The following is a 106,555-nucleotide window of genomic DNA, read 5'->3' as shown; positions in this document are numbered from 1 at the left end:
TAAAAAAACATATAAAGATTTACAGAGAGCAATTGAAAAGTAATATCCATCAACAAAAGAAAAAAAAATAAAGTACACTCAACACAAAATACACAAAAATAACAAACTAAAATCTGATAAAAATAGAAAATACCCTTTAAAAATCATATTTAATATAAGTATACCCATCTTGCAATTCATCCCCGACTTTTACAGAAGTCATGGTATTCTTGCATTATTAAGATAATTAACCTCCTCACAATACAATATGTTGTTAAAAGCATACCCCATGTTTTCCAAAAATATATTTTTTCAAATATTTTCCATCATAATTTGATATAAATACCTATTTAATGTTTATTTTTTATTTAAGATGCAAGTGAGCACTTACATTCGAAAAAATTTATATAAGGCCTTTAATAGAGCTAATGGTAAGTGATAATCCAATTTCACTAAAAAAAATTAAGGAGGTTAATTATGAAAAAAATTATCTTATCATTATTATGTCTATTAATAATATCATTAGGTGTTGCATGCGTAGCCGCAAGCGACAACACCACAGTAACCCATGACTCTATACAAACAATCGATCAACAACACATACCTGTTGACACAAATATGACCGCTGAAAATAATATTAACAATAAAATTGCAAACACAACTGACAATGATGTCGCACAAACAGTTAACAACGATACTATAAACGTGATTGACAACGCCGTAACTGCTGACAACGCTGTAAAAGTTGCCGACAATACTGCAAATGCACAACCAACAAAAAACCCTACAAAACTTGATATCAAAGGCCCAAAAATCACAAAGGATGGCCTAAAAGTAAAGAACACTGCTACATCTACTAAAACCAATAACAGAGGTTTAGGAGTTTTGTTATTGTTTTCAGGCACTGCTATAACAGCCGGTATCGGAATTTATATGATTATAAACCCGTATGCTTTTCAATAACTGAATATTCATTTTGAATATTCATTTTCTTTTTTTGCTAGTTAATAACTGTTAATAAATTAAAAATATGATAAACTAATTTATTCCGATAATTTTATATTATCAGAGATATAAATAATATAGTATATTATGTAAAACTAATATTTTTCAAAGGTGAAAACATGCTTATATTAGCAACAAGTAAAATTCAAAGTAATTATCAGACTACAATCCCCAAGGAAATAAGGAAAAATTATGATATTGATAATGATACTGTTGTAGAATGGGCTATTAATGATAACGGGAATCCCGAAATAAATTTCAGGAAAAAAAGAAACTTTAAAAATTTAGGCGGAGCTTTTAAATCTGATGAAAGAACAAATGCAGTGGAATTGAAAAGGAGCTTATACGAATGAAAAAAATGTTTTTGGACACTTCATTTATACTGGCTTATGTCAATTCAAATGATGAGTTACATGAAAATGCCTTAAGACTTGAAGAAACTGAAAATGTTCTCTCACAAAACTGTCACATCAACAACAATGTACTAAATGAAGTCTTAACATTAACTGGCAGGAAAATTAACATAGCTGCTGCTGAAGAAATATACTATGGCATGATTGATAGCTTTGAAATATTGAATGAATACAATATTTTTAACTACACTGCAAAAACATTTGACCTATTCAAAAGAATTGTTGGGTCTAACAGCGGGAAAACAAAATTAAGCTTTACTGATTCAAGCATTATCCTAACCATGCAAGAATCAAATATTCATGATTTAGTTAGCTTTGATCAACAATTTAAAAATTTTAATGAAATCAACTTAATTGGTTTAAATTATTTGTAAAAAACGAAAGTACCCCTAAACTTGCAATTCATCCTCAACTTAAGAAGATGAGGTATTCTCGCATTTTTAAGTAAAAAAAAGCAATTATTTAAATAATGATTGGTATATTTTTAATTATGAAAAATTTTAAATAGGTATTTTAAAGATTATCTTGAATTAAATTTTAATAATTTGATGGGAGGTGAAAAAATGTTTATAGGAAGAGGCGATGATTTAATGGACGGTTTAATGGGCGCTAAAGCAACATGCCCTAATTGCAATACCACCATAACTTTTAAAGAAGGTGCACTTCTTGCAAAAGAGAAAGGCTACACAGAACAGGTCGTTATGTGTAAAAAATGCAATAAGGTATATGGAGTTCATTTGGTTCCTGGAAAAATGACATTATTACCAAGATAATGAAAACTATTAATTTTTTTATATTTTATTTATTTTTTACTTAAAAAAGAAAATTGGAAGTTAATAGACTTCCAATCAGCAAACTATTAAAAGAACTGTTTTTTAGCGCCATTTAACATATCAAGCAATTCACAGCAGATACAGAACCTAATTCCGGACCTAAATTAATAGGCATGGTAAAAGACGGATCATCGCATAACATCTGCGCGCCTACAATAGCCATGTCAATCTGCACCAAAGTAGGATTTGGACTCATCAAATAATTCAAAATCCATTTTATTGCAGTATCCTGTTTATCTGTTAGAGAACCCCCATTGGATTCTTCTTTTGCTTCATTCTTTTTAAATCTATCGAATAAACCCATTTTATCACCATTTATTGTTAATTAGCATAATACTTATAATCCCCGTTTGATATCATTTGGACTGTTATCACTAAATTCACATCCCTCAGCTGTAACTTCACTAGAAGTTATTATAGCACCAGCATCATTACTGGCCTTATTTGCACTGAATTTAGAATCTGTTACTTTTAAACTGCCAAAACTACTAACAGCTCCTCCGAAATCATCAGATTCATTTTCAATAAATTCACTATTAGATATCTCCAGCATTACATTATTTTGAGCATTGACTGCTCCACCGTTATTTTTAGAAGAGTTATTTTCAAATTTAGAATCAGAAATATTTACCTTTGTATAATTAGCTACTTTGACTCCTTTAACTGAACTGTCAACACTAAACTTATCGGCTCCTTCCTGAATGACAATTGCCCCCCCATAGCCTTCTGTAAAATTCCTAATAAATTCTGTGTTTGAAATCACAATTAAACCAGCATGCTTGGCGGATAATGCTCCACCACCCTCATGTGCATTATTATTTTCAAATAAAGAATCTTTTAATATGAATTCACCACCATTGTAAATAGCTCCGCCATTCTTTGATGAATTATTTCTGAATTTAGTGTTTGATATGTTTAAGTTACCGTAATGGCCTGAATTAATAGCTCCGGCATATCTTGCATGATTATTATCAAATAAAGAATCTTTTAACTTTAATTCACCACTATTATGAATGGCTCCCGCAATATTATAAACCCGATTATTAATAAAAATTGTATTTTCAATATTTAAAATTGACCAGCCTCCATTTGATATTGCGCCACCGGAATCAAACGAATAGTTACTGTCAAAACAAGAGTTCATGACTGATGCTTTGGATGAATATTTTAAATTCTCATCAATTTTTGGAATATCGCTCGACAATACAGTGCCCGAACATCTTGAAGAATTGATAATAAAACTGGAATCATTTATTTCAACTTCTTTAAAGTTTCTTATTAAAGAATTTTTATCGCTGAAATTGGCCGAAAGTGTTGATCCAATGATTTTTAAAGAATTCTCATTACTTATCAGACCAGCAAATGTTTTATTGTTAATGAATTTGCAGTTTTCCAAGGTGAGTGATGCTTTATTTACAATAATGGATTTTGTTGCAGAATATGCGTTTTTAAATGTAATATTTTTAAGAATAACATTAATTTTATCATTAATTATAGAAAATAGTGATGAAAAATCATCTCCATCAATAAAATGACCATTACCATCAAGAATTAGGTCCCTTGTAATTTCAATACCTTTTCTAAGTTCATAATCGGATTTATTGTCAAACTTAATATCGCAATTTAATTTCAATTCACTGTTTTGTCTGATTTGTGCATCCAGATATGCAAATGATTCAATATTACCCGGTACCTTATTTAATTCACCTACATTATAAACCAAATCGCTTAAGTCATTAGCGGTTTGAAGTGAATCATTGTTAAATATCGGCTGGGAAATGTTTGATTTGTTATCTGTGAACTGATTATCCTCAAGATACAGTTGTCCGTTATTGAATATGGCGCCGGCCATTTCTGAGTTATTATTATTAAATTTACAATTCTCCAATTTAAGAGTATCATGGTTAAATATTGCCCCACCATAAGTTTTGGAATTGTTATTCTCAAATATTGAATTTAACACATCCAATTTTCCGTTATTTAAGATAACACCTCCCTTATCATCGGCATCATTGCCCTCAAATTTACATTCCTCAATTATTAGAGAAGCGCCTTTTGAAACTTTGATTGCTCCTCCGCCAGTTGACCCTTCTTCATTATAATTAAATAAACGCCCATTTTTAAAAACTATATTTTTTAGGGTAATGTTTTTGGCACAAACATTGAAAATCCGTGATTTTGAAGCCCCATCAATAGACCTTCCCTGTCCGTCAATGACCAAATCATCGATGTCTAAATCGATTCCGCCTTCATAAAAAGACAACTCATGGCTTCCAATCGATATGTCATTTTCTAAAATAATTTTTCCCTCAGTTTGGTGGATTAAATTGTCCAACTCCAAGAAACCGAATTCAAGCACTTGCTCTTTGTGAATACAATCTACTGTTCCATGATCATCAATATGAGGCATTAAATCATCACAAAAAACACTGGAAGCATCAATATGCCCCTCGTTAAAAATTGTAACTGTTGAATCTTTAAATTTAGGATTTTGGATGTATAAACTAGTCTTATTGTAAATATCACTGCAATTGTCTTCCTTTGAAGAATTGTTTTCAAATAATGTTTTATCCAGAAGACATCTATCGCCAGAATTGCAAATTGCGGATACATCCAAACGATTGTTTATAATTTTTCCACCCAATATCTTTACTGTGGAATCCATTTGATTATCAATGATTAATTTTGATGAATTATCTTCAAAAACAGAATCGACACAAAGCATAGTGTTTTGATTTGAAATAATAACAGATTCTGTTTCATTTTGTGAAAATTTACAGTTCATAAATTTAATATCCGAATCATTGGTAATTACATCCCCATTGGATTTTAAAGAATTTTTAATAAATTCCGTTTTAGAAATTTCCAATGCAGCCGAACCATGATTATTAATGCCCGAACCGCTGCCGGCATTGTTGGCCTCAAACAATGAATCATGAATTTTTGTTTTACCGAAATTTAATACAGCCCCTCCAAGATTTGCACCATTGAATTTGAATTCGATATTTGAAATATCTGATGTGGAATCCAATAAAATTAAAGCTCCACCCTGTTTAACTGCAGAATTATAAAGAAATTTAGAATTCTTTAAATTTAAATTTGCACCGTTATTATTATAAATTGCACCTGCATCAGTATCAGATTTGTTAGATAGGAATTCACAATCCTCAACATTTAGAATATTTAAATTATGAACACAGCCCCCACCGATTAGGGAGTGATTTTCCTCGAATTTGCAACTGCGAATAGTGGTTTCATTCATATTCAGAATTGCTCCGCCGTCCATAGCTTCATGTTCTGTAAATTTACAGTCAATAATCAATGATGAAGATTTTTCAGACGAATTTATTGCTCCTCCACCATACTTTGCATCATTAGCATTGAATCTTGTTTTAGTGACTTCAAATTTAGATAAAGTGAAAATTGCTCCGCCCTGATCGCCTTTATTAAATGAAAATTCCGAGTCTGAAACTTTTAAGATTGCATCATAATGGTTTTGGATGGCTCCACCACCCATAGACTTATTTGAACCAAACTGAGAGTCCTCAATATTTAATTCAGCCATATTGGTAATGGCTCCACCGGAAAACTCAGAAGTATTGGAATTGAATTTGGAGCCTTTAATCAAAAGATTTCCTAAATTTAAAATAGCTCCACCAGTATATGCGACATTATTTTTAAAGCTACAGTTTTCAATTATGCATGAAGCACCCTTTTGAACATAAATTGCTGCACCCAATTCAGCGTGCATTGCATTATTAAAATTAAGGTTTTTTATGATAACGTTTTTAGCGGTGATGTTGAAAATACGGGATTTATGGCCTGAAGATATGGAATTGTTGTTTCCGTCGATTACGATACCGTCGACATCGATTAAAATTCCTTCTGAAAACCTGTTTAACTCAAAATTGCTCAAAAAAATGTCAGAATTTATATTAATTTCACGTTTTGAATGGATTAAATTGTCAAGTTCACTAAAATCCAATATAACCGGTTCTTTTTTAATTGAAACATCATGAGAACTATCTTTACTGTTTTTTACCTCTTCTTTATCTGAATTAGATTTTTTGAAAATTCTATCCAAAAATCCCATAATCTCACCTAATTTAAAGTTTATTTAAAATAATATTTAAATAAACAAGATTCCTCATGAGAATTTACTATATGATTTTCGACTAGACAAGCAACTTCGTTGAGCATCAAAAACTGAATCATATACATTAGTCTCATTCAAAAAGCCAATAAAACCTAAACCATTTAATACATTCTTAACAACTAATTAAATGACAATATAATTATTGTTAAAATTGGTGAAAATATGAATAATAAAAAAATATTATTAACATGTTTAATATTGGCTGCAGTTATTGCCTCAATCGGAATGGTAGTTGCTGAAAGTAATATTAATATACCAGACGGATATAAACTTGACGACTCACTAAGTGTTGTTAATCAAACAACTAAATTTTTTGATGTCGACTGTACATATAACCGTGTTGTAATGGTGAATGGTGACAAAAACATTACTGTAGATACCTTTTTACCTGAAAAAGAAATTACTTTAACCCCAAGTGGCGGTTCAGTAATGAAAAATATTTCAGATACTCCATGTCTTTACCAAGAAAAAGACGGACGCTTCATTTTTGTATACTCAAATAACAATCAGTTCGTACAAATTGACGCTCCTGATGAAAAAGTAATTGCTGAAGTAATAAGCAAATAGACAACATAAAGCCAAAAATATATTAATTTTAAAAATGCGTTAGGTGATTGATTTTACCTAACAAATTAACTTTTTTTAATTTTCAATGAATTTGAAATGACTAATTATCCCACTTTCCAAAATACCATGTATCATTAATTTTTACAAAGCTGGCAACCGTATTTAAAGTCCATTTTCCATTGATACCATATACTTTAGCTGTTAAGGTTACGTCAGCTATCATGGAAGCGTTTTCATCATCATCCCAAAGTATAGTGGGCTCTGAAATTTCAGATTTAAAATAATTTAAAGTCCCATCCATTACTTCACCAATGAACTCTGATTTTGATTGTTTTTTGCCGGACATGTGAACCAATTCATAGTCATCCAAAATAATTTCATTCAATTTGTCTTCATTTTTATCAATTAGTGCCTGCTGAAACTCAACAAACCTATTAATTATCACATTATCAACACTTGAAAATGATTTTTCGCAAACGATTTCTACATCAGACATAATATAATATATAAATTAATAAATACATATTAGTTATTGTATGAATGATTATGTTGGTGAAATCATTAGTGAAATTCCAAAAATTGACTTAGAAAAAACAGAATCAGACATCACTGAATTCATGAAATCAAAAGTTAACGAATCAAAAACTGATGGAATTGTTGTAGGTTTGAGTGGAGGAATCGATTCAACACTTATAGCCTATTTAGCTTGCAAAGCCGTTGGAAAAAAAAACGTGTTTGGAATTATAATGCCATCCGCTACAACACCGACTGAAGATAAAATTCATGGAATTGAAATAGCAAAGATTCTTGGCATCGATTATACTGAAATAGCTATTGACAGCATTTTAAATGAATTTTTAATGATGACAAATCTTGAAGAAAATGATTTAGCTATTGGAAACCTTAAAGCCAGAATCAGAATGTCAATCATTTATTATTATGCAAATCAGAAAAACTACCTGGTTAGCGGAACCGGAAATAGAAGCGAAATCCTGATTGGTTATTTTACAAAACATGGGGATGGTGCATGTGATATGGAGCCAATTGGAGATTTGTACAAAACTGAAGTTTATATGTTAAGTGAACATTTGGATATTCCTCCTGAAATCATCAAAAAACCGCCTCGTGCAGGACTCTGGGAAAACCAGACTGATGAAGCGGAAATCGGAATGTCTTATGATTTGCTTGATCAAATTCTTTATCTTTACACTGAAAAAGATATGAAAAATACTGAAATAGCTGAAAAGTTAAGCATTTCAGCAGATGATGTTGATATGATTATTGGAAAAATAAAAAGGAGCGAACACAAAAGTAAAGTTCCTGAAATTCCTCAAAAAACAATCTTATAATGGTGATTTGGTGAGTGAAAATATAGAGAAAAAATGGCAAAAAAAATGGGCTGATGCAAAACTATTTGAATCAAACCCTGATGAAAGGGAAAAATTATTCCTTACAGTAGCTTTTCCATACCCTAGTGGAGCTATGCATATAGGTCACGGACGTACATACACCGTTCCTGATGTTTATGCAAGATTTAAAAGAATGGAAGGTTACAACGTATTATTCCCAATGGCATGGCACGTAACCGGCGCCCCTGTTATTGGAATAGCAGACAGAATTAAAAGAAAAGATCCATGGACACTTGATTTATATGAAAGAGTTCACGGAGTTCCAAAAGAAACCTTACCTAAATTGGAAGACCCCGAATTTATCGTCAAGTACTTTTCAACAGAATATCATGAAGTAATGGAAGATATGGGTTATTCCATCGATTGGAGACGTGAATTCAGAACAATCGATCCAACATATAAAAAATTCATCGAATGGCAAATTACAACTCTACACGACAAAGGATTAGTTGCCAAAGGTGAACACCCAGTTAAATACTGTCCAAACTGTGATAACCCTGTAGGAGACCACGATTTACTTGAAGGTGAAGGAGTGGGAGTCAATGAACTCACACTTTTAAAATTCAAAATAGATGACAAAATATTGGTCACAGCAACCTTAAGGCCTGAAACAATCGTTGGTGCAACAAATATCTGGTTAAACCCTGATGTGGATTACGTTTTAGTTGATGCTGAAGGTGAAAACTGGGTTATAACAAAAGAAGCTCACTATAATTTACAACACCAAATCAAAAATTTAGAAATCATATCTGAAATTGACCCTAATGATTTAATCGGAAAAATGGCAACCAATCCATTTACAGGAGATGAATTGCCAATTTTCCCAGCAAGCTTTGTTAGCGCATCATACGGTAGTGGAGTAGTATTTTCTGAACCTGCAGATGCTCCTGCAGACTACATTGCACTTCAGGATTTAAAAAATAACGAAGAATTAATATCCAAATACAATTTAGACGGAATTATTGAAAATGTAGTTCCAATTCCTGTATGTACCCTTAAAGGATACGGAGAAATTCCGGCTGCAGACATTATCGAAAGACTTGGAATTACAGACCAAAACGATGAAAAGCTACATGAAGCTACAAATGAATTATACAAAGCTCAGCACAGTAAAGGAACCATTATAGAATCAATTCCTGGTTTTGGCGGAATGAAAGTTCGTTTTGCTCGTGAACAACTTAAAGAACAGTTAATCAACGACAATATGGCAACAATAATGTATGACTTCGCTGAAAGACCGGTTGTATGCAGATGCGGAAACAACTGTGTTGTTAAAATCATGGACAACCAATGGTTCATGAAATATGGAAACGAAGAATGGACCGAAAAGACCTTAAAAGTTCTTGAAGGCGAAACAATCATTCCAAAAGAGCTGAAAAGTAACTTTGAATATTACATTAACTGGTTGGATGACTGGGCATGTTCTAGAAAAGTGGGACTTGGAACAAGACTTCCTTGGGATAACCAATGGTTAATTGAACCGTTAACCGACTCTACAATTTACATGTCCTATTATACAATTGCCAAATACTTAAGAGATATGGACCCTGATGATTTAACCCCTGCATTCTTTGATAAAGTTTTACTTGACAAGGACTCCGGAGACATCAGCGTTCCGGAAGATAAAGTTTCACAAATCCAAGATGAGTTTAACTATTGGTATCCTCTTGATTGGAGATTATCTGCAAAAGATTTGGTAGGTAACCACTTAAGCTTTTTAATGTTTACCCACAGTGCTATCTATCCTGAAGAAAAATGGCCTAAAGGAACTGTCGTGTTTGGAATGGGTCTTTTGGAAGGAAACAAAATGTCCTCATCAAAAGGAAATGTAATTCTTCTAAAAGATGCAATCAATGACTATACCGCAGATGTGGTAAGGCTTTTCCTGATGGCATCTGCTGAGCCATGGCAAGACTTTGACTGGAGAGAAAAAGAGGTTCTTGGAACCAAAAGAAGACTCGAATGGTTTAGGGAATTTGCAGCGAAAATTGAAGAAATGAAAGGATCCAAGCTGGATTTAAGCAATATTGAAAAGGTTGAATTGACACGTACCATTGACTTATGGATGATAAGTCAGCTCAATCAGCATATTAAAAAATCAACAGAAGCTTTAGAAGTTTTCCAAACAAGACAAGCACTACAAGAATCCTTATTCCTGCTTAAAAAAGATGTGGACCATTACTTATACAGAGTAAAACATTTAATTGACTCACAGGACCCTGCAATTGTCTATGTCCTGTCAACCGTCCTCGAAGCCTGGATAAAACTTCTTGCACCATTTACACCACATACTTCAGAGGAGTTATGGGCAAAATACGGTGGAGAAGGATTTGTAAGTGAAGCAGCATGGCCGGAATATGATCCAAACTCAGTGAGCGTGGAAATTGAAAAATCAGAAGAGTTTGTGCAAAATATCATCAAAGATATCACACATATCAAAAAGATGGTTAAAGGAGACGTTTCAAAAGTACATGTTTACCTTGCTCCTGACTGGAAATGGGATTTATATAAAATAGCTGATGAAGTCGGAAAACCTGATATCGGTCAGATTATGGGAAGAGCTGTTGGAGCAAATATCTATGATGACAAAAAGGAAATTGCTGCAGTAGCTAAAAAGATTAGTCGTGAGATGACTAAAACCAAATATATCGGTAAAATCAACGAAGAAGAAATCTTAAATGACGCTTTCGACTACATTACCGAAGAGGTTGGTGAAGAAATCATTATCCACACCGATGATTCATACGACCCACAGAATAAGGCAAGAAATGCAATGCCGTATAAACCGGCTATTTTCATGGAATAATTAAGTTTATTCCATTATTTTACTTTTTTTATATTAATTGTGCATGAATACGAAGACTTCTTTTAAACCAGAGATTGCACAGAAATTTAAAAAACAGCCCTAATCATCTTTAATTTTTAGATACAATAATGTCATATCATCAAACTGTTCACAATCCCCAATATAATCATTAATATCATCTAGCAACGGCAATATAGGGTCAGAATCACTTTTAAAATTATTGAAGAAATTTATAAGCCTTTCTTCACCAAACATTTCATCGTTTTTATTATTTGCATCAGTTATTCCGTCAGTATAAACCACTACAGCATCCTTCAATTTAATTTCATCCTTTTTAAACTCAAAATCTTCCAAGATTCCCAATACAATACCTTCATCAACCATTAAATATTCAAATTTATTATTGTGTTTAATTAATGGAGGATTATGGCCCGCATTTGAAAATGTTAATGTATGTGTGGCCTTATTATAGATTCCAAGCCATAATGTGATAAACATTACCTCAGAATTATTCTCACATATCTGATTATTTAATTCAAACAATACTTTAGACGGATCCTTTTCGTGGCGAAGCAGTTGTTTTATAATAACCTGAGTAATTGTTGCCAGAAGTGCTGCAGGAACACCTTTACCTGAAGCATCACCAATTACAAGAGCCAAATTATCTTCATCTAACTTATAATAGTCAAAAAAGTCTCCACCGACTTCTTTTGCAGGACGAGAATATCCATTAACCTTAAACTGTTTTTTATCAATGGCTTCGGTCGGAAGATTAGCCTGTTGAATTCTTGTGGCTATATCAAGTTCTGCCTTGATACGCTCCTTTTCACCTTCAATTTCGCGAATATTTTCAATATAACTATTATTGTGATTGATTAAATTAGTGTAACTTCGAGCAAGAGTTCCTATTTCATCATCATCTTCCATATAGGGAGAGTAAATGTCCAATAGACCTTCCGTTTCGATTTTTTGATTTTCATGAATAAAATTTTCAATCTGGGAAAATGAAGTTAGGGGATTGATTACCCTATTTTCAATGTATCTTAAAACCGAAAGAGATGGAATTAAAAATATCAATAAGACAACGTCAATTATTAACAGCATTGATATTGCAATATCTTCCAACTCCAAAGGAACATAATAGTCCACAACAGCAATTAATACTTCATCAGATGATATTATAAACCCAAAAATGGCTAAAATCAAAATCATTATAAAAAATCTCTGCATAACTGATTCGGGGATTGAATTAGAAGATATCTCTAAAATATCTGACGTGAATGGTTTTGTCAAATATGCAAATAACAGCACAATGAGGAATATCAACTCTGCAAGTACAATAATGCTATCCAATTTAAAAGTATAACCAGTGATGAGAACAACCAAAGTTGAAACAATCAACACCCACCCCAAAACAGAATATAACTTCTTATTTAATTTTTTTTTTGATTTTTCAGGAACATGATAAAAATTAAACTTTTTTGAAAGCCATATTCCAATAATTCCAAAAATAAAAGATGAATTTATAAAGTTTAAGAAATATCCCATACCAATAGCATCAGTTATATCAGCAATATTTGGAATTGTTAAATAAATTAGCTTCTGATGCATAACTGCATATAATGTTGAACATATGAGTATTATTGCAAAAAACAATAGGATATGGGAAGTATCATTTAATCTGGGTTTTGTAATGGGAATATTCATTATTTTTTCATACCATAACTTATAGGCCAAATAAGAAATTCCAAATCCGATAATTGCTGAAGGAACCGCAACTATTAAACCGTATCCCCTAATTAAATCACATAAAAAATTTCCAAATACAGAACCAATAGCTCCATAAGGCCCTAATAATAATCCGGAAATTAATAAAACTCCCACATGAGGTGAATAACCTAAACCAAAACTTTTTCCAATGCCTAAGTAATACACACCTAAATTAAAAATTAACATTAAAATAAACGGTATAAATATTTTTTTTAGTTTTGATTTCATCATTTCCCTCAGAAAATAATCATTAGCATTATAATAATACTCTTTAAAAACAACTATATTAACTTTTTAGAATAATTTTACATTTTTGAATGCAAAATGTTGATTGTACGGACAAAAAAACAATATAAATACTATTATTTACAAACTATTTTCATTCAAAAAGAAAATCAATAAAATTCAGATAGTATGACAAACCCTTCAGTTATTTCAAGAATTGCCAAGTTAATTTTGAAATTTACAAAACCGAAATATATGGACTCCAAAGAGGAAGTTGATGAATTTTTATCCAAAAAATCACATCAGCCGAATAAATCCATAAAAAGCATTTTCAGAAGTTTTGATTTTAATGGAATGCAGGTTTTCACCTATGGAAATAGTGAAAAATCAAAAAACATTGTACTATACATACATGGCGGAGCATATGTAAACGAAATTAACTATCAACACCATTTATATTGCATGAAGCTATCACGAAAATTAGATGCATTTGTACTTGCACCTGTTTACGGACTCGCTCCTTTGCATAAATGGCAAGAAACTTTTGAGGCCATCACGCAATTATACGAACATGCACTTGAAGGCAATAAAAACATCACATTAATGGGTGACTCAGCAGGCGGAGGATTTGTATTGTCATTTGCACAATACCTAAAAACAACTGATTTAGCTCAACCAGACCACATTATAGTATTTTCACCATGGGTAGATATTTCAATGGGCAACACTCCATTTGACAGTGAAAATGATCCTATTTTAGGTGAAATCGGTTTAAAAGAAATTGGAAAAAGCTGGGCCGGAAATCTGGATACCAAAGATTACAGAGTCAGTCCGATTTTTGGAGACAATGACGGACTTGCAAAAACACTGATATTTGCCGGAACTGATGAAATATTTTATAAAGACATTGTAAAATATGTAGAAAAACTTAAAAAAAGCAACGTAAATGTAAAATTAATCACAGGCAAAGACCAATTCCATATTTATCCGTTATTCCCCATTCCAGAGGCAAAAAAAGCATTTAGACAAATAGAAAAAGAATTGTTAGAGAAATAACTCCAACTATTCAAAATCTTTTGCATGGTCACTGGCACTGCTTCTTACAGACTCAACTGAAGAACCCTTATTTGACCCACTTACAACAACACCCTGGTCATTATAATAAACATTGTATTTTTCATCATAGTGGACTGAATCCCCGGATGAACTGGATGAGGAAGATTGGGATGTTGACTGGGTAGAATAACTACTTTGAGATGTTGTAGTCTCTTCAGGTGTGTCATCTTCAATAGTTATTACAGTATTAGCACTGCATGGTCCATATTTATCATTTCCATCGTATTTTACGATTACACTGTGATTACCAGGATCTTCATTAGATAATGTCAGATATCCTTTACCATTACCATCCGTAACAACAGAATAGTTTTCTGTTTTGTTGCCGTCATCATATAAAATGGTTAACTGTTCGCCGGAAATAGGATTTCCCTGCACATCTTTAAGTTCAAATTCTACATTATCGCCATTTTTTATAGTGCTATTGCTTAAAAAGGTTATTTCGGTACCCTGTTGACCGGTTCCAAAATGTGTAAATGCAAGAACGCCCCAAACAGCAATAATTAAAACTATTAAAATAATTATAATAGCATTTCTATTCATGATTGCACCTGCAAAATTCTTTATCAATTTAAGTTTAAACTTCATCATAAATAATTATTACACATTTTTGAAAATATAGTCCGAAATTTAAAAAAAATAAGGAGATAATCAAATAATTATCTCATGTATAAAATGTATTTTCCGAATCTTGGAATTCTATAAATAATAGCTGCAGCAGTGAAACTTAATATTACCAATAAAATCCAAAGAATTATAGCTTTAACCGGTTCTGTGACTGGTAATTGAACAATAAACGGAAGTAAAGGTAATCTAAACAAGTTGTGTATTAAAAATACCGCAAATGAATATTTGGACAATACTTTAACACAACTGTAAAATCTGACTTTTTCCTTTCTTGAACATAATTCAAATAGTGAAAATGATCCCAATAAAATGAATGGGAATTCATACCATAAGAAGAAATCATAACCTATTACGAATGCATAATATTGGAATCCGACACAAATTAAAAAGGAAACTATAGCAAGTAACGCCAGTTTATAGCTTGAAATATGTTTAAAGTTACCTTTTTTAACAAGATATCCCAATATAATATAAATTCCATAGATTCCTCCGCTAAAACCAAGGCAATATTGAATAGTTACACCGGAAATTCCATGCATATCACAGATAAGTGTGACGAACGGCAGCAGGAATGCCAAAAGAGTAAATACAATACTTGCCTGATAAATTGTACGAACATCAAAGTGTTTTAAGGCACTTGCAACAAACGGCATGGAAAGATACATTCCGATAATCATCGGCATATACCACATGTGAGAGTAGAACAGATTTCCTGCCTCTGCAAAGTTTACCTGGGCACTTCCAATAGTAATAAACTGCAAGCTGATAACATAAATTATCGCCCAAAGTACTGTAACAATAATCAGACCTTTACAATTTTTACTCCAAAACTTCTGAGTTTTCTCATCATCATAATGCCTATCCAGCAACAGATAACCAGTAATCATCAAAAAGAACGGAACCCCGATACGGCCAATAAAAAGAGATGCGAAATTAAAAATCCTTGAATAAATAGTATAGTTAGTTATCGCATCTGAAGATATGATGTATATCCCATCAGTAGCATGAATGTATAATACTGTCAGAATAGCTATTGCGCGAACAAGGTCAATCCATTCAATCCTAGTTTTACCCATATATTTTCTCCAAATAAAATTTGATACAATAATATATAGTTTTCATTATAATTAAATAGTTTAGTTAAATACAAATTATATTGCTTTGAAATCCGTGCAATTCTAAGATAATATGTTGTAAAATCTTACAAATACACAAATTATTTTAGTTACAATTTTCTTGCAAACAACAAATAACCGCTATGGCCAACCATACGTGTTTTAGGCCTTATTCCATGTTGGCGGATTTCCAATCCCCTCTCAAAAATTTCAATGATATCAATATCATAAAATCCGACTTTTTTCGCTATACGGTGAGACAATTTGGCCTGATCGATGTAAGGAGCATAAACTGCAAGCCATCCCCCAACGTTTAAAGATTCCAAAACGTCTTCAAATATTTCAAAAGGTTTTGGCAAATCCAGAAAGACCAAATCGATGTCATCCTCATCGATTCCATCCTTGATATTCTGATTTTTAACTTCGATATTTTCAATTCCGAAGTTTTCTATGTTTTTCTTTGCAACCTGGGCAAAATCCTCGCGTATTTCATATGTAAATACCCTGCCTTCGGGACCGACAACATTTCCAAAGTTTAAGGCAATAGCTCCGGCACCGGTTCCGGCATCAACTACCCGTGAGCCTGCACCCAAACCGGTATGTGCCAATACATAACCTATGTCCTTTTTTAATAGAATGGAACATCTTCTCTCCATCAAATCTATAAAATCATTGATGTTAGGTTTTACGATTTTAAATGTGTGGTCGAGATGACTTTTAATTTCATCTCCGACTTCCGCATTCTCCAAAACGTCTGCTTTAACAATTCCCAAATCACTTTGAAATTCCTCACCGGACTTTAAAATATACTTTTTACCACGTTCATCTAAAATCATTTTCATTTTTAACACCTAATTTTCAAGTTCCGCCAATCTTTTTACTCTTTTCAATGAATCAGGGTGAGTGGACAGCAATTCCATAATCCCGTTTTTGGTGGAGATTTTAACTTCTGAATTTGCAAGTCTTCTTAACTCTTCATCGGAAATTTTTCCATCGCCGTCAAAGTCTATTTGCTTGAAATCAATTATATCATTCTTTGCATTATTTACATCATTTACAAAGAAAGCCCTGTTTGTATTTACCTCATCAATTGTTTCCTTGCTGCATTTTGCTGCTCCATAAGAAAGTTTATATAAAGCGGATACTAAAGAAGCAGGACGATTTCCGAACTCAACACTCGCCTCATCGGCATAATATTCCCTTGTCCTTGAAATAAACAATACCAGCAATTGTCCGATTAAGTAGAAAAAGTAACCTACAATTCCGACTATAATTACGCTACCGTTCCTAGCGTCTCCTGAAAACATGAATGACAAGGCAACATAATAACAAATCATTGGAATTACACTAACGGCTGCAGTTACGGCCATGTCATTATGTTTGATATGACCCATCTCATGACCTAAAACTGCTCTTAACTCATCATAGTCAAGTAAGCCTAAAATAGGACGAGTAATTGCAATGTGTCCGCTTTTAGATGATCTCCCATATGCAAACGCATTAGGAATATTAATTTCTGACAGACCGATTTCGGGTTTAGGAACACCGGCTTCCTGTGCAAGTTCTGCCACCATTTTATGAATATGAGGTGCTTCCGCTTCGGATAAAGGTCTTACATTCATTGAACGTTTTACTATAGAAGGTCCGAACCAATATTGTAAAAATACAATTAAAACACTCATACATCCATACAATAACCAACTTTTAATTCCCAAATACCACCCTACAAGCAGAACCAGGAAATATACGATAGAAAACATTACCATATAGGTAAGTATCATTCTTAATCTGAGTTTCCATGTGCCTCTCATTTTTAACACCTTAAAATATTACTTTTCAAATGCTGTCTCAATTAAATTATATATACTAATTTCCCATATAAAAACATTAACCAAAAGTTAATTATTAACCTAAAACATAACATTTTACAGTAACAAAATGGTGATTAAATGAGCGGACCATGGGTAGAAAAATATAGACCACAAAAATTAGAAGACATTGTAGGACAAAAGCAAATCATTAACAGACTTGAAAAATATGTAGGCGAAGGAAGCATGCCTAACTTAATGTTTACAGGTCCTGCAGGTGTCGGTAAAACAACCACAGCCTTAGCTTTAGTAAAATCCATCTTAGGAGAATACTGGAGACAAAACTTCCTGGAGTTAAATGCATCCGATGCAAGAGGAATCGAAACTGTAAGAAACCAGATTAAAAATTTCTGCAGACTCAAACCTGTCGGCGCTCCATTTAGAATAATCTTTTTGGATGAAGTAGACAACATGACTAAAGACGCTCAACACGCTTTAAGACGTGAAATGGAAATGTATACAAAAACCGCTTCATTTATACTTTCATGTAATTACTCATCAAAAATTATCGACCCGATCCAATCAAGATGCGCAATATTCAGATTCGCTCCAATAAAAGGTGAAGAAATTAAAGAAAGACTGCAGTTTATCTGTGATGCCGAAGGATTTGAAGCAGATGACAAAGGTCTTGAAACAATAGTTTATTTTGCCGAAGGAGACATGCGTAAGGCCGTTAATGTCCTGCAGGCCGCAGCCTCTGAAGGGGAAACAATTACTGAGGATTCTGTTTATGAAGTAGTATCCAAAGCAAAACCGCAGGAAATTGGAAATATGATTAATAAAGCATTGATAGGTGACTTTTTAGGTGCCAGAACCATCTTAAGAGAAACCATGGTACTTCAGGGAACCAGCGGAGAGGATATGGTTACTCAAATTTATCAGGAAGTTTCCAAAAGAGTCGTTGAAGGCAAAATGGAACCTGACTTTTACATTGATTTAATTAATTCAATAGCCGATTGTGATTTTAGAATAAGGGAAGGAGCAAATCCAAGAATCCAACTTGAAGCTCTGCTAACCAAATTCATTTAAGGTATAGAAATGTTATGGACTGACAAATACCGACCGCAAACATTAGATGAAGTAGTTGGTAACAATAAAGAGAAAAAAATAATCCAGGATTGGGTTGGAAATTGGAAGAAAGGCAATCCCCAGCAACCCCTGCTTTTAGTTGGACCTCCAGGAATTGGAAAAACCACCCTTGCACAGGTAATTGCTAAAGAGTTTTCCGAATACATTGAGCTTAACGCAAGTGATAAACGTTCACAGGACGTCATTAAAAGTACAATTGGAGAGTCCTCATCATCAAGGTCACTGTTTGGAGATGACTATAAACTGATTATTATGGATGAAGTTGACGGAATTCACGGTACCAATGACCGTGGGGGAGTCAAAGCTATTGGAGATATAATTAAAAACTCCAAACATCCTATGATTTTAATTGCCAATGACTTTTACTCAAAACGTCTTCAGTCAATAAAGCCTAAATGTACCGTTATTAAAATGGCTAAAGTGAGAAGCCCAAGTATAAGAAAAGCCCTGAAAGAGATAGCTGAAAAAGAAGAAATTAAAGCTAATCCGAAGGCCTTGGACCTGATTGCTAAAAAATCAAATGGTGACATGCGTTCTGCAATAAATACTTTTCAGGCATTAGCTGATAAAGATGAAATACTAGAACCGAAGGCTGTCGAAGATTTAAGAACTAAAGATGACAGATCAGATATTTTCAATGCAATAACCGGTGTTTTAAAAAGTAAAAATCCTCAGCATGTAAGGGAAGCCCTGAGAGTGGATGAAGACCCTACTTTGGTGATGGAGTACATAGCAGAAAATATTCCTAGAGAATACACCAAAAAAAGTGAAATCAAAAAGGCTTATGAAAACATTGCGAAAGCCGATTTGTACTTTGGAAGAGCCCAAAGCAGCAGAAATTACGGTTACTGGAGATATGCAAGTGACTTTATGGGAATCGGAGTAAGTTCCTCCAAAAAGGAAACCTATAAAAAATTCACAAAGATTCAGACCCCAACCATTTTTACACTGATGGGCCGTAACAGAGGCAAAAGAAACCTAAGAGATGGAATTGCCGAGAAAATGTCTGGAAAAATGCATATTTCACATTCAATAGCGATTTCAATGTTTCCATATTTGGAGATAATGTTTAAAAATGATGAGCTTGCATGGGAAATTTCAGACTTCCTGGATCTTGAAGAAAATGAAATTAAACGTTTCAGATCCAAAAAGATTCCTAAAAAAGTTGTCACTAAAATGGAAAAGCAGAAAGCTCAAATGAGAGTTGAAGAACGTGACAGAAGATTTGAAGAACTTCAAAAACAAATGATGGAATCAGTTAGTGAAGAAGTAAACCAAGAAGATGAGGAACTTCCATTTGAAATTCCTGGAATCAGTAACGTTGAAGAGGAAACAATTGAAGAAGAATCAAATCAAAAAGAAATCCCTGAAGAGGAAATAATTGAAGAAAAAACTGTTGAAGAGGAAAAGCCTAAAAAGAAAACTGACAAGCAAGTTTCACTTTTCAGTTTTTAGTTTATTTTCAATATATTCGCTGGCACTGACAACATTCTCTTTGTATTGGGGAGCGACATCCTCTAAAAATTGAGAAAATGCAATTGCCAGTTCATCATTATTTTTATTTTCTATAGTATCCCTACCATCCATTTCTAAAAATGAATTAATCCACTCCAAAGGCACATTCACTAAAGGATAGATTTCGCTGGTTTTATCTCTAAACCTTAAACCTTCACCCCGGAAAATGCTTGAAAAAATATTGTTTACCTCATCATCCAAAATTACAGGATTTACAGCCAAATCATAATTCCCCTCATAAACCAGTTTAACACCATATTTTCTGGTGTATGGTTCCAGCAATAATTCAATGATAAAATTATCCTTAGGCATCAATATTTTTGAGTTAGGCTTGATTTCCAAAGCGAGATGCTTTGATGATTTTGAGCATATCTTTTGAAACAGACTGCTTCTTACAACTTCAATATCCGGATACTGCTTGTTGAATGTAGCTTCGCGGGTTCTTGAAAACTTTGAAAATCTCAGGTTGTTAATATAGATTTTTTGAGGAGTATATGAAATGAAACGAGTGTCAACACCAATTATTTTTAGAAATTTCAATACATCCTTTTTGGATGTTGTAAACTCTTCTGAATCTTCAGTTAAACCAGATATATCAAACATTAAATCCATATTATCTTCCCAAATGTCTATTAAGTGCATCTTCCATTACATCAATAGGCGCATCCATACCGGTCCAGATTTTAAAGCTCTCTGCTCCCTGATAGAGTAACATCTTAATTCCATAAACAGGTTCTGCACCTGCTTTGATGGCCTCTTTTAGAAGTACGGTTTCATTAGGATTGTAAACCGCATCAAATACAACCAAATCCCCATGCATATTCTCAGCTTTTGCAATCGGTTCATCGTCAATGTGAGGATCCATTCCCAGAGGAGTAGTGTCGACCAGAATATCTGCATCTTTTAAGTAAGTGTTGATTTGAGAAATTGAATCTGATTTGACATCACTTATCAAACCTGAATTTGAAATATCCCTAGCCAAGTTTTGAGCTTTATCGACATTTCTGTTTAGAATTGTTATTGAACTGGCACCAAACTTAGCAAGATAAAATGAAATAGCTCTTGATGCTCCACCGGCACCTGCAACAATAACATTTTTGTCTTTAACAGAGGTTACTTCTTCAATAGCCCTTATTGCACCAATTCCATCAGTATTATATCCTTTAAGATTATTAAAATCGATAGTGTTTACAGCACCAATAAGGCTTGCAACATCATCAAGCTCATTTAAATGCTGCATCACTTCAATTTTGTGGGGAATAGTGACATTGAATCCTTTAATGTTTAATGCCTGTGCTCCATTTATTGCACTTGAAACATTTTCAGGTTCGACATCAAAAGCAACATAAGCCCAATCCATACCCAAACTTTCAAATGCGGCATTGTGCATCGGTGGTGAGAAACTGTGTTCAACAGGATGGCCAATCAAACCTACAATATTTGTACTACCTTTAATATTCATATATTATTAATTGATTAAAGGTTATACTAAAAACTTTTTAGTCTCCTCATCGAACTTGTTATAATCTGATTTGAACACCTTATCCTGAATAGGCCTGAATTTCTCATACTCCAATTTGACAAATTTATCAACTTCTTTTCTTGAAATTTTCCATTTTCCTTTCAATACTGCATATTCATAGAATTCTAAAAACTTATCGAGTCTTTCTGACCAATCTTTCATGCTCATTGGAATCTGTCTTTCAGCTCTGTCTTCAGCATAGTCCAAATACATGCTTACAACACGATTAAGAGTTTTCAACTCTTTTTCTGTAAGATAATTTTTAGCTACTTTGGCATCCCTCAACAGTATCTTTCCGTCTGGTGCTCTGGACCATGTTGTCAAACCCATATGTTCTTTTTTGCTGTCTGCCCTTTCATGAATGATTTCAGGAGCAGTTAGGCCAACAACAACATAATGCAGTTTGTTTTGAACTTTTGCATAGAATTCTTTTGTTATTTGGGCATTTTTGTTATAATCATAAGCGGTTGTGAACAAATCAGTTACTTTCTCATATACTTTTCGCTCAGAAGACCTTATCTCACGAATAACATCAACTAATTCTTCAAAGTACTCTTCAGTGAATTTTCCACCATTAATAAGAATGTCCTTGTCGATGACAAACCCTTTTCGCATGTATTGCTTTAAAATATTACGGGACCATTTACGAAAGTGAGTTGCCTTTTTTGAATTGATTCTGTATCCGATTGAGATGATTGCGTCAAGATTATACCATATTTGGGGCCTACCGCCCTTTTTAGAGTTTTGTGCGGATTCCTTACTAAACTCTAAATCATCCTTAAAAAGTTCATTAGAGCTTATACTTACTTCTTTTTCTTCAAGCTCGCCTTCCTGAACAATATTAGAAAAATGCCTAGATATATTTGATTTATCAGTGCCAAAAATCTCAGCCACAACTGTTCTACTTGCCCACAAGGTTCATCACCAATAATAAATTTGCCTTCTACAGCACCCTCTTCACTTTGATACAGCAAGGTATCAACTAATTTATATTTTACCATTTTAATCCTCCTTAGAGATAATTCAATTAGATAATGTGCTTACAGCAAGTTAAAAGTATTTTAAGTGCAAAAATGCACAAAAACACAGCTATGCTGATGTGTAAAAGCACACCTCCAAAACTTATTTAACAATTATACATCAAATTATTAACAAATTATCCGAGAGCATTTGAAAAGTAATTGAACAAAGTTATATAATACCTAAAAAACATAATTATATTATAATAAATTTAATCATAGGAGAGCAAAAATGGAATTTACAAGACCAAGGGGTACTAGGGATTTCTTATTTGATGAAATGAGGCAGAGAAAAAAAGCAGAAAGTACCTTAAGAAATGTATTCGAAAGTTACGGTTATCAGGAAATTAAAACCCCTTTATTTGAAGAATTAAAATTATTTACAACAAAATCCGGAGAAGAAATTGTCAACCAACTGTACAACTTTAAGGACAAGTCCGACAGGGAACTGACCTTAAGGCCGGAAATTACCGCTCCGGTTGCCCGATTATACCTAAACGAACTTGAAAAGACTTCCACAAAACCTATTAAACTTTATTATTACGGAAGTTGTTTCAGATATGAAAGACCTCAAAAAGGAAGATTCAGACAATTCTGGCAATTTGGCTGTGAACTGATTGGAGCAAAATCACCTCAGGGTGAAGCCGAAGTCATTGCACTGTGTACAGATGCGATTAATGCTCTGGGAATTACAACAGCAGACGTTAATCTAAACCACCTTGGAATCATCAGAGGACTTTTCAGACACTTTGAGATATCAGCCGAAACCCAAAGGGAAATAATGGTTGTCATTGATAAGGGAGACAAGGATTTGTTAATTGAATCCTTAAGCGGAGACGAACCTGTTATTGACAATGATGAGTTAAACCAAATACTTTTAAAACTCATTGACTTGGTTGGAGACAAATCCATTTTAAGTGAAGTTGATGAATTGCTCGAGCCTTATGATGAACCAAAAGAAGCTTTAGATGAATTCAAACAATTAATCGAACTGTTAGAATCATTTAATGTTAACAACTACACCCTTAACTTAGGTGTTGCAAGAGGTCTTGACTACTATACCGGAATCGTGTTTGAGATTTACGTTCCCGAACTCGGTGCCCAAAAACAAATCTGCGGCGGAGGATCATACAATCTGGTGAAACTCTTCGGAGGCCAGGAAGTTGAGTCCACAGGATTTGCACTTGGTTTTGACAGATTAATGAATGCAATAGAAGAGCTAACTGATGCAGAAGATTTGCCTTCACATTTAGATATTTATGTTGCACCAATTTCAGAAAGCGTAAGGCCTAAAGCTTATGAAATCACACAACTTTTAAGGCACAACGGCATTAAAGCCGATGTTGATTTGAACGGCAAAAAATTCAAAAAGCTGATGAATTATGCCGATAAGATTAAAGTTTCAAAAATAGCTATAATCGGTGAAAACGACCTTAAAGAAGGAAAAATTACTATAAAAGATATGGTAAGCGGAAACCAGGAACTGGTTGACATTGACGATATTATTGATTATTTAAAAGAGGAATAACTATGGAAATTAACTTCAGACACGAAATAAATGGTGTGAAAGTTATAACCGCAATTGCACAGGACGCAGATACAAACCAGGTGCTGATGCTTGCAAATATGAATAAAGAAGCGCTCATTAAAACAATCAAAACAGGCAAAGCCCACTACTGGAGCACTTCAAGAAATCAGTTATGGTTAAAAGGAGAATCTTCAGGACACTTTCAGGAAGTTAAGGAGATTCTTGTCGACTGCGACATGGACGCAATAGTTTTAAAAATTAAGCAGGTAGGCGCCGCATGCCACGAAGGTTATCTTTCATGCTTTTTTAGAAAAATCAACACAGAAAACGATGTAGATATTGATGATTTAAAAGATGATGACCTTGAAGTCATTTTAGAGAGATTAGTAAACCCTGACGATGTGTATTAAGATGAAATGCATAATACCTGACACAAGCGCAGTTATTATTGGTGCTGTAAGCGAATTGATAGAAAACGGAGACTTTGACTATCCGGAAGTTATTGTACCTGAAGCTGTAGTTTGCGAACTAGAACATCAAGCCAACGCCAAAAGGTCTGAAGGTGCAAAAGGGTTGGCGGAGCTTCAGAAACTTCAAAAAATGCAGGATGGCGGCGAACTGGCCATTACATTTAAAGGCAAACGGCCAACCAACTATGACATCAAATACGCCAAAAGCGGAGAGATAGACAGCATCATAAGAGACCTTGCAAGATCAGAATTTGGAACATTGCTTACAAATGATAAAGTCCAGGCTGAAGTTGCAAAAGCACAGGGAATACCGGTTTATTATTTTGAACAGAAATATACCCATAAAGCCTTATCAATCGAGAAATTTTTTGATGAAAACACAATGTCAATTCATTTAAAGGAAAATGTTGCTCCAATGGCTAAAAAAGGAACTCCAGGACACATTGATTTTGTAAAACTTGAAGATAAACCTTACTCCTATTCCCAACTTAAAAATATCGTGGATGAAATTCTTGAAAAGGCACATACCGATTCAAAAACATATCTTGAATCCGACAAAGAAGGATCCTTTGTTGTTCAGTCAAGAGAATATAGGATTTCAATAGCTTATCCTCCATTTGCCGAAGGCCTTGAAATAACTGTGGTCCGCCCGGTTGCAGATATTGATTTGGATGAATACCATTTATCCGAAAAACTTCTTGAGAGAATTAAAACCAGCGCTGAGGGAATACTGATATCAGGTTCTCCGGGAGCCGGAAAATCCACATTTGTTCAGGCTATTGCCAAATACTATTCAAGCGAATTAAATAAAATTGTAAAAACAATGGAATCTCCAAGAGATCTGCAATTGGATGATGAAATAACACAATATGCTCCACTGGAAGGAAGCATGGAAAATACTGCTGATGTACTGTTGCTTGTAAGACCTGACTATACCATTTATGATGAACTCAGAAAAAATACTGATTTTAACATTTTTGCTGACATGAGGCTTGCAGGAGTTGGTATGATTGGTGTTGTCCACGCAACCCGCCCAATCGATGCAATTCAGAGAATCGCTTCAAGAGTGGAACTTGGAGTAATACCTTCAATTGTAGATACAAGCATCTATATTGAAGACGGCGAAGTAAGAAGTGTTTATGAGACAAAAATGACCGTTAAAGTTCCAACCGGAATGAAGGAAGCTGACCTTGCAAGACCTGTTATTGAAGTAAGGGACTTTGAAACCGGCGAACTTAAAAATGAAATCTACACTTACGGAGAGCAAACCATCGTAATGGATATGGATTTAGTAAACGGAACATCTCAGGAAGGTCCTAACAAGTCATCTGTGGATGTTATTGCGGAAAATGAAATCTTGCGAAAAATTAAAAGGATGCTTCCGAAAAAGGCCAAGGTGGATGTTGAAGTAATCTCACCTGAAAGGGCCAACATTTACATTCCCGATCAGTATGTACCTAAAATCATCGGCAAAAACGGTAAAAGGATAGCTGAAATCGAACGTGAAATCGGAATCAGCTTGGGAGTGGAAGTCATTGATGAAAAACCGATTGATGAAACTCCTTTTGAATTCGATATAATTCATACAAGAAAACAGATGATTTTGGATTTGGGAAGAGAAAACGGAAGGCAAAACTTTGATATCCTAATTGAAGGAGAATACCTGCTTACCGCAACCACTTCAAAAAAAGGTGAAATAAAAATCAGAACCGGAATTGAATTGTCAGACTTCATCCTGGAAGCTATTGAAATGGGATTGAAAATTACGGCTGTGCGAAAAAAGTGATATCATGAAAATTGGCGCATCAACTCTAGCAGGAATAGAAAATACATTGGAAGAAACATTGGAATTTATTGAAAATCTGGGAATTGAATACGCCGAACTGGTACATCAGTTCCCTACAGAAAATATTGACATTGACATTTTAGAAACCTATAATCTCAAATACAGCATCCATACTCCATTTATGGATGTAAATATTGCCGCATTGCAAGATAAAAGCAGATTAAATTCAATTTCACAAATTAAAGATTCAATAGATTTTGCAAATAAGATTAATGCGGAAGCCGTAGTGGTTCATCCGGGATTGGCCTCATTTTTGGCTAAAAAATACTTCCTTGACAAAGTTTATAGCATTGCAAATGACTCAATTAAAGAGATTGGAGAATATGGACATGATTTGGGTGTTTTAACCACAATAGAAAACATGCCCACTTTTGATGCAATGATTTATCAGGACATGAAAAAATTAGATGACCTTCTGGTATCTCTTGATATGGCAATGACCTTGGACATAGGCCATGCAAACCATGCGGGATACACCGCAGACGAAATGTATTTTGATTCAATTAAACACATACATGCCCATGATAATTTTGGTGATGATGACGCACACCTTACATTAGGTGAAGGCTCTATTGAATTAAACACAATAATCAACAATCTTGAGAAAAATAATTATGATGGCATCTATATCATTGAAGTAAATGACTTCGATTCTATCAAAAAAAGCTATGATTATATGAAAAAAAATTTTAAGATTTAAATTAAAGAAGTTTCTTTTCTTTAATTTCTTTTTGGAAATATAGATATTCAGATTCAACTACTTTTCTAATGCTTTTTGCAGTTTTTTTACCTATACCTTCAACTTCCTGAAGTTCACTTTCAGAAGCATTGATTACCTTTTCAACTGTACCGAAGTGCTGCAATAATGCTTTTGCATTTACAGGCCCTATATTAGGCAGAGATTCAATTATGAATAGCTGCTGTTCCCACAGGCTTGTCGGTTTTTTATCTGTTCTGATTTGAATATGTGTTTTCTCGCCTGTCTGTTCACGAACTGCAATTCTTTTTATCATAGCGGCAGTATCCTCAGAGTTTCTTGTAGGAATGATGCTTATTCCAAAATCTATTGCTATTGCCGCAATGGTTCCCCGGACTGCATTCGGATGAATCATACCATTATAGATATCATCGCCTTCAAGAATTAGCAATGGTCTTTTAAACTCTTCCGATAATTCACGAGCCTGCTTAAACAACCTTTTATCGATGATCGAATCAACGAAATCTTTAGCTGTTTTCCTCTCTATGACAACTTCGTCACTTACCTGATAATCACCAACTGCCATGGAATGAACCTTAACGTCAATTTCCATTTCAGACAAATGTCTGATTACTTTGGAATTTCCTTCCCTTGAATCAGCATAAACTACAGGACGGCTATCTTCAACTTTCGGCCTTTCAAGAACTTTTACTTTCTTTTCATTTTCCATCCGCTCAATTGCAGATGCATTCAATTCTTCCAATACATCAGGGTCAATTAACTGATTTTTCATTTGAGCTTCCTTGTTGACACTTGACCAGTAATAGCCCTCGTCTCTTGTTCCCATAGTGATTAATACTTTAACACGACCTGTTCTTTTACGGCCGGTCCTTCCACGTCTTTGAATCATTCTGACTTCTGACGGAACAGGCTCATACAATACCACCAAATCAACAGCAGGAATGTCTATACCTTCCTCTGCAACACTGGTTGACAGCAGAACATCATATTCTCCCATTCTGAAAGCCTTAATTATTGCCTTTTGTTCTTTTTGAGTCAGGCCTTTTTCCCCATCTTTTGATGCCTGTCCAAAGAACTTTGCAGATTTGATGCCTTCCTTTTCAAGTTTTTGGTGAATCATCTCCAGAGTATCACGATACTGCGTAAACACGATGATTTTTGAAGACTTTTCATCCTCATTTTGAGCAAATCTGGTGGATTGAAGTTTGGTTTGACCGTCATCAGTTCCCAGTTCCTTTTTAAGAATATTGGTTATTTCCCTTAACTTCGGATGTTCCCAGCCGTGACGCTCAGCTTCACGGGCCATTTTAACTGCCCTTCCAAAATTATCATCCCACATCAGTGATTTGGCAGCCTTGGTTTTCTTTTTGCGCAAACGGGAAATATACTTATTGAAGGTTTGAATGCCCTGAGTTTCAATTAACTCCTGTGAATGCTGAATATTAATGACCGCACTCAAAATAGAAATTGCCTGAAACAAGTCCTTATCGGGATTGACTGATCTTGCAATTTCTCCCTGAACTCTTCCCCTTGCTTTCAGGATATCCACTTTACCTACAGAAACCGTTTTTATAATTCCCATGTTTTTTAAAGCTTTTAGCCTAACTTTTAAAGCCTTGTCTATGTAGCCTTTAATCTTTTCAAGCTCAGAGCTCATTTTTACCCTAATCCAGTCAATTTCAACCGGATTGAAATATGGTCTGACATCACTGTCATCTTCAGTTTTAACAACAATGTTTTGAACGTAGAGATTTTCACAGACTTCCTTAATTTTTGCCTTATCAGAACCAGGTGAAGCGGTCAGACCCAATATCAGGTTATAATTGGATTCCTGAACATAACGGGAAGCCAGATATACATAGGAATATGACCCGACACCATGGTGGCATTCATCAAAAACAATTAGTGAAACATTGCTTAAATCATATCGTCCGTTCAACAAATCAGATTCGACAGTCTGGGGAGTTGCACAGATTATCCTTGACTCTTCCCATCGTGTAACCCTCTCATCAGTTTTTACTGCACCAGTTATGGAAGTGCATGGAAGTGTTAAAAATTCCTTAAAACTAGCTTCATGCTGAATAGCCAGCGGTTTGGACGGAGCCAAAACAAGCACCTTTGAATTTTTTACCTTTTGAAGCCTGTCTGCAGCAACCAAAATAGCAACAATGGTTTTACCAAGTGCTGTAGGTGCAACAACCATGGTATTTCCTTTTTTTAATACATCCCCTGCTAAAACTTGCTGATACAATCTGGATTCGATTGAATCTTTCTTGATTAAGGGATGAGATATATAACTGGCCATAATAGAAATTTTGTATTTAATATTTATAAATGTTTAACGAGAGCATTTGAAAAGTAATCCCTGCAAGTTACCAAAAAGTTACTGAGTAACTTTGAAGTTACAAAAAGCCTTTATATATCCTAAAATAAACTATAACCAACAAACAATTAGGAGATACAAAAAATGAGCGATGTAATAAATTTTTTAAAAGAAAACTCTTTAATATACTTAGCAACTAGCGGACTTGATGGAAATGCAAAAGTAAGACCAATCCTATTCTACTTTGAAGAGGACGGAAAACCATACTTCTGTACTGCAAACAACAAACCAATGTTTAAAGAATTGGATGCAAATCCAAACTGTGAAATCGTAACTGCAACACCTGAATTTGTATGGTTAAGAATTTCCGGTGAAGTTGAATTTACAGACAGCGTAGAGTTAAAACAAAAAGTAATCGATTCAAATGAACTTGTAAAAGCATTATATGAAACTGGCGATAATCCGGTATTTGAAGTATTTACAATCAATGGAAAAGCAACTATCGCTGACTTTTCAGGCGAACCACCAAAAACATATGAGATTTAGTAACATTACCGTTACTAATCTTATAGTTCAAAAACAAGATCCTTAAACTTGGTTGCGGCCTCACCAATAGCTATAACCATTTCGCAATCCAAGTTCAATGCTTTTTTAAGACCATCACGAACCTCTTCTCTTGAGGCACCCAATGTTCCTGTTTTTTCAAAATCATCTACATGATTTAAAAAGATTCTATCATTCAGTTTAGGATTGCCTTTTAGCTTTTCAACAGCTATCTTTTGTGAAGCGACAGATGCCGGTACAATGAATTTTGAGAATTTCAACACGCTGTTGAAAATATCCAAATCTCCGATATAACCGGATTCTGATGAAACAGTAATGACTGTTGTAAAGTCTCCAAACAATTTTTTAAACTCTTTTAAGACTGTTTCCACACCGGCAGGATTGTGAGCATAATCAACAAAAATATCTTTTCCCTTTACTTCACCTACCTCTTCCATTCTTCCGCTTACGCCTGTGAAACTGGCAATTGAAGGTAGGATTTTATTATATGGAATATCCAGGAAATGATGAGCAGCAATGATGACACCGGTTAAATTGTAAACATTGTGAAGGCCATCGACTCCCATTTTGACTGTTAATTTTTCAGTTGGAGTGTGCAAATCGAAAGTTCTGTTCGGCAAATCCACATTTGTTGCAATATAGTCAACCTGAGGGGTTGTAATGCCGCACTGACAGAAGTAATATCCGCATCCGGAAATTATTTCTTTAACAGCTATTTCGCGTCCGCAAACACATTCCTTCATTCCGATTGAATCCGGAAGTTCGTCAACACCAAATGTAATAATTTCGCCTTTAAAGTCCAGTTCTCTTAAAAGTCCCATAATTGTCGGGTCATGACCGTTGACAATAAGCTGACCGATCTGGAGTTCTTTTATGAATTCCCCTTTAACATTGGCATAATCCATAAAGCTTCCAAGGTCATTTAAATGATCAGGAGTGATATTTGTAATAAGACCGCCGGACATTGACGTATTTTTCACGATTCTTCCAACAGTTCCCGGAACGCCGAATGTTCCAACTTCCAGGATTCCAACATCCCCATTTAACCTTGACTGCAATATTGGAATGAACTCCGCATTTCCCTGCATTCCTTCCAAATCATGTTCACACGGTTTAATTCCGTTATCATAAGCGATTTTTTTAAGCAATGTTGTGGTTGTGGTTTTGCCGTTTGTACCTGTTATTCCGAACACCGGTTTTTCTGGTTTAATCATGTCAATAACATCACACAACTCCAAAATAGGCTTTTCGCACTTTTTCAGCATTTCAGAATCTTTGGATAAGCTTGCAGGAGGAATAATATAATCTGCCTTTTTGAAAAATTTTTCAGGAGTATTACCATAATAAACCTCAATATCATAACCTTCCAGAGCCTTTGCAAACCTGCAATCTTTTTTAAATGCCAAATCAGTTCCGATGACATTAAATCCTCTTTGTTTAAGAATTCTTGCGATTAAATTACCATTTGCTCCGCAAACGCCAATAACACCGAAGGTTTTATTTTTATTCATACTTTTTACTCCCTTTTTCCAATCCTTTCATAATCTTATCAACAGTTGTCAGCCTGTCGTATGCTATAAGCGGACCCATATGCAGGATAATGTCTCCAGGCATGGAATATTTAAAAGTCAGCTCGGCAGCCTTTTCTATATCCTCAACAGCAACCTTTTCAATGTTCGGATTTGTTATGGCGTCCAAAATCTCATAAGCCGCCTCCATTTCCACTTCCTGAGTAACTTCATTAAATCCGCTGGCTATAACAACCTTAATATCATATTCACTTACAAGCCGTCCGACTTCAGGCTTGTCTCTAACAGACAATGTATCAAAATGATCAAGGAACAAAACAACGCTTTCATCTTTAAAGTAATCAAGGGTTATTTTCATTCCATCATATAAAAATGCAGAATCAAGTATTACTTTTCTGCCGTTATACTCACCAACATCCTCCATATGAGCAGGCATACCTTTAAAAACTGTTAATGCATCGATAATATCCTTTTTATTGACGCCATATGTTAGAGCTACAGCAGAAGCCGCAACGGAGTTTTCAAAGAAATAGCTCATCATGTTAAAAGGAGTTGTAAATTCATCTTTACCATATTCAATGGTTAATGACTTGTCTCCAACGGTTCCTTTAAAATCAACATCTTTGTCCAATGCATAAAAAATTGCATCATCACGGACAGTTTCAATAATTTCCCTGCAGGAGTTGTTTGCAATGAAAGTTTCACTCATGGCCTGCAGAACCAATTTGCGTTGCTGGTATTTTTCCAAAGAGCCGCCGAATTCAGATAAATGGTCTTCTGCAATATTGGTTAAAAGACCTATTTTAATATCAAGCCTATCTAAAAGGCCGATTGTACCATGAGGAAGTTCAAAAATAGCTATGTCACATTCTTCAGCCTTACCCTTAACAATTCCATCAATGATAGCTTCTGAAACCAGATTATTTACAAGAGATGAACAGGACCATACATTATATCCTGCCTGTTTAAAAAGGCTTGTTGTGATAAATGTAGTGGTGGTTTTTCCCATAGTTCCAGTAATCCCAATAATGTCTGCCGGAATCAAATCATTGACAATTTTTGAGAACTCTTCATTGGTTAGGACTTTAATATCAGAATCATTGATTAATTGTGCTATTGGAGCTGAATCAGGTAATGTAGGTGGCTTATAAACAGCTTCAAAACCATCAAGAGAAGGATTTTTATTTGCCAAATCCAGTTTGACTCCTTCCTTTTCCATTTCAATTAAACTTCTTTGAAATTCAATTTTAAATTCAGAAATGTCTTTTAAATCTGTTATGACAACACTATGGCCTAAATAATTTAACAGTCTTGCAACAGGCCTACTAGCATTTCCAGCACCAACAACTAAATAATTCATAATTGTCTTCCTCACAATTTCATTAGTTTAATTTATTGATTTTATTTAATTTAAAGTTTTAAGAAAAAATAAGTTTTTAAAAAAATAAGAATAAAAGAAAACTCATTCAAACTGAATAAGATTTTCTACATCATTATAAACAACATCAAGTCCGCACATTGACGGGACATAATTTGCTGCTTTTGCTGAATTTACACCAATTACTTCAAAGCCCATGTCCTCAATAGGAGCTACAACCATGCATGTGTCACATACAACATTTCCGCCAGCAGATTCAATGATTTGTGTGTATCCCATTCTGTCGGCAGTTGCTTTAACACTTACAGATGTGCAAATCCATAATTTATTTTTAATAGTTTTTCCCTGAACGATACTGGCTACCTGTTTAATTTCTTCAAGTGATGCATGAGGACATCCCAAACAGATTAAGTCAGGTTCCCTATCAGTAGTTGTTAGTTTTTGGCGAGTTTCATCAATTTCCTTTTCGGAAATAAACATTAAATCTTCAACATCTTCCTCACCGGCCAAATCATATTCAGGAGTTACGTTTTCCATATGGTAAAGTGCTACGGAACCTGATGAAGCTAAAGCCGCTCCAAGAGTTTTTAAATCGTTGTTGTTTGGAGTGTTTTGAAGTTTAAAATAAGGAATTCCTCCACCAACGACTTTACCGATAATGTATCCTAAAGCGCCGAAATCAGCGCCTTTTAGTTCGCAGCCGACATTAACAACAAGGTTAGCTTTTCTATTTTGGGGCAGGTGAAATCCATATAAAGGAGTTTTACCGACAATTGCTGCTGCAAGAGCTGCAGGTCCTCCTTCACGATTGGTTCTAGCACCAATTACAGAATTTACATAACAGACTGCAGATGATTCAGACCAAGAAACATGATCTCTAAATCTTGGAACGTTTCCTACCAGATACGGAGTGCATGTACATGTTTTTGCAATTCCAAGTTTAGCATAAGCATCGACAATTTCATTCTGTTTGATTGCAAACTCACGAGGAAAACCTAATGCCTCCCAATTATCCAAATCAGTGCCTGGCGGATTTAAAGATGCATTGATAGTGGCTTTAGCAGATCCATCCAATGCCAAATCTTCAAGATACTCCAAACCGGCATCCCCAATAGTCTTATAAGAAACACCGGATACCTGAGCAGAAGTAATGTCAACCAATTTAGAAGCACCATAGATATCTCCTAAAGCAACTAAGATATCCATACTTTTTCTAATGGTTTCTCCGTACTCTCCGTCACACATTTCATGTTCTTTTTTTGTTAAAAACATATTAATCATTATTTAATTGATATTCAACTATTTCATCGACAATATGAAGGAAATTATCCTTGCTTTCAAATGGAATCATTGCACCAGCTGCAATATCATGTCCTCCGCCGGTTCCGCCAAAATTGTTTGATGAATCCTGCAATGCCTTGCCGAGATTAACACCTTTTGCAACCATGTCTCTAGTTGTTCTGCCGGATATTTTAATGTCATTATGAAGCCTTGAAAGACCCAATACAGGTTTTGAGTCATCAAGCAGTTCTACTGATAGACCAATACTTGCAATAGTACCCATAACAGATTTCAACACCTTATCTTCACTATATAAGTATTGAATAGAGTTAAGTTGCTGAGCACCTTCTTTTTTAACCCATTCAAGGCCTTTAACGATTTGGTCACGATATTGGCGCTGCAGTTTTAAAGCCGCATCCAAAGCCTGGTCCTTTTCACCTAAGGCAATACTTAAGCCCAGACCCTGCTTTTTATTTTTACCGCATGCATCAAGAATATATGAATATTCTTCCAAATCGCGCAGCATAGGAACTTCACGAGGAACTGTGTAACAGTCTCCAAATATTTCAGGATTAATGTTAACCAAAGCCTCTTTAAGCAAATCCTTTTCCTCATCTTCCATGTCGGTGAATTTGATTCCGTAAGAGAGGTTCATTCGTTCTAAAAATTCACGGGCACCATCAAAATCACCGCTGATTCCAGGTAAAGGTGGTGAAAAAGTATAAGCAAGAGATTTGAAAATCGGTTCGGTTGATTTGGAAACAATTTTTAATCCCTCATGAATTTCCAACTTGCCGCTTTCAATTGCATCATCAAGAATCAGTTTGTTAACACCAGTAAAGCCTGATTGGCCTTGCATATCACCAAAAGCACCAACCAAAGCATAATAAGCCAGATGTTTTTTGTCAAAATCACGAATTGCCAGATAGGCAGAACCTGCACCACATAAATCCTTACTTCCATCAATTTCAAAAAGATGCGGATTAATGTGGACGACATTACTTTCTGCTTCGGTTTCATCCACCTGGTGGTGATCTGCAACAATTACATCATGCTTATAGGTGTTAAACTCCTTAATGAACGGACTGCCCATGTCTGAGAATATGAACAAATCATATTTTTCACTTCTAAGGCTGTTCACATCCTCCTGTTTAAGACGTGGGATGATAGTAGTATGGAACTGAACGCTTTCTTCAGCCAAAGCATTCGCTATAACTGCTGCCGCTGAAATTCCATCAGCATCGTTATGAGAAATTATTCTTATAACAGCATCATTTTCAATATGCTCTTTGAGCATATCAGTAGCTTCACTAGCTCTATTTAACAAGGAGTGCTGCTTCTTTTGGATTATATCTCCAACCTTCTGGTAATTTACCTTCACTTACATAGTAAGAAGCTAATCTTCTAATTCTGGATTCGATGATAGTTAAACCTCTTTTTGAGTGTAAGTCTTTAGGGTTTTCTTCTAAGTGGTCTCTGATGTTTACTGCTCTTCTGATTAAGTTCATTAAGTCTTCAGGGTATTCACCAGCTTGACCGTTTCTAGCTAAAATTTCAGTAATTCTTTCACCAGTTACATCTTTAACAGATGGAATTCCGTATTGGTCTCTTAATACAATACCTATTTCGGAAGTACTTTTACCTTCTCTGTTAAATTTTAAAATCATTTCTTCAATTTCTTTATCACTGTAAGTTACCCATTCTGGTCTTGCCATATTATTTACCTCTTTTTAATTTTATATATAAGCCCAATAAACAGAAAATAATGTTATTCTTGACTAGAATACCATTTGATAAATTTTTCTAATGAATTTTTTCTATGTGAAAATTGGTTTTTCTCATCAGTTGTAAGTTCTCCAAATGTCTTGCCGACGCTTGGAACATAAAACAAAGGATCAAAAGCAAATCCTAAATCTCCTCTTTCTTCAACTGCGATTTCACCTACGACCTTGCCTAAAAAAGTCTTGGGCTCAGAATTGGGGGCACAGTACCCAATAACTGACCTGAATTCGGCATAACGGTCATCAGTATCGGTTAAAAGCTTCAATATTCCTTGATTCCCAATAGTATCTTGAACATAATGTGAATAAGTTCCGGGAAATCCATTCAAAGCTCTAATGAATAAACCAGCATCTTCAACAATCACAGGACAGTCAAGTTCATGACAAGCATATTTTGCGCCTGATATGGCCACTTCCTCAAGAGTTCCCTGAGGTTCTTCGTAACCTAAATCAATATGCTTTAAGTTAATGTCATAATCTTTGAAAATATTCTCTGCTTCTTTAACTTTATGTTCGTTACCAGTTATAAATGTTATCATATTTTTAGTTATGAAAATGATTATTTATTAATGTGTGTATCTGCCGCGTGACTCGATATCTGAAATTTTTTCAGACATTTTTTCATCACCATAACCTTTTAAGACCAAATCAAAATATTTTATGGCCAGATTATAGTCAATACTCTGTAAAGACTTTTTCAAAACAAGTAAATCGACAGCCTTATCCTCATCCAATGGAGAATGCCTTCCAAGACCGAAATCAATGAAAACTAGCTGGTCATCTCTAAGCATTATATTTGATGTTGTAATGTCGCCGTGAATTATATCTGCAGAGTGAAGTTTGGAAATATCCTGTCCTATTCTGAATGCCAAATCTTCATCAATAACGTCTTTAACCATTACCCCATCAATTTCTTCCATTAAAATTGATTTATCTTTCAAATTGACATCGTACAATACTGGAGTAACTACACCAGCTCGCTTTGCATCACTCAACAGTTTGGCTTCAAGTTTGCATCTTGACTTTCTGATTTTATTGTCAATTTCTGGAATTCTGTAACTTTTAGAAATTCTATCTTTTAGGACTGCCTTTTCGCCCAAATAGCTTGACCTGACAATGTTTGATTCGGCACCCTTTGCAATTAATTCGTTGGGAAGAGTCAAATAACTTTTTGAATTGTCAATCCATGGAATATCCACTTCATCTGTTCTGAATTTCTGAATTATTCCTGTATCGGCCAAATCCATCGGACCGAATTCGTTGCACATCAGAAGTCCAAGCCAAGCAATCATCACCCCATTGTCTCCGCAGAGTTTCATCTCAGGCATGTAGAATTTAGCGCCGTGCTCTTCAGACATTGTTTTAAGCATTTGTCTTAATCTTGAATTAGCTGAAACTCCACCGCAAAGCATCACTTCATCCTTTTGGGTATGCGACAGAGCCCTTTCAGTTACTTCCACAAGCATTGAAAAAGCGGTTTCCTGAAGTGAAAAGCAAATGTCCTCCATAGGCGTGCCTTTTTGCGCTTGTCTTAATGCTGCTGACAACAGTCCGGAAAATGAAAAGTCCATACCCTTAACAATGTATGGCAAATCTATATAAGAACCCTTTTTAGCCAGTTTTTCAACTACCGGCCCTCCAGGATGGCCCAAACCGGTTTCACGACCGAAATGATCAAGACAGTTCCCGATAGCAATATCTAAAGTTTCGCCGAAAATCCTATACCTTCCGCTTTCATAAGCAATTACCTGGCTGTTTCCGCCACTTACATAAAGTGAAACAGGGTTAACTGCTCCAGTATCGAGTTTTCCGACTTCAACATGTCCAATACAGTGATTGACTCCAATTATTGGTTTGTTTAAAGATAAAGCCAAAGTTCTTGCAGAAGTTGCAACAATTCTTAAAGCCGGACCGAGTCCCGGACCCTGTGAAAATGAAATCAGATCAATGTCATTGTATGAAATTCCCGCCTCACCAATAGCTTCAGGAATTAATTTAGGAATCCATTCGGCATGGTGTTCTGCAGCAATTCTAGGATGTATTCCCCCTTCTTCCGGGAATAGCTGTTTTCCAGCCATGGCTAATATATTCCCATCACTATCAACAATGCCTACACCTGTTTTTTCTGCAGTTCCTTCAATTCCTAAACTTATCAAGATAATCACATTAATAATTTAATAAAAATAGCTTAAAAATGAATTAGGACACATTTTAATACATCCCCATAAAACATATTCAATTAGGTCTGCATTGTGCAGTCCACATCTGAAATACGTTATTTAATTATATCAACATCCCACTATATAAAAGTTTCTAAAATCATCTATTACTAAATTAAAGCAGTGTACATTCTAAAAACAATGATTCATGATAAAAATAATATTTGTTTTTAAAAATAGAAAGTTTCCGGCAAGTTAGTATTTATTGTTGGTCATTTACTTGTTGACGTGCCGGCAACCTATATCGAAGGAAGAAAATTTGGAAAAATCCAAAATGTTCTAATTTGGTAAAATATAATTGCCTAAAAACTCCATAATGAATCAAGCTTATCAGAAATTATATTTTCAATTTCCTTTTTCATCTTAATGTTTAAGAAAACATCAGTTCCATGATTAGTTTTTTTGAATCTTATGAATTTAAGTTTGTATAAGTTTTTTAACTCACTTTTAATATGTTTGCATGGAATTTCAGATAATTTGTTACATATATTGGAAATCGGAGTATGGCGTTTATTGAAATATTTGTTCTGATACAAAAAGAACAATTTCTTCTTGAAAAATGGTGTTGGTTTTCATGTAAACCACCTAAATCAATGGGTGTATTGTTCTAAAAGACTTATTAAATCCTTTGCCGTTTTTTTATTCATTACTATTTGTAAATCAGATTCATTGATTAATTTAAAACCATTTTCATCAGTAATTAATTTTTTATCGCAGATTATAATTCTAATTTCATCATTCACACCGCCGACACCTAAAGAAGATGCATAAGCAACTTTTGAATTCTTATTAATTTTAACTTCTTCATCATATGGTATATCTGATATATTTTTCATTTTCATCACCTATAATAATGACAATTCAAAAGAGTTTTTTGTTGATTTATCGCTGGAAAACGTATAAAACTCTTTTGTTTCAATTTCAAACTCCAACTTTTCCAAATCGACCTCGTCTGGAATATCACTGAAAATTTCATCCAACTCATCATCAGAATAAACGTCAAATTCCTCTTCAGGAAGTTGTTCCTGTTTTTCAATTTCAATTTTAACAAGTCTGTTGCTGATGTTATAGAAATCCCTAATGAATTCTGATTTAAAATTTACAACATATTTTGAACCTTTTCTACATAAGAGTTCATACTCAAGAAAATCATCTATAAACTTATCTAATGTTGACCTTGATATTTCAGAACCGACAGCCAGTTGTTGTTTTGTTAATTCATGAAACGGACAAGACAGCATATAATCAATTACTTTTATCTGAGGATGATTTCCAAAAATATCTTTTAACATAATCTCACCTCATGTATAATAATTATACATTTTTAATATAAATAATTTTTTAATGTATTAAAATTAGACAAATTTAAAGATGAAAAATATTTTAAATTTAAAATACATAAGTGAAAGCATGGGATTTTATAGTGCAAATACATTGGAACAAAAAAGAGTAAAACAGCTAACTGGAGACATCAACATCCATGACATGTTTAAAAACGAATGTAACGCAAGAGGAATACCAATCTACAATGCATATAACATTCAGAAAAGATTAATCCATGAAGTGGAACAGGAACAGCTTGTTGGTGTTGATAACGTGGATGAGAGATTAATGGAACTTCTTGACGAGAGAGGAAAAGTCGAGGTAACCCACAGATATGTTGATTTCGTATCAAGAGAAGACAGTGCATCAAAAGGCGTGATTCCAAAAATGCCATCTCAGGAAGATAAGCTTCCTCCAAAAGACCAGATTAAAATCCCCCCAAGAGCAAGAGACGGACAGACATTTCAAACTGATGACGAATTGCCTGAAATGGAAATGTTGAAGAAAATCATGCTCCAGAATAAAAAGATTATAAATCAGAATAAGATTATTATCGAACAGCTTAAAAAATTAGGTGAAAACAATGATTGAAGGAATTAAAACCTACGGATCTGATGAGCTAACAAAAAAATTACAGGAATGCGATGATCCGGTATTTTTACTTACAATAGGAACAACCGAAACCTCCCTAATCGAAGGAATTTCAGGTGCTGGCCCTTCAGCAGATTTGACTGAATATACACCGGCTTCCGATGCGGAATTTATGGTTTTGGGTGAGGTAAGATGCTGTGAAGCTCCGGCCGAAACAGTTGTAGGAGATGCGGCAGCACCAACTCCCGCCAGACTTACAAAGGCAGCACTTCAGGTTGCAAATATCCCATTCGTCATTATCGATGCCGGTTCCAAATACAAACCAGATATCGAATATGTCAGTTTAGGAAAAGAATATGGAAGAGACATCAGGACCGGAAAAGGTGTCCTGAATCCTTTAGAAATATTTGAAAATGCTAAAAACCTTGGAGCCGAACTATCAGCAAGACACGAAATGCTCATAATAGGTGAAAGCATAGCTGCCGGAACAACAACAGCATTAGGTGTCTTAAGGGCTTTAGGCTATGACGCCAATGAAAAGGTAAGCGGAAGCATGCCACATAATCCTCATGACATGAAAACAAAAGTCGTTGATGAGGGACTGAAAAATGCAGGTCTCGACCCTAAAAAAGATGATATTGATGCAATTCAGGCTATCGGTGCAGTAGGAGACCCTACACTTGCCGCAATGTCAGGGTTAATTATAGGTTCTGACATTCCAATAATATTGGCCGGCGGAACTCAAATGGCAGCAGTTTGCGCAATTGTAAAATCCATTCAGCCTAACTTTGACTTTACAAGAATCAACCTGTCCACTACAGTCTTTGTTGCAGGTGATGAAACTGCGGATTTGTTTGGAATCTTAAGCCAGATTGACGATAACATTACCGTTAATGTGGTAGACCCTGAATTTGAAAAATCCGAACATGAAGGTCTGAAAAATTACCTGAAAGGATTTGTTAAAGAGGGTGCCGGAGCCGGAGGGGCAATGTATACCGCACTCGTTTTAGGAAATTCACAGGAAAGACTTAGAAAAAGAATAGAAAAAGTATGTAAATAGAGATTTAACAATCTCTATATTCTAATTTTAAAATATGTGAGCTATTGAGCCCATAAAGACAACTATACCTACTATCCAGCAATAGTAAGCAAAAATATCCAAATTTCTTTTTTGAATTAATTCAAGCATCCATTTAATAGCTGCATAACCTGCGATAAATGCTGCTATAAAACCTAAAATTACAGGCAGGAAGTTTGCATCAATTGCACCGCCAATATCTTTAGCCTGCAAAAGGAATGCACCAAGAATTGCAGGAATGGACAATATAAAACTGAACTTTGCAGCAAACTCTTTATCAAGGCCTATTACGAGACCAGCAGCAATTGTGGTACCTGAACGTGAAAGACCAGGCAATATTGCACAAGCCTGACCCAGTCCCATAAACAATGATTCCTTTGCAGAAATATTTTTGAGGTCGATATTTCCGCTGGCCATTCTCTGGGATAAATAAAGGAGGGTACCGGTTACAAATAAAAAGAATGCCGGAACGTAAAGTGCGCCTGCAAACAGTGAGTCTACAGCATCTTCAAATAAAAATCCTACAAGACCGACAGGTATTGTTGCTATAATAACATACCATGCAAGCCTTTTATATGGATCTTCCATAAACCCTTCACGAAATCTTCCTTGAATAATATCACGAAGGCTTGAAATCCAGGATAGAATCATCTTTATAATGTCTGCCCTGAAGAACCATAATACCGCAAGCAAAGATCCCAAATGAAGAAAAGTGTCAAAAGCAAGAGAGCTTTCAACACCCAAAATATTTTGGATAAAAACTAAATGTGCTGAACTGCTTACCGGTAAAAATTCAGTTAAACCCTGAACAATACCAATAATAATTGCCTGAAATATATCCATAAACTACACCGCTTAAATGTAAGATAACCAGTTGTATTTGTCTTCTGTTTTAGCTTCAACAATATCAAAGAATGCGGTTTGTAATTTTTCAGAAATTGGGCCTCTTCTACCGATACCAATTGTTCTGTGGTCAATTGAACGGATTGGAGTAACTTCTGCAGCAGTTCCTGTAAAGAATACTTCATCAGCAGAGTATAATCTTTCTCTTGAAATTATCTCTTCAACAACCTCATAGCCTAAATCACGAGCAACAGTCATTATTGAATCTCTGGTAATTCCTTTTAGGTTGGATGAAGACATTGACGGTGTGAATAATTTGCCGTTTTCAACAAGGAAAATGTTTTCTCCACTACCTTCAGAAACGTGTCCTTCATAATCAAGCATGATTGCTTCATCAAATCCGTTGTCGATAGCTTCAAGTTTAGCCAATTGGGAGTTCATATAATTTGCAGAACATTTAGCGAGTGCAGGGAAAGTGTCCGGTGCAGGTTTTCTCCATGATGAAACACCGATGTCCACACCATTTGCCATTCCTTCTTCTCCTAAATATGATCCCCATTCCCATGCAGCAATAACCACATTAACAGGACAGTTTAAAGGATTTACACCAAGTTCTCCATAGCCTCTAAATACTATTGGGCGTATATAACAACCGTCTAAATTATTTACGCGAACTGTTTCCAGAATTGCTTCTTCGATTTCTTCTTGTGTGAATGGAATATCAATCTTATAGATTTTTGCAGAATCAAATAAACGTTGAACATGTTCCTTTAATCTAAATACCGCTACACCTTTATCGTTTTTGTATGCGCGTATTCCTTCAAAAACACCTGTACCGTAATGGACAACATGAGAAAGTACATGAATATTTGCATCTTTCCAGTCAACCATGTTTCCATCTATCCATATTTTACCAGCTTTGTCATCCCAAGCCATTTTATCACTTCTAATTTTTTTGTAATAATTATTTTATTTTTATTAACTAATAAAATTTTCTTAGTGCAGGATTATCAAGAATACGGAAACATTTATATAATAGTAAATTCATAATAATATTTGTTGGTTCCGTGGTCTAGTGGTATGATACCTCCCTTACAAGGAGGGGATCACGAGTTCGAATCTCGTCGGAACCACTGTTTCTTATTTTAAGATTTTTTTCAAAATTAGTCAGATTTTATCGTTTTTTAGATAGTGATTTTCTAAGGCAAACAAACCATTTTTAAAATTTATTTTCTTAAAAATTTTCCAATTATATAGTAGATTGTATAATATTTTATTAATTAAAATAATAAAATGAATAGTATTCATTAAAATAATTAATACAATGATTAAAAATCATAAATAATAAAATTTAAATAGTTTTTGAATTAAAATTATAACTATCGAAAAAGGAGATTTAATTATGGTAGTTAAAATTGCTATTATTAAAAGTGGTAATATTGGTACTTCACCAGTAATTGACCTATTGTTAGACGAAAGAGCAGACAGACCAAATATCGATGTAAGAACATTTGGATCTGGAGCAAAAATGAACCCAGAACAAGTAGAAGACGTTGTTCCTAAAATAGACGCTTTCGAACCTGATTTCGCAATTTTCATTAGCCCAAACCCAGGAGCACCTGGACCAGCTAAAGCAAGAGAATTATTATCTGAAAAAGACATTCCTGCTATTATCATTGGTGACGCACCTGGTAAAGGTAAAAAAGATGAAATGGATGAACAAGGCTTAGGATACATCATCGTAATGTCTGACCCAATGATTGGTGCTAAAAGAGAATGGTTAGACCCAACTGAAATGGCTATCTTCAACTCCGACATCTTAAAAGTATTAGCTGAAACCGGAGCATTAAGATTAGTCCAAAAAACCATTGACGATGTTATTGCACAAGCTGAAGCAGGTGAAATCGAATTACCTAAACTCATTATTACTGCTGAAAAAGCTGCAGAAGCTGGCGGATTTGCAAACCCATATGCAAAAGCAAAAGCTATCGCTGCATACGAAATGGCTGGATCAGTTGCTAACTTAGACATGAAAGGTTGTTTCATGACTAAAGGTTTCGAAAACTTCATCCCATTAGTAGCTGCTGCTCACGAAATTGCTGCATGCGCTGCTAAATTAGCACAAGAAGCAAGAGAAATCGAAAAAGCAAATGATACTGTTTTAAGAACCCCTCACATGAAAGAAGGTAACCCTGGTTCTAAAACAGACTTAATCTCAAAACCAGAATAAGTAGCATTCCGCTACTTTTATTTTTCTTTTTTTTAAGACCATAATGTAATATATTTCTTACAATATGAAAAATTAAAATCTCATTTTGAAAAAAAAATTAAAAAAAGATAGCTAAAGTATTAGCTATAAAACACCTTTTGTAGAAGGAATCTGATCATGCTCTACTTTAATGGCATCCTTTAAGGATTTGGCGAATGCCTTAAAAACAGCTTCAGCCTTGTGGTGGTCATTTGCACCTTCCACAGTACCGTAAATATTTATTTTGGCACTTGAAGCAAATGATTCAAAAAAGTGGATGACAATATCAGATGTCATGTCCCCAATCTTTTCATTTTTGAAATCAAGATTCATATTGCAATAGCTGCGCCCGCCGATGTCAACTGCAACGGTAGCTACTGATTCATCCATAGGAACAATAGCGTGAGCCATTCTTTTTATTCCTTTTTTATCACCGATAGCTTCACTGAAAGCTTCGCCAAGCAGTATTCCGATATCTTCAATAGTATGGTGATCATCTATTTCAATATCGCCTGTCGCCTGAATGTCCAAATCAATCATACTATGTTTTGAAAAGGACTCCAGCATGTGATTAAAAAAATTCACTCCTGTGGAAATGTTGTAATCCCCGCTGCCGTCAAGATTCATTTTGATATCAATTTCAGTTTCCGAAGTTTTCCTTGAAACAATAGCATTTCTAGTCATAATCTAACCTATATTAAATTGATTTTACGCTCAAGCATTCAGACATCTTCGCCCGGACGTATGATTTTAATGCAGTTTGTAGGGCATTCCATTGCACATAATGTACAGACATGGCAATATCTCAAATCCAATATACGTGCAACGTCGGTAATCTTCCAAATTTTAGCGGCTTTCGGACAAATCTCCTCACACTTGCCGCATGCGATACATTTATCTTCATCCACTAAAATTCGCAACATAAAATCACCATTATAATTTTAAAGTAGCCACTGACATGGCCTTAAATCCGATATATACATCTTTACCAATATTGAGATTTAATTCCTTTTCAGCGGAAACGGTAATGTCAGAACATACGACAACACCGCCAACATTAATTTTAACACGAATAATCTCGCCGATAAGTTTCATTTCAACAATCTTACCTTTGAGAATATTACGTATACTTGATGTTTGTGGCTCCAGCATCAAAAATATGTTATCATAACTGATTAATGCCAATATCTTATCTCCAATTTCATATTTCCTGTTTAAAGGAGCATTTATTTGGAAATCTTTCATTTTAATAGTCATTACGCCTTTTACATCATTAATGTCAATAATTTCTGCTTCAATTTCATTTACATCTTTGTGAAGTTCCATGATTGCATTAATTTTCTTACATTCTTTTAGAATAGAATATCCTTCTTCGGTCAGAGTGGTTCCACCACCCCCACCTTTTCCTCCTTTTGTAGTACTAACAATTTTAACATTAAGTGTTGATTCTATTTTTTCAATGTAGTTTAAAGCGGTTCTGTAAGAAACATTGATATATTTTGCAGCTTCTGTTAGAGAACCAGTATCTAAAATAGATTCTAAAAGCTGGTATTTCTTGCTGTCCAGCAAGAAAGAATTACCGTCTACATTGATTTTATATTCAACACCTGCACTTACATCAGCCATATATATAATCCCCCAATTATATAATATGATAATTTTATGTATTTTATATTTAAATAAGTTTTCTATTTGATTAATTTCTGAATTCTATTTTTTCAACAATGTTTAACAATTTATTGACAATTTTGGATAATGGACCTAATTTAGAGGAATAATCTCTAAGGGTTTCTATATCCTCTTTTGTGAAAAACTTAACCAAAATCAATGCAAAGAAATATACAACCATACATATAATTATTCCAGGGAATAAAAATAGAGTATTTTTTGGAATGAAATAACCTGCAGCGGCCATAATAGCTGTTGCGGCCAATATTTTAATTACAGGCGTTGTCGGCGCCTTTGTTTTAGTCAGTTTGAAAACAAAGTAAACGCAAGGTACCATCATTATAAAACAGGCAATTGTAGTTGCTGCCGCACCGCCTGCAATACCCATGACCGGAATTAAAACCCAGCTTAAAACTCCTGTAACGACAGATCCGACAATTAAGATATACATCGGGATTTTAGGATTTCCAATTCCCTGAACAATACTTGTGGAAATTGAAAATATTGAATAAAATGTCATTCCAATAGCCAATATAGCCAAAGCGGAAGCCCCGGCTACATAAGCAGGATTTTTGAAGTAAAGCAACGCTAAGGTAGGAACCGCAAAAAGCGCAAGGCCTACACACATAGGAACTACAAACAATAATGCGATTTTATAGGATTGGCCAACATATTTTTGAAGAGCATTTGTATCCTTAACCTTAAATGCCTCTGAAGAAGCCGGTAGAATTGTAGTTGCAACGGAAATGGATATCATTAAAGGCAGCCTTGAAATCGGATCGGCAGCTGCAAAAAAACCCACATCGGCGAATGTTAAGAATTTACCCATTATAATAGTACAGATATTATAAATAAGCATTTCAGCAATAGCTGTAATGATAACAGGAATGGAGAACTTGACTAAAGTTCCGGCAAGTCTCAATTCATCCCTTCTTGAGAATTCGAAGTTTCCGCTAGGTTTTGGAATATACTTCGGCATATAAACCTTAAATATGTATATTGCAGAAACTGCAGCAAGTGAGTAACCTATTACTGTACCCCACAATGCCCCAACAGTTGAAAAACCTATTAAAACAAATGCGGTTGCACATAAAATCATACCCAACTGCTCTACAGCACGTGTATAGACAATATACTCCATCTTGTAAACGCCCTGGAATGCACCTCTAAAAGCACCTACAATAACACTGAACGGAGTAATCATACCCACAATCTGAAGCGGTACCAATGCCAAAGGTTTTTTTAAAAAATCATAAGCAATAACCGGGGCTACAACAAAAATCATCAGTACTCCCAGAAATATCCCCAGAAATACCATGATCTTTAAAGCCGTGAATATTGTCTGTCGGGCCATGTCATGCTCATCAACGGCCTCATATTCGGCAACATATTTGGCAATGGCCGGAGGAAGCCCACCGGCTGCAAGTGTCTGGAAAATACCCTGAAACGGCAAGGTAACTCCCAATATTCCATAAGCGGTAGGACCCAGCAATATCGCCATCAGGAAACGATAAATATAACCTCCGATACGGAAGATTATGTTTCCAATAAATATTATAAGACTACCTCTCACTAACTTGCTTGCCATAATTTAACCTTAAAAATTAGTTTATTAATAATATAAATCAATTTTAATATTTAAATATACTTATTTAAGAAATTTTCAAATTCAGCCAATGTCCTGTTTAGAGAACTCCAGCCGTAATCATCATTTTTGATATTGTCCAGCGAATCATCGGACCAAAATGAAGCCCCCAAATTGGAACCGAAAGGCCCTCCGCTTACCGGAATAATGCCGTGTATCATGAAATAGGTAATGTTTTTTAAATGGGCAAAATCCTGACCTCCGGTTCTGTCTCCGCCAACGGCAATGCTCATGCCGATTTTTCCACGAAGAAGATTGTAGTCAATTGCCTCCAAAGCTCTGGTTCTGTCCATAATGGCTGATAAGTTACTGCTTATTCCTCCGCTTTGAATCGGAGTTGCCAAAATAATGCCGTCAGCTTCCTGAAGGCCCCTGTATACATCGCCCATATCGTCATCAATGATACATTTTTTGTTTTCCAAACAGTAATCGCAGTGCATGCAGGGCTTTATATCCTTTGCCTGGCATGTAAACATCTCGCATTCAAACCCGTTATCTTCAAGATGGCCTAAAGCCTTTGATAAAACATGCTCTGTTGTATTGTTTCTTGGACTTGCGCAAATTCCAAATATTTTCATAAAATTAGTTTGTAAAACAATCATTAAATACTTTTAAAAAAAAATAGGCTTTGTAAAAATCCTATTTGATTTTTACAAAAGATTATTCCATCTATTATTTACGTCTAACTTCACTTTCAATCCTTGCAATTTCATCTTCAGTTAATTGACGCCTAATCATGTCTTCAAGGCTCATAAGTTGATGGTCACTGTTAGGATAATATTTTTTAGCTAATGTCAAAAAAAAGAAAGCAGAGTAAAAATCCTTACTTTGGATAGCAGCATAATATTCTTGCATATACTGTGTGAATGACAGTTTTGGCAGGCTCAATATAAAAATATCTTTTTCGTTACTCATAGAATCATATCTCCTTCAAATCTAGAAGCTGAATTGTTATGGATTAATCAGCATATCATTATTTCTCCAAATTATCATTGAATTATATGCAAATTATCATATAGTTTCCACTTCTTTAAATATAGTTTAGAGAACAATATTTTTAAAGATTATTGTAAAATTAATGAATTGTTTAATATTTAAAAAAATTTAAAAAAAAAAATAAAAATAAGATTAATAACTTAAAAAAGCTAATAATCTTTCAATCTAATCATCACGTTTCATATAACTTGAATTAAATAATAGGCTTACAGCCACAATACCCAGAATTGCATAAACGAGTGTATAAGTCGGTTCTACTTTTTCAGCATTAGGAGATCCGCTGGATTTCACTTTTTTACTGGTAGCAGTAACGTTGCTGGATTTATTTTTATCGTCAGTTGAATTATCGCTTTTATTTAAATCAGCAGTTGTTACCATACCCGCACTGGCTGAATAAGAGTAACCTCCATTATAACCGCTAGGCCTCCAATGATGATGTCCTCCACCACCTGGATGGTGCTTTTTGTGACATTTGCATTTGGAATTCTTACAATCGCAGTTTTTACAGGTGCAGTTTGTATGATTGCACTTGTTACATTTGCAGTTGTTTTTGGTATTGTTAGCAATACTATTACTTATGTTTTTATTCCCGTTATCATCAGCGTGACTTTCTACACTAGATTTTTCTAAATCCTGTTGTGTTAACAACAATAATGGAGTCCATATTGCTTTATGATCCGGCAATAAAGTTTCGCTAGATATTCCAACGCCTAGAATATCATTTAAACCGTCCCAAGAACCTGCGGTTGAACTTTCAATACAACCAGAGGAAGTTAAGACCATTAAATTAGGCATATCTTTATAGATCACATTTACGTGTTTAATATATGCATAATCCAAACCATGAGAGTTAGTGTCATTAAATATATGACCACATTCATCTTCATTATTATCCTCAACGCCGATAGCTATCTCTTCGGTTGAAGGATAATATTTAAGCAATGCTTTTGTAAATTTATAACCTTCCATTTCAAAGTCGTTAAACTGATTATTTAATGCTACATCGTTTAAAATGTTAAATGTTTCATCAATTTCCCAATTATCCGCAAAACTTGCGAACATGCATGCATTTTCAGTACCAATATATTTTAACAGCACGTTCCAATCCGAATAAGATATTGTTCCAAAATATACCTCTTCATCAGAAATATATCCTGAAGCCATTAAAATACTCTCGAATACCGGCTCACCAGAATCACAAATTATTGCTAAACCAATTAAAACATCGGTTAAAACCACATCGTCATATTCAAATTCAACTATATTATCATTTTTAGGAGTTGTTTTTCCGTCAAATTCATAATTTTCGAAAGCTTCTATACTAGTTACATCATTAATCGAATCGGAGCCTAAATCAATAACCTCCAAGGTTAAAGATTCTGGAACCGAAACAGAATTAAAATCGTCTAAATCATTTACTGAAATTATTTCACTGTCAAATTCTTTAGAATAACTATTACAATTTTTTAAAATAACATCATTATCAACCACATCGGATACCGGATTTTCACCAGCATCCAAATCATTATTAAATTCTACATTTATCTGAGACAATTTTCCAGATTCACCAGTAATGAATGAATCAGGAGAATCGATACTATTGCAGATATCCAATGAACCAGAATATATGCATTCATCAAAGGTATCTTGGGATACTGATCCGTATGAGACCTGACAATAAGAGGATTCATATGAATTTGCGTATCCGTAAGAGCTTTGATGCTCTTTTGATGAATCACTAGATTGTGATAAATCATCACCATCTGATAAACCACTGGACGTGTAGCTTGACAATTCGTTATTCGAAGCATCGCATGAAGATAAACTATTATCAAAATCAGCAGAAACAGGACTTTCAGTCACAACTGATGAGGTAACATCAATTTCTTCTGCAGAAACCCCACTTATAGTTATAAGCAGAATGCTAATAAATAAAAGTGAAGCTAATAGTTTTTTAATATATTTTTACCCCCACAATTAATATATAAAAATTTATACAGCATCGAATTTTTTAACTAGACTTATCACCACCATAAAAATTTATACAGCAACAATATTTCTAGCAATTATCACTGCCATACAAAAATTTATACAATATATAATTTTGAATGTTTAAGTTAATATAATATACACATTGACAAAATCATGAAAAATTAAAATAGCACAAAATATTGAAATTAAGCCAATTATAAGTAAGATTTATAATAATAAAGATACAAATCATAAATTGAGGATTTAAATATGAAAGTTGGTAGAGGTATTGTAAAGAAATATTCCAGAGAATATAACAGAACTCTAAAAAATGGGGAAAGGAAAAAATATACAACCGAACAGATTCAAATCACAGTACCAAAACATGAAGACATTTACCAAAACAAAGAGGAAGTATTAATTATTCCCCAATCCGAAATTGAAAATTTTAAAAGTAGAGAGGAAGAAAATCAGGTATTGAAAATAGCTAATTATTTACATGTCGAGGAAGTGAAAAAATTGGAAAAACAATTGCAGGAAAACATAAACCCGTCTACTTTGGAGTTTCAAAACGAGATTGAACAGCTGAAAGCTGAACTTGCTCAAAAAAATAATGATTTAGCTGAAATGGAAAACAGATTTAATTCCTTACATGAAGATAACATCAATGATTTAAAACATGAAAATACTCTTATCAGAGACAAGCATTCCAAATTAATCATTGAAAATGAAAACCTCAAAACCAAATTCGTTAACATAAAAACCGAAAACGAAAACCTCAAAACCAAATATTCAAGCATTAAAGAAGAAAATAAAAATCTTAAAACAAAATGCTCCACTTTAAGAGAAGAACATTCCTCAATTAAAGAAAGCTATAACCAGGTAAGCAGCAAATACGATCAGCTGAAACAGGAAAATCTCAATACCAAAACCAGTTATGCTGAAATGTTTGAACTTAACGAAGATTTAGAAAAAGACTACGATTCACTTCGCATTGAATACAATGATTTGGTTGACAAATACAACGCTTTAGAAGAAGAGTTATATAACATTAAAAACAGCAAAACTCACGACGAATATATAGCAAATAAAGTTAGAGAATTTATTTTAAAAAGTAGAAGTTAGAGAGTTTTGTAGTCATCCTGAAATTCAGGATTCCATCTTTTCAATCCAGGAATGAACATTGCAGTAATGCCTGTAGCCTGAGTTTCTGCCAGTCTTGGATTTTTTTCCATCATCTCTTTTGTTTTTCTGACAATCATTTCATTTAGAGTTATATCTGGTTCTGTGTACTCGCCGTCCTGAAAACAATCTTTACAGAATTCCGGATTTAAGCTTCCATCCTTATTTGTTCCGTAATCTTCTTTTACAATCGGTCTGCCACATGAATTGCAAAATCCCATAATAAAAACTCCTTTTTTAAAAAAAATAGTAAAATAAATTAGAAATTAATCTAATCTATTTTTCGGATATGTTTTCGTCTTCATCCATTGCAAGTCTCATATTATCCGGATCAGGTGCAAAATGAGCCAAGAAGTCTTGAGCGGATCTTCTTACATCTCTTGAACCTATGATGTATCTGCCTGCAATAATGATGTCTGCACCTTTGTCGATAGCTTCTTCAACATTTTCAGGAGTGATTCCACCAGCTACAGCAACTAAACTGCCGGTAATTTCTTTGATTTTCTTGATGTTACCCCATTCAGTCATTTCACTAGTGTCTCCACCATGTTCTTTAATCCAGGTTTCTAAATCGACATTTCTGTGTAATAATACAATATCAGGTTTTAAATCATCAGGCAATGCGGATAATTTATCTTCAAAGTCTTTTACATTCATCATATCAAGGATTGAGTAAATACCTTGTTTTTGAGTTTCATGAATAGCCTTTTGAATAGATTCTAAAGTACCGAGACCTGAAATAGCTACTGCATCTGCAGTTTCATCTGCTGCCATTTTAACTTCAACACGACCAACGTCTAAAGTTTTCAAATCAGCAATGATGAATGCGTCTGGGCGTAATTCTCTGATTTTTCCAACAACGCCAACACCGAATTTTTTAACAAGAGGAGTTCCTGCTTCAATAAGGACTCTTTCTTTATTAGGCAAGTCTGCAAGAATTCTTTCTACAGCATCTAAATTGTCTAAGTCAAGTGCAACCTGTAAGTAAGGTGGAGCCCAAAGTCTTTGTACTCTGAATCCCATAATTGGGTGAGTTCCACGGTCTTTTTCTGCAAGTACTTTTTCGATGGATGGGTATCCTTCCATTGCTCTTCTGATAGCCAATTTGGTTGCTCCGTAGTTGTATTGGTATATTTTTCTGAAATCCTTTGCGGACGGATCGATAAATACACTTACGTTAATGACAATATCTTCGACTATGTCTTTTGGAATGTAACCTTCTTCTACTGCATCAGCGACTGCTCTTGCAACAGCGGTTTGTGCAGGTCCAAATATTTTACTTGCATCTTCTAAATCACCAACAGTTACTTTAGGAATGATTAAAGTAGCTGGTTTGGTCATTAAATTAGGTCTAATTACACTTGTTAAAGGAGTGTGGCCTACGGAAAGGTTAGATAAACCGTTAGCGAATGCTTGACCGACAGGTCCGAATTTATCACCGATTAATAAATCAACGTGTGCTAATTCAGGGCCATCTCCAATAAGAGCTTCTCCTATTCTATACATTGGGTCCATTAAATTTCCTCCGTTATATAATAACATTTAATAATTTATTTTTATTGATAAATAAAATTATTGGAAGTTAATCCTTCTTGAAATATCCTTAGGTAAAGGCAGTTTTCTGAAAGGTTTTCCTTCACATTTATGATTGATTTCAGCTATAAGCTCATCAGCTGTCATGTCGACCTTCTCGCCGGTTTCACGTACAGTTACCTGGAATTTACCGGTTTCCATTTCCTTGTCTCCAATGACAAAAATGTATGGAATCCATTCTTTGGCTGCATTTCTGATTTTTTTACCTACACTTTCATCCCTGTCGTCAATGTCCACACGGATGTTTGAAGCGTTGATTTTGTCATACAGTTCATTTGCAAATTCCTCATGAGCATCTCCAACAGTAATGATTCTAGCCTGAATAGGGCTTAACCAGGTCGGCAGCATTGGAGAGCGTTCATTAATTTCCAGTGCGGTTTTTTCAAGCATTGCACATAAAACCCTTTCAATACTTCCGGTTGGGGATGTGTGCAGGATTGTAGGATTGTGCTGCTGGCCATCTTCACCGAGATAGGTGATGTCAAACCTTTTACCGCTTTCAACATCGATTTGAACAGTTGGATTTTCAATCGGCCTGCCTAATGCGTCAATGTTAGCCAGATCTATTTTACATACCCAGTAGTGATGTCTTTCAGGCAAGATTTCTAAAAGAATCGGTTTTTCGAATTTTGATGCAATATGATACATCCACTCTTCATTTTCATCAAAGAAGTCCTGAGTGGCTCTGAAAATTACTTCAAAGTCCAAATCCAAATCCTTACCGGTTTGCATACACATTTCAGTTTGTCTTTCAAATTCATCTAATGATGAAGGTACATCTGCACAGAATGAATGGCAATCAGGCATGGTGAATGCTCTTAGCCTTTTAAGACCTACAACTTCTCCTTTTTTCTCAAAACGGAAACTGTAGGTGGATAATTCATATATTTTTGCAGGCAGGTTTTTCCATGTAAGATATGAATCTGCCATTAATCTGAATGCACCAAAACAGCATGCAAATCTGAGCATCAGATTCTTTTTGGTGTCGGTTCTGTACTGTCTTTCACCGAATTTGTATGCGTGCTGATATATAGCCTCATTATCCAAATCATAGAAAATTGGAGTTTCAACAGGCATTGCTCCACGATCTACAGTTAAATTGTAAACGTAATCAGCCAAAAGGTCTCTTATTAAACGTCCTTTAGGATACCATCTTAGGTTTCCGACATCGGAAGCAGGCTCATAATCACAAATTTCCTTTTCCCTCATCAGTTTAACGTGAGGAGGTTCTCCTTCATCAGAAGCACCCCGGCCGAGTTCATAGTCAACAAGCTGTTTGAACGCATGATTGTCAAACTTAAAGTCCTCAATTTGAGTTATTTCATCTCCTTCAAGAATTTGCCATTTGGAAGGTTTTCTTTCTGCCTTTGTTTCCTCTTTATCAGCAGTAATAGTTCTTGAAAGCTCACTTAGAGGATGTCCTTTACAGGAAATCTCAAATGCCTTGTACCATCCGAAAGGTACTCTTTTAACAGTTAAATCCTCAGCAAGTAAAGCCCCTTCTGCTTTTTTTAATATTTCAACAGCTACTTTTGGAGAGCTTAATGATGAAGACAAGTGAGCATATGGATACAATACGATATTTTCAGCTTTGACCTGATCATTAGCCTTTTTGATTTCACTGACTAAATTTTTAACAATGCCTTCAGGATTATTTTCATCTTCTTTTTCAACAGCTGTAAATACTACTAAAGAATCATCAAAGGAGCCTTCTTTTTTAGCCTCTTCAATTTCTTCAGCTACAGGTGTTTTATTCTTTACATTGTAATTTAAATAATCAGAATGAATTAATAAAATTCTCATTTAACCACCATATATTATGATTTAAATTTTATTTTTAATATTATATAAAAATAGCTAAAGTTAAAATTTAATATAATATAATTACAATGTATTATTATGAGAATTATTTTAGCGGGAACCGGTAGTGCAGTTGGAAAGACAACAATAGCTACCGGAATCATGAAAGCACTGAGCGAAAAATATAATGTACAGCCATTCAAGGTCGGACCGGACTATATCGACCCGTCCTACCACACACTAGCAACCGGAAACACATCCAGAAACCTGGATTCATTTTTCATGAAGGAGGGTCAGGTGAGAGATTCATTTCTCAAAGGCGTGAAAGGCAAAGACATTGCAGTTATTGAAGGTGTCAGAGGCCTTTATGAAGGAATTGACTCAATAAACGATATCGGAAGCACCTCTTCTGTTGCAAAATCACTTAAATCTCCTGTCATCCTAATCATCAATTCAAGAAGTCTGGTTAAAAGTGCAGCCGCTTTGGTTATGGGCTTTAAAGCTCTGGACCCTGAAATAAACATTGCAGGAGTAATCCTAAACAAAGTAAAAAACAAGGCGCATTATGAGAAAACCAAAAGATCAATTGAAGAGCTCACAAAAACCGAGGTAATCGGCGGAATCATACGTGATGACAATATCTCAATAGAGCAGAGGCATTTGGGTCTTGTTCCTGCTGTGGAGAGGGAAAACTCCCTAAAGTTCATTGACATCTGGTCTGAAACCATAAAACAATCAATTGATTTGGACAGATTGGTTGAAATTGCTAAAAGCGCACCGAAAATCACCTCAGAGCTTATCCCAATATGGAACAAACTGAACAAGCAGCCTGTTAAAATCGGTGTGGCATTTGATGAGGTTTTCAATTTTTACTACAAGGAAAATATTGAATCTTTAGAGGCAAACAACGCTAAAATTGAATATTTCTCACCTCTAAAGGATGAAAACTTGCCGGATGTTGAAGGTCTCTACATCGGCGGCGGATATCCTGAACTGTTTTCAAAACAACTATCAGAAAATAAGAATATGCTTCAAGAAATCAAGCAGTTCCACCTTGAAGATAGACCTATATTTGCCGAATGTGGTGGTTTAATGTATCTTATGAAATCTATCCATGAAGATGCAGTAGTAAATGTATATCCTTACAAGTCAGTTTTAACAGATAGGGTTCAGGCACTGAAATATACCATTGCCGAAGTAACTCAGGACAACATAATTTCCAAAAAGGGTGAAAAGTTCAACGGCCATGAGTTTCATTACTCAAAAGTAATTGTTAATGACTTAAAGCATGATATGGCATTCAATATCCTAAGGGGAAAAGGATCATACAATTTACAGGATGGTTTTATGGAGAGGAATACACTTGCAAGCTATGTCCACACCCATGTGGCAGCAATGCCTGACTTTGGAGGAAACCTTGCAATTTCATCTCGGGAACTTGAAGGATAGAACATGGATTTTAAAAAGATTGACTTTTTTCAGCCATTAATTTTAGTGGTTGCAATTCTTGCTTTTTTAGCAATGGGTTATATCGGATCATTTAACTACAGGTTTGAAGACCCTCTTGATTTGGAAGTGATTTTAACAGTAATATTCGCCTGTATAGTCTTTACGGCAGGCGATTTAATCATAAAATATAAAATCAAAGTTGAAAATATAAAGAAAACAGATTTTTTATCTGAAAAATTACTTCTCATTCTTGTTTTAATAGCTTTAGTTCTTCAGACACTTAATTTGGTTTTTATTGGTGGAATTCCCCTTTTCAACAGCGTTTTAAAATCAAATGCAACTACAGATATCTGGAGAGTTGCCTATCCACTATTTTTGATAATGATAAACGTTCTGCTTGCAAAACATTATGAGAGAAAATACCTGATTCTTGTTCTTCTGGGAGCATTTATTTTTGGATTGAACGGCTATAGAACCTCCGTTTTGGGAATTCTTGCCAGTTCATTTATTACTCTATATTATCTAAACAAAATCTCAGGAAAAACAGGAATCTTATTTATTGCAGTTATGGTTATCGCAATTACGGCAATGGGATATATCGCATCCCAGTCCATTGCAACCCAGCACTGGACACTGAATCCTGTTGAGTTAATCTTTTACAGGGCAGGTTTTACTCTGGAAGTCTTTGAAAGAATTCTGCCATTGGGCGCAACAACACACGGACATATCCTAAGCCTGATATTTTCGCCCGGAAGTCCCAGAACATTTGTTGGCCAATACGTGCTTTCAGACAATGTCTGCCTGACATCCACATTATTCGGACCCGTCTATCTTGATTTCGGATTAACAGGCCTGACAGTTCAGATGCTTTTTATGGGAATATTTTTAGGTCTGATGGATAAATTAAAAAAAGGAGTTGGTGTGGGCATCTATTCTATAATATTAACACACACATTAATCTGGATAGAAACCGGTCCAACAGACATTATGATTTGGTTTTTATATCTGATAGGATTCATTTTGATATTAATTAATTTTAATTATATTAAATTAAACAAAAATTAATATAATCAAAATAACTAATGAAATAAAGAATATGAATGTTCCTTTAATAATAAAGTCACTGTTTCTTTCTGTGTAGAGGGATAAACCATAAGACAATAGCAATGCTACAATCATCTCTATTAAACCTGCCATTCCCGGATTCATACCTAAAAGATTACCGAATATGAATGCAAGAGCATAAGAAAGAACAACAACCAAAATGATTAGGATTATAGGATTATTGATTAATTTAAATATCAAAGGTCCGTAATTGGATGAATTTGAAAAGGAATTATAGTTATATAAATTGGTTTGAGAAGATGTGAGTCCTCCTGATCTCTTTTTTCTATTTAACAATGATGATAAAACAGAACTTCCCCTAGGCTCATCAATTTGCCTGTACAGGGAACTTTTATATACATTGGGATTTGCATCCCTTCTGCGCATAATATACTCCATATCCGAAGCGTCATAACCTTCATAACCCGGATACTCCTCTTCAATGTAAGCGGAAGCCCCACCATCATACGGAGTATTATCCAAAGTAGTTTGTGAGGTCCTATCCTGATAGCGCTTTGCAAGTTCAAGCAAATCGTCCCTGTCAACCAGTTTTATGTTTTTTCTAAGAGCATAGTTTTTTGCCTGGTTAGAAAAATAGGATGAAGAAACGATTGTTACCTTAGATGCTTTAATGCTTTGCTGAACATCTTCCATTTCCTTAAGGACATCGACCCCGATTTCAAAGTCTTTGTCATAGTTTTTACATGCCACAACAACACCAAAATCACCAATGGTAGTCGGTAATATGGCATATATGTCTATAACTTTTTGAGAGGTCTTGAAATTTTTATAGACCTTGAAACCGGAGTCCTCCATTACTTTTGCGATAAAATTAATCAATTGTGGTTTTTCCAAGATTCCACCCTAATGTGTTGTTAATGTAAATTCCTATTATATTTTATAATTTAAATTATTATTAAAGTTTTTTATATTTTCTTCAAACCTAAAATTATTTAAAAAAAGAACTGCCTTATTAATTATATGAAAGCATTAATATGTAATGATGATGGAATAACAGCTTCAGGAATACTTGCTGCAAAAAAGGCAGTTGAAGAGATATGTGAAACATATGTGGTGGCTCCTGAAGTGCAGCAAAGTGGAATAGGCCATGCATTAACATTATATGAACCGTTAAGAGTCAATGAGTATACCTTAAGGGACGGCAGTAAAGGCTATGGAGTAAGCGGGACTCCAACCGATGCTGTAACTATCGGATTATTTGAAATTATAGATGAAAAACCTGATTTGATGATTTCAGGAATAAATACCGGCTACAATATAGGAAAGGCAGAACTTACAACATCAGGAACCCTTGGAGCCGCAATTGAAGCTGCAACATTCGGAATTCCTACAATTGCAATTTCAAAGGAAGTGACACAGGACCATGTCAAGTTCGAAAACGGGGCTGTAGAAATAGACTTTGACTTTGCAGGAAAAATGCTCAATAAAATAGCTAAAATAATACTGAAAAAAGGTTTACCTGAAGGAATCGACTTGATAAATGTCAATATTCCCGAAAACCCTGTTTATGAGGAGTTTGAAGTAGTCAGATTAGGTGAAAGAATGTATACTCCAGTAATTGATACACGCACGGATCCTCGCGGAAAGCCATATTACTGGATTGGCGGTGAACCATACGAACTTGATGAACCCGGAAGCGATGGTTATGAATTACGTAAAGCTCAAAAAACTACAGTAACACCACTGAAAATAGATTTGACCGGAGATCTGAGTTTATTGAAAGAATGGTTGGAGTGAAATACTTACAAGTTTAAATCCTTAAGTATTTTTTCCCTTTCTTCTCTTAACTCATTTAAGATTTTTTCATCTGTGCATCCGTCTTTTTTTAACTGTGCTATTGTACGTGTAATAGCTTCTAAATTACTTTCTAATTGATTAATTGCCATGATATTATTTTGAACATTAAAGTATTTAAAGTTGAAACATCAATATTAATGTAGAATATTCAAGGATTTGAAATAATGAGTTTTGATAAAGATAATGTAAACAAACTTTTTGCACAATTTAAAAATAAGTATGTTAGTGTTGATTTGAGAGATAACAATCAAAGCGAAGGAAAAGTAGTCGCTATTGACAACTATTTGAATATTGTCCTTGAAAATGAAAACGGTTTAGAAACAATAAAAGGCGGAAACGTTGTATTTGTCAGCCTAAAAGAAGATAAATAGAAGTTTAGATATCAACTTCTATACCTAAAATTTCCTTTTTACCATTGAAAACATCCATCGCTATTTGAGCTGCACCGATAGCTCCGGATTCTTTTGAAATAACTTTCAGTTCATATTTGTCATTGAAATACTTATTGATTTCATCTTCAAAGCTGAAAGGTTCTCTTGCAGAACCGATTGAACCTGTAAGCACTATGCCTTCAATTTCATTTTCACATACCACATCAAGGCCCGCTATTTCCATCGCTACAGTCATGATTAGAGTATCGATAGCAAGTTTTGCCTTCCCGTCACCATTTTCGTAATTTTTCAAAAGCTGGTCTTTCATGTTGGCCACTTTACCGTCAATACCGGCAATTTTAATAGCTCCGGCATGTGAAAAGCACCCGTTTGCAGATGCATTGTTCTCGTCAATGTCTCTAATCATCTCCAAATCAAGAGGTCCGTGAACAACGCCCATCGCTCCAAGACACGCATCAATTGCTCCCTTGATTTTGCCGTCCTCGATTAGAATGTCCACGCTGTTTGATGAAATGTCGGCTACAATAAAATTGGACCACCCGGTTTCCTTTAATGCATTATATGAAATGCTTACCTTTTCGGGGCTTGCCTGGTGAGAATAGGCTGCCCTAAACAATTCATTTAAGGAAGTGGAGTCTTTGTGAAGACCTGGAATCATTACAGAATCAATGTCTAACTTTTCTAATTCTGAAAATACGGATGTTCCCCCACCGGTGACCTTACCTGCACCGTTAATGGATAAAATCCCTCTGTTTTCAACCTTTTCTGTGGGCAGGATTTTGCTTATGCCGTCACCCATCGCATAGGTGATTGCCATAAGTTTTACATCACTAAAATCAACGCGCTTTTCAAGCTCTTCAGTTGCAGAAACCAGACCTTTCTTACTTTCCTCTCTTCCGATTTTAAAAACATCAATGACGTTGCCCTCATCAGACATTATACAAAAGGAGATTCCGGTAGTTCCATGGTCCATTCCAATAAATACCATGATTATCACAAAATAAATAAAAATAAAATAAAAAAAGAACAAAAAGACTTATTCGTCTTTTTGTAATCCGCAAGCTTTTCTTAATCTTTCACCTACGATTTCAATTTCTTTTTGACCTTCAGCAGCTCTCATTTCTTTGAGGTTAGCGCCGTTGGTTGCGTTTTCATCGCCCCATTGTTTTTTAAAGGTTCCATCTTGGATTTCTTTTAAAACAGCTTTCATACCGTCTTTTGCTTCCTGGGTAATGATTCTGTTTCCTCTGGTTAAACCACCATATTCAGCAGTGTTACTTACATCAGTCCACATTCCGGCAAAACCTTTTTCATAGATTAAATCTACAATGAGTTTTACTTCGTGACAGGTTTCAAAGTAAGCGATTTCAGGTTGGTATCCTGCTTCAACCAAAGTGGTGAATCCTGCATTGATTAATTCTGTGATACCGCCGCATAAAACAGTCTGTTCACCGAAAAGGTCAGTTTCAGTTTCTTCCTGGAAAGTAGTTTCCAAAACACCTGCTTTGGTTAAACCGCATGCTTTTGCCATTCCTAATGCAAGTTGCATTGCATCTCCTGTTGCATCTTGCTGTACTGCTACAAGTCCAGGGATACCGAATCCTTCTTCGTAAGTTCTTCTTACCATGGATCCAGGTCCTTTTGGTGCAAACATTACAATGTTTACGGTTTCATCAGGTTTGATTAATTCAAAGTGAATGTTGTAACCGTGAGAGAATGAAATGGTGTTTCCATCTTCAACATAAGGAGCGATTTGTTCGTTGTATACTCTTTGCTGGATTTCATCTGGAAGTAAAATGTGAATAATATCAGCTTCTTTAGCTGCGTCTTCGATGGTTTTTACAGTCATACCATCTTCTTTTGCTACATTCCAAGAGCTACCATTTTCTCTTAAACCAACAATAACGTTAGCTCCACTATCAGCCATGTTTCTGGATTGTGCTCTACCTTGGGAACCATAACCGATTACAGCAATAGTTTTTCCTTGTAAAGCATCAGTATTTACATCTGCATCGTAATACATTTTCATTTAAAATCATCTCTTAAACAATCTAATAAAAGGTAAGCTATCTATTTAACTACCTCAATTTATGGAAGTTGAGGATTCTTACTTCACGGTTGTGCACTCTTTTGAGCATAGGATTCCGTGATATCCTCTCGTCCCAAAGGTTAAGACATTTTATAGTTTAATTTATTTTTTAACTTGGTTTTTGTTAAAAAATTTTGAATTAAACTTTTTTTATTGTCATATATTATTATATTCATTTTGTTATTTAAATCATTATCAGAAGCATATTGAAAAATAATCCATACTCCACTATTGTGCAATTCATCACCGACTAAAGAAGTTGAAGTATTAAAATGAAATTAAAAAAAGTCGAATTAATGTCTTATTGCAGAGAAATAATCCCCACAACATTCCCTTAGACATTAACAAAATATTTTGCTTCTCGTTTAGAGGTTTACATGAAAGTAACTCTCTTGTATAATTCTATTATCGGATGAGATATATAAACTTAACTAATTAATTAATCGGCAATTAAATAGTTACAATCTAGGGGAAAAACCTCATGAAAACAATTTTTTCAAAGACCATCATTGACAGCAACATTTAATTGCCTTAATGAAGTGAAAATTTGAGCAGTTATCTCCAATTTATCATATGAATCAATATTATCCAAATATTAAAACAATATGATGCTAATATGAAGATTAATAACTCCATCATTCTCACCTCCAAGAGAAGCATGGAAAGAACCCAATTCAGCAAGGGAAAACTGAACTGCAAATAAACACTATTGACTAAAAATATTTTCATGTTTATTCACCTCCTTCCAAAAATATTTTGAGGCTTTTCAAGAGAATATATTTAATTTAGGAGATATTTAAAGCTTGTTGAAGCCATAATGCAAAATTGTAGTGAAAAAAACATTAAATATAAACTTTACGGTAAAATTACAGAAAATCAACTTAGATTTAATCTTAAAAAAATTAATAAAAAAAATGAAAATAGAATATTATTTTTAATAATATTCTCTAATAACCATCTACTAAAACTTTCAACTCACCGGTTACAATATCGATTATAAGACCGTGCACAGGCACATCAGGAATCAACGGATGGTTTTTGATTTTTTCAACAACGTTTTTGACGTTTTCCTCTTCGTCTTCAAATCCGCCTATCCATGCTGCAAGGTCATATTTTGCAATGTCCTCTTCAGCAATGCCACGGGCAAGCATCTTTTCTTTTAATGCTTCTGCATCTGCTCCGGCCATTCCGCATTCAGTGTGGCCTACAACCAACACTTCTTCACAGCCCAAATTGTAAAGCGCTGCACCGATTGATCTGATTGCATCCTCACCGACGATTGAATTGCCTGCATTTCTAACAATTTTTGCATCTCCTCTTTCAAGGCCTAATGCAGGTTCAAAAAAGTCAATCAGTCTGCAGTCCATGCATGTTAGGATAGCTAACTTCTTTTGAGCATGGTGAGACATTTCTTTGCCTTCAAAATTTTCAACAAACTTTTTATTATCTTCCAAAACGTTTTCCAATATAGTCATTTTTATACTCCCCTTGCCATTGCAGTAAGGCCGGTTCTTGAAATCTTTTTGACTCCATAACCTTTCAATAAAGATACGAATGCATTAATCTTTTCAACATCTCCTGTAAGCTCAATCATAAGTGTTTCTTCTGAAACATCCACAATCTTAGCCCTGAAGATATGAGTATATTGCATTATTTCTGATCTTGCTTTTTCATCAGGAATATGCACCTTAATAAGACATAATTCCCTTTTAACAGCATTTTTAGTAATATCTTTAATCTTGATAACATCAACCAGTTTATTTAATTGTTTGGTGACCTGTTCCAATCCTTTCTTATCAGCATGCACTGAAATAACCATACGTGACAATCCTTCAACTTCGGATTCCCCAACAGTGATACTGTCAATGTTGAAACCTCTTCTTGTAAAAAGACCTGCCACCTTCTGTAAAACACCAGGTTTGTCTTCAACCAATGTAGAAATAACGTGATATTCAAGAGCCATCTAAATCACATCCTTTTCAAGTTTATATTCACCAATCATCTCATTGATTCCGGCTCCCGGTGGAAGCATCGGAAGCAGTTCATCAGGATTTACAACAACGTCCAATAATATTGGTTCATTATCTTTAATAGCTGATTTTAAAGCTTCTTTGGTCTCGCCAGGTTTTGTAATTCTAACTGCATTAACGCCGAAACTTTCGGCTAACTTAACAAAGTCCGGACTGTTTCCAAGCAGTGTCTGTGAATGCCTTTCGTTATACAAGAGACTTTGCCACTGATATACCATTCCCAAAGTTCTGTTTTCTAAAACAACCGCTATAACCGGTATGTCATATTCACGAACGGTAGCCAGTTCCTGACAAACCATTAAAAATCCACCGTCCCCGTTTATTGAAACGACAGTATCTTCCGGACAGGCAATTTTGGCACCTATAGCTGACGGGAATCCGAATCCCATAGTACCGAGACCGCCGGATGATATGAATTTGCGAGGCTTTTGAGTATCATAGAAATGTGCTGCCCACATCTGGTTTTGACCTACATCTGTTGTTAAAATTGAATCTGGAGTCAATACCTCTGAAATCTCCTTAATTACAGTTTGAGGTTTTAGAGGAACATCATCATAAGTCACTCTTGGAAGCAAATCATGTTTTCTTTGCTTTATCATCTCTGACCATTTATTAACATCATCTGAAGCCTTATAATCTTTTAAAAGTTTATTTAAAGATGACAATACATTTTTAGCATCCCCTACAATAGGCAGGTCTACTTCGACGTTTTTACCTATTTCAGCAGGATCTATATCAATATGAATGATTTTGGTATCAGGAGCAAAACTGTCAAGTCTGCCTGTAGTTCTGTCTGAAAACCTGATTCCTATAGCTATAAGCAAGTCAGATTCATTTATTGAATCATTTGATACCTTACGCCCATGCATACCAAGCATACCCAATGCCAAATCGCTTGTCTCATCAATTGCTCCTTTACCTAATAGTGAAGTCATTACAGGAGCGTTAATTGTGTAAGCTAATTTCTTTAACTCACAGCATGCATTGGATATAATTACACCGGCCCCGGCTAAAATCAATGGCTTTTTAGCTTGTTTAATCAAATCACGTGCCTTTTTAATCTGTCTGATATTTCCTTTTGTAGTCGGATTGTAACCCGGTGTCTGAATTAATGAATCGTCAAATTTAGTCAGTTCGCCTTCCTGAACTTCTTTTGGAACATCGATTAAAACCGGTCCCGGCCTTCCAGTTCTTGCTATTTCAAAACTTGTTTTGACAATGGAAGGTATTAAGTCAGGATCTTTAGGCTGATATGAATGTTTTACAATAGGCATTGTGATTCCAATAATGTCTGCTTCCTGGAATGCATCATTTCCAATTAAATGAGTAGGAACCTGTCCTGTAATGGCTACAATTGGAGAAGAGTCCATAAAAGCAGTTCCAATACCTGTTACAAGATTTGTTGCACCCGGACCTGAAGTTGCCAAACACACACCCACTTTGCCTGAAGCTCTTGCATATCCGTCTGCTGCATGAGCTGCGCACTGTTCATGTCTTACGAGTATATGATTGATATCTGCATCATATAACATGTCATAGAATGGTATGGTCTGTCCGCCAGGATAACCAAATATTGTGTCTACCCCCACATTCTTGAGGGATTCAATTATCGCTTCTCCGCCTCTCATTTTAAAAACCTTTTTATATATTATACAATTAGATATGGATACAAAAATATATATAATTAACTTTAAAATATTAATGTGAATATATTGTGTGATAAAATGAACATTACCAAATACATTTGCCACAAAATTCCAGAAAGAAGTTTCTTTATTAAAGGCCATCAGTTTCCAGTCTGTGCCAGATGTACAGGATTTTATGCAGGATTGGCCGCATATTTAATCTGGAATCATTTTTATGGCCATGCCTATGACTTCAACATGCTGATATTGTCAATGATACTGATGATTCCTGTATCCGTTGACGGCATAACACAGTATTTCGGTCCGAGAGAAAGTACAAATAATTTAAGATTCATAACCGGCTTTATTGGTGGAATCGGATTAATAATATTTTTAAAAATAGTAATGAAGGTGATTTTAAGTGTATTGCTATGAATGTGGTGAAAACAATCCTGATAATGCTAAATTCTGCAGAAACTGCGGAGCACCATTAAAAGAAGAGCCAAAAAAAGTAGAAGTAATAGAAACTACTCCGGCAAATAACAATACATATCAAAACAGTCAAACCACAAGCGGCACATCTTCTAAAGATAACAGCTCAACCTGGATTGGTTGTTGCCTTTGTCTGGTTGGAATTTTTATTATTTTTGCTATAATGGGCATGTTCTGATTTGGTGAAAAGGTTGTTTTTAAGCTAATTTGATTAATCTATTTCATTTAACAGATCGATTATTCTTTTAGATCTTATTTTAGATTCAAATAACATATTATCCAAAGGTTCATTTATGATATTATCATAATCCGCCTGATTTCTCATTCTTCTAAGTTTATTCAACTCTTTAGAAATGATTTTGCCTATATCCTCCCTATTGTATTCCTCATGGTTTTTAAAAATTCTTGAAGTTTCACTATGTACATCTGCATTTTTAGAAGTCATGATTTTTCTAGATTTCTCATTAAGATAAGTTTTTCTTCGATTAAGCAGGTTTCTTGATTTGCAAAAAGCAGCATAATAGAACCTACTAATACCTGTCCTTAATTTTGCCTGATTATTGTTGTGGATGTATGAATCGCCAAGTTTGTAATAGCCACACCAATCAAAATCTTCAGATTCCATCATTTACACTCCACAATAAGTAAAAGTTTATCAGCAGAACTTTTATTATACAATTGATATAATTTACGTTCTAATTTTTCTTCCTTAATTAAAGATGATTCAATATCACCAGACGTAAAAATTCCAATCACCAGCATTAATTCATCTTCCTGAAACTCATCATAGAATTTTATCTCTAATTTTTCAAATGCAAACTCGGTTTTTATCAGACCCGGCAAATCAAAAATAATCTTTTTTAAATCAAGGTCACTTGCGATAAATCTACTAATTCTTCCCAAATCATCATCAGGAACACGAAAATTGTTTAAAATAAATTCCTCCAAATTTTGAGTGGTCAATTTGGATTCATCACTTGGAACAAAAACTCTTTCTGCCTTTTGAAATTTTTGAATCATAAATAACCTCCATAACTTATTAAATTATAAAATATTGTTTGTAAAGACTAATATAAATAATTTTAGTATTATATGAGGTCAATTTTACAAAATAAAAGCAATATTTACTTTAAAATGGAAAAAAATATTTTTAAAGAAAAATAAAAAATATAAATATTATTTTAAATAATAATATAAAACAGCCTTTTGGGCATGCATCCTGTTTTCAGCCTCATCATAGATTACGGATTGAGGTCCGTCAATTACATCGGATGTTACTTCCTGACCCCTGATTGCAGGTAAACAGTGCATAAATATAGCTCCATCATTTGCAAGGCTCATCAAATCAGAATTGACCTGGAACGGTGCAAAATCAATTTCCCTTTGTTTTGCCTGCGCTTCATCACCCATACTTACCCAAACATCAGTATACACCACATCAACATTTTCCAAAGCAATGCCGATATCGTCACTGACAGTAATTTCAGTATCGTTTTCTTTTGCAAATTCCTGGGCGGTTTTAAGGATATCCTCATTAGGTTCATATCCTTTTGGGCAGGCTACGGACATGTCCATGCCTAAAAGAGGAGCGATTAATAAAAGAGAATTACAGACATTGTTTCCATCGCCGACAAAACAAATCTTTTTATCTTCAAAAGATCCGAAGTGTTCTTTGATAGTTAATGCATCGGCAAGGGCCTGACAAGGATGTTCCAAATCAGTAAGGCCGCTAATAACAGGCACATCGGAATGTTCGGCCAGCTCTTCAACATCACTGTGTTTAATGGCTCTAATCATGATTCCGTCAACAAAACGGCTTAAAACTTTGGCAGTATCTAAAATAGGCTCTCCTCTTCCCATCTGCAAATCATTGGATGATAAAAAAATAGCTCTTCCACCTAACTGACACATTCCAACATCAAAAGAAACCCTTGTTCTGGTGGATGATTTCTGGAAAATCATTGCCAATGTTTTGCCTTCAAGAGGTTTTTCTTCCATTTCTCCTGCTTTAATTTTACTAGCCAAATCAAGAATGTGTCCAACATCCTCTTTAATATCACAAATAGATAATAAACTGCCCATTATTAATCCCCTTTTCATTATAAAAAAGAATATATGTTAAAGATATATATTAAATGTTTCTATGATTTCATTTTAAATATAATATCCCTGACTGTTGAGATTACAGGAACAAGTAAAAACAGATATATGAAACTGCCTGAGACGTGGAAGTCCAAAAGATTGACAATAACTGTCAGCCCCATAATTATAAGCAGTGTATGGATTACATGATTTTTTTCTTCTTTAGTTGGATTGCCTTCAAGGAAATTCCTGCGGTCGGCATAATGATACATGAAAAAGAAAGCAATCAATGTTAAAAATATATTTAAACCGAATACCGCCTCAGACAAGAAGAAATGAGAATAATTACCTATTAATGAAGTGGAAAATGGAATAAATGATATACAAATCAAAAATAATATGTTTAACCATAGATAGGGCATATTGAGAGTTTTTACCTTGATGAATTCATGATGGTAAATCCAAAAGGAGCTTATCAATACAAAACTGACTATTGTAACGCCGATTGTTGGAGTCAATGTTGTAATAAATGCTACAAAATCGGCATGATTAACAATTTGAAGTTCAGGAAGCGCAATACCAAAGACTAAAAGAGTCATTACCATTCCGAAAATTCCATCTGTAAGACCTAATAGACGTCCGGGATCAATATCAACATCACTTTCAAAAGCCTGTTTGAAACGCTGATAAAAACTTAAACCTTTATTAATTTTAGCATATTTTTTAGCTTTTTTATCATCATCCCATGATGTTGAAGCTCTATACTTTAAAAAAGAATCTATTTTCTCTAATTTTTCAATATCTTTCTCATTATCAGCATTCTCTTTGATAACATCAATTTTTTCACGAATACTTCTTTTTAACTCTTCAATATCTTCAGGACTGGCATCTTCTCTAATTTCAATCACCAAAAAAATATAAAAAAGAAATTTAGTTTAAAATTTCTTTCATATGTTCTACACGTTTAGCTACAAGTTCGGCTGTTCCCACATCTCTTCTGTGGTAAACGTTACCTTTTACAAACTCGCATGCTTTTTCAGCTATTTTTTCAGCCTCTTCGATTGACTCGCCGCTGGCAACAATACCTAATGCTCTTGAACCGGACAGGTGAATTCCGTCATCTTCAGCAGATACTGCTGCATAAAATACTTTTGCGCCCATATCCTCAATGGCCTGCTCATCAACCTCAATAATTTCGCCGGCATGTTCGGTTTCAGGATATCCGTCAGGTACGATGTATTTGCATACGCTGGCCTTATCTTCAAATTCCACCTTATCCAAATTACCGTCAACAATGGCTTGGCAAACATCAGCCAATGGAGTTTTAAGAAGTGGTAAAACATTCATTGCTTCAGGATCTCCAAATCTTGCATTGTATTCTATGAGTTTTGGTCCGTCAGCGGTTAACATGAACTGACCATATAATATACCTTTATATGGCTCTGCTTCCTCAGCAATAGCTTTTAAGGTTTCCTGCATGATTGCTACTGCATCATCATAATCTTTCTGAGTTAAGAATGGCAACAATCCACCAACATCAGAATATGATCCCATACCTCCTGTGATTGCTCCTACATCGCCTTCGAATGCATGAGGATGGTCCTGTGCTGCAGGCATTGGAGCCAAATGTTCACCATCACAGAATGCCTGGATTGTAAATTCTTCACCGATTAATCTTTCTTCAATAATTACTTGAGCAAATCCGCCCATTACATTGTCAATAACTTCGCATGAATACTCTTTTGCTTCTTCATTATCTTTTAAGTGGTCACCTACGATTTTAACTCCTTTACCGCCAGTCAAACCGACAGGTTTTACTACAACATCACGGTCAAATTCATCTAAAAATTTAGAAACCTCTTCAGAGTTATCGAACACTTTATAAACCAGGGATCCTTCAATTTCATAATCTTCAAATAGCTTTCTCATGAATGACTTATCTGTTTCGATTCTGGCTGCGCTTTGGGTCGGTCCAACACATGGAATTCCATTTTTTTGAAGTTCGTCCACAATTCCTTTTCCGAGTGGAGCTTCAGGACCAATGAATGCAATGTCAATTTCATTTTCAATAGCATATGCAGCTACTTTTTCAACTTCCCCTTCATCACCTTGCTTGAATTCTGCAATTTTGCTCATTCCTGGGTTTATTTTGCTCATATAACAGTATAACTCTACATCATCTTTAAGTGCATCAGCAATAGCATGTTCACGAGCACCAGTACCAACAACTAAAACTTTCATAGTAAATTCTCCTATTGTATTTTAATTATATATTTAAAAATATTTAAATTTAGAGATGAAAACAAAAATTATAATTAACAAAAAAAGTTAAAATTAACTACCAAGTTATCTTATAAAGTGAAAAAAAATGAACAAAAAAATTCTAATGATTGGAGTAGTTTTACTCGCAGCATGTATTTCCGTCAGTGCGGTAAGTGCTGAAGATAACGGCTGGAGCTTTAGTTTTTCCAGCAGCGACAGCACCAATTCCGACGGTGGGTCTGTGCAACTCGACAATAATGTATTGACAATACAGGGTTTCAAATTTACCATCCCTGAAGGATTTGTAGAAAATGAAACCGCAAAAGTGGTAGGTGAAGACTATAACGCTTCTCAAGGCTTGAAAATATCAACTGACGCATTTGATAAAGGTGATGAAAGAATTTTGATAAGTGTTATTTTTGGAAGCGCTGAACTTGATGATGACACATACACTCCAACCGCAACTGCTACAGCTAAAAAACTAGCTGATGAAGACGGATGGGTTGATGAATACGATGGCGGAGTAGCATTCGACTACATTGAAGATGGAAAATTAGTCCACGTGTTTGCTCCTGATGAAAAAACACTCGTTTCATTACTACAGTCATCACACGACTAAATTTAAATGATAATTTGTAATAATTAACAAATTATCCCTTATTTTTTTAATATTCAACTTCAGTTATATCAAAACATTTATATATTTACACTTGCATATACAAGAGTATAGTTGCATATGCAAGAGATGTTATTATGGAGAAAAATGAAAACATTGAAATGATTACAGGAGACCCTAAAAAGGCTATCAACAAATTATCATTACCTATTATAGGCAGTATGCTTTTAATTTTTGCAAACAACATTATTGATAGTATTTGGGTAGCAGGACTCGGTGCAGAACCATTAGCTGCACTCGGATATATTACACCACTATTTATGATTTTAGTAGGTTTTGGAAACGGAATAGGAGCTGGTGGTAATTCACTTATCTCAAGATTTATTGGCGCCGAAGATAAGGCTTCAGCAAACAATGCAGCGATACATAACCTTATCTTAAGTTTTATCGTTTCGGTTATAATATCAATCATCTTTCTTGTATTTATGGAACCTATGCTGAATATGATGGGCGCAAGCAGTGTCATAAACTATGCCATGGACTACGGTTTTATCATATTTGCATGGACATTTGCCTTACTGATGCCTCCAATTGTAGGTGGAGCATTTAGAGCTGAAGGAGACATCAAAAGAGCAACAATTCCAATAGCACTTGCAGCAATAATCAACATGGTTTTAGATCCGATTTTCATCTACACATTTGGAATGGGAATCAAAGGGGCCGCATGGGCAACAGTATTGGGACCTCTTATAAGCCTGCTTTTAATGTTTTACTGGATATTTGTTAAAAAAGACACCTATCTTTCATACAGCTTAAAAGATTTCCGCAATGACTTTGGAATGTATAAGGATATCTTAGTTGTCGGTATTCCTGCCAGTCTGGAGCAATTGGTGCTGTCAGTTTTAACAATATTTGTCAATTACATGCTTACAATAGTATCCGGTCCTGTATCAGTAGCTGTTTATACAGCAGGATGGAGAATAGTAAACATTGGAATGCTTCCTGCAATCGGTGTCGGTACAGCGGCAATTTCAGTTGCAGGCGTGGCATTCGGTGCCCGCAAATATGAAAATTTAAGAGTTACAGCAAGATACGCCGTTAAAGTAGCTTTAATAGCTTCAATAATAGTATGTATTATATTGAACGTATTTGCAAATCAGATTGCATTTATATTCTCATACTCTGAAAGCAGCGCTCAGCTTGAGCCATTAATTGCAAGTTTTCTTCAAATAATGTGTCTTTTCATATTATATGTTCCTTTCGGAGCCAGTGCAGGTAACGTTTTCCAGGGTGTTGGAAAAGGAACAATATCCCTAATTCTTACAACTTTCAGGGAATTTATACTTGTGCTGATATTCGCATACCTTTTAGGATTCACATTCCACATGGGAGAGTTTGGAATTTACTGCGGAATGCTTTTAGGAGGGGGAATAGGTTCGATTATATGTTATGCCTGCATTGAACTGTACATAAACAGACTGATAAGAGGGAATGTTAATGCTTGATAAGGATGTTCCCACAGTTCCCTACATTTCAATAATCTATAGGGAACATGCAAAGTTCTTGAATGAAAAAGTAAAAGATGAAGATTTAAGTTTCGGACTTTTTCCATTATTGATAGCCATATATGATAATGAGGGAATAATCCAGGAGAAATTGGCGGAAAATTTTCATCTAAACGAAAGCACAATAACAAGAAACCTAAAAAAACTCGAAGATAAAGGATTCATTAAAAGAACTAAAGACAAAAGGACAAAAAGAATAGAAATTACCGACAAAGGCGCAAAAACCGCCCAAAAGGTAATGGATTATGATGATGAGTGGGATGAGAGAATAAAGCAGATAATCGGCGCTGATGAATACGATAACTTTAAAGATAATTTAAGAAAAATTTCAGAGGAGATAATATGAACCAGACAATTTATGATTTGAAAACCAGAAGAAGCATAAGAAAATTCAAAGACGAACAGATATCAGATGAAGATTTAAAAACAATTCTAGAAGCAGGCACTTACGCTCCGACCGGAAGAGGTGCGCAGTCCCCGAAAATAGTTGTAATTCAGGATGCTGAAAAAATCAAGGAACTGTCTGCATGGAACAGAAGCTTTTTTCCTGTTGAAGTTCCTGAAGATATGGATCCATTTTACGGAGCAAAAACTTTGCTAATAGTTTTAGCCGACAGTGAAATGCCTACATGGGTAGAAGACGGATCCAGCGTATTGGCCGTCTTAGTTAATGCAGCCCATGCAGTTGGTGTTGGATCCTGCTGGATTCACAGGGCACGTGATGAGTTTGCATCCGAAAAAGGAAAGGAACTTTTAAAAGAATGGGGAATACCTGAAAGATATGAAGGCGTTGGTCATGTCGTTTTAGGCTATGCCGATATGGAAGCACCACAACCACTTCCAAGAAAAGAAGATTACATCCACTTTGTGGATTAAATCTTTTGCTTTTTTGTAATAATTTTATGCCAAATATGAAATATTTTTTCTAAATTCGGCTAAATATTGCTTTATATTAATAAAACTTATTTTAAAAATATTATTTATTAAAATTAATCATTAAAATCTTATAATAAATTTAACATAGTACAGAAAGATTAATTTAAAAAAATTAGAAATCTATCTTAGTATAGAAAGATTAATTTAAAAAAAATTAAAAAGATGAGTTAAACTACTCATCTACATTTTTTCAGGTGCTGAAACACCTAAAATATCTAAAGCGTTTTTAATGGTTATTTTAGCTCTGTCAACTAAAATCAATCTGGTGTCTTCTACTTCAGAACCGATAACCTGTTCTGATTTGTAGAATCTGTTAAATGAACCGGCCAAGTCCTGGCAATATTGTGTAATGTTGTGAACTCTCTTTTTATTTGCACAATCTTCAACAACTTGCGGGAACTTAGCAATCTGTCTTATAAGGTCCTGTTCAGATTCATTTGGAACCCAGTTATCATCCACTTTTAAAGAGCTGATGTCTTTGCCGGCATTATCAAGTAATTTGCATGCTCTTGCGTGTGCGTATTGAATGGAAGCACAACCTCTCTCAAAGCTTAAAGCTTCATCCCATTTGAAAGTTAAGTGTTTTTCAGGGGACAATTTAGCAATGAAGAATCTTACTGCTCCAACACCAATTTCTTCAGCCATAGGTGCAATTTCATCTTCACTTAAATCCGGATTTCTTGATTTAATTTCATCACTAGCTCTTAATACTGCCTCATCAATTAATTCATCAACAGATACGAATTTACCCCTTCTTGTTGACATTGAACCTTCAGGAAGAGTGATGAATTCATAAAATATGACTTCAGGAGGAGTTTGCCTAAAAATTTCTTCAAAAATAACTTTAATCTGTTTTGCGGCCAGTTTATGGTCTGAACCTAAAATATCAAGTACTGTGTCTCCTAAAGTAGCTTTGTATTTGTGATAAGCCAAATCACGGGTAGAATAAAGGGAAGTTCCATTTGACCTTCTTAAAACAAATTCCTTTTCAATGTTAAAGTCTGTTAAATCAATGTATAAAACATCGTCTTCACGGGTAAATCCTTCTCTTTGGATGTAATATACCAAATCATCAACTTCACCGTTTCTGATAAATTGGCCTTCCCAGACAAAATCATCATGGACGATATTCATTCTCTGAAGTGATTCCTTCATTCCGGATATGCATTGTGATACAACGCTTTCAAAGACTTTGTTTAACTCTTCATCTTCACCTTTTTCGTACTTTTGGATTAATTCATCGACTTTAGCGTTTAAAGCTTCATCTTCTTCAACTGCCTTGTTTGCATCAAAGTACAGTTTTCCGATTTTGTGGTCAAGCTTTTCGCCTTCATAATCTTCGATTTTCAAACCGCATTCGGTAATACCGCAGACAATAATGGCAATCTGTCTTCCCATATCATTAACATAATATTGAGTTTCCACATCCCTTCCGGCTAAGCGTAAAAGTCTTGCAAGGGAATCTCCGAAAATGGAGTTTCTGATATGTCCGATATGAAGCGGACCGTTAGGATTAGCTGAAGTATGCTCAAGGATAATCTTTTCGCCATATTCCGGAAGCTGACCATAATTTTCATCAACTTTTTCCAAAAGCAATTTTGAAAATTTGGAATAATCTATAAAGAAATTCACATACGGTCCGAAGTTTTTGACTTCAGAAAAGATTTCCGGAACTTCAATTTTTTCAACTAAATCCTTTGCAACTTCCGGAGGGGAAGTTCTTAACTTTTTAGTTAATGCAAAAGCAATAGTGCTTGCAAGATCTCCTAATTTTGGATTTGGAGGGAATTCTAATTTAAAATTCCTGTCTATTTCTTCATCATATTGATCCAATGCCTTATTAATGGCATCGATAGCTTGTTTTTCAATTTCAAAATACATTAACTCACCTTAAATAATCATAAACCCCTTAACCAAAGGGAAAGATAACCAATTTTTGGAATAACTACCAGACTGTCGCCGAGCGTTACAACTCTCTCTTTAATCTGACTGGCTTCGACATAATACGGATCGGGACCGTTGTTATTGTCTCCCTTTATAAGATACATAGTAGTTCCGTTAATATCGACAATATTTATAATTCTGTGAATTACAGGCTGGTTAAACCATTTTGCGTCATATACTACAACATCCCCGATTTCAACATCTTTCGGGTCAAACTCATGGATTCCTAAAAAATCCGCCTTTTGAACAAGGACAATATCTCCTCTGTAAAATGCAGGTTCCATACTGCCTGAAACAACAACGTTTAAGTGTTGAGCGGCGATAAGAACTATTACAAGGATAATTATGTATGATGCAATTTCTTTATAATCAATTTCCATTATATTACCTTCTTCTTTTTCTGAAAGCTGCCTGAAGAGCTATTTCAATGGCATCTGAAGTTTTTTGCATATCCTCCATACTGTGTGCATTTGAAATAAAATTACATTCAAACTGAGATGGCGGAATAAATACTCCCTCTTTTAGCAATGCCTTGAAGTATCTTAAGAACTGTTTTCTATCGGATTTTTGAGCATCAGCATAGTTATAAACAGGTTCTGGATTGAAATAAATCTGAAACATTGAAGCAAGTCCGACCGGCTGGATATTGTATTCCTCATCCTCTATAATTGACTGGATGTTTCCTCTCAGGTAGTTTCCTTTCCTTTCAAGTTCCTTATAGAAAGCATCATCAAGCTGTGTTAAAGTGGAAATTCCCGCCTGAACGGAAACCGGATTTCCTGAAAATGTACCTGCCTGATAAACCGGACCGTTAGGAGCTATCAGTTCCATGATTTCTTTTTTTCCACAAAAAGCACCCATCGGAAGTCCTCCACCAACAATTTTACCTAATGTAGTTAAATCAGGAGTTACGCCATAATATTGTTGAGCTCCACCTCTTGATGCTCTAAAACCGGTGATTACTTCATCAAATATTAAAATAATATTATTTTCTTCTGTGATTTTTCTAATGAACTCTAAAAATCCTGGTTTTGGTTCTATGCATCCAACATTGCCCATGACCACTTCCATAATGATACATGCAATGTTTTCGCCTTCCTTTTCAATCAGTTCTGTTAGAGCTTCTTCATCATTGAACGGTACTGATAATGTATTTTTAGTGGTGTCAGCCGGAATTCCCGGACTGTCAGGTAGTGTTGCGGCACCGGATCCTCCTTTTACTAAAACATAATCATGCGCACCATGATATGCGCCTTCAAATTTAACAATTTTATCCCTACCTGTAAAACCTCTTGCAAGCCTGATAGCACTCATTGTTGCTTCGGTTCCGCTGTTACAGAATCTTACCATTTCAGCAGAAGGAATTCTGTCTACAACCTCTTTTGCAAGAGTTATTTCATTTTCAGTTGGAGTGCCGTAAGCGGTTCCAATAGTCAACTGATTTGAAACTTCCCTTACAACTTTAGGGTCTGCATGACCCAATATCAAAGGACCGTATGCAAGACAGTGGTCTATGTAGGTCTTGCCGTCCACATCAGTGATTCTGGACCCCCCAGCGCTTTTAACAAAAAACGGATAAGGCTTAAAAGCACGTACCGGAGAGTTTACTCCACCAGGAAAATAATTTTTAGATTCATTGAACAATTCTTCGGAATACATTTTATCACACTATAAATGTTGTATTAATGAATTTACACAAGCAACGGCAATTGGTGTTCCACCTTTAGGACCTTCAACGATAATGTTTGGAATATCGGAGTTATGTAATGCCTCTTTGGAATCGGCCGCTCCTACAAAACCAACCGGAACGCCTACAATAGCCTTAAGATTCATTTCACCTTTTGCATATAAATCCATTGCTTCAAAAACAGCAGTTGGAGCATTACCTGAAACTACAATTCCTTCAAAATCATTAGCCGCAGCATAACGCATTGCAGCAGCCGCTCTTGTAATCTGATTTTCTTTAGCTATTTTTACAACTTCTTCGTTTTTAATGTAACACTCAACTTCCCCCTCATATCGTGTAATACCATACTTGACCATGTTAATGTCTGTCAGAATGGTTTCCTTATTTTTAAGGGAGGCCATAGCTGCATCCACAAAATCAGAACTCATATGTACCAATTTAGCATATTCAGGATCGGCAGTTGAGTGAACAATTCTCTCAACGATGTCTCTTTCTATAGGTTTTAAGTCTTTGACATCATCACCAATAAGGCCACGGATAATCTCTCTACTTTTATTTGCAATATCCAGACCTTGCTTAGTTGATGCACCCATGAACATTTTGTCTGTCATATTATAACTATTGGTAAATATATCAGTTAAATATTTTGTTTTAATCAATACACCGTTTAGAATCAAAATCCAAAAATGACTTTTAAAACTTATCAAATACTCTCGAAAAATGTTTTAAAGAACCTAAAGTTTAAATATTACGTTTTTCTCAAAGCAATTTTACGTAATGAGTTCAACAAGCTTTATATAATTTTTAAATCATCTTTAATAACTATGAATATTGAATATTATAATAGAATTAGAGGTAATTAAAATGGCAAAAGCTATAGCACCAACACCAACATTAAAAGGAAAAGATACCAAAAGCTTTTTAAAAGAAATGAAAAGGCCAAAGAATAAAAATGAAAATAAAATCAAACAAAGAATCAAAAATAGTCGGCATGTTGATTTCTTTTAAACCCTAATTTTTTACTGATTGTCCGCCAACTGATTTTTGAATGTAAAACCTAGTAAATCTAATTGAGTAATTATAATTAACATCATTTAGCACTTGCTGACAATCCCGCCAGATATCCTGTAGAAAATGCGATTTTTAAATTATAGCCACCGGTCGGTCCATGAACATCAAGAACTTCACCGGCAAAATACAAATCAGAAATTAATGTTGATTCCATGGTTTTAGCATTGACATTTGACAAATCAACACCGCCAATTGTAACTTTAGACAAATCAGAATTAAATCCATTAATTTCAAAAGGAAATCTTTTTAAATTTTCTATTAATCTATTTTTACTTTTCTTGTTAATTCTTGATAGCTGAATCTCACCGTCCAAATCAAGTTCATCCAAAAAGAAATCTACAAACCTGTTTGTCAAAAACAGCTTCAGGTAATTTTTAAGCATTGTCTTTCCTTTGTCTTGGAAATCTCTGTTAAACTTATCATTTAACTGATCTCGTGAAAGTTCAGGACATAAGTCAATAGCTATCTCAAATTCAAAATCAGGATTATCATCTAATAAGTTATAAGTTATACTTTCAGAAATTAAATTGCTTAAATTTATAATTCCAGGACCTGTAAGGCCAACATGGGAAAACAGCACATTACCTTTGACTTTACTTTTCTTATAACTTATAACAACATCATATAATGTTGCACCGGCAATATCGGATAAATCTTTTTTGGTCAATAGGGGAACAAGCCCATATTTGATGTCAGTTAAAGGTTGTGAAGTTAGAGAATAATTTTTAATGCTGCATCCGGTTTGAGGGTATGTTATTCCACCAGTGGCAATTATGACCTTATCTGCCTTGATTTTATCGTTTATTATAAAACCTTGCCTAATCGATTCGACTTCAAAGTTATAACTTATAACAACATCATCGAGATATTCAGTTAAAACATTTAAAATGTCTAAAGACTTTTCAGTTTCTGGAAAAATCCTGTTGTCATCTTCCTGTATAAAACCTAATCCCTTATCCTGAAATAATGAAAATAAATCTTCATTTGTAAAAATATAAAAAGAGTGTTTTAAAAAGTTTTTTTGAGAATATGAATTCAATAGCTTTTTTATTGGCTTTAGATTGGTGATATTGCATCTTCCGCCACCAGTCATCAAAAGCTTGCGACCCAGTTTGGAATTTTTCTCAAGCAATATTACGCTGGATGAATTCCGGCTGGCGGCAATTGCAGCCATGATTCCTGCCGGTCCTCCACCAACAACAGCTATGTCATATTCTTCCATATTAATCTTAAAAAAAAGAAAGAAATTAAGGAGTTAATCTGTGTCTGTCTCTTGGGAAGAGAGCACATTCACGGATGTTTTCAGATCCGGTCATGACCATGGTCAATCTTTCAGCACCTACACCCCAACCTGCATGAGGAGGCATACCATATTCAAATGCTTTAAGATAAGTTCCGAATCCGTCCGGATTTAATCCTCTTTCTTCAATTTGTTTTACAAGTAAATCGTGTTGGTGTACACGAGTTGAACCTGAAGACAATTCCAAATTATTGTACATCAGGTCAAATGCATGAGAGTATTTTTCATCACCGTCTTTAGGCATTACATAAAACGGTTTGATAGCAGATGGCCATTCAGTCAAGAAATAGAATCCTCCCATTTCTTCACCCAATACCTTTTCAGCCTCACGGGATAAGTCTTCACCCCAAGGCATTTCAACGCCATTTGCATTAATGATGTCAACAGCTTCATCATAGGTTACATGAGGGAATTTTTCATCTGAAAGTTCCAGTTCATGGCCTAAAACTGCCAATTCATCACTGCATTTGTCATTGATGTCGTTTATGATTTGAACGAGCATTTTGTTTAAGACATTCATCATGTCAACATCATCAACAAAGGATGCTTCAGCATCTATTGATACCGCTTCGTTTAAGTGTCTTAAGGTATCATGCTCTTCTGCTCTGAAAATCTGACCTATTTCGAATACCTTGTCCATTCCACTGCCCATCATCATCTGTTTGTATAATTGTGGGGACTGTCCTAAGAATGCTTCCTTATCAAAGTAAAGAATAGGGAATAATTCTGTTCCTCCTTCAGTAGCTGAAGCTACGAGTTTAGGAGTGTTGATTTCATAAAATCCATTTTCATAAAAGAAGTCTCTTATAGAATGGAACATTTGACCTTTAATCTTGAAAATAGCTGAAACATTTTCTTTTCTGATATCTAAGAATCTTGAATCTAATCTTGTATCGATTCCTGCTTTAACCTTTTCTGTAGGATCCATTGGTAAAGGCTGATTAGCTAAGCTTAATAGTTTAATTTCTTTTGGTAAAATTTCAACACCGTTTGGTGCTTTAGGAGCTTCCTGTGCCATACCTTTGATTGCAACAACGGATTCTTTTCTTAATTCTCTTAATTCTTCCATTATGTTTTCATCTACTTTTTTACTTGGAGCAGTAATTTGTACTCTGCCAGTTACATCACGAATGATGACGAACATTATTCCACCGAAATCACGGATTTCGTGAACCCAACCCATTACAGTAATTTCTTCACCTGCAACTTCAGGATTGCATTGGCTGGCATAGTTGGTTCTTCTCCAATCTTTTAATAAACCTTGCAAATTATTCACCTCGAGGTTGTAAAAATAATTTAATTTTAAAAGAAAAATGATTAATACTTTTAAAAATAAGTGTTGTCTAAGTTTATAGAAACCTATAAACTACCGCCAGATTAGACAACTGTTTTAATTAACTGATTCTTCTGTTTTTAATAGAAGGTATTGAATATGAATAACTCATATTCTTAAATATAGTGTAGATTTACATAATATATAAAGTTTACCCGACTTGTTTAAAAATGGATATTTTAAAAAAATAAGCAATTATAATAGTCTAATAAGGTTGGGAAGAGTTACGCAAAACTTCCGGCTGACGGGCCTTGAAAAATCACGAACCAACCTTACAAAAACCAACTATCATACGAGACCATTCAATTAATTATTGAAATGTTTGACTATGACAATAATATCAAGAACAATCAAGACAATATCAAGCAAAATTAACAATTCGCTCAAAGCTACCCCCCATTAAAAAATAGGGGAAAAATATAATTTAATAACATATTAATCCCCAAATCAGTTAATAAAGTTGTTAATTTATCTATTACAAAATAAAATTAGATATAAAGTAATATAAATAGTTAATAAAGCTATAAATCAAAATTAAAATTGTTTTATCAATTTTAATTAAATTAAGAATATTGTATGAAAATAAAAAAAGTGATAAATATTAAAATTTATCTTCATCTAGAGTTTTAACTACTCTTGCAGGAGAACCTACAACAACAGCATAATCAGGAACATCCTTGGTTACGATGGCTCCGGCACCGACGATTGCATTTTCACCAACGGTAACGCCAGCCAAAATGCTTGCACCTGCACCAATCCAGGCTCCTTTTTTAATATGAATTGGTTTGCAGGTTAGAACCTGCCTGTCATATTCATCGTGATTGTTGGACAGCAATTGAACATTAGCTGCCATCAATACATCATCTTCAACTGTTATTCCGCCACGAGCCATTAAAAGAGAATTTGAATTGATGAATACGTTGTTACCTATTTTCATGTGTTCAAAAGCAGCACCGGCAATTGGAGCAACAACCATTGAGTTTTCACCAAGATTATCGCCAAATAATTCTTTCAATACTTCATTGTACTCTTCACTCATCGGCATTGTGTGATTGAGTTTAAAAACAGTTTGAGCTTGTTTTGCACCCAATTCCAACTCTTCGGGAGTCATCTCCCTCATGTCAACTCTAAATTCTTCCATAATATCACCTGCAAAGAATATTTTCCTATCAAATTATATAATCAAAAAAAGTATAATGTTGTCTAAGCTTATAAGCTAAAAAACTTATAAGCCACCATCCGAAAGACAACAGTTTATCCATTAACTTTGGTTTGTTATTAAAACCATGAATATGAAACCCATATTCATTAATATTATATTAAAAAACTAATATTTAAATTTATCTAACTAAACAAAAACCTAATAATTTTTGAAATAAATGATTATGAATTAATATTTTCATAAAATAAAAAAGAATGGGAAGAATTACGCAAAACTTCCAGCGGATGGGCCTTGAAAAATCACGAACCATTCTTTCAAAATTCAACTGCGATATTAGTCAAAATTACTAATCAAATAACTTAACTAATAAGTCAATGACAGCAATAATTACTAAAACTATTGTGAGAAGAATCATTATCTTCTCATACATTCTCTCCCCCCTATAATTAAAAAGAGGAAGATATTTTTGATTTTCAATAACTTCACCTTTATTAATGGATTAAGTTATTAATTCATCTATTGAAGAAAATATTAGAATATCAAACTATAAAAAAGTCTTAGAAAGTAGATTTACAAAATTAAAGTAGTTATGTAAAATTGTTCTAATAATGAAAAAATAAGAAAGGTTTATAAGAAGAAATAACTTATAAACACTATTTCAATCTTGTTTTAAATGAATTTGCATGAGCAAAAAATCCTTCATATTCAGCTATTGGAACTGAAGTTTTAGATAACTGCTCAAGACCTTCTTTTGTCAGTCTTTGAACTGTCGGCTTTTTAATAAACGCTTCAGTTGATAGTCCTGAATACATTTTTGCCCCTCCGCCGGTAGGCAGCACATGATTTGTTCCGGATCCATAATCTCCGGCAGCAACAGGTGAGTAGGAACCTAAAAAGATTGAACCGGCATTGTTTATGTGTGAAAGTGTTTCATCATCATCTTTAGTGGTTATGATTAGATGTTCGGGAGCATATTCATTTGTAACGTGAATAGCCTCTTCAAAAGTGTCAGTGATTATGATTTTTCCACTTTTGGATAATGATTCTTCAATGATTTCACGTCTTGGTGCAATCTCAGTTAACTGTTTGACAAATTCATCAGTCTTAATAGCTAACTCTTTTGAATCAGTTACCAAAAAGCATGACGCATTTGGGTCGTGTTCAGCCTGTGCCAAAATGTCAGTTGCCAAAAATTCAGGATTTGCAGTTTCATCAGCCAATATAAGAACTTCAGACGGCCCTGCCGGAAACTCAATATCTACTTGACCATAGACTAATTTCTTTGCGGCTGTAACGAATATATTTCCGGGACCAACAATTTTTTCAACTCGAGGTATGGATTCTGTTCCATAAGCAAGACCTGCAATAGCCTGAGCACCACCGACCTTATAAATTTCATCAGCACCTGCAATATCTGCTGCCACCAAAATGGCACCCAGAATCTTACCGTCCTTTTGTGGTGGGGTTACACATACAACCTTTTTGACTCCTGCGATTTTTGCAGGTATTACAGTCATCAATATTGATGAAGGATAGGCTGCCCTTCCTCCAGGTATGTAACATCCGGCTGAGTTGATTGGCCTTACGATTTGGCCTGCAACAACACCAGGGTTTACTTCCATTTCCCATTCGCTTGGAATTTGCTTTTTGTGAAATTTCTCAATGTTTGATGCTGCCTGTTTTAAAGCTGCAAGCAGTTCGTCATCTAAAGTATCGTAAGCCTCTTTGATTTCATCTTTGGATACTTTCAAATTTTCTATTGTAACACCGTCAAATTTTTCAGTATATTCTCTAATAGCTTTATCCTGATTGTTTTTAACATTGTCTAAGATATCAGAAACAATTTCTAAAACCTTGTTTACGTCTTCTTCGGATCTTTTAATAGTTTCAGTCAAATCAATATCTGAATAATTTAGTATATCCATTTTAACACTACCTTAAAATAGCTCCGGTATCTGCAGAGTGAACAAGTTTTTGATACAATGCCAACCATCCGTCAATGTCGCTTTCAGGGTGTTTGACTTCATTAAGCCTTTTTTCAATTTCCTCATCGCTCAGCTCCACATTGATTGACCTGTTGTTAATGTCAATTTCTATTATATCGCCATTCTGAATAGCTGCAATCGGTCCGTTTTCCATTGCTTCAGGTGATACGTGACCGATACAAGGTCCTCTGGTTCCTCCTGAAAATCTTCCATCGGTAATAAGTCCGACATCCTTGATGTTCATCCCTGCCAAAGCTGAAGTAGGGTTTAGCATTTCACGCATTCCAGGACCTCCTTTAGGTCCTTCATATCTGATTACGACAATGTCACCCTCGGTGATTTCATGGTCAAATATTGCTTTTGTTACATCCTCTTCTGAATCATATACTTTTGCAGGTCCCTTAAGATGCATCAGGTTATCTGCAACAGCACCTTTTTTAACTACACTGCCGTTTGGAGCGAGATTTCCTTTTAGGATAGCTATTCCACCGTCGGCATGTACAGGGTCATCAAGTGTATGAATTACATCGGTGTTTTTGTTTTCAACAGTCTTTAAGTTTTCCTCAATAGTTTTTCCGGTTACAGTCATCTGGCTGGTGTCGATTTTATCCCCTAATGTTTTTAAAACTGCCTGAATTCCGCCAGCAAGGTGCAAATCCATCATTGAGTCTTCACCTGCAGGAGAGATAAGTGCAATGTGTGGAACGTTTCTTGAAATTTCATCGAATAAATCCAAATCAACGCCAACGCCTTCAACTTCACTTGCAATAGCCGGAATATGCAATGCGGTATTTGAAGATCCGCCCAAAGCCATGTCAACTGCAATTGCATTGTTGAATGCTTCCTGAGTCAATATGTCAGAGGGTTTGATGTCATCTTCAACAAGTTTAATTATTTGTTTTCCGGATTCAAAGGCTATTTGATCATTTTCTTCTGTTCTTGCATGAGTTGTAGCGCATGTCGGAAGTGACAAACCAAATGTTTCGGTTATGCATGCCATGGTGTTTGCTGTAAATAAACCTGAACAGCTTCCTGCACCAGGACAAGCGCATTTTTCAAGCTCATAAACTTCCTCTTCTGACATTTTGCCAGCTGAATTTGCACCAACCGCTTCAAAAACGGTAATCAAATCAGCAGGTTTTCCTTTGTACTCGCCGGACTGCATCGGTCCTCCGGTAACAACAATACTTGGTACATCAACACGTGCTGCACCCATAATCATTCCAGGAACTACCTTATCACAGCTTGGAATCAGTACCAGTCCGTCAAATGCGTGGCCTTTGGTCATGCTTTCCACAGTTGCCGCAATGATTTCTCTTGACGGAAGGGAGTATTTCATACCTTCATGGTTCATGCTGATTCCGTCACATACTGCCATTGTATCAAATTCGAATGGAATACCTCCGGCAGCTATAATACCTTCTTTAACGAATTCAACCAATTCCTTTAGGTGGATATGGCCGGGTACGATATCTGTAAAACTGTTGGCTATTCCGATGAACGGTTTTTTAAAGTCTTCATCATCGAGTCCGCATGCCCTTAAAAGAGACCTGTGCGGTGCTCTTTGAATTCCTGTTTTTATACTATCACTTTTCATTTAATCACACATCTAATCTAATCATAGATAAATATGTCATTAATGACTTTTAAAATATTTGAATTATTAAAAAATAATGAATCTGGTTAATCTTATGTAGATTCAGCGATAATTTTTATAAAAACGGTTTGAAAGAGTTGATATTTTAAAAAATAGCATTTATTAAAATGATAGTTTACTGGTTATAATAAATTTAATGACAGCTAACTTCAATTAAAATATAGTTTGAAAATATGTGAAAAATAAAAAAAGTATGGGAAAATTAATTCCCATCATGTGTTTAGTTTTTTCTTCTTAAGGTTACTCCAACAATAGCTAAAAGTGCTAAGAGAACCATTACGATTGGATTACCTGTAGCATGCATGGTATGAGCTTTTGGAATGCTGTGTTTTACCGGATTGTCCGGAGATGGAGTGTATACGTCAACTGAAGACATGTCATAGTTGTTGTCCTCATTTGGATCTGGAGTATCACTTTCTACAGAAGCGTGGTTTACCGCATCAACATCACTCAATGCTTTGCATATGAGTTCCAATGTTACAGTCTCGCCATCTTCCATATCTCCTACAGTCCAAATTCCGGTATTTATGTCAAAGTCTCCTTTAGACACGATAATGTCTAGGATTTCAAAGTCACCGGTTGCCCAATCAGTTACACGAACGTTTTTCGCAACATCAGGACCGTGGTTTACAACAGTAATAATCCAAATGAACTCATCGCCTACTTTTACTTTATCCACATTAGCGACTTTGGTAATTTCCAAATCAGCACTGGTTTCAACAGGTTTTGGATTAGTTACTTCCTTATCTCTGTTGTTGGTTTTATTTGAATCGTGTGTGGATGAACTTGCAACAACAATATTTTCAATAGTACCGCCTGAAACGGTTACTTTAGTTGTTAATGTTAATGTTGCCTGTTCTTGATTATTTAAATCTCCAACAGTCCAAATTCCGTTTTCATATGCACCTTTGCTTCCTTTAGTAGCCATTAACTGTAATCCTTCAGGTAATGTCTCTTCAACTACAACGTTTTTAGCCGCATCAGGACCGAAGTTGGTTACAACAATAGTCCAGGTAATCACATCACCTTTTTCAGGAGTTGGGTTGGATACTGTTTTAATTACTGCGATATCAGCTTCAGGGTCAACGACTATAGTGTCATTGTCCTTGTTGTTATCTGTGTTGTTGTCAGGAGTAGTGGAGTTTACAACAGCTACGTTTGTTACATTACTGTTTGTAATGTCAACTACAGTAGTTATAATTAAACTTACAGATTTACCGTTTTCTAAATCTCCAACAGTCCATACACCAGTAGCAGGGTTATAATTGCCGTTTGCATCTTTAAATATTAATCCATCAGGCAATTTATCACTTACAACTACGTCTTTTGCAGTATCAGGACCATTATTGGTTACAGTAATAGTCCAGGTTATTTCATCTCCTTTGTGAGGATTCTTGTTTGAAACCTCTTTAACGATTACCAAGTCAGCTAAAGTTTCTTTTACAACAGTAGTGTTGTTTGATGCTTTGTTGTTGCTCATGTCCGGATCGTATACACCGCTGGTTGCAGTAACATTGTTTACAATCACCATACCTGTAGTGTTGATTTTAGTGATAATGGTTAAAACACGGGTTTCACCACTAGCTAAATAATCAATTGTCCAGATGCCGGTTTCAGGGTTATAATTACCGTCTGCACTGATGAATATTAATGTGTCAGGCAAGTTATCTTTTACAACAACATCTGTAGCGCCGTCAGGACCATGGTTTGTCATGGTAATTTTCCATTCAACGATTTGGTCTTTTGCACATTCTGTTGCATTCACTTCTTTAACAACACCAATGTCCGCTTCAGGAGGAACATCAGTAATGTTATTAGCTACATTGTTGGTTTTATTTGAATCTGGAGTATCTGAAGTTACATTAACGATGTTTGTAATTTTAGTGTTAGTAGTATTTACTAAAGTTTCAATGGTTAATGTTTGAGTCTCTCCATTAGCTAAAGATTCAATGAACCATACCAATTTGTTTGAATCGAACAATCCTTTATTTGCATTGTGAGCTTTGTAAACCAATCCGTTAGGCAAGATATCATTTACATATACTTTTTCAGCAACATCAGGACCGTTGTTTGTTACTTTAACAGTCCAGACGATAATGTCACCTTTGTGAGCAGTGGAGTTGGATACCAATTTGATGATTTCCAAATCAGCTTCTGCAGGCACTTCAGCAGTTTCATTGTCCTTGTTGTTGGTTTCATTTGGATCGTATGTATTTGAATTAGCTACAACAACATTTCTTAAAGTTGCGTTGGTAACGTTGACCACTGTCTTAATTGTAAACTCGGCTGATTTTCCAGCATCAAGTTTAGGAATTTCAATGACAACTTCTTTTGTAGCTTTAGTCATTGCATCGCCAACAACTAAAAGTCCTTCAGGAATTGTATCAACTATTCTTACATTGACTGCAGCATCAGGACCATTGTTGGTAACAATAATAGTCCAAATGATAATATCTCCTTTTTTAGGAGTTGAATTGCTTACAGTTTTTATTACTTCCAAATCAGCTTCAGGAGCAACATCAGTAGTATTGTTTGCTTCATTATTGGTTTTATTTGAATCAGGAGTATCAGAGGTTACGTTAGCAACATTAGTAATAGTCTTATTGGTAATATTTACAATAGTGGTTATTACTAAACTTACGGATTTGCCGTTTGCTAAATCACCAACAGTCCATACACCGGTTTCAGGGTCGTAAGCACCATTTGAACCTTTAAATACTAATCCTTCAGGTAATTTATCTGTTACTTTTACGTTTTTAGCTTCGGAAGGTCCATTGTTGGTTACAGTTACAGTCCATGTAATAGTGTCTCCCTTGTGAGGAGCCTTATTTGAAACCTCTTTAACGATTACCAAATCAGCGTTTTCATTAACAGTAGTGTTATTGTTAGCCTTATTGTTGTCAGTGTTGTTATCCGGAGTGGATGAGTTTACAACAGCAACATTTTCAATAGTGCCGTTAACAATGTCCACAATAGTGTTAATAGTTAATTTGTATGACTGACCTTTAGCCATATCACCGATGACCCAAATACCCTGTGAAGGATCATAAACACCATAATCTGCCTTATGAGTCTTATAAGTCAATCCTGCAGGTAACTTATCAGTCACATTCACGTTTTTAGCAGCATCAGGACCATTGTTGGTAACAATAATAGTCCAGGTGATAATTTCACCTGTTTTGGCTGTAGTGTTGGATACCAATTTAACTACTTCCAAATCAGCAATTGAACCTACATCAGTTGTATTGTTTCCAGGAGTATTGTTTCCAGGAGTGTCACTGGTTGCATTAGCAATATTTTCAATGGTTGCATTAGTAATGTTAACACGAGTGGTTATTACTAAAGATTTACTTTCACCATTAGCCAAATCACCGACAGTCCAAACGCCAGTAGTTGCATTATAATTACCATTTGATTTAACGAATATCAAACCATCAGGCAATTTATCTGTTACTTTGGCATTTACTGCCACATCAGGACCTTTGTTGGTTACAGTAACAGTCCATGTAATCTCTTCGCCAAATATTGGGTTTTTATTGGATACTTCTTTTACAACAACCAAATCAGCTTTAGGCTCAGAAGTTGTATTGTCAGTGTCGTTGGTTTTGTTTCCAGGAGTATCACTGGTTACGTTAGCAACGTTAATGATAGTCTTGTTTGTAATGTTTACAATAGTCTTGATTGTCAATGTTTTTGAAACGCCGCTGGCCAAATCACCAACAATCCAGACACCGCTTTCAGGATCATAATTACCCACATCAGCCTTATGACCATTGTAGATTAAATCACCTTTAGGCAACTTATCAGTCACTCTGGTATTAACAGCAGTATCAGGACCGTTATTGGTTACAGTAATAGTCCAGGTAATTTCCTCACCTTTTCTGGTTACATTTGATGAAACAGTCTTTTCTACAACAATGTCAGCTCTTGGAAGAACTTCAACAGTATCATTGTCATAGTTGTTTTCTGGGTTAGGATCATAAATATCTCCTTTTACATCAACTTCATTAGTCAAATTGACATTTGACGCATTAACCAAAGTAACGACATAAATTGTCATTGACTCTCCGGCCTGCAAATTGACTTTAATTTTATCAGTTACTACCTGTCCGTTAATTAATCTACCGTGTAAATCAACAAATATCAATCCTGTTTGAGCTTTATCAGCTATTGAAATCTCAGATACAGTGTCCGGACCGTGATTGATAATGGTAATGTTCCAACCTAGAACATCTCCTTTTTTCACAGTTGAATTCATAGCTGTCTTGATAACTTCAAGGTCAGCTTCAGGAACTACAGTAGTATTGTTGTTCGCTTCGTTGTTGGTCTTGTTAGGGTCATAAACATCGTTTGTAACATTTGCAGTGTTGACTAAAGTTCTGTTGGTAACGTTTACCAAAGTCCTTAAGGTTAAATTCTGTGATTCGCCTTTAGCCAAACTAGGAATAAACCAGGTGAAAGAATCGGTATCAAACAATCCTTTAGTTTTTGAATAGCCGTTTAATATTAATCCATTAGGCAATTCATCTCTCACATATACATTCAATGCAGCATCCGGACCTTTGTTTGTTACAACAATAGTCCATGTTATGATGTCGCCTTTCTTAACAGTAGTGTTGGATACCAATTTGACAATTTCCAAATCAGCTTCAGGAGCTACAGTTGTGTTGTTGTTTGCTTTGTTGTTTTCATCATTAGGGTCAGGAGTAGTTGAAGTTACGTTAGCTACATTAGTAATAGTAGTGTTGGTAATGTTTACCAGGGTAGTGATTACCAAACTTACAGATTTTGTGTTAGCCAATTCTCCAATAGTCCATATGCCAGTTGTTTTATTGTATTTTCCGTTTGAGTCATCAGTTTTATAAACCAAACCAGCAGGCAATTTATCAGTTACAGTTACATTGTATGCTGTATCAGGACCGTTATTGGTTACAGTAATAGTCCAAGTTATTTCATCTCCTTTGTGAGGAGTCTTGTTTGAAACCTCTTTAACGATTGATAAATCTGCTTTCGGATCTGCAGGAACATCAATGGTATCATTGTCTTCGTTGTTTGACTCATTGGTATCGTGAGTGTCGGTGGTTACATTAGCAATGTTTGTAATGCTTACACCTGAAACATTTACCAAGGTTCTGATTAACAAAGTCACATTGGTGTGATGAGCTAAGGTTCCGATGTTCCATATTCCGGTAATGTGGTTATATGCACCGTTACTGTCATCTCCAATCCAAATCAAACCTGCAGGCAGTTTATCATTAACAACAGTTTCAATAGCATCATCAGGACCTAGATTGAAAACAGTAATGTTCCAGGTAATTTCATCTCCGGATTTTGGAGTGGAATTAGATACTGTTTTAACTATTTTTAAATCAGTTTCGTGACCTACATCAATGGTTTCATTGTCTTCGTTGTTAGAATCATCAGAATCAGGAGTGTCTGAAGTAACATTAACAGTGTTTGTAATTACTGCTTTTGTAACATTCACTTTTGTTGTAATATATAATACTCTTGTTGCCTTATTTTCAATGTCGCCTATAGTCCATAAATTAGTTTTATTGTCGTAACTACCATCACCAGTAGCACTAACGAAAATTAAACCAGCAGGTAAAACATCAGTTGCAACAGCATTAACAGCCACATCAGGACCGTTGTTGGTTACAATAATAGTCCAGACAATATTATCTCCTTTTTTAGGACCGTGATTATTTACCAATTTTTCAATAGCCACATCAGCAACAGGACCTATAGTAGTGGTATTGTTAGCCTTGTTGTTGGTTTCATTGGAATCCGGAGTAGTTGAAGTTACAACAGCCACGTTAGTAATAGTAGTGTTGGTAACGTTTACACGGGTAGTAATGATTATTCTTTCACTTCCAAAGTGCAACACATCACCGATTTGCCAGATTCCCTGTACGGAATCATATAAACCTTTGGTAGCATTATGAGTTACATAAATTAAACCTTTAGGCAATTTATCATTAACGACAACATTTCTTGCATTGTTAGGTCCGTTGTTGGTAACTGTAATAGTCCAGTTAATCAAATCACCGAATTTAGGAGTCTTATTTGAAACCTCCTTGGTAATTACCAAATCAGCGATTGCAGGTACATCAATAGTTTCGTTGTCATAATTGTTTGTTAAATCTGTATCGTAAGTTGTAGTGGTTACGTTCACTTCATTTGTTATTTTACCAGTGTCAACAACTTTTGTGGTAATGTTTAGAGTTTTTGATTCTTTATGTGCTAAGCTACCGACATCCCATACTCCAGTGCTGCGGTGATATGAACCTTGATGTGATACATATTCCACACCAGCAGGCAAGATATCAGTTACAATAACATTTTCAGCCACATCCGGACCGTGGTTAATAACGGTTATAGTCCAAACAATTGTATCATTTTTATTTGGAGTTACATTATTAACTGTTTTAATTACTTCAACATCAGCTTCAGGAGGAATTACAGTCCTGTTTTCCGCAATATCATTTGATGGATTTGGATCATGGGAAGTAGTATTTACTTTTACAACATTGATTATAGTAGTATCGGTTGTATTGATTTTAGAGTTAATTATAGCTGAAACACTTTCATTAACTGCTAAATTACCGATGTTCCAAATTCCGTTACCTGAACCGTCTACATACACATGTCCTTGACTGTGTGATGGAGAACCAATAATTATTAAACCAGCAGGCAATAAATCGGTTACAACGACATTTTCAGCCACGTTTGGACCATAATTTGTAACATTGACTGTCCATATTACGGTGTCACCATAATGAGCTGTTTTATTAGATACTATTTTAATAATACCCACGTCAGCTTCAGTTTTCACTGTAATACCGTCTTCATCATTATTATTATAAGGGTCTGGGTCATAAGTAGATGAATTGGTAATAGCATAATTTTTAATAATTTCATTAGAAGCTAAAACTCTTGTCACGATAGTTAGAGTTGCATTAGAACCATTGGATAAGTGTCCAATATCCCATCTGCCAGTATTATTATCATATCTTCTTGGAGAAGAAGATGAAATAAATTCTAAACCTTTAGGTAAAAGGTCTTCCACATATGCATCAATTGCATCATTCGGACCGTGATTAATAACAGTAATTGTCCAAATTACAATGTCACCTTTTATAACTTCATGTTTGTTTACAACTTTGACTAGCTCTAAATCTGCTTCAGGGCCGATGTTAATGTAGTCATCATCTTTATTATTATTTGGATTTGTATCTATTGATGTGCTGTTTACAGTAGCTATATTATTAATTAATACATTATGATCGACTGCTCTGGTGTAAATAGTTAAAGTAGCATTTTCGCCTTTAGCTAAGTTTCCAATGTTCCAATTACCGGTTACAGGATTATAATCCTTACCTTTACTTTTAGTTGAATTAATATACTGTAAACCAGTTGGCAATACATCAGTTACAAATACGCCAGTAGCTGTATCAGGACCGTAATTAGTAACCACAATTGTCCAATAGACAATTTGCCCATGATTTACATCGTGAACTGAAACAGTTTTTTCAACACCGACGTCCCCTTCAGGAGTTACTTCAGTGGTTTCATTATCGTAATTGTTTTTAGGATTTGGATCTGGAGTTGTACTGTTAACAGTAGCTTCATTAGTAATGTTGGCATTGGAAACTGTTACTCTAGTAGTTATTGTTAAAGTCTGGATTTCACCAACAGCCATATCACCGATAGTCCATCTACCATTGTCTCTATCATATCCGCCTTTAGAAGCGACAGACATTCCGTAAATTTCCAATCCGGCCGGCAATATATCATCAACATATGCGCCCATAGCTATACTTGGACCTTCGTTTTTAACAAAGATGGTCCAGTTGATTAAATCACCATTTTTAGTATTTTTAACTGAAACTTCTTTAATAACACGTAAATCAGCGTTGGAAGATACATTAACGGTTGCATTTACTGGAGGGAAATTCCATACATACATGGTATTGTTCCAGACACCATCTTTAAGTGCTTTAACCTTAATTGTGATTATTGCATGTGTGCCTTTAGAAATATTAGTGATTTCCCAAATCTGTTCAAATCCATAATTAATGTATGTGATTAAGTCAGCGCCCTGCAAATTATAGATGCCAGTATATTGAACACCTTCAGGTAAAACATCACGAATTCTTAAAGTCTGGCTATATGTGGAATCACCGACATTGTAGACGCTTAAATAATATTCGAAATATTCACCGGCAGAAGTGTTTGTAACGTTAGCTTCCTTGGTGTAGTATATATCTACCTTAATGGTTTTGTTTGCAACGTTATTTGATAAATTCCAATCTTTTTCGTTGCTAGTTACATTAACAACATTGTCAAAGCTGCCGATTTCTGTGGTTGTAACTGTTAAAGTTAAAGTTTTAGATGATCCGTTTGTCATGTCTCCTACTGACCAGATATTTGTTGAAGAATCATAAGTTCCCTGAGTAGCTACCGCTGAAACAAATGTTAAAGAATCAGGAAGAATATCCCTTACAGTTACATTGGTTGCATTACTTCCCACATTTCTAACAACTATTGTGAATATTGCCTCTTCACCAACAATATAAACATCCTTATTACTGGTTTTGGTAACACTTACATCAACATGAGGAAGAATTTCAAAGTGAGTTGTATTTGAAATAGCAGTGTAGTTTTCATCATCAGGGTGTTCTGCAAAAATTGTATAATTTCCGGCGAACAATATAGGGTCCAATGTTACAGTAACATTACCATAAAGACCAGTTCTTAAATCATCTCCAGTAGTATTAAGAATTACTTTATTATCACTATCACGAGTTACAACAACATTAATAACCTGTAAATCCTCACGGTCATCCTGATATATATATTTTCCACCTTCACTATTTTCAACACCGTCTCTAGGGTGAATTTCCTCTTGGGAAGTGGTACGTGTAGTGTTGGTTGTGGAATGATAATAAGTTACATTGTAGAGATAAATCTGGTTTGGATCTTCAGCATTGTGAATAGCGTTGATAATATTGTCTCCACCAATCATTGTTAAATTGACTTTTACCTCTTGAGTTTCATTGTAATACATAGGTGAAGGAGGATCTGTAATTATAATGATAATATAACTCCAAGCCTGATTGTTTAGGAAATTACCATTTTCAATAGTGAAATTATCCCCATTATTATAGATTGCAGATCCGTTACGAGCAGTGTTTCCAGTAAAATTGGAGTTGTAAATTAAATTATTGTCTCCATGAATATAGATAGCTCCACCTAACCCCTGAGATTTGTCAGTGACATTAGGAAGTACATTGTTATTTGTAAACACTGAATTTGAAATTATTGCATTGTTACCGTGGGTGTGAATTGCACCACCGTGAATTGTAGCATTATTTCCGTTAAAGACATTATTATCCAAAAAGGTATTGTTTCCAAAAATATAAACACCAGCGCCGCCTTTGGAAGCTGTGTTGTTTTCAAAAAAGGAACCCTGAATGGTTGAATTTTCACCATAGATATAAACAGTTCCTCTTGCACAGTCATGATTGGTGAAATTTGAATCATAAACAGAAGCATTTACACCATAAACGTAAATAGCTGAACCGTTACCACTATGAGCAAAGTTATCATCAAAAACACAATTTATAGCTTCATTATTGTCCCCGGTAATGTGAACTGCACCACCTTCTTCAGTAGCAATGTTATTGAAGAAAGAACAATTATTTAATAAATTATTGTGACCTTCGGAATTATCTCCATCTAAACCATGTGTGATACCTCCAACCATAATAGCGCCTCCTTTTTTAGCACTATTATTATAAAAATCACAATTTTCAATATTTAAATAATCCTGACTAGAACCAATTGCACCACCATATTCTGTAGCTTTACAATCTATAAATGAACAGTTAATAATATTACTGTGATGATTTTCTGTAAGTCCTGTACCATGTAAATAAATTGCTCCACCTACACCGGATGAACAATTATAAAATACACAATTTGTAATATTTGCAGTGTTGCCCGGACTTCCAGCTACACAAATTGCACCGGAATGTCTATTTGTTGAACAATTAGTAAAATAACAGTTATTATAATTAGAACCATAAGTAACAATCATTACACCTGTTTCAAAGTCTTCTCCTTCTGGATCAGCAGGCATTAATGAATGACAATTAGTAAAGTTAACACTTTCCAAATTACAGTATCTAATTGCAAAGGTACAACCCTTATCTGTTAAAAAATTATTGAAAGCAACATTATTTAATGTACAATAATTAATTGATGCACCCCAGCTCATATGGAAGTTTGATAATGTTAAATTTTCCAACTTACAATTTTGGAAATTATATGCGGCCAAATAATCATTTCCATCCAAATTACCATTCGCTATAATAATATTTTTATTACAACTCAATGATCTGTATCCAGATATAGTTTTGCCCTGTAAATCGATTATATCTCCAGCCTGTGCATTATTTATTGCATTTTGAAGATCAGCGAAAGTATTACCAGACAAATAGTGGGTAGCACTTAATACTTCTTCATCATTAGATGCTCCCAACAATGATTCTCCCTTTTTACTCTGTTTTAAAGATTCTTTTGAATAAGAATCAGTTACATTTTTGTCTGAACTTACAGATATTTCATTATTAATATCATTAGCAGACGTCTCATAATTTGTCGTTTCAACTTCCGGAACTGTTGGCTCAGAAACTGAAACAACCTGTTCATGTGGAACTTGAGTTAACTCGCTTGATTCTAGGCCAACGTCTTCACTAGCTGCAACAACACCTACTGAAAAGATCGCCAGAATAAAAGCGACGACTAAAAATTTCGCATTAATTTTCATGTTTTTACCTCATATGAATTTCAAATTTTTTTGAAATTCGCTTTTCATGAGAAAAAACGTGTACCAATAATATAAAAAAATAGAATTTATGAAAGAAGTGTACTTCTACACTACCCTATAATATATAATTAATCCATATATAAATGTTTCGGAAAAATAGCAAAAAATAGAAAAATTTGGTAAAATTCTAAAAAATAAATTAGAATACCTACCCAAACTAGCCCTAGTCAAATAGAACTAGTATAAAATATACTTGCATATAATATATTCTCTAATATACTATATTTGAATTGAAATAACTTTTGTAAACCAGCCATATAAAAACCATTTACCGATTTAAAATAACTGATCTGATAATTGCATATTATCAAAATGCCTATAGTCAACCACTTTAAACCATTTAGCGATTTAAAACAATTGAATGGGCTATAGTTACTTAATTTTTATCAGATTGACCCCTGATTGAGGTGCATCCATCATCAAAGATAGAGTACTCACACATTCAACAGCAAAATTTCCACAAAAAAGTCCGAAGCAATTCACGAAAAATCACCACGCAAAAAATGTTCAACGGTTAAAGGTTTACAACAAAAAATAGCATCAAAACAAGGATAAAATTTTAAAAAACAAGAGTTACCAATGAAAAAGATACTGCATTCATCACCAATAATGGAATTATCAATACTGTATGCAAAATCAGTGCTGGTATTATTTATGCAGACGATAATGTCGTCTATCTCATCAATCTCATTTTCATCTAAAAACATCTGCATATCTTGTTTAGTTAAAAGATTATTTTTCAATTCCAGTACCTTAAGTACACTGCGTTTTAAGCTCGTGGACTTAAAGTTCGTCGTCATTCCAGTATATAATATTTGATTAATTAAATTATAATTAAAAGTTGTATCATATTTTGAAATAAAAATTGAACCTTGATAATTAACACTAATTGTTTTATATGTCAATTCATCATTACTAGTCTCATCGATATTGTTCACTATATTATCTACATCATTGGATGGAAGTTCAATATCAATGTCATCCATATTCTGATCAACAATATCCTGAGTTTCTGGGGCAGAATCCAAGTTCAATTCTGCAATTTCGACAGCGTCTTCATTTTGATCTGCTGGCTGATCAGTATTTGAATTGTCTATAAAATCAGCTTCCTCATAATCTGTTTGGGAAGACACGTCAGATTGAGTATATTCAACTTCATAGTTAGTATACTCTTCGACAACTTCCTCGCACTCCTGGACTTCATACTCCTGGTAAAAAGATCCTTCTGAATCCATAGCGCTAGCTGCTGGAATCAATACTAAAATTAACATAAATAGTATGGATAATTTTAATATTTTAGAGTTTAAGTTCATTGTCAGCACCTTTCATTCATTCAATTTTATTTATTTATATATAATATTGTACAACAATATTTTCTCATCGTTATTGTCGATACGGTAATCTAACAGCATCAATAATAACTAATGTTATATTAGAATTTTCATAGTATATAAAGTTTACAGTTTAACTAAATTTTCCTCAAAAAATATACAGTCTGATATCTATTTGATATTTATTGTCAATATATTCAATATATCTCAAAAAATTGAAGATTTGTATAAATTACTATAATTCAATGAATCATTTTCAAAGTTTCATAAAAAACGCTGGAAAAAATCGAAAAATTTCCAGTTATTGTAAATTCGCAAATATTAACATAGAAAATATATTGTAAAATAAGCACAGATATTGTAAAAATCACAGTATAATATATTAAAATAAGAATTTTTAGTGGACATAATCTGAAAAATTGTATGGTTTAAAAAGAAAAAATGGCGTTGAATCTATAAGATTATAGATTATTTTTTCTAAAACCTACATAAGGAAACAATATATAATTCATTACCATCAACTTTGCGAATGTGCAGGTTTATTCACGGTTTAAACTATATGAACCAGAATTTTTAAAATCCTAATACATTAATTTAAATAGCACTTCTAAACAACTTTTAAATGGTATATTTATTATCTCCAATATATTTTAATTCCACCACTAAAATACAATTCATCTCATTTAATCTTTTCTTTTTAAACTTACACCGACTATAGCCAATAATGCTAATATAGCCATTAAAACAGGATTACCTGTTGCATGTAATGCTGAAGCATCTTTTGAAACACTTCCATCATTAATATCCTCAACAAATACATCCTCAAAATGTTCGTTGTTTGATTCATCAGCATCTGGAGTATCGCTGGTTACATTAGAATATACCACGATAGGAGTATCGGATACTACATAACCAAAAATGATTAATGTTGCAGAATCCTCATTTTCCAAATCTCCAATGTCCCATATGCCTGTTACAGGATCATAGTTTCCTTTATCATTAATGAATGATTCCCAAACTATATCACCTTCAATAATTCCGGCAAATGCGACGACGTTTTCAGCTTTATCAGGACCATGGTTATATACAACAAAAGCCATTTCAAAATCGTCCCCAACTTTTAATTTGTTAGGTGTTGTATATGAAACAATTTCCAAATCAGCGCTGGATTCGCCAGTAGAGGTTACATCAACACTGTTTGATAAATCATCATCGTCTTCAGATATAGTATTATCGTCTGATTGATCTTCAACGCCAACCACATTTTCGGCTACGTTTTCCTGAGATTGAATTATATCACTACTTGAATCTGCTGTTAGAACAGAATCATCAGTTTCTTGTGCAGCAACTATTGGAATAAGCATTAAAATCAATGCAATTACAATAGAAAGCTTCAATATTTTTGAATTCAAACTCATTTTTTCACCATAATGGTCAATATATTAGGGAAAATAAATCCCAAATACAATATAATATTTAATAAAATCTGTATATAAACTTTATAAAAAATAGATGAATTGGACAGCCTGCAATCTATTTGATATTATATTAATTCATTAAAAAGAAACATAAATCTATTTACTAAAAACAATATAATATTATTATGAGTACTTTAGAAAAGATGAAAATCCTAACAGATTCAGCACAGTATGATCTTTGTGATTATGTAAGTCACAACAAGAGCTCTCAGGTGAATTTGCCTGGAATCTACGAAGCTATAGGTCATAACGGCTGTAAAATTCCTCTTTTCAAAACCCTTTTAACAAATAAATGCAAAAATGACTGCAAGTACTGCATTAACCAATCCAAAAGAAACTTTACACGACTTGAACTTTCACCAGAAGAGCTTGCAAAAGCATTTCTTGGTTATTATAACAGAGGAATGGTTAATGGACTGTTTTTAAGCTCAGGAATATCTGGTGATGTTGATGAAACAATGGAAAAACAGATTGAAACCGTCCAGCTTTTGAGAAAAAAATACGGTTATGATGATTATATTCATTTGAAAGTTGTTCCGGGAGCAAGCAAGGATTCTATTAAAAGAGCTATGGCTCTTGCAAACAGAGTCAGTATAAATATTGAAGCTGCAACCCCGTCAGGTCTTGCGGAGCTATCTTCTACTAAAGATTACAACAAAGACATTCTAAAAAGGCTTTCCTGGATTAACAGTCTGCAGCATAAAAGTACAACTTATCCAAATTCTACTCATACCACACAGCTGATTGTCGGTGCAAACAATGAAAGTGACAGGGAAATTCTCCAGAGAATGGAAAAAATATACAAAAAATCAGACCTGAAGAGAACATATTTTTCTGCATTCACTCCAATTGAAGATACAGAATATTCCAATAAAGAGGCATGTTCGACTGACAGAACCGCCAAACTCTATAATGCAGACAGTTTGCTTAACGATTATCACTATAAAGTTAAGGAACTTGTTTTTGATGAAGATGATAAGTTATCATTGACACAAGATCCAAAGATTCTGGCTGCAAAAAATATGGATATATTTCCTGTAGAAATCAACAGTGCACCACTAATAGAACTGATAAGAGTGCCGGGAATCGGTGTAAAATCAGCCCGCCAGATAATATCTATTAGGAAAAAAACACCATTTACAAATAAAGAACAGCTGAGAAAATTAGGTGTTGTAGTGGATAGAGCAGAGCCATATATAAAAATAAGCGGACAATATCAAACAACTTTTGATTTTTAATATTTTTAATCGTTATTTTGACAATTAAAGAAAAATTTATTTTAAATTATTTAGTGTAAAATGAATTAAAATAATAGAAAATTTTCACATCAAATAGATTTTAAAAAAATATCGAATAACTATTTCAAGTGTAAAATAAAATATATTGAAACAAAAAAAGTTATAGTAAAAAAATCAGTATTGGTCGAAAAGTTCCCAAATTTCAGGATATTTTTTAGAAACCGCTTCATCAATTAAAGTTGAAGCTTCCTTTGAAATACTGAATTCCGGTTCTGTTTTTCTTAAATATCTTAAAACAGCTGCAGATCTTGAAGACCAAAGGGTTATTCTTGGATTCTTGTCTACAATTTGAGTAACCTCATCAATATGTGATGGGTCTACCTGTATTTTTTGTGATGTCTGTACGCTGTCTTGAGAAGATGTATCGCCAGAGCCCTCTTCGGATGAGCTATTGTCTTCATCATCTTTATCTGCTTGGATTTCTTCTTGTCCTTCATCATCGCCATCTGAAACTCCAGAGGCAGTAGAATCATCTTTTTTATCATTTTCTTCCTCAATTTCTTCAAATATATTTTTCTGTTTTTCATTATCTTCAACTGAAGATTCTACTTCGTCCACCTGTTCTTCCTGTTCGTTTAACATATCTTCAAGAGATTGTGTGGAATTGCTGTCAAAATCCTCATCATAAAAATCAGGAATCAATGAATCCAAACCTCTTCCAAGCCCTTTACCTGGCATTTATATTAGCCCCCTCGTCTCGTTTAAGAATCTCTTTAGCTAATTTTAAATAAGCTTTAGTTCCAGTACTGTCTGGGTCGTAAATCAAACAAGGTTTACCAAAACTTGGTGCTTCAGCCAACCTGATGTTTCTTGGAATGATGGTTTTGAATAAAAGATTACTTTCTCCAAAATGGCTTTTCAGTTCTTTGTGAACATCTCTGCTGAGTCTTGTTCTCTTATCATATAGAGTAAGGAGAATTCCTTTAATTGGAGTTGGGCTTCTGAGTCTTTTTTCAACTAACTGAATAGTATTAATTAAATCAGCGACCCCTTCAAGGGCGTAATACTCAGCTTGGATAGGTATCAGAACACTATCTGAAGCTACTAATGCATTGACAGTAAGAACGCCTAATGAAGGAGGTAAATCGATGAAAATATAGTCGAATAATGGTACAACATCTTTTAGAGTTTCTTTTAAAATTATGTGATAATTTTCACGTTTAGAAAGCTCCATGCCAGCACCACTGAGGGATATATTACTTGGGATAATAAACAAATTTTTAATAAACGTAGGAATTGTTGCTTTTTTAACATTTATATCCCCTATGATAGCTTCGTATATTGTATTTTCTATTTTAGTTTTATCGATCCCAAAACTAGTGGTTGCATTAGCCTGAGGATCCATATCAACAACTAAAACAGACTTTCCCATCACCGCTAGGGATGTTGCAGTATTTACAACAGTAGTTGTCTTACCACAGCCCCCTTTTTGATTCATCACCGCAATTACTTCACTCATTAAAGAATTCTCCTATTTCTGATAAGTTTTAAGTTATTAGTTATGAATTATAACTTAAAAATTACAAGTTAGAAAGAATAACATATTAGTTATTCAGTATTAGTTAAAAGGATTAAGTTAAAACTTTTAATTTAAAACTTAAAGGAAATAACTTCTAAGTTCTAACTTCTAAGGGATAGGAATTAAGTTTTAAGTTAAAACTGCGAAGTTATAAAAAATAAGTTTTAAGAAATAACTTATCATAACTAACTTTTAACAAATAAGTTATATTTTATAACTTCTTCCTTATAAATTATTTGTTTTCACATCTAACTTAACACTTATTTGTTAACACTGACAAGTTATAAGTTATAACTTATAACTAAAAAATTTAAAAAAAAATAAATGAAGGATTATTTTGCGTTTTGCATTGTTCCTTCAAAATAGCTTGCATAACCTTTAAGGTCCAACATTCCATGACCTGAGAAATTAAACACAATGGTTTTCTCCTCACCAGTCTGTTTACATTTAATAGCTTCATCAATTGCAACTTTAATTGCATGAGTGGTTTCTGGAGCTGGCAATATTCCTTCATTACGGGCAAAAGTAATTCCGGCTTCGAAAACATCCCTTTGATGAGCAGTTCTAGGTTCAATATATCCCTCTTTAGTTAAAAGGGAAACTTGAGGTGACATACCGTGATATCTTAAACCACCTGCATGAACTGTCGGAGCTACAAAGTCATGGCCTAATGTAAACATTTTAAGCATTGGAGTAAATCCGTTTACATCACCAAAGTCATATTCATAACTGCCTTCAGTTAATGTAGGACAGGCACTAGGCTCAACAGCAATGAATTGTGTATCTGAATTTCCGTCAATCTTGTCTTTAATAAATGGGAACAAAGATCCGGCCAGATTACTTCCGCCACCAGCACATGCAATCATTACGTCTGGCTCTTCTTCGGCAATTTCAAGCTGAGTTTTGAGTTCCTGACCAATTACAGTTTGGTGAAGCATTACATGGTTTAATACACTACCCAATGAATATTTTACATCCTCATTTTCAAGAGCCTCTTCCATAGCTTCAGAAATAGCAACTCCTAATGACCCCGGATGGTCGGGATTTTCAGCCAAAATCTGACGGCCGATTTTAGTATTTTCACTTGGAGAAGCGTAAACATTACCGTTGTAAATGTTCATGATGTTTTTTCTGTCCGGCTTTTGATTGAATGATACCTTAACCATATAAACTGTACAGTCCAAATCAAGCAAATTACAAGCTAAAGACAGTGCTGTACCCCATTGGCCCGCACCGGTTTCGGTAGTCAATCTTTCTACACCCTCTTTTTTAGCAAAAAATGCCTGAGGAATAGCTGAGTTCAACTTATGCGAACCCGTTGGAGATGTATCTTCCCTTTTATAGTAAATTTTAGCGGGAGTGTTCAAATATTCTTCAAGTTTTGTAGCTCTAAACAAAGGGGAAGGTCTTCCCATCTGCATATATAACTGGCGAACTTCGTTTGGAATTTTGATATATCTTTCGGTTGAAAATTCCTGTTCAAGGCCTGCTTTTGTGAAAGCTTTTGTTAAAGAACCTATCTGATCTTTTCCTTCACTGTTTTTAGGCATAGGAAGTTCAACAGGCAAATCAGCATTAATGTTGTACCATTGTTTAGGCACATCTTCAGATGATAAGGTAATTTTATAATTCATAATAATAATTATAATAATGTACTATTTAAAGCTTTGTTGTACAAAAATGTACTATACAATTATTAATAATATAAAGTACAATCTAAAAATATGAGAATATTAGCTATTGATGTCGGAACCGGAACTCAGGATATAATGATTTATGACACCGAAAAGGAACTTGAAAACTCGATTAAATTGGTTTTACCGTCCCCACATCTTTATATCTCCCAACAGATTAGGGAAATTGAAAACGACATATATCTTAAGGGAGAGATAATGGGCGGGGGAAAAATAAAAAATACCCTTCTTGAACATAAGAAAAAAGGTTATGATGTAGTATTGGAGGTCAAATGCGCAAAAACAATTCGTGACAATTTAGAACAGGTAAAATCATTCGGATTTGAAATAGCCAGTGATGAAAAAGACTACAGAGACTATACAAAAATTACATTAGGAGACATCAACATTACCAAATTATCCGAATTCCTTTTAGGCTATGATCTTGAATTTGATTTTGATGAAATAGCAATCGCAGTTCAGGATCACGGCTACAATGAAAATATGGGAGACCGTGATTTCAGATTTGAAAAGATAAGAGAAAAAATCTCACGTCCAATCTCACCGCTGGAGTTCGGCTTTAGAGATGATTTGCCTGAATACTACACAAGAATGCAGGCCGTAAGAAGAACAATAAAAGATGAGGGAATTGAAGATGTTCCTCTGATAATGGATACCAAATTCGCTTCAATTGCCGGAATGTGCTATGATGAAATAGCCAAAAACCTAAACAGCTTCATCGTAATAGATATAGGAAACGGACACACTACAGCTGCATCAATAGAGGACGGTAAAATTCAGGGCGTATTTGAACACCACACCTCAAGTCTTACCGGCGAGTCACTTGAAAGATATATGAAAAGGCTTGCTTCCGGTGAAATTACAAACGAAGAGGTCTACAATGACCACGGCCATGGCGCACATGTCCTAAACCCGATTTCAAAAATAGAAAAAGTGATTGTAAGCGGTCCGAAAAGAGAACTTATTGAAAAAACCAATCTTGACTGGCATCATGCATGTCCCGGAGGAGATGTGATGATGACCGGAACTATAGGATTGATTAAAACTGCATTAGGATAGATAAAATGCTTAAAATGGATTCCCATATACATAGTGAATATTCCCCGGACTCTCAATCAAAGATTGATGACATCATAAAGGTTGCACAAAAGGAAAATATTGACATCATTGCAATCAGCGACCACAATACAGTAGATGGAACAAGTGAAGTTTTGAAAAAAACAAGAAATACAGATATACTTGCAATTCCATCTATAGAGATTTCTTCATCACATGGCCATATTCTTGGTTTTGGATGTGAAGAAATCATACCTCGGGACCTAACACCGCAAGAAACTATAGACAGAATTCATGATTTAGGGGGTCTTGCAATTATACCCCATCCATATTGCTTTTACCGGCATGGACTATTGCATAAAACTGACTATAAAAAGTTGAACATTGATGCAATCGAGACAAAAAACGCAAGATTTATTGTAGGATACTGCAATCATAAGGCAAAAAAGTTATCAGTTAAAGAAAATATTCCGGCACTTGGTGCAAGTGATTCGCATTACTGGAAATTTGTCGGTGACTGCTACAGTCTGATTGACTGTGAAAAGGATATTGACAGCGTATTAAAAGCTATCGTTAAAAACAAGACAGAAGCACATGGTAAAGGCACTTCAAATATATATCTTTCAAAATATCTGTTTGAAAGAAATATATTAAAGAAATTTGATTAAAAAGAACTATTCACCCTTTTCAATTAAAATTTCAATAATAGAAACATTAGTTTTTTCGCTGTTATAGTTTTCAATTTCCTCAGTGGAAATCTGAATGTCAGTAACTTCAGAGCCTGGAACAAACCTATTTCTAACAATTTCAGCAGCATCAACTGCACGGCTGATAGCTTTACCTCTAGCTCTGAGAAGTACACTATTAGATCCTTCATTGAATTGAGTAACGACTGCCAAAACATAATTCATGACAGGTTTGCTACCTACAAATATAGTATTATTTTCCATGTTAAACTCACCATATAAGATTTAAGAAATTAGATGTATATAAAATTTTACATAAAATTTTACATTAAAATATAAATATTTATTAAATATATAATATATTATTATAATTATATTATAATTATCTTTT

94 protein-coding genes and 1 tRNA gene are annotated in these 106,555 nt (G+C 34.7%); 34 read left to right on the top strand and 61 right to left on the bottom strand.

Features of this window, described 5'->3' with window-relative positions:
• Positions 1-456 precede the first annotated feature (456 nt).
• The 4 genes from IJL02_RS07505 (at position 457) to IJL02_RS07490 (ending at position 2,170) form a co-directional block, all read left to right on the top strand.
• Complete coding sequence (locus IJL02_RS07505; protein WP_292814237.1) at positions 457-942, top strand: hypothetical protein; 486 nt, start codon at positions 457-459, stop codon at positions 940-942.
• 161 nt (positions 943-1,103) lie between these two features.
• Positions 1,104-1,337: an AbrB/MazE/SpoVT family DNA-binding domain-containing protein gene (locus IJL02_RS07500; protein WP_292814234.1), complete on the top strand. Its 234-nt coding sequence runs from the start codon at positions 1,104-1,106 to the stop codon at positions 1,335-1,337.
• A complete protein-coding gene (locus IJL02_RS07495) occupies positions 1,334-1,771 on the top strand; it encodes a PIN domain-containing protein (protein ID WP_292814231.1) in 438 nt (145 codons plus the stop codon). The genes IJL02_RS07500 and IJL02_RS07495 overlap by 4 nt, the downstream gene beginning before the upstream one ends.
• A 189-nt stretch (positions 1,772-1,960) precedes the next feature.
• A complete protein-coding gene (locus tag IJL02_RS07490) occupies positions 1,961-2,170 on the top strand; it encodes a hypothetical protein (RefSeq protein ID WP_292814228.1) in 210 nt (69 codons plus the stop codon).
• A gap of 112 nt (positions 2,171-2,282) precedes the next feature.
• Here the strand turns inward: IJL02_RS07490 and IJL02_RS07485 are convergent, their stop codons facing one another.
• Both IJL02_RS07485 and IJL02_RS07480 read right to left on the bottom strand, forming a co-directional pair.
• Positions 2,283-2,534, bottom strand: coding sequence for a hypothetical protein (locus IJL02_RS07485; protein WP_292814225.1), 252 nt, complete (start codon positions 2,532-2,534; stop codon positions 2,283-2,285).
• A 33-nt stretch (positions 2,535-2,567) separates the two neighbouring features.
• The gene (locus tag IJL02_RS07480) at positions 2,568-6,323 is read right to left on the bottom strand and encodes a right-handed parallel beta-helix repeat-containing protein (protein ID WP_292814222.1); all 3,756 of its coding nucleotides are present in this window, start codon (positions 6,321-6,323) and stop codon (positions 2,568-2,570) included.
• A 225-nt stretch (positions 6,324-6,548) separates the two neighbouring features.
• Between IJL02_RS07480 and IJL02_RS07475 the strand changes: the two genes are divergently transcribed.
• Entirely contained in the window at positions 6,549-6,953 is a 405-nt protein-coding gene (locus IJL02_RS07475) for a hypothetical protein (protein ID WP_292814219.1), read from the top strand.
• Between the two features lie 100 nt (positions 6,954-7,053).
• On the opposite strand, the gene IJL02_RS07470 is transcribed toward IJL02_RS07475, so the two are convergent.
• Positions 7,054-7,449 carry a nuclear transport factor 2 family protein gene (locus tag IJL02_RS07470; RefSeq protein ID WP_292814216.1) on the bottom strand — a complete coding sequence of 132 codons (396 nt, stop codon included), beginning with the start codon at positions 7,447-7,449 and terminating at the stop codon, positions 7,054-7,056.
• A gap of 64 nt (positions 7,450-7,513) precedes the next feature.
• Here IJL02_RS07470 and IJL02_RS07465 point away from each other — a divergent pair, with 64 nt between their 5' ends.
• Together IJL02_RS07465 and leuS are read left to right on the top strand one after the other, a co-directional pair.
• On the top strand, positions 7,514-8,302 hold the full coding sequence (locus tag IJL02_RS07465) for an NAD+ synthase (RefSeq protein WP_292814248.1): 789 nt from the start codon (positions 7,514-7,516) through the stop codon (positions 8,300-8,302).
• Between the two features lie 10 nt (positions 8,303-8,312).
• Positions 8,313-11,168: a leucine--tRNA ligase gene (gene leuS, locus IJL02_RS07460; protein WP_292814213.1), complete on the top strand. Its 2,856-nt coding sequence runs from the start codon at positions 8,313-8,315 to the stop codon at positions 11,166-11,168.
• 99 nt (positions 11,169-11,267) lie between these two features.
• Here the strand turns inward: leuS and IJL02_RS07455 are convergent, their stop codons facing one another.
• On the bottom strand, positions 11,268-13,124 hold the full coding sequence (locus IJL02_RS07455) for a SpoIIE family protein phosphatase (RefSeq protein ID WP_292814209.1): 1,857 nt from the start codon (positions 13,122-13,124) through the stop codon (positions 11,268-11,270).
• Between the two features lie 228 nt (positions 13,125-13,352).
• Here IJL02_RS07455 and IJL02_RS07450 point away from each other — a divergent pair, with 228 nt between their 5' ends.
• Positions 13,353-14,219 (top strand): alpha/beta hydrolase, encoded by an 867-nt coding sequence (locus tag IJL02_RS07450; RefSeq protein WP_292814206.1) that lies wholly within the window; start codon positions 13,353-13,355, stop codon positions 14,217-14,219.
• Positions 14,220-14,225: 6 nt separating this feature from the next.
• On the opposite strand, the gene IJL02_RS07445 is transcribed toward IJL02_RS07450, so the two are convergent.
• The 4 genes from IJL02_RS07445 to IJL02_RS07430 all read right to left on the bottom strand — a co-directional run bounded on the left by IJL02_RS07445 (position 14,226) and on the right by IJL02_RS07430 (position 17,832).
• The gene (locus IJL02_RS07445) at positions 14,226-14,822 is read right to left on the bottom strand and encodes an Ig-like domain-containing protein (protein ID WP_292814203.1); all 597 of its coding nucleotides are present in this window, start codon (positions 14,820-14,822) and stop codon (positions 14,226-14,228) included.
• A 116-nt stretch (positions 14,823-14,938) separates the two neighbouring features.
• On the bottom strand, positions 14,939-15,982 hold the full coding sequence (locus IJL02_RS07440; protein WP_292814200.1) for an acyltransferase: 1,044 nt from the start codon (positions 15,980-15,982) through the stop codon (positions 14,939-14,941).
• Positions 15,983-16,131: 149 nt separating this feature from the next.
• Positions 16,132-16,863, bottom strand: a complete 732-nt coding sequence (locus tag IJL02_RS07435) for a tRNA (adenine-N1)-methyltransferase (RefSeq protein ID WP_292814196.1) — start codon at positions 16,861-16,863, stop codon at positions 16,132-16,134.
• Positions 16,864-16,872: 9 nt separating this feature from the next.
• Positions 16,873-17,832, bottom strand: a complete 960-nt coding sequence (locus IJL02_RS07430; protein ID WP_292814193.1) for a zinc metalloprotease HtpX — start codon at positions 17,830-17,832, stop codon at positions 16,873-16,875.
• A 138-nt stretch (positions 17,833-17,970) separates the two neighbouring features.
• Here IJL02_RS07430 and IJL02_RS07425 point away from each other — a divergent pair, with 138 nt between their 5' ends.
• Complete coding sequence (locus IJL02_RS07425; protein WP_292814190.1) at positions 17,971-18,918, top strand: replication factor C small subunit; 948 nt, start codon at positions 17,971-17,973, stop codon at positions 18,916-18,918.
• A 9-nt stretch (positions 18,919-18,927) separates the two neighbouring features.
• Positions 18,928-20,433 (top strand): replication factor C large subunit, encoded by a 1,506-nt coding sequence (locus tag IJL02_RS07420; RefSeq protein ID WP_292814187.1) that lies wholly within the window; start codon positions 18,928-18,930, stop codon positions 20,431-20,433.
• Here the strand turns inward: IJL02_RS07420 and IJL02_RS07415 are convergent.
• From IJL02_RS07415 to rhuM, 3 genes are read right to left on the bottom strand one after another with little or no spacing between them, the layout of a single operon-like run.
• Positions 20,416-21,105, bottom strand: a complete 690-nt coding sequence (locus tag IJL02_RS07415) for an ATPase (RefSeq protein WP_292814184.1) — start codon at positions 21,103-21,105, stop codon at positions 20,416-20,418. The genes IJL02_RS07420 and IJL02_RS07415 overlap by 18 nt on opposite strands.
• Before the next feature lies 1 nt (position 21,106).
• Positions 21,107-21,955 carry a shikimate dehydrogenase gene (locus IJL02_RS07410; protein WP_292814181.1) on the bottom strand — a complete coding sequence of 283 codons (849 nt, stop codon included), beginning with the start codon at positions 21,953-21,955 and terminating at the stop codon, positions 21,107-21,109.
• A 21-nt stretch (positions 21,956-21,976) separates the two neighbouring features.
• A complete protein-coding gene (gene rhuM / locus IJL02_RS07405; RefSeq protein ID WP_292814177.1) occupies positions 21,977-22,930 on the bottom strand; it encodes a RhuM family protein in 954 nt (317 codons plus the stop codon).
• Positions 22,931-23,266: 336 nt separating this feature from the next.
• On the opposite strand from rhuM, the gene hisS reads away from it, so the two are divergent.
• Genes hisS through IJL02_RS07385 form a run of 4 tightly spaced genes read left to right on the top strand, consistent with a single transcriptional unit; the run spans position 23,267 to position 27,578 of the window.
• A complete protein-coding gene (gene hisS, locus IJL02_RS07400; RefSeq protein WP_292814174.1) occupies positions 23,267-24,562 on the top strand; it encodes a histidine--tRNA ligase in 1,296 nt (431 codons plus the stop codon).
• 2 nt (positions 24,563-24,564) lie between these two features.
• Positions 24,565-24,972 (top strand): phosphoribosyl-AMP cyclohydrolase, encoded by a 408-nt coding sequence (gene hisI, locus IJL02_RS07395; RefSeq protein ID WP_292814169.1) that lies wholly within the window; start codon positions 24,565-24,567, stop codon positions 24,970-24,972.
• A gap of 1 nt (position 24,973) precedes the next feature.
• A complete protein-coding gene (locus tag IJL02_RS07390) occupies positions 24,974-26,818 on the top strand; it encodes a PINc/VapC family ATPase (RefSeq protein ID WP_292814164.1) in 1,845 nt (614 codons plus the stop codon).
• 4 nt (positions 26,819-26,822) lie between these two features.
• Positions 26,823-27,578: a sugar phosphate isomerase/epimerase gene (locus IJL02_RS07385; RefSeq protein ID WP_292814161.1), complete on the top strand. Its 756-nt coding sequence runs from the start codon at positions 26,823-26,825 to the stop codon at positions 27,576-27,578.
• Between the two features lies 1 nt (position 27,579).
• Here IJL02_RS07385 and IJL02_RS07380 read toward each other — a convergent pair whose 3' ends face one another.
• The gene (locus IJL02_RS07380) at positions 27,580-29,901 is read right to left on the bottom strand and encodes a DEAD/DEAH box helicase (RefSeq protein WP_292814158.1); all 2,322 of its coding nucleotides are present in this window, start codon (positions 29,899-29,901) and stop codon (positions 27,580-27,582) included.
• 162 nt (positions 29,902-30,063) lie between these two features.
• Here IJL02_RS07380 and IJL02_RS07375 point away from each other — a divergent pair, with 162 nt between their 5' ends.
• Complete coding sequence (locus tag IJL02_RS07375; RefSeq protein ID WP_292814155.1) at positions 30,064-30,465, top strand: pyridoxamine 5'-phosphate oxidase family protein; 402 nt, start codon at positions 30,064-30,066, stop codon at positions 30,463-30,465.
• A gap of 20 nt (positions 30,466-30,485) precedes the next feature.
• On the opposite strand, the gene IJL02_RS07370 is transcribed toward IJL02_RS07375, so the two are convergent.
• The 9 genes from IJL02_RS07370 to IJL02_RS07330 form a co-directional block, all read right to left on the bottom strand.
• Entirely contained in the window at positions 30,486-31,994 is a 1,509-nt protein-coding gene (locus IJL02_RS07370; RefSeq protein ID WP_292814152.1) for a Mur ligase family protein, read from the bottom strand.
• The gene (locus IJL02_RS07365; protein ID WP_292814146.1) at positions 31,987-33,372 is read right to left on the bottom strand and encodes a Mur ligase family protein; all 1,386 of its coding nucleotides are present in this window, start codon (positions 33,370-33,372) and stop codon (positions 31,987-31,989) included. The genes IJL02_RS07370 and IJL02_RS07365 overlap by 8 nt, the downstream gene beginning before the upstream one ends.
• A gap of 102 nt (positions 33,373-33,474) precedes the next feature.
• Positions 33,475-34,662 carry an aconitase X catalytic domain-containing protein gene (locus tag IJL02_RS07360; RefSeq protein ID WP_292814143.1) on the bottom strand — a complete coding sequence of 396 codons (1,188 nt, stop codon included), beginning with the start codon at positions 34,660-34,662 and terminating at the stop codon, positions 33,475-33,477.
• 1 nt (position 34,663) lies between these two features.
• Entirely contained in the window at positions 34,664-35,998 is a 1,335-nt protein-coding gene (locus IJL02_RS07355; RefSeq protein WP_292814140.1) for a DHH family phosphoesterase, read from the bottom strand.
• Positions 35,988-36,386, bottom strand: a complete 399-nt coding sequence (locus tag IJL02_RS07350; protein WP_292814138.1) for a 30S ribosomal protein S15 — start codon at positions 36,384-36,386, stop codon at positions 35,988-35,990. Before IJL02_RS07350 ends, IJL02_RS07355 begins: the two co-directional genes overlap by 11 nt.
• A 53-nt stretch (positions 36,387-36,439) precedes the next feature.
• Positions 36,440-36,991 carry an XTP/dITP diphosphatase gene (locus IJL02_RS07345; protein WP_292814135.1) on the bottom strand — a complete coding sequence of 184 codons (552 nt, stop codon included), beginning with the start codon at positions 36,989-36,991 and terminating at the stop codon, positions 36,440-36,442.
• A 27-nt stretch (positions 36,992-37,018) separates the two neighbouring features.
• Positions 37,019-38,617 (bottom strand): bifunctional N(6)-L-threonylcarbamoyladenine synthase/serine/threonine protein kinase, encoded by a 1,599-nt coding sequence (locus IJL02_RS07340; RefSeq protein WP_292814132.1) that lies wholly within the window; start codon positions 38,615-38,617, stop codon positions 37,019-37,021.
• 644 nt (positions 38,618-39,261) lie between these two features.
• The gene (locus IJL02_RS07335; protein ID WP_292814128.1) at positions 39,262-39,507 is read right to left on the bottom strand and encodes a hypothetical protein; all 246 of its coding nucleotides are present in this window, start codon (positions 39,505-39,507) and stop codon (positions 39,262-39,264) included.
• A 9-nt stretch (positions 39,508-39,516) separates the two neighbouring features.
• Positions 39,517-39,963, bottom strand: coding sequence for a hypothetical protein (locus tag IJL02_RS07330; RefSeq protein WP_292814124.1), 447 nt, complete (start codon positions 39,961-39,963; stop codon positions 39,517-39,519).
• 118 nt (positions 39,964-40,081) lie between these two features.
• Here IJL02_RS07330 and IJL02_RS07325 point away from each other — a divergent pair, with 118 nt between their 5' ends.
• Positions 40,082-40,585 carry a hypothetical protein gene (locus IJL02_RS07325; RefSeq protein ID WP_292814121.1) on the top strand — a complete coding sequence of 168 codons (504 nt, stop codon included), beginning with the start codon at positions 40,082-40,084 and terminating at the stop codon, positions 40,583-40,585.
• Positions 40,578-41,645: a nicotinate mononucleotide-dependent phosphoribosyltransferase CobT gene (cobT, locus tag IJL02_RS07320; RefSeq protein WP_292814118.1), complete on the top strand. Its 1,068-nt coding sequence runs from the start codon at positions 40,578-40,580 to the stop codon at positions 41,643-41,645. Before IJL02_RS07325 ends, cobT begins: the two co-directional genes overlap by 8 nt.
• 27 nt (positions 41,646-41,672) lie before the next feature.
• On the opposite strand, the gene uppP is transcribed toward cobT, so the two are convergent.
• Positions 41,673-42,506 (bottom strand): undecaprenyl-diphosphatase UppP, encoded by an 834-nt coding sequence (gene uppP / locus IJL02_RS07315; RefSeq protein WP_292814116.1) that lies wholly within the window; start codon positions 42,504-42,506, stop codon positions 41,673-41,675.
• A 12-nt stretch (positions 42,507-42,518) separates the two neighbouring features.
• A complete protein-coding gene (locus IJL02_RS07310; RefSeq protein ID WP_292814110.1) occupies positions 42,519-43,442 on the bottom strand; it encodes a branched-chain amino acid transaminase in 924 nt (307 codons plus the stop codon).
• Positions 43,443-43,567: 125 nt separating this feature from the next.
• Here IJL02_RS07310 and IJL02_RS07305 point away from each other — a divergent pair.
• Together IJL02_RS07305 and IJL02_RS07300 are read left to right on the top strand one after the other, a co-directional pair.
• Positions 43,568-43,639 (top strand) — tRNA-Val (locus tag IJL02_RS07305).
• A 269-nt stretch (positions 43,640-43,908) separates the two neighbouring features.
• Positions 43,909-44,736: a F420-dependent methylenetetrahydromethanopterin dehydrogenase gene (locus tag IJL02_RS07300; protein WP_292814107.1), complete on the top strand. Its 828-nt coding sequence runs from the start codon at positions 43,909-43,911 to the stop codon at positions 44,734-44,736.
• A gap of 123 nt (positions 44,737-44,859) precedes the next feature.
• On the opposite strand, the gene hisB is transcribed toward IJL02_RS07300, so the two are convergent.
• From hisB to IJL02_RS07265, 7 genes are all read right to left on the bottom strand, one after another.
• A complete protein-coding gene (gene hisB, locus IJL02_RS07295; protein WP_292814104.1) occupies positions 44,860-45,438 on the bottom strand; it encodes an imidazoleglycerol-phosphate dehydratase HisB in 579 nt (192 codons plus the stop codon).
• Between the two features lie 38 nt (positions 45,439-45,476).
• The gene (locus tag IJL02_RS07290; protein WP_342765177.1) at positions 45,477-45,677 is read right to left on the bottom strand and encodes a 4Fe-4S binding protein; all 201 of its coding nucleotides are present in this window, start codon (positions 45,675-45,677) and stop codon (positions 45,477-45,479) included.
• A gap of 10 nt (positions 45,678-45,687) precedes the next feature.
• Complete coding sequence (locus IJL02_RS07285) at positions 45,688-46,380, bottom strand: TOBE domain-containing protein (RefSeq protein ID WP_292814101.1); 693 nt, start codon at positions 46,378-46,380, stop codon at positions 45,688-45,690.
• Between the two features lie 70 nt (positions 46,381-46,450).
• Positions 46,451-48,010 carry an oligosaccharide flippase family protein gene (locus IJL02_RS07280; protein WP_292814097.1) on the bottom strand — a complete coding sequence of 520 codons (1,560 nt, stop codon included), beginning with the start codon at positions 48,008-48,010 and terminating at the stop codon, positions 46,451-46,453.
• Positions 48,011-48,060: 50 nt separating this feature from the next.
• Entirely contained in the window at positions 48,061-48,645 is a 585-nt protein-coding gene (locus IJL02_RS07275) for a flavodoxin family protein (protein ID WP_292814094.1), read from the bottom strand.
• Between the two features lie 94 nt (positions 48,646-48,739).
• On the bottom strand, positions 48,740-48,982 hold the full coding sequence (locus IJL02_RS07270) for a hypothetical protein (RefSeq protein WP_292814091.1): 243 nt from the start codon (positions 48,980-48,982) through the stop codon (positions 48,740-48,742).
• Between the two features lie 246 nt (positions 48,983-49,228).
• Positions 49,229-50,926 (bottom strand): hypothetical protein, encoded by a 1,698-nt coding sequence (locus tag IJL02_RS07265; RefSeq protein ID WP_292814086.1) that lies wholly within the window; start codon positions 50,924-50,926, stop codon positions 49,229-49,231.
• Between the two features lie 378 nt (positions 50,927-51,304).
• On the opposite strand from IJL02_RS07265, the gene IJL02_RS07260 reads away from it, so the two are divergent.
• Entirely contained in the window at positions 51,305-52,159 is an 855-nt protein-coding gene (locus IJL02_RS07260) for a phosphoserine phosphatase (RefSeq protein ID WP_292814082.1), read from the top strand.
• On the opposite strand, the gene IJL02_RS07255 is transcribed toward IJL02_RS07260, so the two are convergent.
• From IJL02_RS07255 to IJL02_RS07245, 3 genes are all read right to left on the bottom strand, one after another.
• Positions 52,156-52,437 carry a zinc ribbon domain-containing protein gene (locus tag IJL02_RS07255; protein ID WP_292781222.1) on the bottom strand — a complete coding sequence of 94 codons (282 nt, stop codon included), beginning with the start codon at positions 52,435-52,437 and terminating at the stop codon, positions 52,156-52,158. The two genes, IJL02_RS07260 and IJL02_RS07255, sit on opposite strands and share 4 nt — an antisense overlap.
• Before the next feature lie 55 nt (positions 52,438-52,492).
• The gene (locus IJL02_RS07250; RefSeq protein WP_292814241.1) at positions 52,493-53,722 is read right to left on the bottom strand and encodes a bifunctional 5,6,7,8-tetrahydromethanopterin hydro-lyase/3-hexulose-6-phosphate synthase; all 1,230 of its coding nucleotides are present in this window, start codon (positions 53,720-53,722) and stop codon (positions 52,493-52,495) included.
• A 66-nt stretch (positions 53,723-53,788) separates the two neighbouring features.
• Positions 53,789-55,612, bottom strand: a complete 1,824-nt coding sequence (locus IJL02_RS07245) for a threonine--tRNA ligase (RefSeq protein WP_292814077.1) — start codon at positions 55,610-55,612, stop codon at positions 53,789-53,791.
• A 96-nt stretch (positions 55,613-55,708) separates the two neighbouring features.
• Between IJL02_RS07245 and cfbB the strand changes: the two genes are divergently transcribed.
• Together cfbB and IJL02_RS07235 are read left to right on the top strand one after the other, a co-directional pair.
• Positions 55,709-57,058, top strand: coding sequence for a Ni-sirohydrochlorin a,c-diamide synthase (gene cfbB, locus IJL02_RS07240; protein WP_292814074.1), 1,350 nt, complete (start codon positions 55,709-55,711; stop codon positions 57,056-57,058).
• Between the two features lie 3 nt (positions 57,059-57,061).
• Entirely contained in the window at positions 57,062-58,123 is a 1,062-nt protein-coding gene (locus tag IJL02_RS07235; protein WP_292814069.1) for an oligosaccharide repeat unit polymerase family protein, read from the top strand.
• On the opposite strand, the gene IJL02_RS07230 is transcribed toward IJL02_RS07235, so the two are convergent.
• A complete protein-coding gene (locus IJL02_RS07230; RefSeq protein WP_292814066.1) occupies positions 58,109-59,017 on the bottom strand; it encodes a restriction endonuclease in 909 nt (302 codons plus the stop codon). The genes IJL02_RS07235 and IJL02_RS07230 overlap by 15 nt on opposite strands.
• Positions 59,018-59,143: 126 nt before the next feature.
• On the opposite strand from IJL02_RS07230, the gene surE reads away from it, so the two are divergent.
• Positions 59,144-59,920: a 5'/3'-nucleotidase SurE gene (gene surE, locus IJL02_RS07225; RefSeq protein WP_292814063.1), complete on the top strand. Its 777-nt coding sequence runs from the start codon at positions 59,144-59,146 to the stop codon at positions 59,918-59,920.
• A 5-nt stretch (positions 59,921-59,925) separates the two neighbouring features.
• Here the strand turns inward: surE and IJL02_RS07220 are convergent, their stop codons facing one another.
• Complete coding sequence (locus IJL02_RS07220; RefSeq protein WP_165814077.1) at positions 59,926-60,069, bottom strand: hypothetical protein; 144 nt, start codon at positions 60,067-60,069, stop codon at positions 59,926-59,928.
• A gap of 75 nt (positions 60,070-60,144) precedes the next feature.
• Here IJL02_RS07220 and IJL02_RS07215 point away from each other — a divergent pair, with 75 nt between their 5' ends.
• Positions 60,145-60,351, top strand: coding sequence for an LSM domain-containing protein (locus tag IJL02_RS07215; RefSeq protein ID WP_292814056.1), 207 nt, complete (start codon positions 60,145-60,147; stop codon positions 60,349-60,351).
• 4 nt (positions 60,352-60,355) lie between these two features.
• On the opposite strand, the gene IJL02_RS07210 is transcribed toward IJL02_RS07215, so the two are convergent.
• From IJL02_RS07210 to IJL02_RS07190, 5 genes are all read right to left on the bottom strand, one after another.
• Complete coding sequence (locus IJL02_RS07210) at positions 60,356-61,360, bottom strand: methanogenesis marker 12 protein (protein ID WP_292814053.1); 1,005 nt, start codon at positions 61,358-61,360, stop codon at positions 60,356-60,358.
• A gap of 48 nt (positions 61,361-61,408) precedes the next feature.
• Positions 61,409-62,401, bottom strand: a complete 993-nt coding sequence (gene ilvC / locus IJL02_RS07205; protein WP_292814050.1) for a ketol-acid reductoisomerase — start codon at positions 62,399-62,401, stop codon at positions 61,409-61,411.
• Positions 62,402-63,408: 1,007 nt separating this feature from the next.
• Positions 63,409-63,936: a carbonic anhydrase gene (locus tag IJL02_RS07200; protein WP_292814047.1), complete on the bottom strand. Its 528-nt coding sequence runs from the start codon at positions 63,934-63,936 to the stop codon at positions 63,409-63,411.
• Between the two features lie 2 nt (positions 63,937-63,938).
• Positions 63,939-64,424: an acetolactate synthase small subunit gene (ilvN, locus tag IJL02_RS07195; protein ID WP_292814044.1), complete on the bottom strand. Its 486-nt coding sequence runs from the start codon at positions 64,422-64,424 to the stop codon at positions 63,939-63,941.
• Entirely contained in the window at positions 64,425-66,119 is a 1,695-nt protein-coding gene (locus IJL02_RS07190) for an acetolactate synthase large subunit (RefSeq protein WP_292814041.1), read from the bottom strand.
• Positions 66,120-66,215: 96 nt separating this feature from the next.
• On the opposite strand from IJL02_RS07190, the gene IJL02_RS07185 reads away from it, so the two are divergent.
• Together IJL02_RS07185 and IJL02_RS07180 are read left to right on the top strand one after the other, a co-directional pair.
• On the top strand, positions 66,216-66,551 hold the full coding sequence (locus IJL02_RS07185) for a DUF2085 domain-containing protein (protein ID WP_292814038.1): 336 nt from the start codon (positions 66,216-66,218) through the stop codon (positions 66,549-66,551).
• Entirely contained in the window at positions 66,538-66,786 is a 249-nt protein-coding gene (locus IJL02_RS07180) for a zinc-ribbon domain-containing protein (protein ID WP_292814035.1), read from the top strand. Before IJL02_RS07185 ends, IJL02_RS07180 begins: the two co-directional genes overlap by 14 nt.
• 33 nt (positions 66,787-66,819) lie before the next feature.
• On the opposite strand, the gene IJL02_RS07175 is transcribed toward IJL02_RS07180, so the two are convergent.
• From IJL02_RS07175 to purD, 5 genes are all read right to left on the bottom strand, one after another.
• Positions 66,820-67,236 carry a hypothetical protein gene (locus IJL02_RS07175; protein WP_292814032.1) on the bottom strand — a complete coding sequence of 139 codons (417 nt, stop codon included), beginning with the start codon at positions 67,234-67,236 and terminating at the stop codon, positions 66,820-66,822.
• Positions 67,233-67,628, bottom strand: a complete 396-nt coding sequence (locus IJL02_RS07170; protein WP_292814029.1) for a hypothetical protein — start codon at positions 67,626-67,628, stop codon at positions 67,233-67,235. Before IJL02_RS07170 ends, IJL02_RS07175 begins: the two co-directional genes overlap by 4 nt.
• A gap of 156 nt (positions 67,629-67,784) precedes the next feature.
• On the bottom strand, positions 67,785-68,690 hold the full coding sequence (argF, locus tag IJL02_RS07165; protein WP_292814026.1) for an ornithine carbamoyltransferase: 906 nt from the start codon (positions 68,688-68,690) through the stop codon (positions 67,785-67,787).
• Between the two features lie 59 nt (positions 68,691-68,749).
• Positions 68,750-69,598: a TMEM175 family protein gene (locus tag IJL02_RS07160; protein WP_292814021.1), complete on the bottom strand. Its 849-nt coding sequence runs from the start codon at positions 69,596-69,598 to the stop codon at positions 68,750-68,752.
• A gap of 22 nt (positions 69,599-69,620) precedes the next feature.
• Positions 69,621-70,931, bottom strand: coding sequence for a phosphoribosylamine--glycine ligase (purD, locus tag IJL02_RS07155; RefSeq protein WP_292814017.1), 1,311 nt, complete (start codon positions 70,929-70,931; stop codon positions 69,621-69,623).
• Between the two features lie 127 nt (positions 70,932-71,058).
• On the opposite strand from purD, the gene IJL02_RS07150 reads away from it, so the two are divergent.
• From IJL02_RS07150 to IJL02_RS07135, 4 genes are all read left to right on the top strand, one after another.
• Entirely contained in the window at positions 71,059-71,571 is a 513-nt protein-coding gene (locus IJL02_RS07150) for a hypothetical protein (protein ID WP_292814015.1), read from the top strand.
• 134 nt (positions 71,572-71,705) lie between these two features.
• Positions 71,706-73,073, top strand: a complete 1,368-nt coding sequence (locus IJL02_RS07145) for an MATE family efflux transporter (protein WP_292814013.1) — start codon at positions 71,706-71,708, stop codon at positions 73,071-73,073.
• Positions 73,060-73,479 (top strand): MarR family winged helix-turn-helix transcriptional regulator, encoded by a 420-nt coding sequence (locus IJL02_RS07140; RefSeq protein WP_292814010.1) that lies wholly within the window; start codon positions 73,060-73,062, stop codon positions 73,477-73,479. The genes IJL02_RS07145 and IJL02_RS07140 overlap by 14 nt, the downstream gene beginning before the upstream one ends.
• Positions 73,476-74,009 carry a nitroreductase gene (locus IJL02_RS07135; RefSeq protein ID WP_292814005.1) on the top strand — a complete coding sequence of 178 codons (534 nt, stop codon included), beginning with the start codon at positions 73,476-73,478 and terminating at the stop codon, positions 74,007-74,009. The genes IJL02_RS07140 and IJL02_RS07135 overlap by 4 nt, the downstream gene beginning before the upstream one ends.
• A gap of 240 nt (positions 74,010-74,249) precedes the next feature.
• Here IJL02_RS07135 and argS read toward each other — a convergent pair whose 3' ends face one another.
• From argS to IJL02_RS07115, 4 genes are read right to left on the bottom strand one after another with little or no spacing between them, the layout of a single operon-like run.
• Positions 74,250-75,950, bottom strand: a complete 1,701-nt coding sequence (argS, locus tag IJL02_RS07130) for an arginine--tRNA ligase (protein WP_292814001.1) — start codon at positions 75,948-75,950, stop codon at positions 74,250-74,252.
• Between the two features lie 17 nt (positions 75,951-75,967).
• Entirely contained in the window at positions 75,968-76,393 is a 426-nt protein-coding gene (locus IJL02_RS07125) for a signal peptidase I (RefSeq protein WP_292813996.1), read from the bottom strand.
• Between the two features lie 4 nt (positions 76,394-76,397).
• Positions 76,398-77,672, bottom strand: a complete 1,275-nt coding sequence (hemL, locus tag IJL02_RS07120) for a glutamate-1-semialdehyde 2,1-aminomutase (RefSeq protein ID WP_292813992.1) — start codon at positions 77,670-77,672, stop codon at positions 76,398-76,400.
• 9 nt (positions 77,673-77,681) lie between these two features.
• Positions 77,682-78,311: a cobalt-precorrin-8 methylmutase gene (locus IJL02_RS07115; protein ID WP_292813989.1), complete on the bottom strand. Its 630-nt coding sequence runs from the start codon at positions 78,309-78,311 to the stop codon at positions 77,682-77,684.
• Positions 78,312-78,564: 253 nt separating this feature from the next.
• Here IJL02_RS07115 and IJL02_RS07110 point away from each other — a divergent pair, with 253 nt between their 5' ends.
• Positions 78,565-78,708: a hypothetical protein gene (locus IJL02_RS07110; RefSeq protein ID WP_292813987.1), complete on the top strand. Its 144-nt coding sequence runs from the start codon at positions 78,565-78,567 to the stop codon at positions 78,706-78,708.
• An 82-nt stretch (positions 78,709-78,790) separates the two neighbouring features.
• Here the strand turns inward: IJL02_RS07110 and IJL02_RS07105 are convergent, their stop codons facing one another.
• The 8 genes from IJL02_RS07105 to IJL02_RS07070 form a co-directional block, all read right to left on the bottom strand.
• Positions 78,791-79,993: an aminoacetone oxidase family FAD-binding enzyme gene (locus IJL02_RS07105; protein ID WP_292813985.1), complete on the bottom strand. Its 1,203-nt coding sequence runs from the start codon at positions 79,991-79,993 to the stop codon at positions 78,791-78,793.
• 25 nt (positions 79,994-80,018) lie between these two features.
• Positions 80,019-81,338, bottom strand: coding sequence for an aspartate--tRNA(Asn) ligase (gene aspS / locus IJL02_RS07100; RefSeq protein WP_292813981.1), 1,320 nt, complete (start codon positions 81,336-81,338; stop codon positions 80,019-80,021).
• Between the two features lie 667 nt (positions 81,339-82,005).
• Positions 82,006-82,545, bottom strand: coding sequence for a DapH/DapD/GlmU-related protein (locus IJL02_RS07095; RefSeq protein WP_292813977.1), 540 nt, complete (start codon positions 82,543-82,545; stop codon positions 82,006-82,008).
• Between the two features lie 674 nt (positions 82,546-83,219).
• Positions 83,220-84,491, bottom strand: coding sequence for a histidinol dehydrogenase (gene hisD, locus IJL02_RS07090; RefSeq protein WP_292813974.1), 1,272 nt, complete (start codon positions 84,489-84,491; stop codon positions 83,220-83,222).
• 7 nt (positions 84,492-84,498) lie between these two features.
• Positions 84,499-86,148, bottom strand: coding sequence for a dihydroxy-acid dehydratase (gene ilvD / locus IJL02_RS07085; RefSeq protein WP_292813970.1), 1,650 nt, complete (start codon positions 86,146-86,148; stop codon positions 84,499-84,501).
• Between the two features lie 280 nt (positions 86,149-86,428).
• Positions 86,429-97,042 carry a CARDB domain-containing protein gene (locus tag IJL02_RS07080; RefSeq protein WP_292813967.1) on the bottom strand — a complete coding sequence of 3,538 codons (10,614 nt, stop codon included), beginning with the start codon at positions 97,040-97,042 and terminating at the stop codon, positions 86,429-86,431.
• Positions 97,043-97,581: 539 nt separating this feature from the next.
• Positions 97,582-98,373 carry a hypothetical protein gene (locus tag IJL02_RS07075; RefSeq protein ID WP_292813963.1) on the bottom strand — a complete coding sequence of 264 codons (792 nt, stop codon included), beginning with the start codon at positions 98,371-98,373 and terminating at the stop codon, positions 97,582-97,584.
• A 743-nt stretch (positions 98,374-99,116) separates the two neighbouring features.
• Entirely contained in the window at positions 99,117-99,851 is a 735-nt protein-coding gene (locus IJL02_RS07070; RefSeq protein WP_292813960.1) for a DUF11 domain-containing protein, read from the bottom strand.
• Between the two features lie 185 nt (positions 99,852-100,036).
• Here IJL02_RS07070 and IJL02_RS07065 point away from each other — a divergent pair, with 185 nt between their 5' ends.
• Complete coding sequence (locus IJL02_RS07065) at positions 100,037-101,149, top strand: radical SAM protein (protein WP_292813957.1); 1,113 nt, start codon at positions 100,037-100,039, stop codon at positions 101,147-101,149.
• Between the two features lie 174 nt (positions 101,150-101,323).
• Here the strand turns inward: IJL02_RS07065 and IJL02_RS07060 are convergent, their stop codons facing one another.
• The 3 genes from IJL02_RS07060 to IJL02_RS07050 form a co-directional block, all read right to left on the bottom strand.
• Entirely contained in the window at positions 101,324-101,887 is a 564-nt protein-coding gene (locus IJL02_RS07060) for an AAA family ATPase (RefSeq protein WP_292813953.1), read from the bottom strand.
• Positions 101,877-102,668: a ParA family protein gene (locus IJL02_RS07055; protein WP_292813950.1), complete on the bottom strand. Its 792-nt coding sequence runs from the start codon at positions 102,666-102,668 to the stop codon at positions 101,877-101,879. Before IJL02_RS07055 ends, IJL02_RS07060 begins: the two co-directional genes overlap by 11 nt.
• 392 nt (positions 102,669-103,060) lie before the next feature.
• The gene (locus IJL02_RS07050; protein ID WP_292813946.1) at positions 103,061-104,362 is read right to left on the bottom strand and encodes a TrpB-like pyridoxal phosphate-dependent enzyme; all 1,302 of its coding nucleotides are present in this window, start codon (positions 104,360-104,362) and stop codon (positions 103,061-103,063) included.
• Positions 104,363-104,452: 90 nt separating this feature from the next.
• Between IJL02_RS07050 and IJL02_RS07045 the strand changes: the two genes are divergently transcribed.
• A complete protein-coding gene (locus IJL02_RS07045) occupies positions 104,453-105,481 on the top strand; it encodes a DUF1786 domain-containing protein (RefSeq protein ID WP_292813942.1) in 1,029 nt (342 codons plus the stop codon).
• Between the two features lie 5 nt (positions 105,482-105,486).
• Positions 105,487-106,146, top strand: a complete 660-nt coding sequence (locus tag IJL02_RS07040) for a PHP domain-containing protein (protein ID WP_342765176.1) — start codon at positions 105,487-105,489, stop codon at positions 106,144-106,146.
• A gap of 6 nt (positions 106,147-106,152) precedes the next feature.
• Here IJL02_RS07040 and albA read toward each other — a convergent pair whose 3' ends face one another.
• Positions 106,153-106,428: a DNA-binding protein Alba gene (gene albA, locus IJL02_RS07035; RefSeq protein WP_292813935.1), complete on the bottom strand. Its 276-nt coding sequence runs from the start codon at positions 106,426-106,428 to the stop codon at positions 106,153-106,155.
• Positions 106,429-106,555 lie beyond the last annotated feature (127 nt).

The sequence above is a fragment of the Methanobrevibacter sp. genome (assembly GCF_017427765.1).
Lineage (GTDB): Archaea > Methanobacteriota > Methanobacteria > Methanobacteriales > Methanobacteriaceae > Methanocatella.
The sequence above is the reverse complement of the archived record's forward strand: the minus strand, read 5'-3'. Positions and strand labels throughout refer to the sequence as shown.

Bases quoted from the DNA above. Each gene is read 5' to 3' on its own strand.
- IJL02_RS07190 (WP_292814041.1), bottom strand. From the start codon at position 66,119: ATGAGAGGCGGAGAAGCGATAATTGAATCCCTCAAGAATGTGGGGGTA.
- IJL02_RS07235 (WP_292814069.1), top strand. From the start codon at position 57,062: ATGGATTTTAAAAAGATTGACTTTTTTCAGCCATTAATTTTAGTGGTT.
- IJL02_RS07415 (WP_292814184.1), bottom strand. From the start codon at position 21,105: ATGGATTTAATGTTTGATATATCTGGTTTAACTGAAGATTCAGAAGAG.
- IJL02_RS07065 (WP_292813957.1), top strand. From the start codon at position 100,037: ATGAGTACTTTAGAAAAGATGAAAATCCTAACAGATTCAGCACAGTAT.
- uppP (WP_292814116.1), bottom strand. From the start codon at position 42,506: ATGGATATATTTCAGGCAATTATTATTGGTATTGTTCAGGGTTTAACT.
- ilvC (WP_292814050.1), bottom strand. From the start codon at position 62,401: ATGAAAATGTATTACGATGCAGATGTAAATACTGATGCTTTACAAGGA.
- IJL02_RS07220 (WP_165814077.1), bottom strand. From the start codon at position 60,069: ATGGCAATTAATCAATTAGAAAGTAATTTAGAAGCTATTACACGTACA.
- purD (WP_292814017.1), bottom strand. From the start codon at position 70,931: ATGAAAGTTTTAGTTGTTGGTACTGGTGCTCGTGAACATGCTATTGCT.
- IJL02_RS07145 (WP_292814013.1), top strand. From the start codon at position 71,706: ATGGAGAAAAATGAAAACATTGAAATGATTACAGGAGACCCTAAAAAG.
- ilvN (WP_292814044.1), bottom strand. From the start codon at position 64,424: ATGGCTCTTGAATATCACGTTATTTCTACATTGGTTGAAGACAAACCT.
- ilvD (WP_292813970.1), bottom strand. From the start codon at position 86,148: ATGAAAAGTGATAGTATAAAAACAGGAATTCAAAGAGCACCGCACAGG.
- IJL02_RS07045 (WP_292813942.1), top strand. From the start codon at position 104,453: ATGAGAATATTAGCTATTGATGTCGGAACCGGAACTCAGGATATAATG.
- albA (WP_292813935.1), bottom strand. From the start codon at position 106,428: ATGGAAAATAATACTATATTTGTAGGTAGCAAACCTGTCATGAATTAT.
- IJL02_RS07095 (WP_292813977.1), bottom strand. From the start codon at position 82,545: ATGGAAGAATTTAGAGTTGACATGAGGGAGATGACTCCCGAAGAGTTG.
- IJL02_RS07080 (WP_292813967.1), bottom strand. From the start codon at position 97,042: ATGAAAATTAATGCGAAATTTTTAGTCGTCGCTTTTATTCTGGCGATC.
- IJL02_RS07260 (WP_292814082.1), top strand. From the start codon at position 51,305: ATGAAAGTTGGTAGAGGTATTGTAAAGAAATATTCCAGAGAATATAAC.
- IJL02_RS07290 (WP_342765177.1), bottom strand. From the start codon at position 45,677: ATGTTGCGAATTTTAGTGGATGAAGATAAATGTATCGCATGCGGCAAG.
- IJL02_RS07285 (WP_292814101.1), bottom strand. From the start codon at position 46,380: ATGGCTGATGTAAGTGCAGGTGTTGAATATAAAATCAATGTAGACGGT.
- argF (WP_292814026.1), bottom strand. From the start codon at position 68,690: ATGGGCAGTTTATTATCTATTTGTGATATTAAAGAGGATGTTGGACAC.
- IJL02_RS07490 (WP_292814228.1), top strand. From the start codon at position 1,961: ATGTTTATAGGAAGAGGCGATGATTTAATGGACGGTTTAATGGGCGCT.
- IJL02_RS07385 (WP_292814161.1), top strand. From the start codon at position 26,823: ATGAAAATTGGCGCATCAACTCTAGCAGGAATAGAAAATACATTGGAA.
- IJL02_RS07245 (WP_292814077.1), bottom strand. From the start codon at position 55,612: ATGAGAATTTTATTAATTCATTCTGATTATTTAAATTACAATGTAAAG.
- IJL02_RS07115 (WP_292813989.1), bottom strand. From the start codon at position 78,311: ATGACAGACAAAATGTTCATGGGTGCATCAACTAAGCAAGGTCTGGAT.
- IJL02_RS07105 (WP_292813985.1), bottom strand. From the start codon at position 79,993: ATGGAAGAATATGACATAGCTGTTGTTGGTGGAGGACCGGCAGGAATC.
- IJL02_RS07475 (WP_292814219.1), top strand. From the start codon at position 6,549: ATGAATAATAAAAAAATATTATTAACATGTTTAATATTGGCTGCAGTT.
- IJL02_RS07420 (WP_292814187.1), top strand. From the start codon at position 18,928: ATGTTATGGACTGACAAATACCGACCGCAAACATTAGATGAAGTAGTT.
- IJL02_RS07485 (WP_292814225.1), bottom strand. From the start codon at position 2,534: ATGGGTTTATTCGATAGATTTAAAAAGAATGAAGCAAAAGAAGAATCC.
- IJL02_RS07310 (WP_292814110.1), bottom strand. From the start codon at position 43,442: ATGGCTTGGGATGACAAAGCTGGTAAAATATGGATAGATGGAAACATG.
- IJL02_RS07250 (WP_292814241.1), bottom strand. From the start codon at position 53,722: ATGTATAGAATAGGAGAAGCTCTTATTGGAGATGGCCCTGAATTAGCA.
- hisS (WP_292814174.1), top strand. From the start codon at position 23,267: ATGGAATTTACAAGACCAAGGGGTACTAGGGATTTCTTATTTGATGAA.
- IJL02_RS07450 (WP_292814206.1), top strand. From the start codon at position 13,353: ATGACAAACCCTTCAGTTATTTCAAGAATTGCCAAGTTAATTTTGAAA.
- IJL02_RS07500 (WP_292814234.1), top strand. From the start codon at position 1,104: ATGCTTATATTAGCAACAAGTAAAATTCAAAGTAATTATCAGACTACA.
- IJL02_RS07495 (WP_292814231.1), top strand. From the start codon at position 1,334: ATGAAAAAAATGTTTTTGGACACTTCATTTATACTGGCTTATGTCAAT.
- IJL02_RS07135 (WP_292814005.1), top strand. From the start codon at position 73,476: ATGAACCAGACAATTTATGATTTGAAAACCAGAAGAAGCATAAGAAAA.
- hisI (WP_292814169.1), top strand. From the start codon at position 24,565: ATGGAAATTAACTTCAGACACGAAATAAATGGTGTGAAAGTTATAACC.
- IJL02_RS07440 (WP_292814200.1), bottom strand. From the start codon at position 15,982: ATGGGTAAAACTAGGATTGAATGGATTGACCTTGTTCGCGCAATAGCT.
- cfbB (WP_292814074.1), top strand. From the start codon at position 55,709: ATGAGAATTATTTTAGCGGGAACCGGTAGTGCAGTTGGAAAGACAACA.
- IJL02_RS07050 (WP_292813946.1), bottom strand. From the start codon at position 104,362: ATGAATTATAAAATTACCTTATCATCTGAAGATGTGCCTAAACAATGG.
- surE (WP_292814063.1), top strand. From the start codon at position 59,144: ATGAAAGCATTAATATGTAATGATGATGGAATAACAGCTTCAGGAATA.
- IJL02_RS07435 (WP_292814196.1), bottom strand. From the start codon at position 16,863: ATGAAAATGATTTTAGATGAACGTGGTAAAAAGTATATTTTAAAGTCC.
- IJL02_RS07070 (WP_292813960.1), bottom strand. From the start codon at position 99,851: ATGAGTTTGAATTCAAAAATATTGAAGCTTTCTATTGTAATTGCATTG.
- argS (WP_292814001.1), bottom strand. From the start codon at position 75,950: ATGTATTTTGAAATTGAAAAACAAGCTATCGATGCCATTAATAAGGCA.
- IJL02_RS07175 (WP_292814032.1), bottom strand. From the start codon at position 67,236: ATGATGGAATCTGAAGATTTTGATTGGTGTGGCTATTACAAACTTGGC.
- IJL02_RS07335 (WP_292814128.1), bottom strand. From the start codon at position 39,507: ATGAAAAATATATCAGATATACCATATGATGAAGAAGTTAAAATTAAT.
- IJL02_RS07430 (WP_292814193.1), bottom strand. From the start codon at position 17,832: ATGAGAGGCACATGGAAACTCAGATTAAGAATGATACTTACCTATATG.
- IJL02_RS07215 (WP_292814056.1), top strand. From the start codon at position 60,145: ATGAGTTTTGATAAAGATAATGTAAACAAACTTTTTGCACAATTTAAA.
- IJL02_RS07425 (WP_292814190.1), top strand. From the start codon at position 17,971: ATGAGCGGACCATGGGTAGAAAAATATAGACCACAAAAATTAGAAGAC.
- hisB (WP_292814104.1), bottom strand. From the start codon at position 45,438: ATGACTAGAAATGCTATTGTTTCAAGGAAAACTTCGGAAACTGAAATT.
- IJL02_RS07345 (WP_292814135.1), bottom strand. From the start codon at position 36,991: ATGATAACATTTATAACTGGTAACGAACATAAAGTTAAAGAAGCAGAG.
- IJL02_RS07505 (WP_292814237.1), top strand. From the start codon at position 457: ATGAAAAAAATTATCTTATCATTATTATGTCTATTAATAATATCATTA.
- IJL02_RS07140 (WP_292814010.1), top strand. From the start codon at position 73,060: ATGTTAATGCTTGATAAGGATGTTCCCACAGTTCCCTACATTTCAATA.
- IJL02_RS07270 (WP_292814091.1), bottom strand. From the start codon at position 48,982: ATGAGTAACGAAAAAGATATTTTTATATTGAGCCTGCCAAAACTGTCA.
- IJL02_RS07040 (WP_342765176.1), top strand. From the start codon at position 105,487: ATGCTTAAAATGGATTCCCATATACATAGTGAATATTCCCCGGACTCT.
- IJL02_RS07055 (WP_292813950.1), bottom strand. From the start codon at position 102,668: ATGAGTGAAGTAATTGCGGTGATGAATCAAAAAGGGGGCTGTGGTAAG.
- IJL02_RS07110 (WP_292813987.1), top strand. From the start codon at position 78,565: ATGGCAAAAGCTATAGCACCAACACCAACATTAAAAGGAAAAGATACC.
- IJL02_RS07455 (WP_292814209.1), bottom strand. From the start codon at position 13,124: ATGTTAATTTTTAATTTAGGTGTGTATTACTTAGGCATTGGAAAAAGT.
- IJL02_RS07350 (WP_292814138.1), bottom strand. From the start codon at position 36,386: ATGGCAAGACCAGAATGGGTAACTTACAGTGATAAAGAAATTGAAGAA.
- IJL02_RS07470 (WP_292814216.1), bottom strand. From the start codon at position 7,449: ATGTCTGATGTAGAAATCGTTTGCGAAAAATCATTTTCAAGTGTTGAT.
- IJL02_RS07150 (WP_292814015.1), top strand. From the start codon at position 71,059: ATGAACAAAAAAATTCTAATGATTGGAGTAGTTTTACTCGCAGCATGT.
- cobT (WP_292814118.1), top strand. From the start codon at position 40,578: ATGATTGAAGGAATTAAAACCTACGGATCTGATGAGCTAACAAAAAAA.
- hisD (WP_292813974.1), bottom strand. From the start codon at position 84,491: ATGGATATACTAAATTATTCAGATATTGATTTGACTGAAACTATTAAA.
- IJL02_RS07170 (WP_292814029.1), bottom strand. From the start codon at position 67,628: ATGATTCAAAAATTTCAAAAGGCAGAAAGAGTTTTTGTTCCAAGTGAT.
- IJL02_RS07360 (WP_292814143.1), bottom strand. From the start codon at position 34,662: ATGTTTTTAACAAAAAAAGAACATGAAATGTGTGACGGAGAGTACGGA.
- IJL02_RS07185 (WP_292814038.1), top strand. From the start codon at position 66,216: ATGAACATTACCAAATACATTTGCCACAAAATTCCAGAAAGAAGTTTC.
- IJL02_RS07375 (WP_292814155.1), top strand. From the start codon at position 30,064: ATGAGCGATGTAATAAATTTTTTAAAAGAAAACTCTTTAATATACTTA.
- IJL02_RS07075 (WP_292813963.1), bottom strand. From the start codon at position 98,373: ATGTTAATTTTAGTATTGATTCCAGCAGCTAGCGCTATGGATTCAGAA.
- IJL02_RS07255 (WP_292781222.1), bottom strand. From the start codon at position 52,437: ATGGGATTTTGCAATTCATGTGGCAGACCGATTGTAAAAGAAGATTAC.
- IJL02_RS07280 (WP_292814097.1), bottom strand. From the start codon at position 48,010: ATGGCAAGCAAGTTAGTGAGAGGTAGTCTTATAATATTTATTGGAAAC.
- IJL02_RS07370 (WP_292814152.1), bottom strand. From the start codon at position 31,994: ATGAATAAAAATAAAACCTTCGGTGTTATTGGCGTTTGCGGAGCAAAT.
- IJL02_RS07330 (WP_292814124.1), bottom strand. From the start codon at position 39,963: ATGTTAAAAGATATTTTTGGAAATCATCCTCAGATAAAAGTAATTGAT.
- IJL02_RS07275 (WP_292814094.1), bottom strand. From the start codon at position 48,645: ATGAAAATATTTGGAATTTGCGCAAGTCCAAGAAACAATACAACAGAG.
- IJL02_RS07300 (WP_292814107.1), top strand. From the start codon at position 43,909: ATGGTAGTTAAAATTGCTATTATTAAAAGTGGTAATATTGGTACTTCA.
- IJL02_RS07125 (WP_292813996.1), bottom strand. From the start codon at position 76,393: ATGGAAATTGATTATAAAGAAATTGCATCATACATAATTATCCTTGTA.
- IJL02_RS07445 (WP_292814203.1), bottom strand. From the start codon at position 14,822: ATGAATAGAAATGCTATTATAATTATTTTAATAGTTTTAATTATTGCT.
- IJL02_RS07410 (WP_292814181.1), bottom strand. From the start codon at position 21,955: ATGAATATTAAAGGTAGTACAAATATTGTAGGTTTGATTGGCCATCCT.
- IJL02_RS07390 (WP_292814164.1), top strand. From the start codon at position 24,974: ATGAAATGCATAATACCTGACACAAGCGCAGTTATTATTGGTGCTGTA.
- IJL02_RS07210 (WP_292814053.1), bottom strand. From the start codon at position 61,360: ATGGTATTTATTGGAATGGACCATGGAACTACCGGAATCTCCTTTTGT.
- IJL02_RS07200 (WP_292814047.1), bottom strand. From the start codon at position 63,936: ATGACTATATTGGAAAACGTTTTGGAAGATAATAAAAAGTTTGTTGAA.
- IJL02_RS07380 (WP_292814158.1), bottom strand. From the start codon at position 29,901: ATGGCCAGTTATATATCTCATCCCTTAATCAAGAAAGATTCAATCGAA.
- hemL (WP_292813992.1), bottom strand. From the start codon at position 77,672: ATGTATTCCGAAGAATTGTTCAATGAATCTAAAAATTATTTTCCTGGT.
- IJL02_RS07480 (WP_292814222.1), bottom strand. From the start codon at position 6,323: ATGGGATTTTTGGATAGAATTTTCAAAAAATCTAATTCAGATAAAGAA.
- IJL02_RS07365 (WP_292814146.1), bottom strand. From the start codon at position 33,372: ATGAATTATTTAGTTGTTGGTGCTGGAAATGCTAGTAGGCCTGTTGCA.
- IJL02_RS07325 (WP_292814121.1), top strand. From the start codon at position 40,082: ATGGGATTTTATAGTGCAAATACATTGGAACAAAAAAGAGTAAAACAG.
- IJL02_RS07060 (WP_292813953.1), bottom strand. From the start codon at position 101,887: ATGCCAGGTAAAGGGCTTGGAAGAGGTTTGGATTCATTGATTCCTGAT.